The organism is Actinobacillus genomosp. 2, assembly GCF_029773605.1.
Classification (GTDB): domain Bacteria; phylum Pseudomonadota; class Gammaproteobacteria; order Enterobacterales; family Pasteurellaceae; genus Actinobacillus.
Map to the genome: position 1 here is coordinate 57,672 of NZ_CP103807.1, position 115,343 is coordinate 173,014.

At 39.6% G+C, this 115,343-nt stretch carries 104 protein-coding genes, 7 tRNA genes and 1 pseudogene (1 of these 112 only partly in view); 76 read left to right on the forward strand and 36 right to left on the reverse strand.

What is annotated here, in order from left to right; translation table 11 throughout:
- The 3 genes from dnaQ to NYR60_RS00275 all read left to right on the forward strand — a co-directional run.
- Positions 1-564, forward strand: partial view of a DNA polymerase III subunit epsilon gene (gene dnaQ / locus NYR60_RS00265; RefSeq protein ID WP_279467024.1) — the 3' portion only. Its footprint begins 210 nt before the window's first position; only the last 564 of its 774 coding nucleotides appear in the window; the start codon falls outside the window, past its left edge; its stop codon occupies positions 562-564.
- 102 nt (positions 565-666) lie between these two features.
- Positions 667-743 (forward strand) — tRNA-Asp (locus NYR60_RS00270).
- A 41-nt stretch (positions 744-784) separates the two neighbouring features.
- Positions 785-861: transfer RNA gene (locus tag NYR60_RS00275), tRNA-Asp, on the forward strand.
- A gap of 62 nt (positions 862-923) precedes the next feature.
- Here the strand turns inward: NYR60_RS00275 and NYR60_RS00280 are convergent.
- Positions 924-1,316, reverse strand: a complete 393-nt coding sequence (locus tag NYR60_RS00280) for a SufE family protein (RefSeq protein ID WP_279467025.1) — start codon at positions 1,314-1,316, stop codon at positions 924-926.
- A 124-nt stretch (positions 1,317-1,440) separates the two neighbouring features.
- Here NYR60_RS00280 and clpP point away from each other — a divergent pair, with 124 nt between their 5' ends.
- The 4 genes from clpP (at position 1,441) to NYR60_RS00300 (ending at position 4,534) form a co-directional block, all read left to right on the forward strand.
- A complete protein-coding gene (gene clpP, locus NYR60_RS00285; RefSeq protein WP_279445867.1) occupies positions 1,441-2,031 on the forward strand; it encodes an ATP-dependent Clp endopeptidase proteolytic subunit ClpP in 591 nt (196 codons plus the stop codon).
- Positions 2,031-3,290, forward strand: coding sequence for an ATP-dependent protease ATP-binding subunit ClpX (clpX, locus tag NYR60_RS00290; protein WP_279467027.1), 1,260 nt, complete (start codon positions 2,031-2,033; stop codon positions 3,288-3,290). Before clpP ends, clpX begins: the two co-directional genes overlap by 1 nt.
- Positions 3,291-3,384: 94 nt before the next feature.
- Positions 3,385-4,365: a tetraacyldisaccharide 4'-kinase gene (gene lpxK / locus NYR60_RS00295; RefSeq protein WP_279467029.1), complete on the forward strand. Its 981-nt coding sequence runs from the start codon at positions 3,385-3,387 to the stop codon at positions 4,363-4,365.
- 1 nt (position 4,366) lies between these two features.
- Positions 4,367-4,534: a Trm112 family protein gene (locus tag NYR60_RS00300; RefSeq protein ID WP_005605066.1), complete on the forward strand. Its 168-nt coding sequence runs from the start codon at positions 4,367-4,369 to the stop codon at positions 4,532-4,534.
- A gap of 135 nt (positions 4,535-4,669) precedes the next feature.
- Here NYR60_RS00300 and NYR60_RS00305 read toward each other — a convergent pair.
- Together NYR60_RS00305 and gltX are read right to left on the reverse strand one after the other, a co-directional pair.
- A tRNA-Ala gene (locus NYR60_RS00305) sits at positions 4,670-4,745 on the reverse strand.
- A 49-nt stretch (positions 4,746-4,794) separates the two neighbouring features.
- Positions 4,795-6,234: a glutamate--tRNA ligase gene (gene gltX, locus NYR60_RS00310; RefSeq protein ID WP_279467044.1), complete on the reverse strand. Its 1,440-nt coding sequence runs from the start codon at positions 6,232-6,234 to the stop codon at positions 4,795-4,797.
- Between the two features lie 203 nt (positions 6,235-6,437).
- Between gltX and NYR60_RS00315 the strand changes: the two genes are divergently transcribed.
- The 9 genes from NYR60_RS00315 to NYR60_RS00355 all read left to right on the forward strand — a co-directional run bounded on the left by NYR60_RS00315 (position 6,438) and on the right by NYR60_RS00355 (position 12,269).
- Positions 6,438-6,513: transfer RNA gene (locus NYR60_RS00315), tRNA-Val, on the forward strand.
- A gap of 47 nt (positions 6,514-6,560) precedes the next feature.
- Positions 6,561-6,636 (forward strand) — tRNA-Val (locus tag NYR60_RS00320).
- 49 nt (positions 6,637-6,685) lie between these two features.
- A tRNA-Val gene (locus tag NYR60_RS00325) sits at positions 6,686-6,761 on the forward strand.
- Positions 6,762-6,812: 51 nt separating this feature from the next.
- Positions 6,813-6,888: transfer RNA gene (locus tag NYR60_RS00330), tRNA-Val, on the forward strand.
- Positions 6,889-7,133: 245 nt separating this feature from the next.
- Complete coding sequence (locus NYR60_RS00335) at positions 7,134-8,315, forward strand: bifunctional tRNA (adenosine(37)-C2)-methyltransferase TrmG/ribosomal RNA large subunit methyltransferase RlmN (protein ID WP_279467046.1); 1,182 nt, start codon at positions 7,134-7,136, stop codon at positions 8,313-8,315.
- A gap of 53 nt (positions 8,316-8,368) precedes the next feature.
- Positions 8,369-8,917: a type IV pilus biogenesis/stability protein PilW gene (gene pilW, locus NYR60_RS00340; RefSeq protein ID WP_279467048.1), complete on the forward strand. Its 549-nt coding sequence runs from the start codon at positions 8,369-8,371 to the stop codon at positions 8,915-8,917.
- Positions 8,918-8,992: 75 nt separating this feature from the next.
- Entirely contained in the window at positions 8,993-11,332 is a 2,340-nt protein-coding gene (locus NYR60_RS00345; RefSeq protein ID WP_279467050.1) for a Tex family protein, read from the forward strand.
- A gap of 269 nt (positions 11,333-11,601) precedes the next feature.
- A complete protein-coding gene (locus tag NYR60_RS00350) occupies positions 11,602-11,889 on the forward strand; it encodes a type II toxin-antitoxin system Phd/YefM family antitoxin (RefSeq protein ID WP_279467051.1) in 288 nt (95 codons plus the stop codon).
- Positions 11,889-12,269, forward strand: coding sequence for a type II toxin-antitoxin system VapC family toxin (locus NYR60_RS00355; RefSeq protein ID WP_279467052.1), 381 nt, complete (start codon positions 11,889-11,891; stop codon positions 12,267-12,269). Before NYR60_RS00350 ends, NYR60_RS00355 begins: the two co-directional genes overlap by 1 nt.
- 108 nt (positions 12,270-12,377) lie before the next feature.
- Here the strand turns inward: NYR60_RS00355 and NYR60_RS00360 are convergent, their stop codons facing one another.
- The 4 genes from NYR60_RS00360 to sppA form a co-directional block, all read right to left on the reverse strand.
- Positions 12,378-13,658: an NAD(P)/FAD-dependent oxidoreductase gene (locus NYR60_RS00360; protein WP_279467986.1), complete on the reverse strand. Its 1,281-nt coding sequence runs from the start codon at positions 13,656-13,658 to the stop codon at positions 12,378-12,380.
- Positions 13,659-13,768: 110 nt separating this feature from the next.
- Complete coding sequence (locus NYR60_RS00365) at positions 13,769-14,287, reverse strand: SprT family zinc-dependent metalloprotease (protein WP_279467053.1); 519 nt, start codon at positions 14,285-14,287, stop codon at positions 13,769-13,771.
- Complete coding sequence (locus NYR60_RS00370; RefSeq protein WP_279467054.1) at positions 14,288-15,058, reverse strand: ribonuclease T2 family protein; 771 nt, start codon at positions 15,056-15,058, stop codon at positions 14,288-14,290.
- Between the two features lie 120 nt (positions 15,059-15,178).
- Positions 15,179-17,035, reverse strand: coding sequence for a signal peptide peptidase SppA (gene sppA / locus NYR60_RS00375; RefSeq protein ID WP_279467057.1), 1,857 nt, complete (start codon positions 17,033-17,035; stop codon positions 15,179-15,181).
- Positions 17,036-17,148: 113 nt separating this feature from the next.
- Between sppA and NYR60_RS00380 the strand changes: the two genes are divergently transcribed.
- On the forward strand, positions 17,149-17,712 hold the full coding sequence (locus NYR60_RS00380; RefSeq protein ID WP_279467058.1) for an NAD(P)H nitroreductase: 564 nt from the start codon (positions 17,149-17,151) through the stop codon (positions 17,710-17,712).
- 26 nt (positions 17,713-17,738) lie between these two features.
- A complete protein-coding gene (locus NYR60_RS00385; RefSeq protein WP_279467059.1) occupies positions 17,739-18,560 on the forward strand; it encodes an SDR family NAD(P)-dependent oxidoreductase in 822 nt (273 codons plus the stop codon).
- Between the two features lie 148 nt (positions 18,561-18,708).
- Here the strand turns inward: NYR60_RS00385 and NYR60_RS00390 are convergent, their stop codons facing one another.
- From NYR60_RS00390 to NYR60_RS00400, 3 genes are all read right to left on the reverse strand, one after another.
- On the reverse strand, positions 18,709-20,859 hold the full coding sequence (locus tag NYR60_RS00390) for a heavy metal translocating P-type ATPase (RefSeq protein ID WP_279467060.1): 2,151 nt from the start codon (positions 20,857-20,859) through the stop codon (positions 18,709-18,711).
- Positions 20,860-20,944: 85 nt separating this feature from the next.
- Positions 20,945-21,145: a heavy-metal-associated domain-containing protein gene (locus NYR60_RS00395; RefSeq protein WP_279467063.1), complete on the reverse strand. Its 201-nt coding sequence runs from the start codon at positions 21,143-21,145 to the stop codon at positions 20,945-20,947.
- A gap of 17 nt (positions 21,146-21,162) precedes the next feature.
- A complete protein-coding gene (locus NYR60_RS00400; RefSeq protein WP_279467064.1) occupies positions 21,163-21,615 on the reverse strand; it encodes a DUF411 domain-containing protein in 453 nt (150 codons plus the stop codon).
- A gap of 86 nt (positions 21,616-21,701) precedes the next feature.
- On the opposite strand from NYR60_RS00400, the gene cueR reads away from it, so the two are divergent.
- The 22 genes from cueR (at position 21,702) to gorA (ending at position 46,607) form a co-directional block, all read left to right on the forward strand.
- On the forward strand, positions 21,702-22,088 hold the full coding sequence (gene cueR / locus NYR60_RS00405) for a Cu(I)-responsive transcriptional regulator (RefSeq protein ID WP_279467065.1): 387 nt from the start codon (positions 21,702-21,704) through the stop codon (positions 22,086-22,088).
- Positions 22,089-22,202: 114 nt separating this feature from the next.
- Positions 22,203-23,246: a phosphate ABC transporter substrate-binding protein PstS gene (gene pstS / locus NYR60_RS00410; RefSeq protein ID WP_431831743.1), complete on the forward strand. Its 1,044-nt coding sequence runs from the start codon at positions 22,203-22,205 to the stop codon at positions 23,244-23,246.
- 163 nt (positions 23,247-23,409) lie between these two features.
- Positions 23,410-24,363: a phosphate ABC transporter permease subunit PstC gene (pstC, locus tag NYR60_RS00415; protein WP_279467067.1), complete on the forward strand. Its 954-nt coding sequence runs from the start codon at positions 23,410-23,412 to the stop codon at positions 24,361-24,363.
- Positions 24,363-25,214 carry a phosphate ABC transporter permease PstA gene (gene pstA, locus NYR60_RS00420; RefSeq protein ID WP_279467069.1) on the forward strand — a complete coding sequence of 284 codons (852 nt, stop codon included), beginning with the start codon at positions 24,363-24,365 and terminating at the stop codon, positions 25,212-25,214. Before pstC ends, pstA begins: the two co-directional genes overlap by 1 nt.
- 9 nt (positions 25,215-25,223) lie before the next feature.
- The gene (pstB, locus tag NYR60_RS00425) at positions 25,224-26,003 is read left to right on the forward strand and encodes a phosphate ABC transporter ATP-binding protein PstB (protein WP_279467071.1); all 780 of its coding nucleotides are present in this window, start codon (positions 25,224-25,226) and stop codon (positions 26,001-26,003) included.
- Positions 26,004-26,107: 104 nt separating this feature from the next.
- Entirely contained in the window at positions 26,108-26,800 is a 693-nt protein-coding gene (gene phoB, locus NYR60_RS00430; protein WP_279467073.1) for a phosphate regulon transcriptional regulator PhoB, read from the forward strand.
- A complete protein-coding gene (phoR, locus tag NYR60_RS00435) occupies positions 26,797-28,086 on the forward strand; it encodes a phosphate regulon sensor histidine kinase PhoR (protein ID WP_279467075.1) in 1,290 nt (429 codons plus the stop codon). The genes phoB and phoR overlap by 4 nt, the downstream gene beginning before the upstream one ends.
- A 76-nt stretch (positions 28,087-28,162) precedes the next feature.
- Entirely contained in the window at positions 28,163-30,076 is a 1,914-nt protein-coding gene (parE, locus tag NYR60_RS00440; protein ID WP_279467076.1) for a DNA topoisomerase IV subunit B, read from the forward strand.
- A gap of 196 nt (positions 30,077-30,272) precedes the next feature.
- Positions 30,273-31,664 (forward strand): DASS family sodium-coupled anion symporter, encoded by a 1,392-nt coding sequence (locus NYR60_RS00445; protein WP_279467077.1) that lies wholly within the window; start codon positions 30,273-30,275, stop codon positions 31,662-31,664.
- A gap of 233 nt (positions 31,665-31,897) precedes the next feature.
- Positions 31,898-33,295: an SLC13 family permease gene (locus NYR60_RS00450; protein ID WP_279467079.1), complete on the forward strand. Its 1,398-nt coding sequence runs from the start codon at positions 31,898-31,900 to the stop codon at positions 33,293-33,295.
- A 291-nt stretch (positions 33,296-33,586) separates the two neighbouring features.
- Positions 33,587-34,975: an SLC13 family permease gene (locus NYR60_RS00455; protein ID WP_279467081.1), complete on the forward strand. Its 1,389-nt coding sequence runs from the start codon at positions 33,587-33,589 to the stop codon at positions 34,973-34,975.
- A 158-nt stretch (positions 34,976-35,133) separates the two neighbouring features.
- Positions 35,134-36,309, forward strand: a complete 1,176-nt coding sequence (locus NYR60_RS00460; protein WP_279467083.1) for a phosphoglycerate kinase — start codon at positions 35,134-35,136, stop codon at positions 36,307-36,309.
- A 152-nt stretch (positions 36,310-36,461) separates the two neighbouring features.
- Complete coding sequence (gene fbaA / locus NYR60_RS00465) at positions 36,462-37,538, forward strand: class II fructose-bisphosphate aldolase (protein WP_279467085.1); 1,077 nt, start codon at positions 36,462-36,464, stop codon at positions 37,536-37,538.
- A 123-nt stretch (positions 37,539-37,661) separates the two neighbouring features.
- Complete coding sequence (locus NYR60_RS00470) at positions 37,662-38,456, forward strand: peptide ABC transporter ATP-binding protein (RefSeq protein WP_279467087.1); 795 nt, start codon at positions 37,662-37,664, stop codon at positions 38,454-38,456.
- Positions 38,457-38,499: 43 nt separating this feature from the next.
- Positions 38,500-39,204: an AzlC family ABC transporter permease gene (locus tag NYR60_RS00475; protein WP_279467088.1), complete on the forward strand. Its 705-nt coding sequence runs from the start codon at positions 38,500-38,502 to the stop codon at positions 39,202-39,204.
- Positions 39,204-39,497, forward strand: coding sequence for an AzlD family protein (locus NYR60_RS00480; protein ID WP_279467090.1), 294 nt, complete (start codon positions 39,204-39,206; stop codon positions 39,495-39,497). Before NYR60_RS00475 ends, NYR60_RS00480 begins: the two co-directional genes overlap by 1 nt.
- Before the next feature lie 194 nt (positions 39,498-39,691).
- The gene (locus NYR60_RS00485; RefSeq protein WP_279467092.1) at positions 39,692-40,360 is read left to right on the forward strand and encodes a response regulator; all 669 of its coding nucleotides are present in this window, start codon (positions 39,692-39,694) and stop codon (positions 40,358-40,360) included.
- An 8-nt stretch (positions 40,361-40,368) separates the two neighbouring features.
- Positions 40,369-41,658 carry an ATP-binding protein gene (locus tag NYR60_RS00490; protein ID WP_279467094.1) on the forward strand — a complete coding sequence of 430 codons (1,290 nt, stop codon included), beginning with the start codon at positions 40,369-40,371 and terminating at the stop codon, positions 41,656-41,658.
- Between the two features lie 430 nt (positions 41,659-42,088).
- Positions 42,089-43,735: a phosphoethanolamine transferase gene (locus NYR60_RS00495; RefSeq protein ID WP_279467096.1), complete on the forward strand. Its 1,647-nt coding sequence runs from the start codon at positions 42,089-42,091 to the stop codon at positions 43,733-43,735.
- 159 nt (positions 43,736-43,894) lie between these two features.
- Positions 43,895-44,533 (forward strand): nitroreductase family protein, encoded by a 639-nt coding sequence (locus NYR60_RS00500; protein WP_279467097.1) that lies wholly within the window; start codon positions 43,895-43,897, stop codon positions 44,531-44,533.
- A gap of 101 nt (positions 44,534-44,634) precedes the next feature.
- Positions 44,635-45,153, forward strand: coding sequence for a TIGR00645 family protein (locus NYR60_RS00505; RefSeq protein ID WP_279467098.1), 519 nt, complete (start codon positions 44,635-44,637; stop codon positions 45,151-45,153).
- A gap of 83 nt (positions 45,154-45,236) precedes the next feature.
- A complete protein-coding gene (gorA, locus tag NYR60_RS00510) occupies positions 45,237-46,607 on the forward strand; it encodes a glutathione-disulfide reductase (RefSeq protein ID WP_279467099.1) in 1,371 nt (456 codons plus the stop codon).
- Positions 46,608-46,669: 62 nt separating this feature from the next.
- Here gorA and NYR60_RS00515 read toward each other — a convergent pair whose 3' ends face one another.
- From NYR60_RS00515 to malE, 6 genes are all read right to left on the reverse strand, one after another.
- Positions 46,670-47,464 carry a TatD family hydrolase gene (locus NYR60_RS00515; protein WP_279467101.1) on the reverse strand — a complete coding sequence of 265 codons (795 nt, stop codon included), beginning with the start codon at positions 47,462-47,464 and terminating at the stop codon, positions 46,670-46,672.
- Positions 47,465-47,530: 66 nt separating this feature from the next.
- Positions 47,531-49,117, reverse strand: a complete 1,587-nt coding sequence (locus NYR60_RS00520) for a carbon starvation CstA family protein (protein WP_279467102.1) — start codon at positions 49,115-49,117, stop codon at positions 47,531-47,533.
- Positions 49,118-49,344: 227 nt separating this feature from the next.
- On the reverse strand, positions 49,345-51,360 hold the full coding sequence (gene malQ, locus NYR60_RS00525) for a 4-alpha-glucanotransferase (protein WP_279467103.1): 2,016 nt from the start codon (positions 51,358-51,360) through the stop codon (positions 49,345-49,347).
- Between the two features lie 91 nt (positions 51,361-51,451).
- Positions 51,452-52,342: a maltose ABC transporter permease MalG gene (gene malG, locus NYR60_RS00530; RefSeq protein WP_279467105.1), complete on the reverse strand. Its 891-nt coding sequence runs from the start codon at positions 52,340-52,342 to the stop codon at positions 51,452-51,454.
- A gap of 49 nt (positions 52,343-52,391) precedes the next feature.
- On the reverse strand, positions 52,392-53,942 hold the full coding sequence (malF, locus tag NYR60_RS00535; protein ID WP_279467107.1) for a maltose ABC transporter permease MalF: 1,551 nt from the start codon (positions 53,940-53,942) through the stop codon (positions 52,392-52,394).
- Between the two features lie 112 nt (positions 53,943-54,054).
- Complete coding sequence (malE, locus tag NYR60_RS00540; RefSeq protein WP_279467108.1) at positions 54,055-55,239, reverse strand: maltose/maltodextrin ABC transporter substrate-binding protein MalE; 1,185 nt, start codon at positions 55,237-55,239, stop codon at positions 54,055-54,057.
- A 340-nt stretch (positions 55,240-55,579) separates the two neighbouring features.
- Between malE and malK the strand changes: the two genes are divergently transcribed.
- From malK to malT, 4 genes are all read left to right on the forward strand, one after another.
- Positions 55,580-56,719 (forward strand): maltose/maltodextrin ABC transporter ATP-binding protein MalK, encoded by a 1,140-nt coding sequence (gene malK / locus NYR60_RS00545; RefSeq protein WP_279467109.1) that lies wholly within the window; start codon positions 55,580-55,582, stop codon positions 56,717-56,719.
- A gap of 68 nt (positions 56,720-56,787) precedes the next feature.
- Positions 56,788-58,059, forward strand: a complete 1,272-nt coding sequence (locus NYR60_RS00550) for a maltoporin (protein ID WP_279467110.1) — start codon at positions 56,788-56,790, stop codon at positions 58,057-58,059.
- A gap of 70 nt (positions 58,060-58,129) precedes the next feature.
- Complete coding sequence (gene malM / locus NYR60_RS00555) at positions 58,130-59,017, forward strand: maltose operon protein MalM (RefSeq protein WP_279467113.1); 888 nt, start codon at positions 58,130-58,132, stop codon at positions 59,015-59,017.
- Between the two features lie 124 nt (positions 59,018-59,141).
- Positions 59,142-61,859: an HTH-type transcriptional regulator MalT gene (gene malT / locus NYR60_RS00560; RefSeq protein ID WP_279467115.1), complete on the forward strand. Its 2,718-nt coding sequence runs from the start codon at positions 59,142-59,144 to the stop codon at positions 61,857-61,859.
- A 247-nt stretch (positions 61,860-62,106) separates the two neighbouring features.
- Here the strand turns inward: malT and NYR60_RS00565 are convergent, their stop codons facing one another.
- The 5 genes from NYR60_RS00565 to serB all read right to left on the reverse strand — a co-directional run bounded on the left by NYR60_RS00565 (position 62,107) and on the right by serB (position 73,110).
- Positions 62,107-68,481, reverse strand: coding sequence for a collagen-flanked surface repeat-containing protein (locus NYR60_RS00565; RefSeq protein ID WP_279467116.1), 6,375 nt, complete (start codon positions 68,479-68,481; stop codon positions 62,107-62,109).
- A 481-nt stretch (positions 68,482-68,962) separates the two neighbouring features.
- Entirely contained in the window at positions 68,963-71,362 is a 2,400-nt protein-coding gene (glgP, locus tag NYR60_RS00570; RefSeq protein ID WP_279467118.1) for a glycogen/starch/alpha-glucan family phosphorylase, read from the reverse strand.
- 106 nt (positions 71,363-71,468) lie between these two features.
- Positions 71,469-71,639 (reverse strand): DUF5363 domain-containing protein, encoded by a 171-nt coding sequence (locus NYR60_RS00575; protein ID WP_279467120.1) that lies wholly within the window; start codon positions 71,637-71,639, stop codon positions 71,469-71,471.
- A gap of 62 nt (positions 71,640-71,701) precedes the next feature.
- Complete coding sequence (locus NYR60_RS00580) at positions 71,702-72,193, reverse strand: YajQ family cyclic di-GMP-binding protein (protein ID WP_279467122.1); 492 nt, start codon at positions 72,191-72,193, stop codon at positions 71,702-71,704.
- Positions 72,194-72,249: 56 nt separating this feature from the next.
- A complete protein-coding gene (gene serB / locus NYR60_RS00585) occupies positions 72,250-73,110 on the reverse strand; it encodes a phosphoserine phosphatase SerB (RefSeq protein ID WP_279467123.1) in 861 nt (286 codons plus the stop codon).
- A gap of 91 nt (positions 73,111-73,201) precedes the next feature.
- Between serB and NYR60_RS00590 the strand changes: the two genes are divergently transcribed.
- A complete protein-coding gene (locus tag NYR60_RS00590; protein WP_279467124.1) occupies positions 73,202-73,873 on the forward strand; it encodes a YtjB family periplasmic protein in 672 nt (223 codons plus the stop codon).
- A gap of 91 nt (positions 73,874-73,964) precedes the next feature.
- Positions 73,965-74,183, forward strand: coding sequence for a translation initiation factor IF-1 (infA, locus tag NYR60_RS00595; RefSeq protein ID WP_005598198.1), 219 nt, complete (start codon positions 73,965-73,967; stop codon positions 74,181-74,183).
- Positions 74,184-74,301: 118 nt separating this feature from the next.
- Here infA and NYR60_RS00600 read toward each other — a convergent pair whose 3' ends face one another.
- The 4 genes from NYR60_RS00600 to NYR60_RS00615 form a co-directional block, all read right to left on the reverse strand.
- A complete protein-coding gene (locus NYR60_RS00600; RefSeq protein ID WP_279467126.1) occupies positions 74,302-75,489 on the reverse strand; it encodes an NAD(P)/FAD-dependent oxidoreductase in 1,188 nt (395 codons plus the stop codon).
- The gene (locus tag NYR60_RS00605) at positions 75,489-75,839 is read right to left on the reverse strand and encodes a DsrE/DsrF/TusD sulfur relay family protein (protein ID WP_279467129.1); all 351 of its coding nucleotides are present in this window, start codon (positions 75,837-75,839) and stop codon (positions 75,489-75,491) included. The genes NYR60_RS00600 and NYR60_RS00605 overlap by 1 nt, the downstream gene beginning before the upstream one ends.
- A gap of 98 nt (positions 75,840-75,937) precedes the next feature.
- A complete protein-coding gene (locus tag NYR60_RS00610; protein ID WP_279467131.1) occupies positions 75,938-77,233 on the reverse strand; it encodes an NCS2 family permease in 1,296 nt (431 codons plus the stop codon).
- 94 nt (positions 77,234-77,327) lie between these two features.
- A complete protein-coding gene (locus tag NYR60_RS00615) occupies positions 77,328-78,329 on the reverse strand; it encodes an oxidoreductase (RefSeq protein WP_279467133.1) in 1,002 nt (333 codons plus the stop codon).
- A gap of 87 nt (positions 78,330-78,416) precedes the next feature.
- Between NYR60_RS00615 and ybaK the strand changes: the two genes are divergently transcribed.
- From ybaK to tehA, 11 genes are all read left to right on the forward strand, one after another.
- Complete coding sequence (ybaK, locus tag NYR60_RS00620) at positions 78,417-78,890, forward strand: Cys-tRNA(Pro)/Cys-tRNA(Cys) deacylase YbaK (RefSeq protein WP_279467134.1); 474 nt, start codon at positions 78,417-78,419, stop codon at positions 78,888-78,890.
- A gap of 206 nt (positions 78,891-79,096) precedes the next feature.
- Positions 79,097-79,390, forward strand: a complete 294-nt coding sequence (ybfE, locus tag NYR60_RS00625) for a LexA regulated protein (RefSeq protein ID WP_279467135.1) — start codon at positions 79,097-79,099, stop codon at positions 79,388-79,390.
- A 10-nt stretch (positions 79,391-79,400) separates the two neighbouring features.
- Positions 79,401-79,925, forward strand: a complete 525-nt coding sequence (gene fldA / locus NYR60_RS00630) for a flavodoxin FldA (RefSeq protein ID WP_279467136.1) — start codon at positions 79,401-79,403, stop codon at positions 79,923-79,925.
- A 31-nt stretch (positions 79,926-79,956) separates the two neighbouring features.
- On the forward strand, positions 79,957-80,406 hold the full coding sequence (fur, locus tag NYR60_RS00635) for a ferric iron uptake transcriptional regulator (RefSeq protein ID WP_279467137.1): 450 nt from the start codon (positions 79,957-79,959) through the stop codon (positions 80,404-80,406).
- A gap of 148 nt (positions 80,407-80,554) precedes the next feature.
- Positions 80,555-83,221: a PqiB family protein gene (locus NYR60_RS00640; RefSeq protein ID WP_279467138.1), complete on the forward strand. Its 2,667-nt coding sequence runs from the start codon at positions 80,555-80,557 to the stop codon at positions 83,219-83,221.
- 56 nt (positions 83,222-83,277) lie between these two features.
- Positions 83,278-83,787 carry an S-ribosylhomocysteine lyase gene (gene luxS / locus NYR60_RS00645; RefSeq protein WP_279467139.1) on the forward strand — a complete coding sequence of 170 codons (510 nt, stop codon included), beginning with the start codon at positions 83,278-83,280 and terminating at the stop codon, positions 83,785-83,787.
- A 102-nt stretch (positions 83,788-83,889) separates the two neighbouring features.
- Complete coding sequence (locus NYR60_RS00650) at positions 83,890-85,734, forward strand: ABC transporter ATP-binding protein (RefSeq protein WP_279467141.1); 1,845 nt, start codon at positions 83,890-83,892, stop codon at positions 85,732-85,734.
- A 70-nt stretch (positions 85,735-85,804) separates the two neighbouring features.
- Complete coding sequence (locus NYR60_RS00655) at positions 85,805-86,368, forward strand: flavin reductase family protein (RefSeq protein WP_279467143.1); 564 nt, start codon at positions 85,805-85,807, stop codon at positions 86,366-86,368.
- Positions 86,369-86,413: 45 nt separating this feature from the next.
- Positions 86,414-87,088 carry a UPF0149 family protein gene (locus NYR60_RS00660; protein WP_279467145.1) on the forward strand — a complete coding sequence of 225 codons (675 nt, stop codon included), beginning with the start codon at positions 86,414-86,416 and terminating at the stop codon, positions 87,086-87,088.
- 155 nt (positions 87,089-87,243) lie between these two features.
- Positions 87,244-87,894, forward strand: a complete 651-nt coding sequence (gene hxpB / locus NYR60_RS00665) for a hexitol phosphatase HxpB (protein WP_279467146.1) — start codon at positions 87,244-87,246, stop codon at positions 87,892-87,894.
- 97 nt (positions 87,895-87,991) lie between these two features.
- Positions 87,992-88,954: a dicarboxylate transporter/tellurite-resistance protein TehA gene (gene tehA, locus NYR60_RS00670; protein ID WP_279467148.1), complete on the forward strand. Its 963-nt coding sequence runs from the start codon at positions 87,992-87,994 to the stop codon at positions 88,952-88,954.
- A 93-nt stretch (positions 88,955-89,047) separates the two neighbouring features.
- On the opposite strand, the gene NYR60_RS00675 is transcribed toward tehA, so the two are convergent.
- Together NYR60_RS00675 and NYR60_RS00680 are read right to left on the reverse strand one after the other, a co-directional pair.
- A complete protein-coding gene (locus NYR60_RS00675; RefSeq protein ID WP_279467149.1) occupies positions 89,048-89,890 on the reverse strand; it encodes a DUF72 domain-containing protein in 843 nt (280 codons plus the stop codon).
- The gene (locus NYR60_RS00680; protein WP_279467150.1) at positions 89,884-90,594 is read right to left on the reverse strand and encodes a GNAT family N-acetyltransferase; all 711 of its coding nucleotides are present in this window, start codon (positions 90,592-90,594) and stop codon (positions 89,884-89,886) included. The genes NYR60_RS00675 and NYR60_RS00680 overlap by 7 nt, the downstream gene beginning before the upstream one ends.
- 298 nt (positions 90,595-90,892) lie before the next feature.
- Between NYR60_RS00680 and NYR60_RS00685 the strand changes: the two genes are divergently transcribed.
- The 4 genes from NYR60_RS00685 to NYR60_RS00700 all read left to right on the forward strand — a co-directional run bounded on the left by NYR60_RS00685 (position 90,893) and on the right by NYR60_RS00700 (position 95,028).
- Positions 90,893-92,920, forward strand: a complete 2,028-nt coding sequence (locus tag NYR60_RS00685) for a BCCT family transporter (protein ID WP_279467151.1) — start codon at positions 90,893-90,895, stop codon at positions 92,918-92,920.
- Positions 92,921-93,072: 152 nt separating this feature from the next.
- Positions 93,073-94,191 carry an S-(hydroxymethyl)glutathione dehydrogenase/class III alcohol dehydrogenase gene (locus NYR60_RS00690; RefSeq protein WP_279467152.1) on the forward strand — a complete coding sequence of 373 codons (1,119 nt, stop codon included), beginning with the start codon at positions 93,073-93,075 and terminating at the stop codon, positions 94,189-94,191.
- A 150-nt stretch (positions 94,192-94,341) separates the two neighbouring features.
- Positions 94,342-94,599 (forward strand): type II toxin-antitoxin system Phd/YefM family antitoxin, encoded by a 258-nt coding sequence (locus tag NYR60_RS00695; RefSeq protein WP_005598164.1) that lies wholly within the window; start codon positions 94,342-94,344, stop codon positions 94,597-94,599.
- 9 nt (positions 94,600-94,608) lie between these two features.
- Complete coding sequence (locus NYR60_RS00700) at positions 94,609-95,028, forward strand: type II toxin-antitoxin system VapC family toxin (protein ID WP_279467153.1); 420 nt, start codon at positions 94,609-94,611, stop codon at positions 95,026-95,028.
- 79 nt (positions 95,029-95,107) lie between these two features.
- Here NYR60_RS00700 and NYR60_RS00705 read toward each other — a convergent pair whose 3' ends face one another.
- Positions 95,108-96,847, reverse strand: coding sequence for a DUF262 domain-containing protein (locus tag NYR60_RS00705; RefSeq protein WP_279467154.1), 1,740 nt, complete (start codon positions 96,845-96,847; stop codon positions 95,108-95,110).
- A gap of 198 nt (positions 96,848-97,045) precedes the next feature.
- On the opposite strand from NYR60_RS00705, the gene yghU reads away from it, so the two are divergent.
- Both yghU and fghA read left to right on the forward strand, forming a co-directional pair.
- Entirely contained in the window at positions 97,046-97,840 is a 795-nt protein-coding gene (gene yghU / locus NYR60_RS00710) for a glutathione-dependent disulfide-bond oxidoreductase (RefSeq protein WP_279467155.1), read from the forward strand.
- A gap of 14 nt (positions 97,841-97,854) precedes the next feature.
- Entirely contained in the window at positions 97,855-98,700 is an 846-nt protein-coding gene (gene fghA, locus NYR60_RS00715) for an S-formylglutathione hydrolase (protein ID WP_279467157.1), read from the forward strand.
- A 76-nt stretch (positions 98,701-98,776) separates the two neighbouring features.
- On the opposite strand, the gene NYR60_RS00720 is transcribed toward fghA, so the two are convergent.
- Together NYR60_RS00720 and NYR60_RS00725 are read right to left on the reverse strand one after the other, a co-directional pair.
- Positions 98,777-99,394, reverse strand: a complete 618-nt coding sequence (locus tag NYR60_RS00720; RefSeq protein WP_279467158.1) for a MarC family protein — start codon at positions 99,392-99,394, stop codon at positions 98,777-98,779.
- Positions 99,395-99,546: 152 nt separating this feature from the next.
- On the reverse strand, positions 99,547-100,209 hold the full coding sequence (locus NYR60_RS00725) for an NAD(P)H-dependent oxidoreductase (protein ID WP_279467160.1): 663 nt from the start codon (positions 100,207-100,209) through the stop codon (positions 99,547-99,549).
- Between the two features lie 230 nt (positions 100,210-100,439).
- Between NYR60_RS00725 and NYR60_RS00730 the strand changes: the two genes are divergently transcribed.
- A complete protein-coding gene (locus NYR60_RS00730; RefSeq protein ID WP_431831757.1) occupies positions 100,440-101,333 on the forward strand; it encodes an NAD(P)-dependent oxidoreductase in 894 nt (297 codons plus the stop codon).
- 77 nt (positions 101,334-101,410) lie between these two features.
- On the opposite strand, the gene NYR60_RS00735 is transcribed toward NYR60_RS00730, so the two are convergent.
- Positions 101,411-102,295, reverse strand: coding sequence for a LysR family transcriptional regulator (locus tag NYR60_RS00735; RefSeq protein WP_279467163.1), 885 nt, complete (start codon positions 102,293-102,295; stop codon positions 101,411-101,413).
- Between the two features lie 124 nt (positions 102,296-102,419).
- Between NYR60_RS00735 and pptA the strand changes: the two genes are divergently transcribed.
- Together pptA and NYR60_RS00745 are read left to right on the forward strand one after the other, a co-directional pair.
- Positions 102,420-102,647 carry a tautomerase PptA gene (gene pptA / locus NYR60_RS00740; RefSeq protein ID WP_279456766.1) on the forward strand — a complete coding sequence of 76 codons (228 nt, stop codon included), beginning with the start codon at positions 102,420-102,422 and terminating at the stop codon, positions 102,645-102,647.
- Positions 102,648-102,682: 35 nt separating this feature from the next.
- Positions 102,683-103,555 carry an alpha/beta fold hydrolase gene (locus tag NYR60_RS00745; protein WP_279467164.1) on the forward strand — a complete coding sequence of 291 codons (873 nt, stop codon included), beginning with the start codon at positions 102,683-102,685 and terminating at the stop codon, positions 103,553-103,555.
- A gap of 55 nt (positions 103,556-103,610) precedes the next feature.
- On the opposite strand, the gene NYR60_RS00750 is transcribed toward NYR60_RS00745, so the two are convergent.
- Both NYR60_RS00750 and NYR60_RS00755 read right to left on the reverse strand, forming a co-directional pair.
- A complete protein-coding gene (locus NYR60_RS00750; protein WP_279467165.1) occupies positions 103,611-104,648 on the reverse strand; it encodes an LLM class flavin-dependent oxidoreductase in 1,038 nt (345 codons plus the stop codon).
- Between the two features lie 79 nt (positions 104,649-104,727).
- Complete coding sequence (locus tag NYR60_RS00755) at positions 104,728-105,789, reverse strand: NADH:flavin oxidoreductase/NADH oxidase (protein ID WP_279467166.1); 1,062 nt, start codon at positions 105,787-105,789, stop codon at positions 104,728-104,730.
- Positions 105,790-105,879: 90 nt separating this feature from the next.
- On the opposite strand from NYR60_RS00755, the gene NYR60_RS00760 reads away from it, so the two are divergent.
- A complete protein-coding gene (locus NYR60_RS00760; protein WP_279467167.1) occupies positions 105,880-106,779 on the forward strand; it encodes a LysR family transcriptional regulator in 900 nt (299 codons plus the stop codon).
- Positions 106,780-106,846: 67 nt separating this feature from the next.
- On the opposite strand, the gene NYR60_RS00765 is transcribed toward NYR60_RS00760, so the two are convergent.
- The gene (locus tag NYR60_RS00765) at positions 106,847-107,701 is read right to left on the reverse strand and encodes an AraC family transcriptional regulator (protein ID WP_279467988.1); all 855 of its coding nucleotides are present in this window, start codon (positions 107,699-107,701) and stop codon (positions 106,847-106,849) included.
- Positions 107,702-107,884: 183 nt separating this feature from the next.
- Between NYR60_RS00765 and NYR60_RS00770 the strand changes: the two genes are divergently transcribed.
- The 3 genes from NYR60_RS00770 to NYR60_RS00780 all read left to right on the forward strand — a co-directional run bounded on the left by NYR60_RS00770 (position 107,885) and on the right by NYR60_RS00780 (position 109,852).
- The gene (locus NYR60_RS00770; protein WP_279467168.1) at positions 107,885-108,133 is read left to right on the forward strand and encodes a carboxymuconolactone decarboxylase family protein; all 249 of its coding nucleotides are present in this window, start codon (positions 107,885-107,887) and stop codon (positions 108,131-108,133) included.
- Positions 108,124-108,336 (forward strand): carboxymuconolactone decarboxylase family protein, encoded by a 213-nt coding sequence (locus tag NYR60_RS00775; RefSeq protein ID WP_279467169.1) that lies wholly within the window; start codon positions 108,124-108,126, stop codon positions 108,334-108,336. The genes NYR60_RS00770 and NYR60_RS00775 overlap by 10 nt, the downstream gene beginning before the upstream one ends.
- A gap of 100 nt (positions 108,337-108,436) precedes the next feature.
- Positions 108,437-109,852, forward strand: coding sequence for a glucose/sorbosone family PQQ-dependent dehydrogenase (locus tag NYR60_RS00780; protein WP_279467171.1), 1,416 nt, complete (start codon positions 108,437-108,439; stop codon positions 109,850-109,852).
- 96 nt (positions 109,853-109,948) lie between these two features.
- Here the strand turns inward: NYR60_RS00780 and NYR60_RS00785 are convergent, their stop codons facing one another.
- Positions 109,949-110,557, reverse strand: a complete 609-nt coding sequence (locus tag NYR60_RS00785; protein ID WP_279436857.1) for a cation diffusion facilitator family transporter — start codon at positions 110,555-110,557, stop codon at positions 109,949-109,951.
- A gap of 76 nt (positions 110,558-110,633) precedes the next feature.
- On the opposite strand from NYR60_RS00785, the gene NYR60_RS00790 reads away from it, so the two are divergent.
- Positions 110,634-111,029: a MerR family DNA-binding protein gene (locus NYR60_RS00790; protein WP_279445980.1), complete on the forward strand. Its 396-nt coding sequence runs from the start codon at positions 110,634-110,636 to the stop codon at positions 111,027-111,029.
- Positions 111,030-111,071: 42 nt separating this feature from the next.
- Here the strand turns inward: NYR60_RS00790 and NYR60_RS00795 are convergent, their stop codons facing one another.
- Complete coding sequence (locus NYR60_RS00795) at positions 111,072-111,956, reverse strand: LysR family transcriptional regulator (protein WP_279467172.1); 885 nt, start codon at positions 111,954-111,956, stop codon at positions 111,072-111,074.
- A gap of 135 nt (positions 111,957-112,091) precedes the next feature.
- On the opposite strand from NYR60_RS00795, the gene NYR60_RS00800 reads away from it, so the two are divergent.
- The 5 genes and pseudogenes from NYR60_RS00800 to NYR60_RS00820 all read left to right on the forward strand — a co-directional run bounded on the left by NYR60_RS00800 (position 112,092) and on the right by NYR60_RS00820 (position 115,188).
- Positions 112,092-112,745 carry an NAD(P)-dependent oxidoreductase gene (locus NYR60_RS00800; protein ID WP_279467173.1) on the forward strand — a complete coding sequence of 218 codons (654 nt, stop codon included), beginning with the start codon at positions 112,092-112,094 and terminating at the stop codon, positions 112,743-112,745.
- Between the two features lie 43 nt (positions 112,746-112,788).
- The gene (locus tag NYR60_RS00805; protein ID WP_237593720.1) at positions 112,789-113,175 is read left to right on the forward strand and encodes a hypothetical protein; all 387 of its coding nucleotides are present in this window, start codon (positions 112,789-112,791) and stop codon (positions 113,173-113,175) included.
- Between the two features lie 129 nt (positions 113,176-113,304).
- A complete protein-coding gene (locus tag NYR60_RS00810) occupies positions 113,305-114,432 on the forward strand; it encodes an NADH-dependent flavin oxidoreductase (RefSeq protein ID WP_279467174.1) in 1,128 nt (375 codons plus the stop codon).
- A 23-nt stretch (positions 114,433-114,455) separates the two neighbouring features.
- Positions 114,456-114,886, forward strand: a pseudogene (locus NYR60_RS00815) (organic hydroperoxide resistance protein).
- 11 nt (positions 114,887-114,897) lie between these two features.
- On the forward strand, positions 114,898-115,188 hold the full coding sequence (locus NYR60_RS00820; RefSeq protein WP_279467175.1) for a DUF1330 domain-containing protein: 291 nt from the start codon (positions 114,898-114,900) through the stop codon (positions 115,186-115,188).
- The last annotated feature ends 155 nt before the right edge of the window (positions 115,189-115,343 follow it).

A 115,343-nucleotide genomic window follows, 5' to 3' on the forward strand; every position in this document is an offset into this window, starting at 1 on the left:
AATGAGTTTTTGCAAGATAAGCCTGTGTTTGCCGACGTTGCGGACGAATTTATTGAATTTATTAAAGGTGCAGAGCTAATCATTCATAATGCCCCCTTCGATGTGGCGTTTATGGATCAAGAGTTTTCTTATTTAGAAAACCCTCCGCCAAAGACGGCTGAAATGTGCAGTGTGACCGATAGTCTTGCGGTTGCTCGAAAAATGTATCCTGGCAAGCGTAATAACTTAGATGCATTGTGCGATCGTTTAGGCATTGATAACAGTAAACGTGTGCTTCACGGGGCGTTACTGGATGCGGAGATTCTGGCAGATGTATTCCTGATGATGACCGGCGGACAGCTGGCATTATTAGGTGAAGAAGATACAGCCGTTAATCACGAAAATGTTGCAGATCTTGGTTTAAGTACACTCACGACATTTGAAACAAGCGGTTTAGTTGTGTTGCAATTGACTGAAGAAGAACAGTCCGCACACGAAGAATATCTTAAACTGATTGATAAAAAATCTAAGGGAAATTGTATTTGGATGCGCCCGAAGGAAGCAGAATCAGAACAAATTCATTAATTGCTTGATTTATTTGATTTTAAAATAAGCAAATAAATTTGTTTCGTAAAAAATAATTTGACGCTTGTGGCATAAATCCGTATTATTGGTTTTACCAGTTGCGGAGTGGTAGTTCAGCTGGTTAGAATACCTGCCTGTCACGCAGGGGGTCGCGGGTTCGAGTCCCGTCCATTCCGCCAATTAATTTTTAATTATTGAATTTAATTCGATAATACCATGTGGAGCGGTAGTTCAGCTGGTTAGAATACCTGCCTGTCACGCAGGGGGTCGCGGGTTCGAGTCCCGTCCGTTCCGCCAATTTTTCAAAAAAAAGCCTCTGAGAAATCAGAGGCTTTTTTCATTCCACTTAATTAAGCGTTTTACCCACTTTGGCATAAACGTAAAATTTCTGCCTGAATTTGTTGTAAGCCATTAAGACGAGTACTAGTCAAATTTTGAGAAATTTTTAATGTTTCAAAAAGTGCAGTAATTGAGAAAGTTTGTAATTCATTGAGTGATTTCTCATTTAATGCAATCACAATAATCGCCAAAATTCCCTGCATTAAACGAGCATCGCTATAGGCACGCACTTTGCGAGGTGTCGTTTGAAATTCAAACCATAAGCGGCTTTCACAGCCGTGAATCTCAGGTAATTGTGCTAACTCTTCTTCGGTTGGTTTAGCTAACTGGCGGCTTAATTGAATTAACAAGCGGTATCTTTCTTCCCAAGATTTGCAAAACTCAAATTTTTGGTAAATGTCTTCTAACGTCATATTTTTCTTGATTAAAGCTAAATTTTGCAAAAGATTTTAACAATCTGACCGCTTATTGTTAATGATTTTCTTAAAATTTGATAGAATTATACGTATTTTTCAGATTTCGGATAAGGAACCCAAAATGGCAGTAATCCCAATGGTGGTTGAACAAACCTCAAAAGGCGAAAGATCATACGATATTTATTCACGTTTACTTAAAGAACGTATTATTTTTTTAAACGGTGAAGTTGAAGACCATATGGCAAACTTGATCGTAGCACAGCTTCTTTTCTTAGAATCGGAAGATCCTGAAAAAGATATTTATTTATATATCAACTCACCGGGTGGTGTAGTAACGGCAGGTTTAGCAATTTACGATACAATGAACTTTATTAAACCGGATGTTGCAACACTTTGTACCGGACAGGCTTGCTCAATGGGAGCTTTCTTATTATCCGGTGGTGCAAAAGGCAAGCGTTTTGCTTTACCGCATGCACGTGTGATGATCCATCAACCGCTAGGTGGCTATCGTGGACAGGCAACCGATATTCAAATTCATGCACAAGAAATTTTAAAATTAAAAGAAACTTTAACGCAACGTATGGCTGAACATAGCGGTCAACCGTTTGAGAAAGTGGCAGCGGATACTGAGCGTGATAATTTTATGTCAGCTTTTGAAGCAGCTGAATACGGTTTAATTGATAAAGTTTTAACACACAGAGATACAAAATAATGGCAAATTTTGAGAAAGAACCACATTGTAGTTTTTGTGGCAAAAGACGTACCGAAGTTGATCAGCTTGTTGAAGGTGCGGAAGGTTATATCTGTAATCACTGTATTGAAGAGTCTTACGCATTGTTAAACGGTGAGGAAGAACCGTTAATTGATGAAAAACAAGACGAAGAGAAATTCTTTGAAAATGTACCGACTCCACACGAAATTCATGCACATTTAGATGAGTATGTTATCGGTCAAGAACACGCGAAAAAAGTATTGTCCGTAGCGGTTTATAACCACTATAAACGTTTACGCAATGCACTTTCGGACCATAAAGAAACGAATGGCGTAGAGTTAGGTAAAAGTAATATTTTATTAATCGGCCCGACCGGTAGCGGTAAAACTTTATTGGCGGAAACGTTGGCTCGTCGTCTAAATGTACCGTTTGCAGTCGCAGATGCGACTACGTTAACTCAAGCCGGTTATGTCGGTGAAGACGTAGAAAACGTAATTCAAAAATTACTGATGAAATGTGATTTTGATGCGGAACAAGCTGAGCGTGGTATCGTCTTTATTGATGAGATTGACAAAATCACACGTAAATCGGAAAGCCCGTCAATTACCCGTGATGTATCCGGCGAAGGTGTACAACAGGCGTTATTAAAATTAATTGAAGGTACGGTGGCGAATATCAATCCGCAAGGTAGTCGTAAACATCCAAAAGGTGAAACGATTCCGGTTGATACCTCGAAAATCTTATTTATTTGCGGCGGTGCATTTGCCGGTTTAGACAAGATTGTGGAAGCTCGTACGAATAAACAAGGCGGAATCGGTTTCGGTGCGGAGCTGAAAAAAGACAAAGATCGTGAAGATTTAACTGAATTATTTAAACAAGTTGAACCAGAAGATCTCGTTAAATTTGGATTAATTCCGGAGCTTATCGGTCGATTACCGGTTGTGACTCCGTTACAAGAGCTGGATGAAGAAGCGTTAATTCAAATTTTAACCGAACCGAAAAATGCGATTATCAAGCAATATCAAGCATTATTCCAAATGGAAGGTGTTGAGCTGAAATTTACCAAAGATGCGTTAATTGCGATTGCTCAGAAATCCATTGTACGTAAAACCGGTGCGCGTGGCTTGCGTTCGATTGTTGAGAATCTACTGTTGGATACGATGTATAACTTACCAACACTTAAAGCAGAGAAAAATGTGCAGAAAGTGACGGTTGGAAAAGGTTGTGTTGAAAACGGCGATAAGCCGAAAGTGGAGTAAGCATAGCTAAAATGGACAATGTTTTCATTGTCCATTTGTTTTATCTGTATAGGCATAGCCGTTACGCAAACGATAGTATCTTTAAAGAAATTATATGAATATTTGGCAATCTACCTCAATTATTACTTGGCTGCTTGCACCGTTTTCATTGCTGTTTTGGCTGATTAGCCAAATCCGCTTGTTTTTGTTTCGCAAAAAAATCTTAAAATCGTATCGCTCTCCGGTGCCGGTGTTAGTGGTTGGCAATATTTCGGTAGGGGGTAACGGAAAAACGCCTGTGGTTGTTTGGTTAGTAGAACAGCTACAACAACGTGGTGTTAAAGTCGGTGTGATTTCTCGTGGCTATGGCGGTAAGAGCAAAGACTTTCCTCAATTAGTCACTAAACAGAGTTCAGCGAAAATGGTAGGTGATGAACCGGTGTTGATTGTGCAACGAACCGGTGTGCCGTTGGCAATTTCACCAAATCGTCAGCAAAGTATCGAATTGCTATTGAGTCAATTTGAGCTGGATTTAATTGTTACCGATGACGGCTTGCAACATTACGCCTTACAGCGAGATATCGAATGGGTTGTGGTGGATGGTATACGTCGCTTTGGTAATGGTTTTGTTTTGCCTGCCGGTGGCTTACGTGAGTTACCAAGCCGCTTGCAATCGGTACAAGCGATTATCTGTAATGGTGGAAAGGCTCAACCGAATGAACATCTAATGACGCTCGAACCCGAATTTGCCGTTCACCTCGAAACGGGAGAACAGAAGCCGATAACCGATTTTATCGGGCAAGAGTGTGTGGCGATAGCCGGTATCGGACATCCACCTCGTTTTTTTAATATGCTGGAAAATTTAGGTATTAAATCACTTAAAACACAAGGCTTTGCCGATCATCAAGCATTTGAAGCTGACCAACTTAAATCACTTGCAGCCGAACAAATTCCGTTACTGATGACAGAAAAAGATGCGGTAAAATGCCAAACTTTTGCGCAGCAAAATTGGTGGTATGTACCTGTTTCTGCAAAATTTTCACCGGAATCGACTGCTTGTTTACTCGAACCGATTTTAAAACGATTAGGAAAATAATATGAACGAAAAACTGATTAATAATCTTGCTTGTCCGGTAACGAATACTAAACTTGAGTGGGATAAAGCTAATAATCGCTTGATTAGCCGAGAGGCAAAATTAGCTTATCCAATTCAAAACGGCATACCGGTGTTATTACCAGAAGCAGGCGAAAAGCTCGAAGACTAAATATTTCGTCGATTTATAGGATAAGCGGTCGGATTTTTCGGATTTTTGCAAAAAATTGCTGAAATTTAAGCGCTTGCTTTGAGAACAGAAAATAAAAAACGCTAAGTCAAATGCCTTAGCGTTTTTTGAATTTAATGGTGGAGATAATCGGGATCGAACCGACGACCTCTTGAATGCCATTCAAGCGCTCTCCCAACTGAGCTATATCCCCAAAAAGTGGCAACATAATAAATGTCGCCACTTTAGCTGTCAATAGGAAATTATGCTTGTGCTTGAATAAATTCAATCGCTTTTTGAATACGAGCTAAAGTACGCTCACGTCCGACTAATTTGGCAGTGATATCCATTGACGGTGATTGTCCTGAGCCAGTTACAGCTAAACGGAACGGCATCCCCACTTTACCCATACCGATTTCTAAATCAGCAGCAGTTGCATTCATCGCATCATGAATCGCTTCTACGTTCCAATCGGTTAAAGCGGTTAATTTTTCCAATAATTTTGCAAGTGGCGCAACTGCTTCTGGTTTGAAGTTTTTCGCCGTAGCTTTTTCATCATAACCGTCAAATTCTTGATAGAAATAACGGCTTGCAGTAGCCAGCTCTTTTAAGGTTTTCGCACGTTCGCTTAATACCGGAATAATCTCTTCTAACGCCGGACCGTTTGACGTATCGATGGCTTGATCATTCATATGCCACGCTAAATATTTTGCCACGTGTTCAGCCGGTAAGCTACGCATATAGTGTTGGTTTAACCATTGTAATTTATCGGTATTGAACGCACTTGCCGATTTACTTACTGAGTGGATGTCGAATAATTCGATCATTTCTTCACGGCTAAAGATTTCTTGGTCGCCGTGACCCCAGCCTAAACGCACTAAATAGTTAATTAATGCTTCCGGTAAATAACCGTCATCACGATATTGCATAACACTTACCGCACCGTGGCGTTTTGATAATTTCTGACCGTCATCACCGTTAATCATTGAAACGTGAGCATAGGTTGGAATTGGTGCCCCTAATGCTTTTAAAATATTGATTTGGCGAGGCGTGTTGTTGATATGGTCTTCGCCACGTACAACGTGCGTAATACCCATATCCCAGTCATCTACCACTACGCAGAAGTTATAAGTCGGTGAACCGTCTGTGCGGCGAATAATTAAGTCATCTAATTCGCTATTGCTGATTTCGATACGACCACGTACTGCATCATCAAACACCACTGAACCTTCTTGCGGGTTTTTAAAACGCACTACGTGTGGTTCATCCGCTGAATGTTCGTGATTACCTAAGCAATGACGGTCATAACGAGGTTTTTCTTTATTTGCTTCTTGTTCGTGACGTAAGTTTTCTAAACGTTCTTTTGAGCAGTAGCAACGGTACGCTAAACCTTGCTCGATCATTTGATCGATAACTTGGTTATAACGGTCAAAACGTTTGGTTTGATAGTATGGGCCGTGTTCCCAAGCAAGATTTAACCATTCCATACCTTCAAGAATGGCTGCGGTTGCTTCCGGTGTTGAACGCTCTAAGTCGGTATCTTCGATACGTAATACAAATTCACCGTTAAAGTGTTTTGCATATAACCAAGAATATAAAGCGGTACGTGCACCACCAACGTGTAAATAGCCGGTTGGGCTAGGTGCGAAACGGGTACGCACTTTTACATTTGGATCTAAAGGGAAAAGAGTTTCGATATTCATTATTGTTAGCCTATTAAGTAATTTGCCGAGAACGGCTTTTTTAAACAAAAGATTAATCTATTCTACTACGGTTAACCTAGCGGTTGAAGGTTAAAAAACGTAAAAATGAAGGTTTTGGACGAAAAATTCAACAAACAAGCCAAAATGTTCAAAAAAGCGTTTGACGATAAATGAAAAATCTCTATAATGCCACTCCACAACACGGGCGATTAGCTCAGTTGGGAGAGCACCTCCCTTACAAGGAGGGGGTCACTGGTTCGAGACCGGTATCGCCCACCACTTTCCAATAAGTGTTTCGTGTTGATTACAATCTAATAATTGAAAACGGGCGATTAGCTCAGTTGGGAGAGCACCTCCCTTACAAGGAGGGGGTCACTGGTTCGAGACCGGTATCGCCCACCACTTTTCAAAAAGTGTTCCGTTTTCAATTCCCTTTGATGAAATCTCAAGTGGGCGATTAGCTCAGTTGGGAGAGCACCTCCCTTACAAGGAGGGGGTCACTGGTTCGAGACCGGTATCGCCCACCACTTTAGATTCTCATCATAAACTTCAAGCTATAGCAAATGCTATATCATGAAGGGCGATTAGCTCAGTTGGGAGAGCACCTCCCTTACAAGGAGGGGGTCACTGGTTCGAGACCGGTATCGCCCACCATTATTTCTTATCTTATTCTTTAATTCATCATTAAATAATATTTAAAATTTTCTCTTTTATCTTTGCATTTCATCACTTTTTTGCGATCTAGATCGCAAACATCAAATTAAAAACTTTCTATTTCGTTTAAAAATTACTAGCCTTAATATTGATTGACGAGTAAAATTTGCGGTCTTTTTTATTTTATCAACCTGCAAAACTAATCCTTTTGCCGTAAAGCGTGTAACAACGAGGCTTTTACTCTTATGTCAGAACAAATCCAAACTTGTGCAAGCGAAATTCAAGCAACGAATGTCGCGGTACAGCACCCTAAATCAGAAAAAATTAACTTAATGAATTTAACTCGCAAGGAAATGCGTGAGTTATTTGCCGAAATGGGCGAAAAACCGTTTCGTGCCGATCAATTAATGAAATGGATTTACCATTTTGGTGAAGATAATTTCGATAATATGAGCAATATTAATAAAGTATTGCGTGAAAAATTAAAACAAATTGCAGAAATCAAAGCACCGGAAGTGTCTGTTGAACAGCGTTCAAGTGACGGCACAATCAAATGGGCAATGCAGGTAGGCGATCAGCAAATTGAAACGGTATATATCCCAGAAGATGATCGTGCAACGTTATGTGTTTCTTCACAAGTCGGCTGTGCGTTAGCCTGTAAATTCTGTTCAACCGCTCAGCAAGGCTTTAACCGTAACTTAACCGTTTCGGAAATTATCGGTCAGGTATGGCGAGCTTCGAAAATCATTGGTAACTTCGGTGTAACCGGTGTGCGTCCGATTACCAACGTGGTGATGATGGGAATGGGTGAACCGCTACTTAACTTAAATAACGTGATTCCGGCAATGGAAATTATGTTAGACGATTTTGCTTACGGTTTATCTAAACGTCGTGTAACGCTTTCAACGGCGGGTGTAGTGCCGGCATTGGATATTATGCGTGAAAAAATTGACGTGGCATTGGCGATTTCATTGCATGCGCCGAATGATGAATTGCGTGATGAAATTATGCCGATTAATAAAAAGTATAATATCAAAATGTTGATGGATTCTGTGCATAAATACCTTGAAGTATCGAATGCGAACCACGGTAAAGTGACGATTGAATACGTGTTATTAGATCACGTTAATGACGGCACGGAACACGCACATCAGTTAGCCGAAGTATTAAAAAATACGCCGTGTAAGATCAACCTTATTCCATGGAACCCGTTCCCGGAAGCACCTTATGGTAAGAGTTCAAATAGCCGTGTGGATCGTTTCCAAAAAACCTTAATGGAATACGGTTTTACGGTTATTGTACGTAAAACTCGTGGTGACGATATTGATGCCGCTTGCGGTCAGCTTGCCGGTGATGTTATCGACCGAACCAAACGCACTATGGAAAAACGTAAGTTTGGTAAAGGCATTGCGGTGCAAAACCATTAACTAATTTCTCCCTAAGCAACTAAGCTAGGGGAGTATATCTTGAGGAGAACAATATGAACTTTGCAAAATTTTTGCGAAATTTGACCGCTTGTATGCTGTTATTTGTGCTGTTCGGTTGTTCTTCTCAGCTTCCTACCTACCAAACTACCTTTAATCGTTCGGAAGCGGTTAAAGCCCGTATCAATTTAGCCTTAGCGTATCTCGATCAACATGATTTATCCAAAGCGAAAGAGAATATTGATAAAGCATTAAGCCACGATCAAAACGATTACTTACCTCATTCTGTTTTAGCTTATTACTATCAGCAAATCGGTGATCAAGTTCATGCGGAACAGGCTTATCAGCAAGCATTGAGATTAAGTGATAATCGCCCGGACGTATTAAATAATTACGGTACTTTTCTGTGTAAACAAGCTAAGTTTGATCAGGCATATCAGCAGTTTGAGCAAGCGGTGCAAAGCGAGCAGCCTTACTATCATCAAGCCGATAGTCTCGAAAATATCGTGTTGTGTGCCAAACAAGAGCCGAATCTAGCTAAAGTAAACGAAGCGTTAAGCCAATTAGAAAAGCTGGATAAAGCAAGAGCTGCAGCACTGCGTTAGCTCGAACTTTTATTTTTGGGCATTGTCTTTTTTTACTGTTAAAATAAAGCAAATTTTATTTGTTAGGAAAACGCAATGTCAGAGCTCAATACACAAATTAGCCAGATTATTGCCACAGAACTTTCTGTTGGCTCACATCAAATTCTCGCCGCAATCAAATTACTTGATGAGGGTAATACCATTCCATTTATCGCACGTTATCGTAAAGAAGTTACCGGCGGTTTAGACGACACTCAATTACGTCATTTTGAAACACGTTTAATTTATTTGCGTGAGTTGGACGATCGCCGTCAAACGATCCTTAAGTCAATAGAAGATCAAGGTAAATTGACTGATGAATTACGTGCCAAAATTGAAACGACCGAAAGTAAAACCGAATTAGAAGATCTTTATCTGCCTTATAAACCGAAACGTCGTACCCGTGGACAAATTGCAATTGAGGCGGGGCTTGAGCCGTTGGCAGAGCGTTTATGGAATGAGCCAAGCCAATCACCGGAAGTGTTAGCGGAATCTTTTATTGATGCGGAAAAAGGTGTGGTGGATGTTAAATCTGCGTTAGACGGTGCACGTTATATTCTGATGGAGCGTTTTGCAGAAGATGCCGAATTACTTGCAAAATTACGCCAATATTTGACCGCTTACGCAACGCTGGAATCAAAAGTGATTGAAGGTAAGGAAGAAGAGGGCGAAAAATTCCGCGATTATTTTGCTCATAGCGAACCGTTTAAAACTGTGCCTTCACACCGTGCATTAGCGATGTTTAGAGGCAGAAATGAGGGAGTATTGTCGCTTTCGTTAAATGCGGATCCGGAAGCGGAAGAAGGCGCTCGAACAAGCCATTGCGAAGAAATTATTCGCCAGCATTTAGGTGTGATATTCAATCAACAGCCGGCAGACAAGTGGCGTGAACAAGTGATCGCTTGGACGTGGAAAATTAAAGCAGCCCTTCATTTGGAAACCGAATTAATGAGTGCATTGCGTGAAAAAGCGGAAGAAGAAGCGATTGACGTGTTTGCTCGTAATCTGTCTGCGTTATTAATGGCGGCGCCGGCAGGCACAAAAAATACCATGGGCTTAGACCCGGGCTTACGCACCGGTGTGAAAGTGGCAGTGGTGGACAATACCGGTAAATTATTGGCGACCGATACCATTTATCCGCATACAACAGGCAAAGCAACAGCGGAAGTTTCGCTGTATAAATTAATCAAGCAACATAATGTTGAACTGATTGCAATTGGTAACGGTACGGCTTCTCGTGAAACGGAGCGTTTTGCGAAGGACGTATTAAAACAGATTAAAGAAAATAAACCGGATATGTTGATTCCGCAAACGGTAGTGGTCAGTGAGGCAGGTGCTTCGGTTTATTCCGCTTCCGAATTAGCGGCAAATGAATTTCCAGAACTCGATGTTTCGTTACGTGGTGCAGTGTCGATTGCTCGCCGTTTACAAGATCCGCTCGCGGAATTGGTAAAAATTGAACCGAAAGCGATTGGTGTGGGGCAGTATCAGCACGATGTAAACCAGTCACAACTGGCTCGCAAATTGGATGCGGTAGTTGAAGACTGTGTAAATGCGGTTGGAGTGGATCTTAATACCGCTTCCGTACCGTTATTGGCTCGTGTTGCCGGTATGAGCAAAACATTAGCACAAAATATCGTGGCATTTCGCGATGAAAACGGGCGTTTTAATGCCCGTTCCGACCTGAAAAAAGTGCCTCGTTTAGGCCCGAAAGCCTTTGAACAGTGTGCTGGTTTTATGCGAATTGTCGGCGGTAAAAATGCGTTAGATGCTTCGAGTGTGCATCCAGAGGCTTATCCGGTGGTAGAAAAAATTCTCCAAGCAACCGATTCAACTCTTGCTGAATTAATGGGCAATTCGACTCGTATTCACCAACTGAATGCAAAAGATTTTGTGGACGAACAATTCGGTTTACCGACGGTAAACGATATTTTCAAAGAGTTGGAAAAACCAGGGCGCGATCCACGTGGTGAATTTAAAACCGCCACCTTTATGGACGGTGTAGAAGATATTAAAGATCTAAAAGTCGGGATGATCTTAGAAGGGACGGTGACCAACGTGGCAAACTTCGGTGCTTTTGTGGATATTGGCGTACACCAAGACGGCTTGGTTCATATTTCAATGTTATCGAACAGCTTTGTGGAAGATCCGCATAAAGTAGTGAAAGTCGGCGATTTGGTGAAAGTGAAGGTCTTAGAAGTGGACGTACAGCGTAAACGTATTGCACTAACTATGCGTTTAGAAGACAAGCCGATTGATAAGCCAACAAGCGGTCGAAATTCGCAAGAAAATCGCGAAAATAGCGAAAAATCTGACCGCTTCTCCAAGAATAAGCCTCAACGCAATCAGTTCGCCAACAATGCGTTTGCTGATGCGTTGAAAGGTTGGAAGAAGTAATTTTCCCTCTCTCTGCTTGTTTTCGCTAAACGCTTCAACAAGCTGTCTCTCTCCCACAAGGAGAGAGTAAAATATAGCTTAAATAAAGCCACGGAACACACCGATTACACCGGATAAAATTTCCGAGTAATCTGTGTATTCTGTGGTTAATTTTTTGCAAACCTTTGCAGAAAAATGACTGCTTGTAATGAGATGTTATTGGTTTTGTACTTTTATTGAACAGTAAAAAGGTAGTAATATAGTGACAATTTTGATATTAAGGAGGAGATATGGCAGTAATTAGTTCCAAAGAATTTAACCAACGTGCCAGTGCGGTATTAAAAATTGCTGAAACCGAGCCGGTGTATATTACTAAATGGGGCAAGGTGGTTAGTGTGTTGGCAAGTTATGCCCATTATCAAGCTCAAACGAAATCACAAAGTTTAGCGGAGGCTTTTAGCAGTACAGCTCCAACAGAAATATTAAGTGAAGAAGCGGAGCAGCAATTTGAGCAAACTTTGCAACAAGTACGCCAACAAATCAAAATAAGAGTACCGGATTTATCGGAGTGGGAATAATGTATTTATTAGATACCAATATTGTTTCCGAACTACTTAAGATGGAAAGCGGAAAAGCCGATGCTTATTTAAGTGTCATCACGCTCTTTGAAATTAAGTTAGGGATTTTGCAACTTAAACGCAAAGATATTCAACAAGCTAAACTTTTACAAAGTTGGTTTGAACAAAAACTCCTGCCCCATTTTGAAAATAGAATTTTACCGCTTGATACGAAAGTTATGATGACCTGTGCAGAGTTTCATATTCCGGATAAAAAGCCGTTAAATGACTCTTATATAGCTGCTACGGCTAAAGCACATAGGTTTAAAATTGTGACGAGAAACGTGAAAGATTTTAAAGGATGTGGGGTAGAGGTACTAAATCCATTTATTGATGAATAAATTAAACCACGGAACACACTGATTACATTGAATAAAATTTCCGAGTAGTCTGTGTCTTTCGTGGTTAATTTTTGCAAAATTTTGCGGAAATGTGACCGATTTTTTTGCTTAGTGTAACTTCATTGACGGTCTGAGGAAGCGGTTAATTTGACCGACTAATAAAATCAGACCAGTTTTTACCCAGCCGTGTAAAGCAACTTGGTGCATACGGTATAACGAGAGGTAGGCAAGGCGTGCGATTTTACCTTCGATAAACATATCGCCGCTCATTAAGTTACCCATCAAGTTACCGACTGTACCGAAGTGAGAGAACGAAAGTAGAGAGCCTTTATCATTGAATTTAAACGGTTTTTGTTCTTTACCTTCAAGTACCGCCACAATGTTTTTACCGCATTGTGTTGCCATTTGGTGTGCGGCTTGAGCTCGTGGTGGAATCGCTTTGCCATCTTGGATAAGCGATGCACAGTCACCGATAACATATACCGAGTCATCTACCGTTGTTTGTAAGGTATCTTTGATTTCAATTTGGTTTAGACGGTTTGTTTCAAAGCCGAATTCTTTTACAAAATCAGGCGCTTTAACACCGGCAGCCCAAACCATTAAGTTAGCTTCAATTTTGTCCCCGTCTTTGGTGATTAAGCCATCTTCTACTGCTTCGGTAATCATGGTATTTAAGCGAACGTCCACACCAGCTTTACGCAATTCAGCGAGGGCTGAAGCCGATACTTTTTCGGTTAATGCAGGAATTAAGCGAGAGCCAGCTTCAACTAAGGTGACTTTTAGACTCGCTCGATTCAATTTACCAAAGCCGTATGAGTTTAAGTGTTTTACCGCATTATAAAGTTCTGCAGAAAGCTCAATACCGGTTGCACCACCACCGACGATCGCAATTTTTACATCTTGATCTTCACTGTGAGAGAACTGTAGGAATAATTCCATCATACGTTTTTGGAATTGCTTCGCCTGTTCCGAACCGTCTAAGAAAATACAGTTTTCCGCCACACCTTTTGTATTGAAATCATTCGATTTACTACCGATAGCAATTACTAATTTATCGTAAGTAATATGACGTTCTTCGACTAGCAGTTGATTTTGTTCGTTATAAATCGGTGCAAGTGTCACTTCTTTTTTATCACGACTGACAGCGGTGAGTGATCCTTGCTGAAATTCAAAAGCGTGGTGTTTAGCATGCGCACGGTAACTAAGCGCATCGGTTCCTTCGTCTAAAGAACCGGTTGCTACTTCGTGTAGTAGTGGCTTCCAAAGATGAGTTGTATTGCGATCGATAAGAATAACTTTTGCTTTATTCTTACTGCCTAATTTATTGCCGAGGTAGGTAGCAAGCTCTAAACCGCCAGCTCCTCCACCGACAACAACGATGGTTTCCATTGTCATAAAATGCTCCAAATGATAATAAATTAATAATATTTAAAAATTGAGCTAATTTTAGGCACTTATAGAATAAAGTCCAGTCCCTTTTAACGTTATTTTAACGCTTGTTACAAATTGTCGTTAAATATAAGGACTTGTTTACACTGCTTACAGAGGTAACGGCGACCATTTCGTACGATGGCATTATGACGACGTAAAGAAAGTAGATGCGTTTGACAACCGCATTGGTAGGAAAATTGTTTGCCGACCACATTTTGTGTATCAAAACAATGGTAGGTTTCCGCCGGTACACCGAAAACGTGTTCCATCACCATTTTCCATTCTTTACCGTGCGGTTGAACTCGCCCGAATTGTTGATAAACCAAAGCGTGAGCAAGTTCATGCGGAACAACCTGCTGAATAAAAGATTGCCCGTTTTCCACCAATAAAACAGGATTGAAGCGAATTTCGTTACGTTGCAGATAAGCAACGCCGGCTTTTACACCACGCACGGCATAGCTGACCGTCGGTGGTGTAAAAGTTTTATTGAAGTGAGTATTAGCTTGCTCCAAATTGCGTTTTAGCTGACGCTGAACCTGCATTTTGAGCTGACGCATAAGAGCTGTATTTGTGATTGCTTCCGTCATTTATTTCGGACAGTCCATTGGTTGCCATTGTTTGTCGTAGCAAACGTAGAGTTCGGTTTTACTCGCACCTAAATAAACACCGCGTAGCTGCGGATTATGTTTACGCATCCATTGGAATAAATCATTGCGGCGTAAATTTTTTGCCGGTAGTTTCAGGCTGTGAAACAACTCTTTTTGTTTGGCAAAATAGCTTTCCGCACTATCGAAAGCACAGCTACCGTGTTTTTCCCATTCGCCTTGTAATAATGCAGCACCCGGTGATTCCGGTAGATATTGCTCAATAATTTTTGTGGAAACTTCCGGTAAATCACCTTGGCAATAGCGAGGATGATCATCAACCGAATGTGCTTTAGCATTTTGTGGCCATAAACCGTGAATCACCCAACCGAAGTTCTGACTGCCGGCACACTGATAAGCTAAACGTTGCGGTACATCACCTTGGTTTTTATTGCGTTGTGATTCACAAAAAGCCGGTGACCAAGAAAGCGCTAACATATAGTAATCAACTGGTGCTTGCTTATTTTGCCCGATTTTATCTTCATCCATTTTGGAATCATAATTCATCGCAAGTGCCGCTTGAGTTGCTGAAGCAGATTGTGCCTGCGGTGCTTTTGCAATCGGTGTATCGGTTTCCGTTGCGTAGTCGTTTTGTTGCTGCTGTGGCTGTGGTTGTTTAACTGGTTCTGACTTATTACTTTGATTGCCGAAAAAATAAGAGATTGTCGCAATAATCAGTAATACGGCTAATTTTATAAGATGCTTTTGGTTCATATTGGAGAGATTTGAATCATAAGAAAGGGCGTTACTATAAACAAAAAAGAGAAGTGAGGGAAGAAAAAATAAGCGGTTAGATTTGCGAAAAAATTTGCAAATTTAACCGCTTGTAACAAGCTATTTTATTGTGCCACAGCTAAGGCAATATAAATAGGTGTGTTTAGGATCATTGAATTTTTGTAGCAATTCTAATGATTGTTGAGCTTGAGAGGCAATCGGTAAGCCTAATAATGAACCGAATTGTAATTTCAAGTTCGAGCCATTTAAGAATGAACCTAGCAAGCTATCGTCGCTGTCAATAAACCATTGTGCTCTAAAGTGCTCGATTGCGGCTTCGCCTTTCTCTTTACGTTGTTGATTGACTAATTCGGTGATAACCTCATAAGCGGTGTCAAAATCGCCTAATTGATCAACTAAACCGTGTTTTAACGCATCTTCACCCGACCAAACTTGCCCTTGTGCAATTTTATCCACCGCTGGTTTAGACATATTACGTCCACGGCTGACCAGTTCTAGGAATCGGTCATAGCCGTTTTCAATGCTGATTTGAATCACCTCCGCTTGTTCTTTCGGCAACGTTTTTAACGGGCTAGAAGAAGCAAATGGTGAAAGTGAAATACCGTCTTCGGTGACACCTAAATTTTTAGCGGTTTTTTCAAAGCTGGTGGCTAAGCCGAAAATTCCGATTGAACCGGTAATCGTCGTTGGGCTGGCGATAATTTTATCGCTGGTCGCCGCAATCCAATAACCACCTGAAGCTGCCATACCACCCATTGATGTCACAACCGGTTTACCGGCAAGTTGAATCGCTTCTAATTCTTGGCGAATAATTTCCGAAGCCGTTGCGCTGCCGCCAGGGCTATTGACACGTAAAATCACACCATCAACACTTTTATCTTCACGAGCCTTACGTAGCAGTTTAACAATCGTATCGCTACCTGCTGAACTTTGATCACTTTCACCGGAAATGATTTGCCCTTCGACATTGATAATTGCAATTTTATGTGTGGCGGAAACATCAAAGCGATCATTAAGTTCCTGAGCATAATCGAAGTAATCGATTTGGTTATAGTTACCCTCTTTATCTTTACCGAATAGTTTGACTAATTCCTGTTGAATTTCAGCATTAGTTGCAATTTCGGTCACGAGTTTTTGGCTTAACGCATATTGGGCATCATCGCCTTTTAGTTGACGATATTTAGCGATATAGGTTTGACTGTCCGGTAATACCTGTTCAATCGGAATATTTCGATTGTGAGCAATGTCTTTGCGGATATTATTCCATACCGAATTTAGCCACAGTTGTGCATTTTGTTTTGCTTCCTCTGACATATCATCACGGATAAAGGGTTCTACTGCTGATTTGTATGTACCAACACGGAAAATATGTGGCATGGCTTCGATTTTATCGAGTAAGGTTTTGAAATAGATATTGCTATAACTGAGCGAGTGAATATCGATAAAACCGGCTTTATTCAGATAGATTTTATCGGCAAAACTAGCTAAATAATATTGTGATTGGCTATATTGTTCGCCAATCGCAATCACCGGTTTTCCGGATTGTTTAAAGGTTTTAATTTGAGAACCGATAAATTTTAGTGAAGCACTATCGCCACCTTGGAAATAGCCTAAATCTAGCACTAATCCGGTAATTCGTTCATCTTTCATTGCCTTATTAATGGCACGGGCAACATCAAAAGTAGAAATTTTAATTGGCTCGCCATTACCTAACTCAGATTGAACCAAACGATGTAAATCACCGTATTCATCGTGGTTATCGGCTAAATATCCGTCTAAATTAAGGGTTAACGCCCCTTTTTCAATAAATTGCACCGATTTTTGTGTTTTAGATTCTTGTTGTATCAAAGCTGTAATCGCAAAGCATACCAGTACAAAAATGATAAAAAATAGGCTTAATACCAATTCTCGAATACAACGAAAAATCTGATAAAGCCCTTTGAAGATTTTTAACATATTAGTCCTAATTAAAGTAAAAATTTTATGGCGTAAAACTACCATAAAATGGGCTTAGACTTAATAAAATATGTTATTCTTAACACAATTTTTTAGATAAATTGCAATAAATTATGGATATTTTAGATTTCTTACAACGTCGTCGTTCAAATAAAAAATTTGGTGAAATAGCCCCGAATGCAGAACAATTGGAAAATATTATCAAAGCGGCATTACGTGCACCGGATCACGGCAAAATGAAGCCTTATCATTTTGTGGTGATCGAAAAAAGCGGAATGTCAAAATTGCATCAATGTTTAGTTGCTGCCGCTGCTGAGTTTAATATGGACGAAAAAAATACGGCAAAAGCCGATAAACTGGCTAATCAAGCACCAATGATAATTGGCGTAGTAGCAAAAATTGATCACGAATCACCGAAAGTACCGGCGTGGGAGCAAATTGTGACTGCCGGTTGTGCGACTTATGCGATGCAATTAGCTGCGAATGCCCAAGGTTTTGAAACGGTTTGGATCAGTAAAAAATGGGTAGAAGGATCGCTATTACGTGAAACATTCGGCTGTCGTGCCGGTGATAAAGTGATTGGCTTATTGTTAGTCGGCTCCCCGAAAGAAGATGACGGTATTTCGTTGGCTAGAGAAGCAGAAGCGACCGCCGGTTTTGTGAGTGTGATTCGTTAATAGTGGCGAAACATATCGAGGAAAGTATGAAAACGATTCTAATCACCGGTTGTTCTTCCGGTATCGGTTATGCCACCGCTAAATTGTTGAAAGAAAACGGCTGGCGGGTGATTGCCAGTTGCAGAAAACAGGTGGATATTGACCGCTTGCGAGCGGAAGGCTTTGAATGTATTCAGCTTGATGTGCAAGATTCGGCACAAATAGCGGAAGCGTTTGAATATATTAAAGCGAACGGTGGCTTAGATGCAGTATTTTGCAATGCAGGACAAGGGCAACCGGGCTGTGTGGAAGATTTACCGCGTGAAGCATTACGTGAGTTATTTGAAATCAATGTATTTGGCGTGTGGGAAGTGATGAATCATGCACTTAAAATTTTCCGAGCGCAGAATCACGGACGTATTTTATTGACCAGTAGTATTTTAGGCTTTGCCGCAATGCACTTTCGAGGGGCTTATAATGCCTCTAAATTTGCGGTGGAAGGTATGGCGGATACGTTACGTCACGAATTACACGGCTCGAATATTTATGTTAGTTTGATTGAGCCGGGCCCGATTTTAAGCGATTTTCGTTCAAATTCTTTGGATAAACTCACCAAATATATTGATGTGGAAAATACCGCTAAAACCGCATTTAACCAAAAACAATATCAGCGTTTGGCAACTAAAAAGAATGATAATCCGTTTGCTAAACCGGCATCAGCCGTGGCGGAAGCCTGTCTAAAAGCCTTAAGTGATAGTAAACCGAAAGCTCGCTATCAAGTCACATTTCCAACTAAATTGTTTTGGTGGCTAAGACGTATTTTACCGACTACATGGTTTGATTTTGTGTGCCGTAAGTCCGGTGGCTAGTAACATAATAAAACCATGGAATACACGGATTACACTGAAAAGCCTAGTACGGCAGAGTCGTACTAGGTTAAGCATAATTCAGCCCTGCTAGGGCTGGAAGTTAGAGCAAATATAGATCCACATATGGCTTTGTGCATGGGGGAACTAGCTACTTCAACAATCTCTGACTATTCAGTACTACGGTGATAGAAGACATTGTCATCGCAACGGCGGCGATCATTGGGTTGAGTAGCCAGCCGGTAAACGGGTAAAGCACGCCGGCAGCAAGCGGAATAGCAATCACGTTATACATGAAGGCACCGAGCAAACTTTGCTTCATATTACGTAATACCTGTTTGGCAAACGGCAGAATTTGTAGAACCGGTGCTAAGCCGTGTTGCATTAGCGAAAGATCGGCGGTTTCGACCGCAATATCCGAACCGTTGTGCATTGCGATCCCCACATTAGCCTGAGCAAGAGCCGGTGCATCGTTAATCCCGTCGCCAATCATCGCCACTTTTTTACCTTGAGCTTGTAATTCACGAATTTTATCCGCTTTTTGTTCCGGTAAAACTTCTGCGATCACGCCGTCTAAACCGAGTTGTTGTGCGAAATATTCCGCAGTCGCTTGGCGGTCACCGGTCAGCATTAAGCATTGATAACCTTCCGCTTTAAATTTTTCGATCATTGCTTTGGACTCATTACGCAACTGATCTTCCACCGATAAAATACCGGCTAATTGATCATTTACCGCTACAAAAATTTTGGTAGCTCGAGAAGCGGTTAAATTTCCGGAAAAATTAACAAATTTCGCATTACCGACCTTGATTTGATCTTCGCCTAAGTTGGCAATAATCCCTGCACCTTTGACCACTTGCACATTAGTCACTTCACAAGCGGTCTGATTCTCAGCAAATTTTACAATTGCTTTAGCAATCGGGTGAGTGGCGTGGACTTCTAAACTTTTTGCCAGCTGTAGTACACGATTCGGCTCAAAACCATTAAAGGTTTGGATATCCGAAACCATCATTTCGCCGGTGGTGAGTGTGCCGGTTTTATCGAATACTAGCGTATCGATTTCGGAGCCGGCTTGCAGAGCTTCGATATTACGTACTAACACACCAAATTCGGCGGCACGAGCTACGCCAGCAATGGTTGAAAGCGGAATGGCTAAGCCGAGCGCACATGGGCAAGCGATAATTAACACAGTGGTAAAAATCGAGAGAGCAAATGAAAAGTCTTTGCCTAAAAATAGCCAAATCAGACCGCTTATCAACGCAATCGAAACCACCACCGGTACAAAAACACTTGCCACTTTATCGACAAATTGTGCGAGTGGTGGCTTACTTGATTGTGCATGACGCACGGCGTTAATGACACGAGCAAGGGCGGTTTGTCTGCCGACTTGTTCGGCAATATAGATACCTGATCCGTCTTGAATCAAGGTTCCGGCACGTACTTTATCACCGACTTTTTTCTCAATCGGTAACGCTTCACCGGTCAGCATTGATTCATCCACCCAAATTGAGCCACTTTCCAATCTGCCGTCCACCGCAAGCCGATCGCCGGTGAGTGCTTGTACACGCATTTCCGGTTTGATGCCTTTGACCGGAATGGTTTGCGTTGCATTATTTTGATCAAAAATAACCGCTTGTTGAGGGGCGAGATCGAGTAATTTTTCTAAGGCAAGTGAGGAACGTTGTTTAGCTTTTAATTCAAGGAATTTACCGAGATTGATAAAGCCGATAATCATTACGCTAGCTTCATAGTAAACGTGCGCTTGCGGTTGGGGGAAAAGTGTTAGCCAAAATGAGTATAGCCAAGCGACACCGGTACTGAGAGCGACTAAAGTGTCCATGGTGGAGGCTTTATTTTTCAGGCTGACCCATGCACCGACAAAGAAATCTTTACCGGCAAAATACATCGTAAACAAGCTGACGGTTGCGGCGATAAACCAATAAACTAAATTGGTTGAGTTTGGGAGCATTCCGATAAACAGCCCCAAAGCAACTAAACCGAAACCGACAATTAAGGCGACAATAAATTGCCATTTTTTATGACTTAAAGTACGTTGCGTTTGCGCTTGTTGTTTGGCTCGGCGTTCTTGCTCGTTTTCTAAAATTTCCGCACCGAAACCGATTTTTTCGACCGCTCGTACCATTGCATTTGGATCCGCTTCACCTTGTACAAATGCGGTTTGATCGGCAAGATTGACCGAAGCAAAAATGACACCTTCCACTTTCATCAAGATTTTTTCAACCCGACGCACGCAAGCGGCACAGTGCATACCGTCAATTAAAAGTTGTTGTTCTTTAGCCATATCTTTTCTTTCCGGTAAGTTTAACCACGGAATACACGGATTTCACGGAAATGTTCAGTATTTTCTGTGTATTCCGTGGTAATAGTTAAATAACTTCCGCTTCAAAACCAATATCATCAACAGCGGCAATAAGAGCTTCTGCATTAGCAGATCCTTCCACAATCGCTTGTTGCGGTTCTAAAGTCACGGTCGCTTTAGTCACGCCTTCTACTGCATTCAGTGCTTTTTCCACGCTTTTTACACAGTTACCGCAATGTAAACCGTCAAGTTTGAGTGTAATTGACATTTTGTTTCTCCTAATGATTAGTTGTATGAATTGAAAATGGTGGTTGTGCCGTCTTTTTTGAGTAATAACACATCATATTTATCTTTCTGACCCATATGTTTCGGCTGATCCATTCCTGGTGAGCCAAGTGGCATTTCCGGTACGATTAAGCCTACCGCATCAACCGGTTTTTCTTTGAGTAAACGCTCAATATCTTGTGCCGGCACGTGACCTTCAATCAGATAACCGTCTACCATTGCACTATGACAGGCTTGTAATTTCGGTTGTAATTGCAATTTGCTATGTACATGGCGATTACCTGTATCATTTGCGGTGACGTTAAAACCATGCTGTTTTAAATGATCAATCCAAAAGTTACAACAACCGCAAGTCGGACTTTTCCATACTTCAATATTATTAACTGCATAAGCAAAAGAAGGAGTTGCAAGCATTGCACAAAGTGAAACGGCTTTTAACAGACGAAATTTCATAGTTACCTCATAAAAAAAGAATGACGAATACTGAATTTCTTTATATGCTAATCCTTAACCCTAGGTTAAGGTCAAGAGGTAACAGAATGAATATTAGTCAAGCAGCAAAACACACCGAATTATCAGCAAAACAAATTCGTGATTATGAAAAAGCCGGTTTATTGCCACAGGCAGTCCGTTCAAGTAGCGGTTATCGAGTTTATTCGATTTCGGATTTGGAACGTTTACACTTTATCAGTAATGCACGTAAGGTTGGATTTTCTTTAGTGCAGATCAGCGAATTATTAAAACTAAATGATGATCCGCATCGTACCAGCCGTGAAGTGAAGAAACTTACCGAGCAACATATTGAAGAACTTCAGCAGAAAATTGCCGATTTGCAACAAATGCTGACGTTATTAAAAAGTTGGAGTAAGTCTTGTTGCGGTAACGATAGCCCGGAATGTTCAATATTAAGCGGTCTAAAACGCTAAATTTTTTGCAAATAATTTTGCTGTCATCAAATCGTCATATTGTTTTTTTAGAATACGCTTAAACCAAATAATCTGTTCCAAACAGCTAGTTTAAACATCCATGAGGAGAACAATATGTTATTGGTAAAAGCAGCAAGAAAATGTGTAGTGATCGGGCTTTCATTAGGCGTGATGGCATCAAGTTATGCGGAAACGATTACGGGTGCTGGTGCTTCGTTTCCCTATCCGATTTATGCGAAATGGGCTTCACTTTATGAAAAAGAAACAGGCAATAAAGTGAATTATCAATCTATCGGTTCCGGTGGCGGTCAGCAGCAAATTATTGCTAACACGATTGATTTCGGTGCGTCAGATGACCCGATGAAAGCGGAATTATTGGATCAACACAAATTGTTACAATTCCTGGCAATTATCGGCGGTACGGTTCCGGTGGTGAACTTACCGGAATTTAAAGCCGGCGAGTTAAAATTATCCGGTACGGTATTAGCGGATATTTTCCTCGGTAAAATTACCAAATGGAATGACCCGGCGATTAAAGCGTTAAATGAATCGTTAAATTTACCGGAGAAAAATATTATTGTGGTACGCCGTTCGGACGGTTCAGGTACGACATTTGGTTGGACGAACTATTTATCGAAAGTATCACCGGAATGGAAAGAAAAAGTCGGAGAGGGGAAATCAGTTAAATGGCCGACCGGTTACGGTGGTAAAGGCAATGAGGGTGTAGCCGCTTATGTGAAACAGCTGAAGTATTCTATCGGTTATGTTGAATATGCCTATGCGAAACAGAATAATTTAGCCTGGGCTTCTTTACAGAACCAAGCGGGTAAATTTGTGCAACCTTCACGCGACAGCTTTATGGCGGCGGCTGCAAATGCACAATGGGATAAAGCGAAAGGTATGGGCATTATGCTGACTAATGAAAGCGGTGAAAATTCATGGCCGGTGACGGCAGCAAGTTTTATCTTGATTCATCAGCAAGCGGATAACCCGACCGCAACCAGAGCAGTATTTGATTTCTTCGATTGGGCATTTGAAAAAGGTAAAAATGCGGCATCGGAATTAGATTATGTGCCTCTACCGGACGAAGTAGTGGCTAAAATCAAACAAAAATGGCAAAACGAAGTAAAAGATAAAGACGGTAAAGCCGTTCGTTAATCATTAAACAAACCAATAAGCGGTTGAATTTAAAGTGTTTTTTTCAAACATTGGATTCGACCGCTTTATTTTTTATTTAGGTTATTTATGACAAGGTTGTCATAAAACTGTCATATTCTTTTTTTAAAATAAGCACCAAGATAAAGACATTGGAGTTTATTTTATGCCAAATCTTAATAAACCGACCTGCTTAAATCATCCTTTAATTGAAGGTTTATTTAGGTATACAACGCAATTTTTTGCGTGGCTTGTATTTGCGATGTTGGCTGCGATTTTAATCTCATTGATTATTGGCAGCTGGGAGTCGTTAACTCGTTTTGGACTCAGCTTCTTATGGACTAATGATTGGGATCCGAACAATGATAGTTATGGTGCAATTGTTCCGGTTATCGGCACTTTAATTTCTGCATTTATCGCTTTACTTATCGCCGTGCCGATTTCTTTCGTGATTGCTGTATTTTTAACCGAGCTTGCACCGGAATGGCTAAAGCGTCCGATTAGCGTTGCGGTTGAAATGCTAGCCGCTATTCCTTCCATTATCTACGGTATGTGGGGCTTATTTGTCTTCGTACCGCTTTTCCAAGAACATATTCAACCCACTTTAATTGAATTACTCGGCGATCTGCCACTTATCGGCATGCTGTTTTCAGGCGCTCCGTTTGGTATCGGTCTGTTTACCGCTGGGCTTGTATTGGCAATTATGATTATTCCTTATATTGCTTCAATGATGCGTGAAGTATTCGGGGTTGTGCCGCCGATGTTAAAAGAAAGTGCTTACGGTTTAGGATCGACCACGTGGGAAGTGGTTTGGAAAATCATTTTACCTTACACCAAAGCCGGTGTAGTCGGCAGTATGATGTTAGGATTGGGTCGTGCATTAGGCGAAACCATGGCGGTCACTTTTGTTATCGGTAACGCATTTAATTTACCGGATTCACTCTTTTCGCCGTCTGCTTCGATTGCATCCGCGATAGCGAATGAATTTAACGAAGCGACAGGCTTACAAAAATCGGCATTAATGGAATTAGGTTTAATCTTATTCTTAATTACTACGGTGGTACTCAGTATTTCTCGTTTAATGATTTTAAGGATGACCAAAAAAGAGGGGAATAAATAATGTATCGTAATAAAAATGGACGTTTTTACCGCCGTAAATGTGTCAACAAAGTAATGCTCACCGTTTCTTTCTTTGCGGTTGGATTCGGACTGTTCTGGTTAGGCTGGATTTTATTCACGCTAATTCAAAAAGGGATTCCGGAGCTTTCATTAACGCTATTTACCTTACCGACACCAGCACCGAATGAAGTAGGAGGTTTGAGTAATGCGATTATCGGTTCATTGTTGATGTTGTTGTTCGGCACACTAATCGGCACGCCAATCGGCATTTTAGCCGGCACTTACTTAGCCGAATACGGACGTTACAGTAAATTGGCGAAAGTCACACGCTTTTTGAATGACATTTTACTTTCTGCACCGTCAATTATTATCGGTTTATTTATCTATGCGATTTATGTATCGCACGTCAAACACTATTCAGGCTGGGCTGGTTCTTTTGCTTTAGCATTGTTAGTGATTCCAGTGGTGGTACGTACCACCGACAGTATGTTAAATCTGATTCCAAATAACTTGCGTGAAGCAGCGGTGGCATTAGGTTGTCCGCAATGGCGAATGATTACTATGGTTTGTTATAAAGCGGCTCGTTCAGGGATTATTACCGGCGTGTTACTCGCAGTGGCACGTATTTCGGGAGAAACCGCTCCGCTTCTGTTTACCGCACTATCAAACCAATTCAGTTCGTGGGATATGAACGGGCCAATGGCAAACTTACCGGTCGTGATTTATCAATATGCGGCAAGTCCGTTCCAAGATTGGAATAATTTAGCGTGGGCGGGAGCAACATTAATTACCGGGTTTGTGCTGTGTCTTAATATTCTTACCCGTATCTTTTTTAACCAAAAACAACGATAAGGAAATGCAATGAATAACGACTTAATTTCACTGCAAGATACTAAAATTGCGATTAATCATTTAGATTTTTTCTATGGCGATTTCCACGCTTTAAAAAACATTAATTTACGCATTGCGAAAAATAAAGTGACTGCTTTTATCGGACCTTCCGGCTGTGGTAAATCAACCTTGTTACGAACTTTAAACCGAATGTTTGAACAATACCCGAACCAAAAAGCACAAGGGGAAATTTTGTTTGAAGGCGAAAATTTACTGACTACTGAAACTGATATCGCATTAATTCGAGCCAGAATCGGTATGGTATTCCAAAAACCGACACCATTCCCGATGTCGATTTATGACAATGTCGCATTTGGTATCCGCTTATTTGAAAAATTACCTAAATCGGAATTAAATGATCGTGTAGAATGGGCATTAACTAAAGCGGCGTTATGGAACGAGGTGAAAAATAAATTGCATCAAAGCGGTGACAGTTTATCCGGCGGTCAGCAACAACGTTTATGTATTGCTCGTGGTATTGCGGTTAAGCCGGAAGTCTTGTTGTTAGATGAACCCTGTTCGGCACTTGACCCGATTTCAACAATGAAAATTGAAGAATTGATTTGTGAATTAAAACACGATTACACGGTGGCGATTGTGACCCACAATATGCAGCAGGCGGCACGCTGTTCGGATTATACTGCTTATATGTATTTAGGTGAGTTGGTCGAGTTCGGTGAAACCAAACAAATCTTTGATAAACCGCGATTCCAACGTACCGAAGATTATATCCGAGGTCGAATGGGCTAAATTTAGCTTGAATCGATTTAAACAAGCGGTTAAATTCTGCTGAAATTTTGCAAATTTTTTGTCAAATTTGACCGCTTATTGGCAGTAAAGGGTAGGAGCAGCAGATGAATGAGAAAATTCTGATTGTGGAAGATGAAAGAGTGATTCGAGAGATGATCGCCTTGTTTTTACTACAACAAAATTATCAGGTAATTGAAGCCGAAGACTATCAGAGTGCGGTAAAAAAATTAGATGAAAAACCAAAGCTAATTTTGCTTGATTGGATGTTGCCTGGGCGTTCCGGTATCCAGTTTATTCAATATCTCAAAAAGTCGGAAGAAACAGCTCAAATTCCTATCTTAATGCTCACTGCACGCAGCTCGGAAGATGATTGCATTACTTGCCTTAATACTGGTGCAGACGATTATGTCACCAAACCGTTTTCTCCTAAAGTGTTGATCGCTCGCATCGAAGCCTTACTTAGACGTACTTATCAAAATAATGATGTGATTAGTCTTGATGATCTGATTTTAGACCAAAATGCTAAACGGGTTACCATCCAGAAAAAAGAGATTAGTTTAAGCAGTACCGAATATAAATTATTACACTTCTTTATGACCCATCCGGAAAAAGTCTATAGCCGAGAACAATTATTGGATTTTGTGTGGGGTAATGATATTTATGTGGAAGACAGAACGGTCGATTCTTATATTCGCCGTTTAAGAAAAAGTTTAGAGCCTTATGGCTTTGAACGTTATGTGCAAACGGTTAGAGGCTCCGGCTATCGCTTTTCCAACCACTTTCAGGATCATCAATGAGAATCCATTTTTTCTGTAAAAATTTTATAGTCGAAACCCTATTAGCATTAGGCATCGCCTATTTTTTTAGTTTATTTGCTTGGGATTTCGTAACTTGGGCAATGACGTTATTGGTTATGTTATTGGGCTGGCATAATTATAATGAACACCGCTTATTAAATTTAATTGATCCGAACCGTAAACAAAGCCGTAAGGTGTTAACTACGTGGGAGCATGTGTCACAAACGGTCGCTTTTTATCAAAGACGTAACAGACGGGAAAAAGTGAAAACCTTACGTCTGCTTTCCAAATTAAATAAAAATATTCAATATTTACCGGACGGTATCATCATTTGTAATCATCTTGGCGATATTATTTGGTGTAATAATGCTTCTCAGGAAATTTTGAGTTTTTACTGGAATAAGAAAGTCGAAAAAAGCGTATTTAATGTGATTTTTTATGAGGAGTTCAAGAAGTATTTTCATAAAAATAAGAAAAAAAGACCGCTTGTTCTGATGACGACTGATGAGCGTTATATCGAATTTCATATTAATGATTACGATAGCGAAAGCTATTTAATTATTGCCCGTGATGTAACACAAGTGATTCGTTTATTACATTCTAGGCAGACGTTTTTGAATAATATGAATCACGAATTGCGTACACCGCTGACCGTATTGAGAGGCTATTTGGAATTACTGGAAGCCCAAGCTGAAACCGAATTACAGCAAAAAAGTATTCAGGCAATGCAATCCCAAGCTAAACGTATGGGAAATTTGTTGGATCAGCTGAATTTATTGGCAAAAATTGAAACCTCTTCCAGTAAAGAACATTACGTGGTTGAAATGTCATCAATGATTTTAGCCTTACAGAAAAATACGGATTTCTTGAATCAAAGTAAGCAACAAATCATCTTCAATATTACTCCGAATATTACTGTGTTGGGTGATGAAAACCAGCTACAAAGTGCGGTTTCCAACTTAATTTATAATGCGGTTAAACACGCTGGTGATGGTGCGACGATTGAAGTAAATTGGCATTGGTGTAATGAAGGGGCGGAATTTAGTGTTACAGATAATGGTGTTGGTATCGAGGAATCACACTTACCACATTTAACCGAGCGTTTTTACCGAGTAGACGAATCACGTAGCAACCAAACTGGCGGAAGTGGATTAGGCTTGGCGATCGTGAAGTATGCTTTAGAGCAACACGGCTCCCAATTACAGGTAAAAAGTGAATTTGGTAAAGGCAGCCGATTCAGTTTTATTATCAAAAAATCTTTGCTTGGCGAAACAAAAAATCATTAAAACAGTATTTTTTACTCAACAAATGAGGCATTTGTCAGTAAAATGCCTGTTTTTATGTCCATAAAGAGAGCCTGTCATGTCTGATAAACGCTACGGTGCTGATGAAATTACCGTTTTAAAAGATCTTGAACCCGTCCAACTTCGTCCCGGAATGTACACCGACACTACACGTCCGAACCATTTAGGGCAAGAAGTTATCGATAATAGTGTCGATGAAGCGTTATCCGGCTATGCCTCTCAAATTGACGTGATTCTCCATGCGGATAATTCATTGGAAGTGATTGATAACGGCCGAGGAATGCCGGTTGATATTCACTCTACCGAAAAAATTTCCGGTGTGGAATTAATTCTAACCAAACTACACGCAGGCGGTAAGTTTTCCAATAAAAACTATACGTTTTCAGGTGGCTTACACGGGGTAGGTATCTCGGTAGTAAACGCCCTCTCGCAACGTGTGGAAATCAAAATTAAGCGTAACGGTGAAATTTATACGATTGCCTTTGAAAACGGGGTAAAAGTAGAAGAATTAACTGTAATTGGCAGTTGTCCGAAAAAACAAACCGGTACTACCGTTCGTTTCTATCCTAATCCAAAATACTTTGATTCGCCGAGATTTTCGGTCAGTCGTTTACGCCATTTATTACGTGCCAAAGCGGTACTTTGCCCGAAATTAACCATCAACTTTGTTGACCATATCAATAATAATCACGAAACGTGGTATTACGAAGACGGTTTATCCGATTATTTAAGTGAAGCGTTAAAAGAGTTAGAATGTTTGCCGAATCCGCCGTTTATTGGCGATGTCTCCGCTGAAACCGAAGCGGTAAGTTGGGCGTTAACGTGGTTGCCGGAAGGGGGCGAGTTATTAGCTGAAAGTTATGTTAACTTAATTCCGACCGCACAAGGCGGTACGCACGTAAACGGTTTACGTAACGGCTTATTAAAAGCAATGGTGGAATTCTGCGAAATTCATAATTTACTGCCGAAGAGTGTTAAATTAACCGCTGATGACGTGTGGAATCGTTGTGCTTATGTACTTTCGTTAAAAATTCAAGAACCGCAATTTGCAGGGCAAACTAAAGAACGTCTTTCTTCTCGTCAGGCTTCCAGTTATGTGGATAGCACGATTAAAGATGCGTTTAGTTTATGGCTCAATCAAAACGTACAAACCGGTAAATTGATTGCTGAAATGGCAATTTCCTCGGCACAAAGTCGTTTGCGTGCGGCAAAAAAAGTGGTGCGTAAAAAGTTAGTGAGCGGTCCTGCGTTGCCGGGTAAATTAGCCGATTGTACTTCTCAAGATTTAAGTCGTACTGAGTTATTTTTAGTAGAAGGCGATTCTGCAGGCGGTTCAGCAAAACAAGCACGTGATAAAGATTATCAAGCGATTTTGCCGTTACGAGGCAAAATTCTGAATACCTGGGAAGTGTCTTCTGATCAAGTGCTGGCTTCTCAAGAAGTTCACGATATTGCGGTAGCACTTGGGATCGATCCGGACAATGATAATTTAGATGAATTGCGTTACGGTAAGGTGTGTATTCTTGCCGATGCGGATTCGGACGGTTTACATATTGCGACTTTATTATGTGCATTATTCTTGCGTCATTTCCCGAATTTAGTCAAAAATGGTCACGTTTATGTGGCAATGCCACCGCTTTATCGGATTGATATCGGTAAAGACGAAGTACATTACGCCCTTGATGAAGCGGAAAAAGAAGCGATTTTAGCTCGCCTAGCTAAGAAAAAAGGTAAACCAAACGTACAGCGTTTTAAAGGTTTAGGTGAGATGAACCCGAGCCAATTACGTGAAACCACAATGGATCCGAGTACGCGTCGTTTAGTGCAACTGACATTGGATGAGTTGGATACAACCGAAGAAAACGAGCAGAATACCTTTGAAATTATGGATATGTTGCTAGCGAAGAAACGTGCGGAAGATCGTAAGCAATGGCTACAAAATCGTGGTGATGAAGCGGAACTTAGTGTGTAATTAGTCTAAAAAAGTAAGCGGTTGAATTTTATATATTGGTTACAAACGATATATAAAATTCGACCGCTTATTCTTATATAAGAAAATGTTAAAAATATTTTGAAGAACTTCACATTTTTATAACATTTTTATTTTCTTCTACCTAATTTGATATATAGTGCAACCTATTTTATAACTCAATAAAGGTGGGTATTCTATGGGAAGCACTTCCGCCCTGGTGGCAAAAACCAATATGCGTAATAGTGTGATATTTATTGTGGATGTCATACTTTTTTTCATTTTATTAAATGTATTGCCTTTTGCTCCCGAAGCAAATAAAGGTTTGGCATTATTAGTGTTTGTTGCGGTACTTTGGTTAACCGAAGCATTACACGTGACTGTCACAGCCTTACTCGTTCCGATTTTGTCGATTGCATTGGGTCTGGTTAAATCAAAAGAGGCGTTGGTTGCCTTTGCCGATCCGACAATCTTCCTTTTCTTTGGTGGTTTTGCCTTGGCAACCGCACTACACATTCAGCAATTAGACCGCTTAATTGCAAATAAGATTATGACAATGGCAAGAGGTAAACTTTCTGTTGCGGTCATTTATTTATTTTCTGTTACGGCATTTCTGTCAATGTGGATGAGTAATACGGCAACGGCGGCAATGATGTTACCGCTTGCGATGGGGATTTTAAGTAAACTGGATCGCACTCAACATCATAATACTTACGTATTTGTGTTACTTGGTATTGCCTATAGTGCGAGTATCGGTGGTATGGGAACGTTGGTCGGCAGTCCGCCTAATGCAATTGTTGCTTCACAATTACATCTTTCATTTGCAGATTGGATGAAATACGGTTTACCGATTATGTTTATTTTAATGCCCTTAATGGTCGGTGTGCTGTATGTGGTATTTAAGCCTAAATTTAATGTTACTTTTGAGCAGAACTTTGAAAAAATCGAACTTAATCGTGATCGTATTTTAACTTTGGTTATTTTTGCCTTTATCGCTTTAAGTTGGGTGTTTAGTTCTCAGCTTAATCCAATGATTTCGAGCTTATTGGGATTAACCGGTAAAATAGGTAGCTTTGATAGTATTATGGCAATGGTTGCAGCCGCCTTGATTTGTATTACTCGTGTAGCAACCTGGCAACAGGTTCAAGAGAATACCGAATGGGGTGTGCTATTCCTATTCGGTGGCGGCTTAACGTTAAGTGCGGTATTAGGGCAAACCGGTGCGAGCAAAATTATGGCAGACGGTATTGTTGCGTTAATTGACGGTAGCCATTTCTATATTATCGGATTAATCGTTGCGGCATTTATTATTTTCTTAACCGAATTTACTTCAAATACGGCAAGTGCAGCACTTTTAGTACCGATCTTTATTTCGATTGCAGAAGCATTAAATATGCCGTCACTCGGTTTGGCGTTAATTATTGGTTTAGGCGCTAGTTGTGCCTTTATGTTGCCGGTAGCAACCCCACCAAATGCGATTGTATTCGGTACGGGACAAATTACGCAAAATGAAATGGTTAAAGCCGGTTTTTGGTTAAATATTATTTGTGTCCTAGTGATTGCAACTATCGGTTACGTATTCTGGCTATAAGAATCTTGTAACAATATAGTTAAAATCAACCGCTTACGCCCTGTTCTCAAATTTTAGAATAGGGCATTTTTTATTATAAATGGTTGTACCTGTTTAAATTGTTGATTAAAAATTATGATGTAGCTCATATTTTTTTACTTTAGTTATTTTTTTGCAATGATTTTTTGATATAGTCTTTTCGTTTTAAATAAATTGTAACATTTTAATCAAATCTGAAGCGTGGGGGACACTGAATGCCAGAAACCAAGCAATTTAAAGAAGATGTTGCTAAAAATCGCAGGAATACCATCATTTATATTTTGGATGTGATTCTATTTTTAGCATTACTAAATTTCCTACCTTTTGAACCTGCTCCGACTAAAGCTCTTGCTTTGCTTGCGTTTGTAGCGGTTCTATGGCTTACCGAAGCAATGCATGTCACCATTACCGCACTATTTATTCCGGTACTTTCCGTATTTTTAGGTTTGGTTGAATCCAAACAGGCATTAGTTGCATTTGCAGATCCGACAATTTTCCTGTTCTTTGGCGGTTTTGCTTTAGCAACCGCATTGCATATTCAAAAAATTGATAAATTAATTGCCAATAAAATTATGGCACTGGCTAAAGGTAATTTATTTGTTGCGGTGCTTTATTTATTCCTTGTAACCGCCGTGCTTTCAATGTGGATGAGTAATACCGCTACCGCAGCAATGATGTTACCGCTTGCTTTAGGCTTATTAAGTAATATGGATAAAGAACGTGATCACAACACTTTCGCCTTTGTGATTTTAGGTATTGCTTATAGTGCCGGTCTTGGCGGTATGGGAACTTTGGTAGGAAGTCCGCCGAATGCGATTGCCGCTTCACAACTAGGCATCGGTTTTGCTGAATGGTTGATTTACGGTTTACCGATGGTCGCTATTTTATTGCCAATGGCATTGGTCGTGTTGTATTTTAACTTCCGTCCTAAATTCTCAGGAAGTTTTGAATATCACGCAGAAGAAATTCCAATGAATCGTAAACGTATTATTACTTTAAGTATTTTTGTGGTAATCGCTCTCTGCTGGGTTTTTGGCGAACAAGTGAATAGCTTTATTTCGCCATTATTAGGTTTATCTAAGAATATCGGTAGCTTTGATAGTATGGTGGCAATGATTGCTGCGCTTGCTCTATGTACCTCACGAGTAACGACTTGGAGCCAATTACAAGAAGGAACAGAATGGGGGGTATTGTTCCTATTCGGTGGTGGTTTAACCTTAAGTTATGTATTAAGCCATACCGGTGCGAGTAAAATTATGGCGGAAGGTATTGTTTCGCTTATTGAAGGCAAACACTATTATATTATTTGCTTAATCATTGCGGCATTTATCGTATGTTTAACCGAATTTACCTCAAATACAGCGAGTGCGGCGTTATTAGTGCCGATTTTTATCTCGATTGCAGAGTCATTAAATCTTGACCCTCGTGCGTTTGCTTTAATTATCGGTTTTGGTGCTTCCTGTGCCTTTATGATGCCGGTCGGTACACCTCCGAATGCGATTGCATTTAGTACAGGTGTTGTCACACAACGTGATATGTTGCGTTCTTATAAACTCAGTATCGTCTGTATCCTAGTTATTTCGTTTATTGGCTATTTCTTTTGGTTAGAATAGATTAATAGACTGTAAAAAAGCGTAGTGTATTAGTGATCTGCATCCCAAAAGTTGGACTAAACATCCAACGGATTAAGGTGCAGATTTTTTATATGTGATTTGATTGTTTATTCGTGTTTTTTAACTTTTTATTCTATTTTTTAGGGATTGGTTACGATATTTTTGCATAATTAATGATTGAAGCAGTTTCATAAAAGAATTTGTTAATTTTCCTCTTTACTTTTGTTAAAAATCAGTTATTGTCGAATTTAGCGTCTAAAAATGAATATGCAAACAATTAGAGGTATCATTATGTCGAAAACTACGAAGAATCCTATACGAGGCGTTACTATCTTAACGCTTGATTTGATCTTGTTTTTTACGTTATTAAAGTTATTGCCGTTTGCTCCGCAAGAAAATAAAGGATTGGCTTTATTGATCTTTGTGGGTATTTTGTGGCTAACGGAAGCCTTTAATATCACCGTCACGTCTTTAATGGTACCTATCTTCGCCATTTTCTTAAATGTTCTATCTACTAAAGCTGCTTTTGCTCCTTTCTCCGAACCGATTATCTTTATGTTCTTTGGCGGTTTTGTTATCGCGGCGGTATTAAATATTCACCAAATTGATCTTTGGATTGCTAATCATGTTATTCGTTTGGCAAAAGGAAATTTAAAACGCACAATTATCTACTTATTTGCAGTAACTGCAGGGCTTTCACTCTTTATCAATAATACGGCGGTTGCCGCATTAATGTTGCCACTTTCTTTAGGCATTTTGCACCAATTAGATTTTAAACAACATCGTAAAATTTATGTATTTGTCTTACTTGGTATTGCATTTAGTTCGAGTATCGGTGGAATGGGTACTGTTGTAGGATCTGCACCTAATGCGATTTTAGCTTCTTATATTAAAGTTTCATTTTCCGAGTGGCTTGCTTACGGTATGCCAGTCGCTATTTTGTTACTGATTTCCATGGTTATCGCACTACTTATTGTTCTTCGCCCTAATTTTAATGTTCATTTTGAAGCAAAAGTAGAAAATATTCCGTTAACACCTAAACGTTTAACAACCTTAATTGTATTCTGTGTCACAGCAATTTTATTAACATTCAGCAGTGTAATTGAACCGATGGTACGTCAATTTTTAGCGTTAAAAGAATCGATTAAAAGTTTCGATGCGGTCATAGCAATGATTGCGGTTATCGTGCTTTGTATTACCAATACAGCAACATGGTCGCAAATTCAGGAACGTGCAGAGTGGGGCGTTTTAATGTTATTCGGTGGTGGTTTAACCCTTGGGATTGTGTTGAAAGATACCGGAGCAAGTAAAATTTTGGCTGACGGTATTGTGAATTATATTGGTAATAAACACTGGTTAATTATGACATTATCAATGGCGGCATTTATTGTATTTCTAACCGAATTTACCTCTAATACTGCGAGTGCGGCATTAATGATGCCGATTTTTATCTCAGTAGCAAATTCTCTCGGTCTACCGCCGATTTCATTAGCTGCCATTATTGCTTGTGGTGCGTCTGCTGCCTTTATGTTGCCGATAGCAACACCACCAAATGCGATTGTATTTGCTACTGGTTATATTAAACAAAGTGAAATGGTAAAAGTTGGACTAATCCTTAACTTACTCTGTGTAGTAATTTTAGGTTGTATGTCATATTTCTTCTGGACTACATGGTGGTAGATACTCCATTTGGAGTAATTGGAGGGTGTAAGCGGTTAAAAACTGTTTGTTTTTTTACAAAATCATTCAAGAATTTGATCTACATTCGCCCAAAATAGGTAGAAAATGATATAATTATAACGTTTTATTTTTGAAACTTAAAAAAAGAGGAACTTACTATGTCAGTTATTAAAATGGCAGACCTTGATCTTGCGGGCAAACGTTTATTTATCCGTGCTGATTTAAACGTACCAGTAAAAGATGGCAAAGTGACATCTGACGCACGTATCCGTGCAACCATTCCTACCTTAAAATTAGCCTTACAAAAAGGCGCAAAAGTAATGGTAACTTCTCACTTAGGTCGTCCAACTGAGGGTGTTTTCGAAGAAGCAAATTCTTTACAGCCTGTAGTTGATTACTTAAACGCATCAGATTTAGGTGTTCCGGTACGTTTAGTTCGCGACTATTTAGACGGTGTTGAAGTCGCTGAAAATGAAATCGTGGTACTTGAAAACGTACGTATTAATAAAGGTGAGAAGAAAAATGATCCTGAATTAGCGAAAAAATATGCAGCACTTTGTGATGTATTCGTTATGGATGCGTTTGGTACGGCTCACCGTGCTGAAGGTTCTACTTACGGTGTGGCACAATTTGCACCGGTTGCATGTGCAGGCCCGTTATTAGCGGCAGAATTAGATGCTTTAGGCAAAGCATTAAAAGAGCCACAACGCCCGATGCTAGCAATCGTAGGTGGTTCAAAAGTTTCGACTAAATTAACTGTTTTAGATAGCCTTTCAAAAATCGCTGACCAATTAATCGTGGGTGGTGGTATCGCTAATACTTTCATCGCGGCTGAAGGCCATGCTGTAGGTAAATCTTTATATGAAGCGGATTTAATTCCTGAAGCAAAACGTTTAGCGGCAGCAACTAATATTCCTGTTCCTGTTGATGTGCGTGTTGGTACAGAATTTTCTGAAACTGCTCCGGCAACTGAAAAAGCAGTGTCTGAGGTTCAGGCGGATGAATCAATTTTTGATATCGGTGATAAATCAGCAGAAGAATTGGCAAATATCATTAAATCTGCAAAAACTATTCTTTGGAATGGCCCAGTTGGTGTATTTGAATTTCCTAACTTCCGTAAAGGTACAGAAGTGATTTCAAATGCAATCGCAGAAGCAACAGCAAATGGGGCATTCTCAATCGCAGGCGGCGGTGATACGTTAGCAGCAATCGATTTATTCGGTATTGCAGATAAAATCTCTTATATTTCAACAGGTGGCGGTGCGTTCTTAGAATTTGTAGAAGGCAAAGTATTACCGGCAGTTGAAATTTTAGAGAAACGTGCAAACGGCTAATTCTTTAACTCTCCCTCTTTGAAAAAGAGGGGGGCTGGGGGGAGATTTTACAAGCGGTGATTTTTCTCCGATTTTTTACAAATCTCCCCTAACCCCTCTTCACTAAAGAGGGGAATAATTTTGAATTTATTAACACTATAGGAAACTCAAAAATGGCATTATTAGACATCGTAAAACCGGGTGTGGTAACAGGCGACGACGTTCAAAAAGTATTCGCTTACGCTAAAGCAAATAACTTTGCAATTCCGGCAGTAAACTGTGTGGGTTCTGACTCTGTCAATGCAGTATTAGAAACTGCAGCACGTGTGAAAGCACCTGTTATCGTTCAGTTCTCTAATGGTGGCGCACAATTCTATGCCGGTAAAGGTATTAAACCTACTTCAGGTACTCGTGCGGATGTTTTAGGTGCAATCGCAGGTGCAAAACACGTTCATGCATTAGCAGAAGAATACGGTGTTCCGGTAATTCTTCACACTGACCACGCTGCGAAAAAATTACTTCCATGGATTGACGGTTTATTAGATGCAGGTGAAAAACACTTTGCAGAAACAGGTAAACCTTTATTCTCTTCTCACATGATCGATCTTTCAGAAGAACCTATGGCTGAGAATATGGCAATTTGCCGTGAATATTTAGCTCGTATGGACAAAATGGGTATGACGCTTGAAATCGAAATCGGTATTACCGGTGGTGAAGAAGATGGTGTTGATAACTCAGATGTTGAAGAGTCTAAATTATATACTCAACCGTCAGATGTTTTATATGTTTACGATCAATTACACCCAGTAAGCCATCGTTTCACTGTTGCAGCAGCATTCGGTAACGTACACGGTGTTTACAAACCAGGTAACGTAAAATTAAAACCTTCAATCTTAGGTGCATCACAAGAGTTCGTTTCTAAAGAGCGTAATCTTCCTGCGAAATCAATCGATTTCGTATTCCATGGTGGTTCAGGTTCATCACGTGAAGAAATCCGTGAAGCAATCAGCTATGGTGCGATTAAAATGAATATCGATACAGATACGCAATGGGCATCTTGGGATGGTATTCTTCAATTCTACAAAGCGAACGAAGCATACTTACAAGGGCAATTAGGTAACCCTGAAGGTCCTGATTCTCCAAACAAAAAATATTACGATCCACGTGTTTGGTTACGTAAAATGGAAGAATCTATGTCTAAACGCTTAGAGCAATCTTTCGAAGACTTAAACTGCGTAAACGTTTTATAATTTCAGATTGTAAAAAGTTGACCAAAAAAGACCGCTTATTGGCGGTCTTTTTCATTGCTAATTAAGAGTGGATAATTGATAATAATTTTTCAGTTATCCATTTTAAGATCCATTCCTAATCAAATGCCTTTACTTGAAATTAAACACCTGAATAAGCATTTTACTGATCGAATCGGTTTATTTCGTAAACACAACTTTTATGCAGTTAAAGATGTTTCCTTTTCTTTAGAAAGGGGGGAAACCATTGCGATTATTGGCGAAAATGGGGCGGGTAAGTCCACATTATCCAAGATGATCGCAGGGATCACAAAACCAACTTCCGGCGAAATGATTTTCAAAGGGCAGGCACTTTACTTTGGCGATTATCGTTTTCGAGCGAAGCATATTCGAATGATGTTCCAAGATCCGAATGATGCTTTTGATCCTAATTATAATATCGGTCAAATCTTAGATTCTCCATTACGTTTAGCCACTAATTTAAATGAAAATGAGCGTAATGAACGTATTTTCAGTACATTACGTTTAGTCGGTATGTACCCAGAACATGCTCTTATTCACATCAATGATACGTCTAGTAGTCAAAAGCAGCGGCTTGCATTGGCGAGAGCTTTAATTCTTTCTCCAGAAATTATTATTGCAGATGATACGTTAAGTACCTTAGATTTTTCGGTGAGAACGCAGTTGACTAATTTGATGCTGAATTTACAGGAACGATTAGGGATCTCATTTATTTATGTCGGGCAACATCTTGGCATCATTAAACATATCGCAGATAAATTAATGGTAATGCACGAGGGAGAAATCGTGGAATATGGGCAGACTAAACGCATTTTGTTAGAACCGCAAAGCCCGATTACCGCACGCTTAATTGAGAGTCATTTCGGTAAAAAATTAACGCCTGAAGCGTGGGGTGAATAACGATTCAATATCTAAAATTTATATTTATAAAATAATATTAAATATGCAATACAATGAATTTATACGAGGCGTAAAAGAAGCCTCTCCGATGATGCTAGGCTTTATTCCCTTGGGGCTGGTATTAGGCGCACAAGCCTCTCAAAAGGATATGCCGTTTTATGAAATTGGTTTACTCACTGGACTGAATTTTGCTGGTGGTTCAGAATTTGCCGCTGTGAATCTTTGGACGCATCCACTTGCAATCAGTGTAATTGTTGCTGTATCAATGCTGATTAATAGTCGCCATATTATTATGGGGGCTGCCCTTTCTTTATATATGAAAAATATCGGTCGATTAAAATCATTAGGTTTATTATTTTTTATGACGGATGAAGTATGGGCAATGAATTTGGCTGATGCACAAAAACGTCCTGAAAAGGCAATCAGTATTCCTTATTATATGGGAACAGCAATAAGCCTTTATCTAATGTGGATTAGCTCCAGTATGATCGGTGCTTATATTGGGCCTTTTGTCGGCGATTTAGAGAAATATGGCTTTGATATGTCTTTTACCGCAATATTTTTAGTGATGTTAAAAGGAATGTGGAAGTCATTTAAGCTTGCTCGTCCTTGGTTTGTGAGCTTATTGGTTGCAGGTTTTGTTTATCATACGGCTGATGGTGCTTGGTATGTGCTTGCGGGAGCATTATCTGGTATTTTATCTGCTTATTTTTGGCGTAAGGGAGAGAGTGAAGGGGGAACGTTATAATGGAATGGAGTGTTTTTCTCACGATTATTTTGATGGCGTTTTCCACTTATCTTACTCGTATTCTTGGCTTTCTCGTACTACGCAACCGAAAATTAAGCCGGACAACTGAAAAAGTTATGGAAGCTATACCGGGTTGTGTTTTAATTTCGGTAATTGCACCGGTAATTATGTCTGGTGATCTTGCCAATACAATAGCGGTAATCATAACTTGTTTAGTTATGATGAAATTTTCGTTATTTCCGACTGTGGTTATTTCAATTGTGGCAACGGGATTATTGAGAGCAGTTTTATAAGGGATAAGCGGTTAAGTTTGAAAATTCTAAACACTTGCTAATTTTTTGCTAATTTTTCTTATTTAGAATGCTCTGTATCGGAACTGCTAAGCCGATATGTTTTTTTCACAATGATTCTTAAAAGCTCAAGTCAATTTTGGTTTGAGCTTTTTTTTCATTATATAATCACTTTCAATACTAAATAGGGGAATATTATGCGAGTTTTATTAGTTGAAGATGATTCAATGATTGCAAATGTGGTCGAAGATAGCTTAAAAGATATCGGCTATGCTGTAGATTGGGTCAATAATGGTAATGTAGCTGAAACAGCTTTGCGAGATCAAACGTATGATATGGTATTGCTAGATTTAGGATTACCCGGACAAGATGGGCTACTCGTGTTACAACATGTCCGTAATCTAAAAAATAGTACACCTATTTTAATTATGACTGCCCGTGATGATATTAGTAGCCGTCTAGCTGGGTTAGATGGTGGTGCGGACGATTATTTGGTCAAACCTTTTGATTTATCGGAGTTGCATGCCCGAATGAGAGCGATTATCCGTCGTCATAGTGGACAGGCAACACCAAAACCAAGTAATGGAGTGCTAACGTTAGATCCACAAACTTACCAAGTGGATATTATAGGGCAAAATGAACCTGTCGCACTGACCAATAAGGAGTTTGCAATTTTGCAGGCCTTGGTATTACGTCAAGGCATTATTCTTTCTCGATCGGATTTGGAAGACAAGCTTTATGGATGGGGAGAAGAAGTAGAAAGTAATGCTGTGGATTTTCTTATTCACGCTATTCGTAAAAAAATTGGTAAAAGCCATATTAAAAATGTGCGTGGTGTGGGCTGGTTAGTACCAAAAGAAAGTTAGGGGAAGTAATGAAAAATTCCATTAAAGCTCAATTGATGTGGGGTATTTCGGCATTGTTGTTTATTACGGCATTATTGAATGCAGGCTATAACTTTTCTGATATTTGGAGAGAAACTAATGAATTACAGGATAGAATTTTAAGACAGGTAGCAGATTATATAGATCCAAATAAAGTTTATCCTAAACAACATTCTGATCATAATGATATTCAACTACTGGTACAAACTTCGAAAAGCCCTGATGCAATCTTTGATGTAACAGGTAAACATGAAGACTTTTATGATGCTGAATATAACGGTGATATGTACCGTTTTTATTTGAAACGAAAGCCGGATGGTTATGTGTTAGTCGCCCAAAATAGCAATTATCGTACCGATTTAGCGATGGATGTAGCGTTAGATAATCTTGTACCATTTGCGATTTTATTACCTCTTACCGTGCTGGCAATTGGATTTTTAGTACATTTTAAAATGCGAACGGTGCAACATATCGCCCAAGAAATTGAGCAACGTCAAGATCTTGATTTAACACCGATTGATACCTTACAAGTTCCAACTGAAATTCAAGGCTTTACCAATGCGATTAATCAACTGTTAGTCAGAACTCTCCATTCGATTGAACAGCAACAGAGATTTATTGCAGATGCAGCCCACGAAATGCGCAGTCCGATGACGGCTCTTTCATTGCAAGCTGAACGACTTTCAGGACAAGGGCTACCAACACAACAAGCGGTGCAAATTGAACAAATTCAACAAAGTATTAAGCGTAACCGTCACTTAATTGAACAGCTACTTTTACTTGCCAAAGCACAGACAAGCTATGTAAATTTACAAAAAATGGAAATCAATTCTCAATATTTATTTCGTCAAATTATTGAAAGTTTGCTACCTATTAGCCAGCAAAAAGATCAGGATATTGGTGTGGTAGGTTTACAAACGGTGGTTTTTTATGCTCCAGAAATTGATATGTTTACTCTTATTAAAACTTTGGTTGATAACGCATTACGATATACGCCAACAGAAAGCCAAATTGATCTAAGCTGTGAAGAACATGATGAATTTGTGATTTTTAGTGTAGAGGATAATGGTAATGGTATTCCATCGGAAATGCGGGAGCGAGTACTTGAACCATTCTTCCGTATTCTCGGTACGGAACAACAAGGTACAGGGCTTGGTCTAGCCATCGCTGTAAACATAGCCAAACGTTATGGTGGATATCTCGAATTACATGACAGCCAGAAATTCTCAACCGGACTTTTGGTCAAAGTATTCCTGCGTAAATCTTATTTGCAAGCTTAGCTCTTAACTGCGTTTAGAATGTAATAATTGGATATGCTTGAACACAGTCCATATCTACTAATATCATTGATACAATGAGCACATAATTACAAAACGTTAGTAAAATTCGTCCGCTTGCTAATTTTCTGCTAATTTTTCTTGTTTAAGATGTTTTACATCGGAACTGCTAAGCCGATATGTTTTTTTCATAATGATCTTAAAAGCTCAAACTGTTTTAGTTTGGGCTTTTTCATTTTTCAATAGTTTGAATATGTCACTATATTCTTTATCTTTTTAACGATTCTTCCTAATTTTCGCCTAATTTTCCCCCTGTATTATATTAATAATTGGACAAAATAGTTATCAGTGTGCTTATAGCTATTTATCTTTAATCCTATGAAATTAAATATCAAACCGCCAATTTTCTCTTTTTTATATAAAGGATCACTCAATGAAATTTAAACGTCCTCAATGGCATTTATCGCAAGTTAGTCTTATCGCTCTTGTTTCACTTTATGTTACTGTTGCCTTGAATATCGGTTTTTTCCGAAAAGTTGTCAGTCTCTACCAATTTACAGGAACAAGTGATGATTACTTCATTTACACCATGCCGTTAGTGCTTTTTGCTGCCTTAAATATTGTACTAAACCTACTTTCTCTACCCTTTATACATAAAGTGATTGTACCGTTGCTTATTCTATTAAGTGCAGCGGTAAGCTATAACTCATTGTTTTTCAATGTCTATTTTGACCGCAACATGCTCACTAATGTATTACAAACCAACCCAGCTGAAAGCCTGCGAATGATAACGCCAAGCTATCTTGCATGGATTTTCTTCCTTGGTATTGTGCCGGCACTCGCTTATCTTAACGTGAGAATCGCTTACCAAGCTTGGTGGAAAGAAATTTCACTCAGAATTGCAGTGATTTTTACTGCATCGTTAATGATTTTTGCAGTCGCCAGTCAGTTTTATCAAGATTACGCTTCATTTTTCCGTAATAACAAATACTTGCCTCATTTGATTGTTCCGTCTAATTTTGTTGCTGCTAGTGTGAGTAAAATCAAGCATAGTCGAATAGAAAATCGTCCGTTCGAGAAATTAGCAGAAAATGTTAAAATAGAAAAACCTGATCGTTATCGTCATGTGACAGTCATTGTACTCGGTGAAACAACTCGTGCGATGAATTGGGGACTCAATAACTACGTACGCCAGACTACTCCGAAAATGGCAGTCCGTCTTGCAAGCGGTGAGAATTTGATTAATTTTAGTAATGTCAGCAGTTGTGGAACTGCCACTGCTATTTCTGTACCTTGCTTGTTTTCATCAATGACTCGAGAGCAGTACGATGAAGTTACTGCTAAAAATCAAGATAATTTACTTGATATTTTGAGTCGTGCAGGTGTTAATGTGGTGTGGATTGAAAATAATAGCGATAGTAAAGGTGTGGCTAATCGAGTTAAAGAAATTAATACTTTTAATGGTAATACTTCCTCACTTTGTACCAATAGTGAGTGTTTAGATGAAGTGATGTTACCTGAATTGGATAAAGCCTTAGCTGAAAATGCAGACAAAGATACGGTGATAGTGTTGCATACGATCGGTAGCCATGGCCCAACTTATTATGAACGCTACACCGAAAACGAACGCCTTTTTACGCCGACTTGTGATACTAATGAAATCAGTAAATGTAGTAATGAAGAATTGGTAAACACTTATGACAACGGTATTGTTTATTTAGATAAGTTTCTTGATCAAGTCATTCAACGCTTAGACAGACGAGATGATTGGGAAAGTACAGTATATTATTTTTCCGATCATGGCGAATCATTAGGTGAAAACGATATTTACTTACATAGCACGCCATACTCTCTTGCACCAAAAGAACAAACCAAAATTCCGATGATGATTTGGTTCTCAAAATCTTGGGAAAAAAATGAGCCATTTGATTTAGACTGCATTAAACGTAATGCAGATAAGCCTTATTCACACGATAACGTATTCCATACGGTATTTAGTTTGTTAGATATTGATATGAGTAAACACAGTTTGCCAATATATGATATTTCTCTTGATATTGTCGGTCGTTGTCACCGTTAAACAAGATTGAGTGGATTTTGTGGTTTTTTTATCAAATTTAACCGCTTATTGGCTTTTTTGATCTAGTTCATAAAAAGTTTGAAATACCTCATTTAGACTATTTCGCTTTATCTGTGCTAAACGTACACTGAAACAAATAATTTATAAAAGGAATGAAGAATGGAACTTAAAAACGTTATTGAGCAGCGTAAAACGATTAAAGTGTTTAATCCTAATATAAAAATTGACCGCCAAGAATTACAAGAAATGCTGAGTTTGGCACAGCTTGCTCCTTCTAAGGCAAATTTACAGCCGTGGCGTTTTGTCGTAGTAGATGATATGGAGCAAAAAAGCAAATTGCTTAGCTCAGTTGCCTTTAATGCACCGCCGTGTGAAACCGCTTCTGCAGTCATTCTAGTTTTGGCGGATTTACAATATCAATTATTGCTTGATGATATTTTAGATCGTTCTATTGAAACCGGTTGCTTACATCAACAATTTAAACAACGTTCACTCGATTTTCTTCTTAGTGTACATAATGCTTCAACTGAACAGGACATTCGTGATCAAGTGATTACGGATACCAGTTTGGTGGCAATGCAATTAATGCTGATTGCAAAAGATAAAGGCTATGATACTCATGCAATAGGGGTATTTGATCGCCCAGCCGTATTGTCGGCTTTAGACGTAGATGCCACTCGTTACTTTCCGGTCATGTTATTAGCGATTGGTAAAGCGGCAACCGCTTCGTTACCGAGTAGTCGTTTACCGCTGGAATATACGGTTTCTTGGAATAATGGACAAGGATTTAAGAAGTAATTGTAAGATTTTTTAAACAAGCGGTCTGATTTCTTAAAACTTTTGCAAAAAGTTGTTAAAATTAGACCGCTTTTTTATTGTTATTTTATCTTTGAGGACGTATGCAACCCATTAATAATTCAATTTTAAATAAGATTATTTTTGCTAGCCGTTGGCTACAAGTGCCGATTTATTTAGGTTTAATCATTGTGCAAGGTATCTACGCTTATAAGTTTATGAAATCGCTCTACAACTTAATCGTAAACCTAGGCGTAATGGATGAGAATACTATTATGTTAACGGTATTGAATCTCATTGATGTTGTGATGATTGCTAATTTATTAATTATGGTTATCGTCGGAGGCTATGAAACGTTTGTTTCGAGATTAAGAGTGGATGACCATCCGGATCAACCAGAATGGCTTAATCACGTAAATGCTTCGGTATTAAAAGTGAAACTAGGTATGTCAATTATCAGTATTTCATCGATCCATTTATTACAGACCTTTATTAATGCCGGTAATTTAGATGAAAAAACCATGCAATGGCAGGTAATTATTCATGTGACTTTCTTGATCTCAGCGGTTGCAATGGCTTATACCGATAAAATCTCGCACTCGGTTACAGCAAAACATCATTAATGTATCACAAGAATTTAATGCATTTTTACAAAAAGCGGTTAGAATTGAACCGCTTTTATTCTTTATTTATGTAGGAAAAGATTATGACTAAACACTATGATTATCTAGCAATTGGTGGCGGTAGTGGTGGGATTGCTTCTATTAATCGTGCGGCAAGTTATGGCAAAAAATGTGCGATTGTAGAAGCAAAACATTTAGGCGGAACTTGCGTTAATGTCGGCTGTGTGCCGAAAAAAGTAATGTTCTACGGTGCGCATATTGCCGAAGCAATTAATAACTATGCACCGGATTACGGTTTTGATGTCACGCTCAATAACTTTAATTTTGCCAAATTAATTGAAAGCCGTGAGGCGTATATTTCACGTATCCATACTTCATACAATAACGTATTAGCCAAAAATAATGTTGATGTATTAAACGGTTTTGCGAAATTTGTCGATAGTAAAACTATTGAAGTGACTTATGCTGACGGCAGTTCTGAGCAAGTTACGGCCGATCATATTTTGATTGCAACCGGTGGTCGCCCATCTATTCCAGCTGTAAAAGGTGCGGAATACGGTATTGATTCGGATGGTTTCTTTGCATTACGTGAAGTCCCTAAACGTGTTGCTGTGGTCGGTGCAGGTTATATTGCAGTTGAAATTGCCGGAGTGTTAAACAGTTTAGGTGCTGAAACGCATTTATTTGTACGTCAACATGCGCCGTTACGTAATCAAGATCCATTAATTGTTGAAACCTTAGTGGAAGTATTAGCACAGGATGGTATTACTTTACATACCCAAGCGATTCCGCAAGAAGTCAGTAAAAATGAAGATGGTTCATTCGTGTTAAAATTAGCAGACGGACGTGAAGCAACGGTTGATTGCTTAATTTGGGCAATCGGCCGTGAGCCGGCGTGCGATAAAATTAATTTGGAAGCGGTCGGTGTAAAAACCAATGCGAAAGGTCAGATTATCGTGGATAAATTCCAAAATACTAATGTGCCAAATATTTATGCGGTCGGCGATATTATCGAAGGGGGTATTGAATTAACGCCGGTAGCGGTTGCCGCAGGTCGCCGTTTATCTGAACGTTTATTTAATAATAAACCGAATGAGCATTTGGATTACAATTTAGTGCCGACTGTTATTTTTAGCCATCCGCCGATTGGTACAGTTGGTTTAACTGAACCGCAAGCGGTTGAACAATATGGTGCGGAAAATGTGAAAGTATATAAATCTTCATTTACCGCAATGTATACCGCAGTCACTCAACATCGCCAACCTTGCCGAATGAAATTAGTGTGTGTCGGTAAAGAAGAGAAAGTAGTCGGTTTACACGGTATTGGCTTCGGTGTGGATGAAATGATTCAAGGCTTTGCGGTAGCAATTAAAATGGGAGCGACTAAAGCTGATTTTGATAATACTGTAGCAATTCACCCAACAGGTTCGGAAGAATTTGTAACAATGCGATAGTTTGAATCAAAATAAGAAATAAAAAAACGGATACTTGGGTATCCGTTTTTTTATTTCTAGGATTATTTTTGCCAAAATAGCTTCTCACTCGTATTCCAAATTGTTTCAGCAATTTCTTGCGGAGATTCATTACGTAGCTCACATAACGCTTGGAAACTTACAGCGAGTCGTTCCGGACGATTTGGTTCGCCCTGAAAACCAAAGACCGGCATATCAGGCGAGTCAGTTTCTAATAATAAACTTTCTAAAGGTAATTTACGGATTGCTTCTCTGGTTTTATTCGCTCGTGCATAAGTAATCGTGCCGCCTACACCGATTTTATAGCCTAAATCAACAAAGCGTTTCGCTTGATCATAGCTACCGGCAAAGCCGTGGATCACACCGGTATTGGTCAATTTCGCTTTTTTTAGAAAGACGGAAAGCTGATCATGACTACGGCGAGAATGTAGATTTAGCGGTAAATTAAACCGCTTAGCAAACGCAAGTTGAGCCTCTAAAAACTCACATTGTTTTTGCCAAAGATCAGGAGTACATAGCGATTCCACCGCTCTTTCTAAACCGATTTCGGCAATAGCGGTACATTGAGGATCTTGTTGGGCTAATAAGGATTCTAAATTATCTAAATCCGCTATTTTATGTTGTTGAATATAAAGCGGATGAAGTCCTAAACCATAAACTAAATTATCCGGCATTTGTTTAGCACAAGCGGTCACTTTTGCAAAATTTTCTGAAAATATAGATACAATCAAAATACGAGTAACCTTTGAATATTCAGCGTTTTTAACGAGTTGAGGAACGGGAAGATTAAGGCTTTCAGCAACATAATCTAAATGAGTATGAGTATCAAAGAATTGCATATAAGAGAATCGTCAAAAAATAAAAAAGCGAGGAAATTTTCCTCGCTTTTAACATTTTAATCAAGATTAGTTGGTTGCATAAGCATCTTCGTCACGGTCACCTAACGGTTTAAGCATAGTGAAGAATAATACGATACAAACAACCGTCGTTGCTAAACCTAAGTATACTGACAGTTGGTAATCTAAGCCGAAACCAATTTTGTTGTAGAATAAATAGGTTGCACATACTGCAGTAATAAACCACGCAGGAATTGAGCATACCCAGTGGAATTTTTTATAACGATATAAGTATGCCGCCGCAGTCCAAAGCATTACCATTGCTGTCATTTGGTTTGCCCAAGTGAAGTAACGCCATAAGATACTAAAGTCAACTTTAGATACTACGAAGCCTAAAGCGAATAACGGTACTGCAATTAATAAACGTTTAGCTAATGAACGTTGGTCAATTTTAAAGATTTCCGCAAGTTGTAAACGAGCTGCACGGAATGCCGTATCGCCTGAGGTAATCGGTAATACCACCACACCTAACACTGCAAAGATACCACCGACAAAGCCTAAGAAGTGTAATGAACTGTCATAAACCACTTTAGATGGTGAACCTGCTGAAATTGCATCTTGTAACGCTTGTGGGTTTTCATAGAATGCAAGACCCACCATACACCATACTAATGCGATAACACCTTCGGTAATCATTGCACCGTAGAAAATGAAACGACCTTCGCTTTCATTTTCTGCACAACGTGCCATTAACGGAGTTTGTGTTGCATGGAAGCCAGATAATGCACCACAAGAAATGGTTAAGAATAATAAAGGCCAAATCGGAACATCACCTTTGACTTGGAAGTTTTGAGTAAATTTGTCCCAAGTTAAACCTTGACCATCCGCATTAATCGTACGGAAGAATTCGATTGGATCAGTTGCACTAAAGTGAGCAGTGATTAAACCGTATACCATACCTACTGACATAAATAGTAATAATGCGCCGAAGAATGGATAGATTCGACCAATGATTTTATCAATAGGAAGTAATGTTGCTAAAATATAGTATACGAAAATGATGAGTGTCCATACGGAAATCACAGTCGCTTTATCCATACCCCAAACGGTAAGTCCACCAGCTTCAACTGCTTGGTGAATTGCTTCAGCATCATTTAATTGTAATGTACCGCCACTTGCACCGAAAACGTCCATTGTAATGGTTGCCATTAATTGTGCCGGACTTGCTACGAATACCACGCCAACAAGTAAAAGAAGAATAAGTGCCATCACGTTGATAAATACTTTAACCGGGCGACCTAAAAATTTACCTGCTAAAGCTGGCATTGTTGCACCACCGTTACGAATACTTAACATACCACAGAAGTAATCGTGTACGGCACCAGCAAAGATACAACCAATTACGATCCAAAGCATTGCTACCGGCCCGTATAACGCACCGAGAATAGGACCAAAAATCGGACCTGTACCGGCAATATTTAATAACTGGATCAGCCAAATTTTTGTTTTTGACATCGGCATATAGTCAACACCGTCATTCATAGAATAAGCCGGTGTCGCTTTTTTCGGGTTAATCACGAAAATCTTTTCGATGATCTTACCGTAGACGAAGTAGCCAAGTACGAGGACTGCTACACAAAAGAAAAACCACAACATAGAAGGTAACCTTATAAATTTAAGTTTGGAATCATAAAAGCCGAAAGGCGTTATATTTTAGTAAGATACGTGAATAAAGTAAATTAAGTTCGTTACTGTAAATGAGTATTTATGTAAGAAATGTGAATAGCTTCAAATTTTTTGAACAAACTTCCTACTTTTATTGCACAAATCATCATTTATAAAAACAGCCACGAATTTTTGTGGCCGTTATGACTGATGAAAAGTTATTTGCTACGTTTATGTTCAAACGTATCAAGTAATGTCTGAATTTTCTCATTAGAGAAGATTTCTGTAAGAGAATGACTTAATTTTCTACGCCAGTTTGGATATTCTCCACTTGTTCCGGGAATATTGACCGGTTCTAACATATTTAGCCAATCCTCCGGTTGCGTACCAAATAATGCACTATTCGTATCAGCGACATAGCTTTGTAATTGATGTGGAAAATCAATTGTCACACCTGCACTATCCGGTTCTAAATATTGAACGGCTTCTACCGCTTTGCGAATATTTTCTTTATTAAAATGACGAGACTGTTTTAATATATTTAATATTTTTTCACTTGGATAGACACCGAATTTTTCTCCTAACTCAAAATCATATCCTTTCCAATAACCTTGTATCGTTGGTAAATCATGTGTACTTAATGTTGTCATTGCTTGATATGGGTAATTCGCTAATGGTTTACTACCGTGTTGATCCCATTCAAAATAGAAAATGTTGTAAGCGAGAATACCTTTATCTTCTAATTTTTGTAGCATACCTTTCGGTACGGTTCCGAGAGCTTCAGCAATAATTAAGCATTGGTTACGTTGGCTTTCTAAAGCAAGAATCGCTAATAAATCATCTAATGGATAACGTACATAAGCCCCATTTTTGGCTGAATCGCCTTTAGCTACCCACCACATACGTGCAAAACCAAGAATATGATCGATCCGTAATGCACCACAATCTTGCATATTGGCACGTAATAAATCAATAAATGGTTGATATCCTCTCGCTTGTAATACTTCCGGATGCATTGGCGAAAGTCCCCAATTTTGTCCGTTAGGTCCCATAATATCCGGAGGCGCTCCAACAGAGGCATCTAGCACGAATAATTCTTTATCTGCCCAAGTTTCCGCACCATTATCGGCTACACCCACTGCTAAATCACGGTAGAAACCGATTGGCATATTCAATGATTTAGCCAGCTGGTTACATTCTTTAAGTTGTTGTTGTGCAACAAATTGTAACCACATATAAAAATGAACTAATTCCTTATGTTCCGCTTGGAAAGCACATACCGCATCGGAGTGGTAATCTTGATATTCGCTTGCCCAGTAATTCCAACCCCATTGTTCACTATATTGATCAGATAACCATTGATGAAGTGCATCGAACGTACCTTGAATTTTGAGTGATTCGCCGTTTTGCAGGATAAATTGTTCAAAATCGGTTTGATCTTGAGTGAGGAAATATTTAAACGCCAAGCGTAAGCCATGTAATTTTAAACGTATAACTTGTGCGTAATCGACATAATCTTTTCCTCTGGCTTCACCTAATAACCATTTGGTTTCATCAGAATGGAACCACGCTTGTGCTTCTGCAGATTGTTGGAATGATTCGACCGCATTTACGTCAATATAGATAATATTCTGCCATAAACGAGAAGAGGGGCTATAAGGGCTTGCTCCTTCAGGATTAGATGGGAAAAGTGCGTGAATTGGATTTAAACCAATAAAATCACCACCTTTTGCAGCAATATTCGTTAAAAATGTTTTTAAATCGCTAAAATCGCCTACCCCCCAGTTATGCTCGGAACGTAAAGTATAGAGTTGTAAAATCGCACCCCATAATTTTTGTTTCAGTTCTAATTCTTTTGGTTGATAAGCAGTTTGAGGCGTAATAATAATACGACAGCTTAACGAGAGTTTTCCTTCAAGTTGTAACTGATGATAGCCCAACGGCAGATCGGCAGGAAGATTAATCGTATTGCGTTTAACTTTACCACAAATTTGTTCGCCGTTTTCTAATTGAAGTTGCCAGCGAGCTTGTAAATATTTATTACTGTTTGCAATATTTAGTCGAATATAGACCACTTGTCCGGCAGTTGCCACTTTTACAGGTGGTAAAATTTGGTGACTTTTAGGCGAACCTAAGCGCTTCGCAATTTTGCGATAAACCTCTTTTGTTGCATAACAACGGCGACCGTATTCATCAAAAAAATAAGGATTAAGGTATGGGTGGAGCGATTTCATTGTGATCTTCCTTTTATAACTTTAGAGGGGTAGCTCATAAGCGATTATTTTTTACTTATTTTTGTAAAGCAGAGGGTAAACCCTCTGGCTTTTATCCTTTTACGCCACCGGCAGTTAATCCACCGACTAGCCAACGTTGTGCTAATAAGAAGACAAGCGTGATTGGAATAGCAGATAAGATAGCGGCAGCGGCAAAGTCACCCCAAAGGTAGTTTTGTGGGTGTAAATACTGTTGCATACCTACAGCAAGTGTGTAGTTATCAACATCTCGTAGTAAGAGTGAAGCAACAGGTACTTCAATAATGCTTGAGATAAATGAGAGAATAAATACGACCGCTAGAATCGGTACGGAAAGTGGAAGCAAAATTAAGCGGAATGTTTGCCATGGACTTGCACCATCAAGTGCTGCCGCTTCTTCGAGAGATTTATCAATGGTTTCAAAATAACCTTTAATGGTCCAAACGTGCATAGCGATACCACCTAAGTAAGCAAATATGACACCACCGTGTGTATTTAATCCAAGGAACGGTACATAATCGCTTAAACGATCAAATAAAGCATATAACGCTACTAATGAAAGAACAGCCGGAAACATTTGGAAAATTAACATTGATTTCAGAAGTAAACTTTTACCGGCAAAACGTAAGCGTGCAAAAGCATATGCTGCGGTTGTAGAAAGTGCTAATGTAATTACCGCCGTAATACTCGCGACCTTAACTGAATTCCATAACCAAAGTAAGACGGGGAATGGTGGTGGAGTAATAGTACCGTCTGTATGAGTAACGCTAAGACCGAGAGCAAGTTTCCAATGTTCAAGCGAGATTTCACTTGGAATCAATTCACCAATTGCCAAGTTACCTGGACGCAATGAAATACCAATAATCATCAGCATTGGAAATAAAATTAACGCACAAAAAATAATGAGAAAAAGATGCGTTGAAAATAAACGCAATTTCATTGATTTCGGTTGAACAATAGCCATAATTTATATCCTCGTTTTCCCCCCCAACATACGGAGGGGGTGTCTTCGGTTAATCTTGTGATAATTTTGTCATTCTGATTTGGAATAATGCTAATCCACTCACCAACAAGAAGATGATAACTGCGATTGCAGCAGCTAAACCAAAGTCTTGTGTACCGCTACCTTCAAAGGCAATACGATAAGTGTAACTGACTAGTAAATCGGTATGACCTGCCGGTGTTGTTGTGCCGACCATATTTGGACCGCCGTTAGTTAATAACTGAATTAATACAAAGTTATTAAAGTTAAAAGCAAAACTTGCAATCATTAACGGCATAAGTGGTTTTACTAATAATGGCATAGTGATTTTTGTAAAATTCTGCCATACGGTTGAACCGTCAATAGCTGAAGCCTCATATAAATCGTGTGGAATGGCTTTAAGTAAACCCATACATACAATCATCATATACGGATAACCTAACCAAGTATTCACAATAAGTAACATTGCTTTAGCTAAGAAAGGATCGTTAAACCATTCAGGGCGGATACCAAATAATTGATTGAGTATTAAGTTGATTTCACCAAAACTTTGATTGAATAATCCTTTAAATACCAAGATTGAAATAAAGCCCGGTACAGCATAAGGTAATATTAATAATAATCGATAGACAGACTTACCTTTTAATGCGTCCCATTGTACGAGAGCTGCAAAGATCATTCCGAGTAAAGTAGTAAAAATAACCGTTAATAGTGCAAATACAACTGTCCAAATAAAGATTTTAATGAATGGCTCTTGTACACCGTCATCAGTTAATATTTTGACAAAATTATGCCAACCTGTCGTGACGGTATAACCCGGTTCTAATCTACTCTCTATAAAATTATTTTGTTCATCTATTTTTTGGAAGAAACCGATCTCATCATTTGCTTTATAGCGTTCCTTCGTTTCATTATTTGTTAAAATTTCATTGTTTTCATCATAAGTATAACGAGATTTTTGCTCTGCAAATTGGCGTAGAGAACTCATTGTGAGTCTTTGCTCAGTAGGAAGAACAAGATTCACGGATTGCAATTTTTGGCGATTTTGTGTAATCGCTTTTAATGGAGCAATATTATCTGATGGAAATTGTTCCACCTCATTTAATTTGATCTCGGTTTCTAAATCATTTAATGCAAGCGGTTCGGAAAGATAATTTTTTTGCGATTCTTTACTTGTTAATGCGATTCGGTATTGGTTATTATCAGATTCAAGCAGTTTGAAATCTAAACGTTCACCGGCTGCATAGGTTTGACTTTGTAATTGTCGGAGAACTTGTTCAAAATTCAATTGATTTGAACCGCTATAATTTGTGAAAGCAATAACAACGGTGCAAATGAGCGGAAATAGAACGAATATTCCCATTGCCGCTACACCGGGATAAACATATCGCCAGTGATAAGTTGATTGGTTAGAGAAAATATAGATACCGGCAGTAACAACCACTAACACAAGCAATGCAAATAAAATTTCGCCTTGGAGATAGATAGTGAAAACAAGATAAAAAGAAAGTAGGTAAAGTAACCCAATAAATAGGCGTTTTGCCCAAGATTGAGAAGGGGTAACGGTGTTGAATGATTGCATAGAATTTCCCCTAAGAATGGAGCAAAAATAGGATGAGATTAAGCTCATCGTCTTTGTGAAAAACGATAAAGATAACGGTGGGTCCTAAGACCCACCTGTGAGATGAGAATATTTATTCTTTCTCAATTTTTGCTTGAGCTTCATCAAGTGCGGCTTTTACTGATTGACGACCAGTAGTTGCATTTCCGATAGCTGCTTTTTCTGAATACCAAAAACGACTCATTTGAGGAATATTAGGCATAATTTCACCATTTTCCGCATTTGCCATTGTTGCAGCAATACGTGGATCTTTTGCTAATTTTTCTTGGAAAGATTTAAGTGCTACAGCACCTAAAGGAACATCTTTATTTACTGTATCTAAACCGGCATCAGTTAATAAATGGTTTTCAAGGAATTCTTTCGCTAAGTCTTTATTTGGACTGGAAGCATTAATACCTGCACTTAATACACCCACGAATGGTTTAGATGCTTTGCCATTTAAAGTCGGAAGCACGGCTACACCGTAATTGATTTTGCTTTTCTCAATATTTGACCAAGACCAAGGACCGTTAATTGTTAATGCCGTATTACCTTTATTAAATGCGGCTTCTGCAACAGCATAGTCCATATCTGCACTAATAACTTTATTTTTTACAAGATCAACCACATATTGTAAGCCTTTTTGTGCACCTTCATTATTGACCCCAATATCTTTTACATCATAACCATTTGATGTAACTTTGAAGGCATAAGCGCCTTGGGATGAAATAACCGGCCATGTGAAATACGGTTCTTGTAAATTCCACATAATTGCACTTTTACCTTTTGCTTTTAATTCTTTATCTAATTTTTCAACGTCTTCCCATGTTTTTGGCGGAGTAGGTACTAAATCTTTGTTGTAGATAAGAGAGATAGCTTCCACGGCAATAGGATAAGCAATTTGTTTGCCGTTATATTTCGTTGCTTCCCAACCGATATCCGAGAGTTTTGCTTTAAATTCTGCACTTGGTTGAATTTCAGCGAGTAAGCCGGTTTGTGCATAACCACCAAAGCGGTCATGAGCATAAATGATAATATCAGGACCATCACCGGTTGATGCAACTTGTGGGAATAATTCTTCAAGTTTACTTGGGTGTTCTACAATCACTTTTACGCCCGTTTCAGCTTCAAATTTTTTACCCACTTCAGCTAAACCGTTATAACCTTTATCGGCGTTAATCCAAATATTTAATTGTCCTTCGACAACTTTTGCGTTAACGCCTTGAGCAATACATAATCCTGCTAATACAGCTAATGCGGCTTTAGTTAATTTTTTCATAGGATTTCCCTCAGTTGGTTTTACATAATCAACGGACTAATTTAAAGGTTAGCCATTTTCGTGGCACATAATGAGAAAATTTATCCTCTATTTCATCATCCCCCCTCCTCCTCCCTACGACTGAATTTATTGATGTAGTTCACATATTTTTTAAAGTTTAAAACTTTTGTGAAGCGGATCACAAAATCTAGGGTGTTTTTTGTGATCAAACTCACAAAAAAGGTAGAAAAATAGAATAAAAACATTGAGTTGCAGAAAGAAAAAAATTACTGAAAGTATGATGTGGAAAAAAGAGAAATGCGTAAACTACATAGCAAATTTAAAGCGAGAGGACAAAAACATGACCGATGTTCGATTAGTAAACGTATGCAAATCGTATGGCAATGTGCATATTTCTAAAGATGTTAATTTAGAAATTAAAGACGGCGAATTTGTTGTTTTTGTTGGTCCGTCAGGCTGCGGTAAATCAACCGTGTTACGTATGATTGCAGGATTGGAAGAAATTACTTCCGGCGATTTGTTTATTGGCGAGAAGCGAATGAATGACGTGCCGCCGGCAAATCGAAATATCGGTATGGTATTCCAATCTTACGCATTATATCCGCATCTTTCCGTAGCGGAAAATATGTCGTTCGGCTTAAAACTTGCCGGTGCTAAAAAAGAAGAAATCGACCAACGTGTTAACCAAGTTGCAGAAATTCTACAACTCGCTCATTTACTAAATCGCAAGCCGAAAGAATTATCCGGTGGACAACGTCAGCGTGTTGCGATTGGACGAACTTTAGTTTCACAGCCGGAAGTATTTTTATTAGACGAACCGCTTTCAAACTTAGATGCTGCATTACGTGTGCAAATGCGTGTTGAGATCTCGAAATTACATAAAAAACTGGGCAGAACGATGATTTATGTCACGCACGACCAAATCGAAGCGATGACGCTTGCGGATAAGATTGTGGTGTTACAAGCACTTTCTGCAGGTAGTAATCTGGCAACCAACGTTGCTCAGGTAGGAAAACCGTTAGAACTTTATCACTATCCGGCAAACCGCTTTGTGGCAGGGTTTATCGGTTCGCCTAAAATGAATTTCTTGCCGGTACGTGTGATAGATGTACGTGAGGGCGGTGTAAAAATTGAATTACCGGATTCAACCCATTTAAATTTCTGGGTTCCGGTGGAAAGTGCTGGCGTACAGGTCGGCGATAATCTTTCGCTCGGTATCCGTCCCGAACATTTATTACCGAGTGAACAAAGTGAAGTCAGTATTTCCGGCACGGTAAAAGTGGTGGAACAATTAGGTAATGAAACCCAAGTACATATTGAAATGCCACCGATCAAACAAAGCCTTGTTTATCGTCAAAACGACATTGTATTAGTGAAAGAAGGCGACTCAATGTCAATTGGTATTAACCCGAATCGTTGCCATCTTTTCCGTGAAGATGGTACGGCATGTAAACGTTTATTTGTCGAACAGGGCGTATAAATGTGATTAAGGGCTTCCCTTAAACGTTAATAATGAAAAAAACTATCTGAAAAGAGAAGGAGCTTCCTATGAACCTCAATAAAACGATGTTAGCAACTTTAGTTTCAAGTGCTTTACTCTCAACTAGTGCCTTAGCGGTTGATTTCCACGGTTACGCACGTTCCGGTATCGGCTGGACTTCTGGTGGCGGTGAACAATCTGCATTTACTGTGAATGGTGGCGGTTCAAAATACCGTTTAGGTAATGAAGCAGAAACCTATACTGAATTGAAATTAGGTCAAGAGCTTTATAAAAATGGCGAAAAATCTATTTATTTAGATACTAATGTTGCTTATTCTGTTAATCAACAAGTTGACTGGGAAGCAACAGATCCGGCACTTCGTGAAGTAAATGTACAATTCAAAAACTTTGCAGACAGTTTACCGGGTGCTACATTGTGGGCAGGTAAACGTTTCTACCAACGTCACGATGTACATATGAATGACTTCTACTACTGGGATATTTCAGGTCCGGGCGCTGGGGTTGAAAATATTGACCTTGGTTTCGGTAAGCTCTCTTTAGCGGTAACTCGTAATACTGAAAAAGATGGTGCGTATAGTTGGAAATATGATCCAATGACTAAAAAATGGCAAAGTAGCCAAGATAAAAATAAAGATGTTTACAACGATGTATTCGATATCCGTTTAGCCGGTCTTGAAACGAATAAAGACGGTTCATTAGAAATTGGTTTTGACTTTGGTAATGCACATACTAAAGACGGTGCAATCTATGAAAAAGATGCGACCAAACATGGTTATATGGCAACTATTGAACATACTCAAGGCAACTTCTTCGGTGGTTTCAATAAATTTACCGCACAATATGCTAAAGATGCAATGACATCGTGGAGTACAGGTCACTCACAAGGCGGTTCTGCAAATAATAAAGGCGATATGCTTCGTTTAATCAATCAAGGTGTTGTGCAAGCAAGCGATAAAGTAGAAGTAATGTATGCGTTAATCTACGAAAAAACAGACTTAGATAATAAACGAGGTAAAACTTGGTACTCTGCAGGTGTTCGTCCAATGTATAAATGGAACGATACAATGAGTACCTTATTAGAAGTGGGTTATGACCGTATTAAAGATCAAGCAACCGGTAAGAAAAATGATCTAATGAAATATACCATTGCACAACAATGGCAAGCGGGTAACAGTATTTGGGCTCGCCCTGCAATCCGTGTATTCGGTACTTATGCACATTGGAACGACAAATTTAACACGGCAAATCGTACAAACGCTGGCTATAAAGCAAAAGACGGCGAATTTATCGGTGGTGTTCAATTTGAAGCATGGTGGTAATTTAGCCATTTGGGGCGTATATATTACGCCCCTTTATATGATGTAACAGGTAATTTTTAGAGAGGCATTTATGAAAACCAAAATCGCAGTATTTTTATCAAGTGTATTATTTGCATCAGTTGCTATTGCTGGTACACCCTCAAAAACGGAACTTAGTCGTTTTGGTTGGCAAGATGTCACTTTCTCCCAAAAAATGATTAGCGAATTGTCGGAAAAGCAGATCCGTTCGTTTAGTCAAACCTTATCCGGTACTAACAGTGCTGTAATCGGTTATAAAATTCCGGCAAATCAAGGGACTTTAAAGATCAAAGTAAGCAGTTTAGTGGTTAACAATGATCATATTTTTATTCCTAATATTTTAGTATTGGATGCAAATTTTAATGAATCACTCACTTATCCGGCATCACAATTTAAAGTCGTGGAAGAACGAGGCTTTGAAGGCGGACAAATTCAAGCAGAATTAAGTTTAACGCCGACAACTGGACAAGATTTCATTTACTTACTGATCTATACCACAGAAAAAGATCTTGTCGGACAGACTAAATTTACTCATCCGGCAAAATTATATGAAAAAGCCAAAGGTAACCAACCGCCTGCGATTGCGGACTTAACGGTAAAACATAGCAATTCGGGACTAATTCAGATTAATGTAGATGGCGTGCAAAATACGCAGTTTGTTGGTTTAGGCAATGTAGTTAACGGCGGTGCATTATTTGAATCAAAACCGACTGCGGCTCAAACGGTCGGTAGTGAAGTACAAGCGGTTAAAAATACACAAAAAACTGCAAAACCGAAAACGGTAGAAAAAACGACAGAACAATATTTTAATGAGGCAGTTACGCAAGCATTAAAAAACAATGATATTAATAAGGCAATGAATCTAGTGAATGAAGCGGAACAGTTAGGTCTTTCAATGCCCAGACAAATTTTCTTAAAACAGGTTTCTTCCAAAAAATAGATGTTTTTTTCATTTTTATTTTTGCCATTGAGGGTGTCCTTGCTCTCAGTGGCTTTTTTATACTCGCTATCCTCAAAGCCGGAAAATTGTTAGAATCTACTTATAATTATGTAGTGGAGGTAAGATGCAGCCAACGTTTTCAAGATTAATCCCGACTAAATTGATTTCAAGTAAAGCAAATCAAATGATAAAAGTAAGCGAAACTGTAGAACGAACGTTATTATTAAATGAATTAAATCAAGCGGAGTTTTATCCTATGACGTTGGTCATTGCACCGGCAGGTTACGGTAAAACCACGTTGGTTTGCCAATGGAAAGAAAAACAATTAGTTAAAAATCAACGTATCGGTTGGTACTCACTTGATGAAAGCGATAATAAAACCGAACAGTTTTCCGCTTATTTTACCGCAGCACTTTCGCATGCGGCCGATTTATCTTTTGTCGGTGTGACTTACCAAAATAATTTAATAGATTATTTCTCACAATTATTGATTCAACTTTCTCAAGTACATAGCCATTTCTATTTAGTGATCGATGATTATCATCATATCGAAAATACGGAAATCCACGATGCACTTCGTTTTTGGCTAAAGCACCAACCGTCAACAATGAGCTTGATTGTATTGTCACGCTTAACACCTCCATTAAGTATTACCAATTTACGTATTCACGAACAATTATTAGAAATTGATGTGCATCAGCTCGCTTTTACCCCAACCGAAACGCGTCAATTTTTCGCACTGAAATTTAACGAACCACTCACAGATGATGAAGTCTTTTCACTTTGTGATCGGGTTGAGGGTTGGGCAACCGCCTTGCAGTTAGTCAGTTTTGCAGTGAAGCAAAACCCGGAATTACTACGCTCGCCGGAAAAATTATTTGTAAAACTGAATCAACAACATATCGCTGATTATTTGAACGAAGAAGTGTTTCATTATGTTGATCCGGAAATGAAATTATTTATGCAGCGTTGTGCGATTTTACGTTCAATGAATGAAAAACTGATATTAGCTTTGACACAAGATGAGAACGGCATTAAAAAGCTGGACGAACTAGAGAAAATGGGGCTGTTTATTCAACGGATCCTATATGATGACGGTGAGATTTGGTGGAAATTCCATCCGATTTTAGCCTCTTATCTAGCTCAGAGCTGTCGTTTGGAATTGCCGAGCGAATGGCAAGAATTACATAAAACTGCGGCAATGATGTGGCTAAAATTGGGCTATGGTTCCGAAGCACTTTATCACGCACAGATGTTGGAAGACTCTCATACACTGTATACCATTTTACAAGAATACGGCTGGTCGTTATTTCATCATGGGCAGCTCAAGTTATTAGAAGATTGTTTGGCGTTATTGCCGGCGGAGCAACTTTGGCAAGACTCAAACCTCGTGTTGCTAAAAGCGTGGCTCGCACAGAGCCAACATCGTCATCAGGAAGTGTCCGGTATTTTGCAAAAATTTCAGCCGAATCAACCGCTTGTTGTCGATTTACAAGCCCGTTTCGATGCGTTAAAAGCACAGGTGGCGATTAATGAGGGCAATGATGAGCAAGCCTATAATTTAGCTAAACAGGCATTAGTGCATTTATCAACCGATTTCGGTTATGCACAAATTGTTGCGAATTCGATTATCGGAGAGGCACAACATTGTCGAGGCTATTTGAAAGAGGGATTGGCTCAAATGCAAAAAGTGGAAAAAATGGCATTAGAGCAACGAGCCTATCATCAGTGGTTATGGTCGAAGCTGCAACAAGCGGAGATTTTATCGGCACAAGGTTTTTGGCAGTCAGCTTATGATTTGCTAAAAGATACTACGTTACAAGCACAACATTTGCACCAGATTCCGATGCACGAGTTCTTATTGCGTTTAAAAGGGCAAATTTTATGGGAATGGCACCATTTAGACCAAGCGGAAGCAATGGCAAATGCGGGTATCGAAGTTTTAGAAAAAGAGGGTGAACAGGCACATTGTTTAGCGTTGTTGGCAAAAGTGTCATTGACCAAAGGCGATTTAACCAACGCAGGGCGTTTAATAGAGCAGTGTCGTGATTTAATTATCTCTCACGCAGTACATTGGGATTGGCGTTCGACTTTTGATGAAGTACAAATACTGTATTGGCAAATCAGTGATGATAAATCACATTTGGAAAGTTGGTTGACGCAAGTTAGTTTTCCGGAACAAGATAATAACCACTTTTTACAACGACAATGGCGAAATATCGCACGTTGTTATTTGTTGCAGGATAATTTTGAACAAGCTTTGCATATACTTAATCGCTTGCTACAGACTTCGGCGACCTTTAATTTAATCAGTGATACGCAGAGGGCATTGATTTTGCGTAATCGAGTATTTTATCGCCAAGGTAGAATGGATTTAGCACAACAAGATTTGATTAGAGCATTAAATTTAACTCAGCAAACTAATTTTATCAGTGCTTTTGTGATTGAGGGGGATTTAATGGCACAGCAAATTCGCCAGTTACTGCAAATCAATGTGTTGGATGAACTTTCGACTCATAAAGCACAATTTATTTTGCGAAGTATTAACCAGCATAATCGCCATAAATTTGCCTATTTTGATGAAGAATTTGTCGCTAACTTACTGAAGAATCCACAAGTACCGGAACTACTCAAAATTAGTCCGCTTACTGCGAGAGAATGGCAAGTTCTCGGTTTAATTTACTCAGGCTACAGTAATGAGCAGATTTCACAAGAATTGGTGGTGGCAATCACGACGATTAAAACACATATTCGGAATTTGTATCAAAAAATTGGTGTGGCAAATCGTAGTGAAGCGATTGAATATACACGTAGTTTATTGCGAATGATGGGGTATAGTTAATCACAAACTTTATGTTTTGAGTCAGACAGATAATGCTCTTATATAGTGAGAGATATCCCTATTATTGAAGTATTTAGCCAAAAAAAGCATAGTAGACAAAAAGGTTGGTAATGATTATTTTCAGTGATCTTTACCAACCTTTTGGACTAATATGCCTAAAAAAATCCGCACCTGACTCAATCAAATATTTGATTGTTCAGATACGGATTTTAATTCATAAAGTGATTAAATCACTCGATTTATCGGATTACCATTGATAGCCAATGCTACCCACAGCACCAGTATCGCCTCTCGTATTTGTATTAAGAGAGAATTTCACACCGACTTTACCATTATCAGATAAACGTGAGTAACCTACTGCTACTGCACTTTCACCTCTGTAATTAGAAGCACCTGCAGCAACCATTGATTTACCCGGTAAAGTTGCGTGGTATAAACCGCCCGAAGCCATTGCACCAGCAATACCTGCACGTAGTTTCTTATCAACATTGTTTACATGGTTATGAACATTGCCAAGACCTTGTTTTAATTGATTTACGTTTACTGCGTCAGTACCTTTCACGCCCGGAGCAACATTATTGATCGTACGATTACCTGCGTTAATACCCGATTTAGTTACACTTGGTCCGTTCTTAATTGAGATACCATTGTTATTAATGCTTGTATCACCAATTTTCACGCTACCGTCGTTTCCTAAATCAACGTCCTTCGCTAATTTAACAGACATTGAGCCGTCTTCATTTGCGATTACACCGATATTGTTATTGGTTAACTTGTTGCTATCTGCACCACCTTTAATAGTAAGTGTATCGCCAAGTCTACGTTTAACAGTTACTTTCGGGTTATCTCCTTTGAATGATAAGCCGTCTTCAGTGGTTGCAACTTCATAGTTTTTGTTGCCGTCGTTATAAGTTATGCGAGTCGGGTTATTACCGTTAGGTGTTTTAGTATTACCTTTCTTAACCGTAATATTCGCTGTCGATCCGTCTTTACCGGTAATACCGATAGAACCGTCTTGACCATCTAGTGTAATACGATCGTTACCATCTTTATCTTTGATGTTAACCTTACCGTCTTTCCCTTTACCTGCGATATTTACAGTATTATTCAGATCAGTTTTAACATTGTTACCGTCTTTAGTCACAACTAAGTTGCCGTCGTTATTACCAAAGTCAACCGTATTATCAGTTTCATTTACAACAGAACTATTGGTTTGATCCTGATTTACAGTTAATTGCCAGCTACCTGAACCTCCTTTGCCTCCGTTAATACCGTCCTTACCATCTTTGCCGTCTTTACCGTTATATACGATACTTTCAGATTTATCGCCGTTAGGGTTAGTAATTACAATTGTGTGTGATCCATCATTATTATCAATAACTTCAGCAGTTGCAGCTTTACCATCTTTACCGTCTTTCACGGTCGTCCTAGTTTTTGAGCCATCCGGGTTAGTGACGGTTACAGTATGAGTACCGTCTTTATTGTCGACAACCTCAGCTGTTACAGATTTTCCATCTTTGCCGTCTTTACCGTCTTTTCCTTTTTCACCATCTTTAATAACCGTACTGATCTTAGTTCCATCTGGATTTGTGATCGTTACAGTATGCGTACCGTTTCCATTGTCTTTCACATCAGCGGTTGCAGACTTGCCGTCTTTGCCATCTTTTACAACAGTTTCAGACTTGGTGCCGTCTGGATTATTGATGGTTACAGTGTGAGTACCGTCGCCATTATCTTTCACATCAGCAGTTGCAGATTTACCATTTTCACCTTTATCGCCTTTGTCACCTTTCGCACCATCTTTCACAGTAGTTGTGGTAGATGTACCATCAGGGTTATTGATAGTTACAGTGTGCGTACCGTCACCGTTATCTTTCACATTAGCGGTTGCAGATTTACCATCTTCACCTTTATCGCCTTTGTCACCTTTCGCACCATCTTTCACAGTAGTCGTAGTAGAGGTGCCGTCTGGGTTATTGATAGTTACAGTGTGTGTACCGTCACCGTTATCTTTCACATCAGCCGTTGCAGACTTACCATCTTTACCGTCTTTCACGGTAGTCGTAGTAGAGGTGCCGTCTGGATTATTGATAGTTACAGTGTGCGTACCGTCACCGTTATCTTTCACATTAGCGGTTGCAGATTTACCATCTTCACCTTTATCGCCTTTGTCACCTTTCGCACCATCTTTCACAGTAGTTGTGGTAGATGTACCATCAGGGTTATTGATAGTTACAGTGTGTGTACCGTCACCGTTATCTTTCACATTAGCGGTTGCAGATTTACCATCTTCACCTTTATCGCCTTTGTCACCTTTCGCACCATCTTTCACAGTAGTCGTAGTAGAGGTGCCGTCTGGATTATTGATAGTTACAGTGTGCGTACCGTCACCGTTATCTTTCACATCAGCCGTTGCAGACTTACCCTCTTTACCGTCTTTCACGATAGTCGTAGTAGAGGTGCCGTCTGGATTATTGATAGTTACAGTGTGTGTACCGTCACCGTTATCTTTCACATTAGCGGTTGCAGATTTACCATCTTCACCTTTATCGCCTTTATCGCCTTTGTCACCTTTCGCACCATCTTTCACAGTAGTTGTGGTAGATGTACCATCAGGGTTATTGATAGTTACAGTGTGCGTACCGTCACCATTATCTTTCACATCAGCGGTTGCAGATTTACCATCTTCACCTTTATCGCCTTTGTCACCTTTCGCACCATCTTTCACAGTAGTCGTAGTAGAGGTGCCGTCTGGATTATTGATAGTTACAGTGTGTGTACCGTCACCGTTATCTTTCACATCAGCCGTTGCAGACTTACCATCTTTACCGTCTTTCACGGTAGTCGTAGTAGAGGTGCCGTCTGGATTATTGATAGTTACAGTGTGCGTACCGTCACCGTTATCTTTCACATTAGCGGTTGCAGATTTACCATCTTCACCTTTATCGCCTTTGTCACCTTTCGCACCATCTTTCACAGTAGTCGTAGTAGAGGTGCCGTCTGGGTTATTGATAGTTACAGTGTGTGTACCGTCACCGTTATCTTTCACATCAGCCGTTGCAGACTTACCATCTTTACCGTCTTTCACGGTAGTCGTAGTAGAGGTGCCGTCTGGATTATTGATAGTTACAGTGTGCGTACCGTCACCGTTATCTTTCACATTAGCGGTTGCAGATTTACCATCTTCACCTTTATCGCCTTTGTCACCTTTCGCACCATCTTTCACAGTAGTTGTGGTAGATGTACCATCAGGGTTATTGATAGTTACAGTGTGTGTACCGTCACCGTTATCTTTCACATTAGCGGTTGCAGATTTACCATCTTCACCTTTATCGCCTTTGTCACCTTTCGCACCATCTTTCACAGTAGTCGTAGTAGAGGTGCCGTCTGGATTATTGATAGTTACAGTGTGCGTACCGTCACCGTTATCTTTCACATTAGCGGTTGCAGATTTACCATCTTCACCTTTATCGCCTTTGTCACCTTTCGCACCATCTTTCACAGTAGTCGTAGTAGAGGTGCCGTCTGGGTTATTGATAGTTACAGTGTGTGTACCGTCACCGTTATCTTTCACATCAGCCGTTGCAGACTTACCATCTTTACCGTCTTTCACGGTAGTCGTAGTAGAGGTGCCGTCTGGATTATTGATAGTTACAGTGTGCGTACCGTCACCGTTATCTTTCACATTAGCGGTTGCAGATTTACCATCTTCACCTTTATCGCCTTTGTCACCTTTCGCACCATCTTTCACAGTAGTTGTGGTAGATGTACCATCAGGGTTATTGATAGTTACAGTGTGCGTACCGTCACCGTTATCTTTCACATTAGCGGTTGCAGATTTACCATCTTCACCTTTATCGCCTTTGTCACCTTTCGCACCATCTTTCACAGTAGTTGTGGTAGATGTACCATCAGGGTTATTGATAGTTACAGTGTGTGTACCGTCACCGTTATCTTTCACATTAGCGGTTGCAGATTTACCATCTTCACCTTTATCGCCTTTGTCACCTTTCGCACCATCTTTCACAGTAGTCGTAGTAGAGGTGCCGTCTGGATTATTGATAGTTACAGTGTGTGTACCGTCACCGTTATCTTTCACATTAGCGGTTGCAGATTTACCATCTTCACCTTTATCGCCTTTGGCACCTGTTGCACCAGTTTCGCCTTTATCGCCTTTAGCACCTGTTGCGCCGGTTTCACCTTTGTCGCCTTTTTCACCTTTAGCACCAGTTGCGCCAGTTTCACCTTTGTCGCCTTTTTCACCTTTAGCACCAGCTACGCCCGGATCACCTTTTTCACCTTTAGCACCAGTTGCGCCGGTTTCACCTTTGTCGCCTTTTTCACCTTTAGCACCAGTTGCGCCGGTTTCACCTTTGTCGCCTTTTTCACCTTTAGCACCAGCTACGCCCGGATCACCTTTTTCACCTTTAGCACCAGCTACGCCCGGATCACCTTTTTCACCTTTAGCACCAGCTACACCTGGATCACCTTTCTCACCATCTTTAATTTCGATTGAGCTATTGTCTGAGAATGTAACTTTCGTTCCATCCGGTGTTTTTTCAGTTTTAGTGATAGTAATTGATGTGCCGTTTTGACCCGGATCACCTTTCTCACCTTGTTCGCCTTTTGGACCTTCTTTAACTGTAGAAGAAATAGTAATTGAACCATCGGCTTGATCTACTTTGATATTATCGCCTGCGATAATTTTTACTGTATCGCCTGCTTTAACTAAGTGATTAGTTGCACCATTATTTTGTCCTGTACCACTTTTACCCGTTGTAACATACCAACCTAAGCTATTTACTGTATTAACGATATCATTTGCCGTAACAAATTTATTACCATCAGTACCTGAAATAGGATTAAATTTACCACCGGTAACGGTTGGAGTAGTAGTTAATACGTTATAAGAAATTTCACCGTTAGGGGTTACTTTAACCTCGGTATTTGTACCATTAATAAAGTTGACTTTACCGTCTTTATTTGTTGCAGGTTTACCATTTACATTGACATAATTGTATAACTGATCACCGGTAATTGCATCGCTAGAACCATTAGTTACATTCCCGTTAAGTAAGTTGGTTAATTCTTCTTTAGTAGTTGCTGTACCACGAGGTTTAATGACAACGTCACCAGTATATTCAGTTGCTCCTGGTTTTAATGAACCATCAGGATTAACCTGATCCTTTTTATATAATTTTCCATTAATTTGGACTAAAGGCTCTTTAGCATCTTTCGTTGCATATTCAAATGGCGAAGTGCTTAATGAATGTACAGTATAGGTTGTTTTATTTGTTTTAGGATCTTGTTGTGAGGTAACAATAGTATTGCTACCTGCATGAACTGCCGTTCTACCCGCATCAACATAGTTTTTGGTTGTTGCTTGGTTACCTGCTGTTGGAGGGTTGTTAATTGTTACACTATTAAATGTAGGTGTTTCGGAGAAAAGGATCTCTACTTTACCGTTTGTTGCTTGTGTTCTTACATTTTGACTTGAACCACCTGTTGCAAGTGTGCCTGAAATATTTAAGGTTGATCCTAATTTTTGTGTTGTTGAACCTGAATTACCGGTAAAAGTTAATGGTTGGTTTACGGCTGTATCAAGTGTTGATAATGCCGCACCTATATTATTGGTGGTTTGTTTCGCAGCAGCTGACGGATTTGAAGTTAATGTATAAGAAGGGGCTGAAACCGTACCGTCTGTATTCACTTTTGAACCGCCACCTAGACTGGTTGCAACAGATGTTGCCACATTATTGATGACTTGTTGAGCTGCGTGAAGTTGTGAACCGTTGATCGCATCGGTTGAAGTTGCCGATACTTTACCTGCAGCAACATTAATTAATTGGCGTGGAGCAGTCGAATTACCAACACTCATTACACCAGTAGGATTACTACCTTGGTAATCCTTATAAGTAATATTACCGGTTTTTGAGCTAGACTCTTTAGTTGCCGCTCTATCATTAGAGCCGTTACCTAATACAACGCTGTTAACTTGATTTGCAGTTGCACCTGTACCGATAGCAGTTGAGTTTTCTACATTAGCTTTTGCTTGATCACCAATTGCATTAGAACTCCTACCTTTTGCTTCCGCATAAGTACCTATCGCATTTGCACGATATTCAGTTGCTTTGGCATTATTACCAATCACATTTGCACTAACAGCGTTACTTTCCGCAATAGCCCCATTACCTAATACTACGTTATAACCTTTAGTAGAAGTTGTTTTTGCATCACCGATTACAATATCAGTTTGGGTTGCACTTTTGGCATTTACACCTAAAGCAACGCTACTTGCTATTGTTTCTAAATGTACAGTTTGACCATTAGAGATAAGGCTAGTTTTTAGGTTTGCCCATTGTCTTACACCTCCAATATCTAACCCTACTTGAGAGTCACCAGATACAGCAGTTGCTGCTTTTGCACCAGGAGTTAATGAAATAAGTGCAGTCGCAATTGCAAGAGCAGATAGTGTTAGCCCTTTATTGATAGATAAGCTCAAAGTCGGCTCAACACGGACATCTGTTGTACTCGATGCCTTACCCTTTGATTTTGATAACTCTGAGGTTACTACAAATTGTTGTAAGCCGTGATTCCAAATCACTTTAAAAATTTTATTCATTGTGTTTCTCTCTCTCTTTAAAATGTAAAGAGTTGTCAGATTCTTCTGTCATTTACTGACTGAGAATAGCTGATTCGATAAATAGTGATTACCTTATTAATAGTCAAATACTATTAAAAGATGGATTAATTAATAAAACTTGTTCGCCAATAAGATTATTGAACAATTATCAATCTATTATTGCAATAGAATTATCCTATTAAAGATAAACCCTAAAAAATAATTTAAAGTATTTTTTAGGAATTTTGCATTATATTTTTAAGTTTATGTAAGTCTACCCCCCCCCCGGCAATTTTACAGTTTATATACATTTATTTACTTATTCTATTGATATAAATCAAAATTTATAATCTAAAAGGATTGCTTATAAACTACACTCTAAATTTATTATTTTTTCATTTAAGCTAAAAATAAATTCGATTGCATAAAAAACGGGTGTTGTTAAAACACCCGTTAATGATTGTTGAGAGATTAAAATTGATTATTTTTTCCAAATACGAGCTTGGTAATCTCGAATTGAACGGTCTGAGCTAAAGCTGCCGAGGCGAGCGGTGTTCAGAATCGTTGATTTTAACCAAGCGGTCTGATTTTGATAACGTTTTGCCACTTCTTGTTGTGCTGCACGGTAGCTAGCAAAATCGGCTAATACGCAGAAATAGTCTTTGTTTAGCAAATCATAAACAAGAGGTTCAAAGATTTCTTTATCGCCACCGGCAAATGAGCCGTCTGCTAATGCATCAATCGCTTTGCGTAATACTTCATCTTGTTCGTAATATTCACGAGAAACATAGCCTTTTTCACGTAATTCACGTACAGATTCCACCGTATGACCAAAAATCACGACATTTTCCTCACCGGCAAATTCGGCAATTTCCACATTCGCACCGTCAAGCGTGCCTAAGGTAATTGCGCCGTTTAGGGCTAATTTCATATTACCGGTACCGGAAGCCTCTTTACCGGCAAGTGAAATTTGTTCGGAAACATCTGCCGCCGGAATGATTTTTTCCGCCAGACTTACGCTGTAGTTCGGTAAAAATGCCACTTGTAATTTGCCTTGCATATCTGGATCGTGGTTGATGACGTGTGCCACGTTATTAATCGCTTGAATAATTTGTTTCGCCATAAAATAACCCGGTGCAGCTTTACCGGCAAAAATAAAGACACGCGGTACAAAGTCCATATTCGGATTAGCTTTCAATTCTTGGTAAGTCGCAATAATATTCAATAGATTGAGGTGCTGACGTTTATATTCGTGGAAACGTTTGATTTGTACGTCAAAAATCGCATTTTGATTGACTTGAATACCCAACGTTTCTTCAATCACTTTTGCCAATGCTTGTTTATTTTGTTGCTTAATCTCAGCGTAAGCGGTCTGAAATGCTGCATTTTCTGCAAGTGGTTCGATTTGGCGTAACAATTCTAAATTCTGTGTCCAGTCGCCTTCAATATGTTGATCGAGTAATGTACTTAATAACGGGTTAGCTTGGCGAATCCAACGGCGAGGCGTAATACCGTTCGTCACATTATGGAATCTGCCGTTAAAGAGTTTTGCATACGCTGGGAATAAATCACTTACTACTAAATCAGAGTGAATTTGTGCCACGCCGTTCACTGCAAATGACCCCACCACGCAAAGGTTCGCCATACGTACACGGTTATTGGCGATAATTGCTGTTTCGTCCCATACATTAGCTAATTCATCTTCACTAAAACAGGCTTTGACTTGTTGGTAAAGCTCAAGATTAATGCGTTCAATGATGATCAAATGACGAGGTAATAGTTTAGCAACAAGGTTTTGATCCCATTGTTCTAGCGCTTCCGGTAACAGGGTGTGGTTGGTATAAGCGAATACGTTTGAACAGATTGCCCACGCTTTTTCCCAGCTGTAACCGTATTGGTCGAGTAATAAACGCATTAACTCAGGAATCGCAATTGCGGGGTGGGTGTCATTTAATTGAATCACTTCAAATTCAGCTAATTGCTCAAGTGTTCTGCCTTTTGCTAGATGGTTTTTGAGAATATCTGCGACTGAACAAGCACAATGGAAATATTGCTGCATTAGGCGTAATTCTTTACCGTTTTGATGGTTATCGTTCGGATAAAGCACTTTGGTAATTTTTGAAGCATCAATGACGCTAGATTCCGAATCTAAATAATCACCGTCATTGAATTTTGCTAAATCAAAAGCGGTTTCGCTATAACCTTGCCATAAGCGTAATGGTTGTTGTACGCCTTTATAACCGACCACCGGTAAGTCAAACGCTTCGCCGTAAACCGTCCATGCCGGTTGCCATTCATATTTGTCGCCGGCAATATGATGAACTTCGCCGGCAAAACCGACCGCTTGGCGGAAATCCGCACGGTGTGACTGTAATGGGAAGAAATCACGTCCCCACGCATCGCCTTCTTCATATTGTCTGCCAGCCCAGTCAAAACTTTGTTTGAATAAGCCGTATTGATAATGTAAGCCATAGCCAACAGCCGGTTGAGCAATGCTTGCCATAGAATCTAAATAGCAAGCGGCAAGACGACCTAAGCCACCGTTACCGAATGCTGGATCAGTTTCTTGTTCTAAAATATCGACTAACGTTTTACCGTATTTCGCCACTTCATCTACTACATATTGATATACACCGAGGTTCTGTAAGTTATTACCGAGTAAGCGTCCGACTAAAAATTCCATTGAAAGGTAATTCACTTTACGAGTATCGGTAAGCGGTGCATTTTTTGGAAAAAATTGTAAAGCGGCTTGGTGTGCGACTTGTGCCACTAGCTGATACCATTGCTGTTCGGATAATTGTTGTGGGCTAAGAGAACGTTCTTCACAATAATGTTGTAAGGACGTTTCAAAAAGTGCTGAAAATTGAGCTGTTATAGACATTTGATTCTCCAAAATAAAACTGAAAGACTTTCGTTATTATTCAAAAGAGTGAATATGAAAAAATCCTCCCCGACTAAAATTAGTCAAGGAGGATTAAGCAGTAGGATTAAGATGATTTTTTCTCGGTTGTTTCTTTCTTATCCGATTCTTTTTCCGGATCGAATTTCACAACGGGGACGCAACCTCGACAAGCACCTTGATTGACACCAAGTTCCTCACAAAATTTATCGTATTTTGCGAGGGCTTTTTTAAACCATCCTTTTGGTTCGTCTGACATATTACACCTCTTATCATTTACAAAAAATGGATTAAATTCAACCGCTTATTGATGGGTGAAACTTAGTCACGGAAGTTATTAAATTGGAACGGTTGACCAAGTTCCGCCCCTTTTACTAACTGAATCGCCGCTTGTAAATCATCACGAGATTTCCCGGTGACACGTACTTGTTCGCCCTGAATTTGGGTCTGAACCTTAATTTTTGAATCTTTGATCAATTTGGTGATCTTTTTCGCCATTTCGGTTTCAATACCCTGTTTAAGTTTAATCTCTTTCGAGTAAAGTTTACCGTGGTGTTCCGCCTCACTTGGAATATCAAGCGAGTTGTGTTCGATACCACGTTTTACACAAGAACCGATTAAAATCTCAATTAATTGTTCTAATTGGAAATCAGATTCAGTCGTCAATTTTACGCTTTCGTTTTTTTCGTTAAGCTCAATAACGGCTTCCACGCCACGGAAATCATAGCGTGTGCTTAACACACGGTTAGCATTTTCTACCGCATTACGTACTTCGTGCATGGTAATTTCAGAAACAATATCAAAAGATGGCATTTTTTATTCCTCATTCTTAAAACGATGCTAACACACTCGGTATTAATATCGTTGGATTATAGATAAAGATTTTTAGCATTAAGTAACACACACAATGCGCTTAAGTCACCGAAGTTTATCACAAATTTCGCCTGTTCTTGAACTTTTGGTTTGGCGTGTAGGGCAACACCTAATGATGCGGTTTTGATCATTGGTAAATCATTCGCCCCGTCCCCAATCGCTACCCATTGAGTTTGTGGAATATGAAATTGTTCACCCAACTTGGTTAAAGTTTCCGCTTTATATTGTGCATCTACCACTTTTCCTAATACGACACCGGTTAACTCGCCGTCAATAATTTCTAGTTGATTAGAAACTGCATAATCCAACTGATATTTCTCTTTTAAATAATCAGCAAAATAGTCAAAACCGCCGGAAGCAATCGCTAATTTCCAGCCGTGTGCTTTTAATTCGCTGACCATTTGCTCAAAGCCATCCATAAGCGGTAGCTTTTCTCGTACAGTTTGCAAAATGCTTTCCGGTGCATGTTCCAGCGTACCAACCCGTTTACGTAAACTTTGCTCAAAATCCAGTTCGCCTCGCATCGCACTAGCCGTAATTGCTGAAACGATTTCACCGGAACCGGCTAACTTAGCAATTTCATCAATACACTCGATTTTGATTACAGTAGAGTCCATATCCATCACCAATAGACCGGCTTCTTTAAGATTCGGTACAATGGATAAATCCGCCACATCTGCGGCTATTTGGCTTGCCGCTACACGTAAATCGCAAGCGGTCAAATTTGTTTCAAAAAAGGCAAGGTTATAGCCTAAATAAACCGCTTGTTTTATGTATGTTGCATCGTTTTGTAGCGCAAATTGTTGAATTTGTTGCTCATTTAGTTGCTTAGCAAAGATAAAAATAGTGTTTGGCATACTGTTCTCTTTTTAATAGACATTTTGGAATTGAGCATAGATAATGCGTGCTTGAATTATCTATTATCAACTATTTATTAGCAATTAATCTATGTATTTAACCCGTGAAAAACTTATAAAAATTGGTTTGCTTGTTTCCACTTGTATAGTGTGCTTACTTGTGATTAGCGTGATTTTAAGCGGTATCAATCAATTTAAATTAGGTTCTCAATTAGCAAGCGTTAATCAGGTATCTAATTTGTCGCATTTATTAGTGCGTCAACAAGCGAATTTATTTTCTCTAATGTTAGTGAAAAATGCCAAAAATGATGAGTTGGTTGATGCGTTAGATACTTTTGCTAAAGAAGAATTTGTGATTGATGCGAATTTATATTCTCCGAGCGGCACTTTAATTGCTCAAAGCCATAACGCACAAGATTTAAAAACCTTATTAAGCACTCGCACACGAACCGATACGCCGCAATCGACCCAACAAATTGTTGAACCGATTTTTGCTCAACAGGATTTAGTCGGTTTTTTGCGAGTGACCTTTGATGCAAAATACGGACAGACGACCAAAAATAAAGTGGAACAACTTTTTCATCAGTTATATGGCGAGCTGATTATTTTGGTTTTAGTGGGGGCGTTATTGGCGAGTAGCTTACACTATTTTTTACGCCGTAAAGCGGTTATCGTTCATTCACCAATTAAATTTCCGAGTTTGTCGAGTAAGACGCAAACCCAGCGTTTTCATTCGCGTCGTCGTACGTTTAGACGTAAGTAATCGCTTGGAAATGATTGTAATTTAGACGGATGAGAGTATAATAAGCCCCGTTTTTTTATTTATATCCAAACCCTAATTTAAAGAGGAATCAATGGCTAAAGAAGATTGCATTGAGATGCAAGGTACGATTTTAGAAACCTTACCAAATACAATGTTTCGTGTGGAATTAGAAAACGGTCACGTTGTTACCGCACATATTTCAGGTAAAATGCGTAAAAACTATATCCGTATTTTAACCGGTGATAAAGTAACGGTAGAAATGACGCCATACGATTTAAGCAAAGCACGTATTATTTTCCGTGCGCGTTAATTTAAAAGCTTAAAACAAAAAACGGAAGTTGAGAAATCAGCTTCCGTTTTTTGTTTTTATCCATTTGTTCCAAATATCTGTGTTCTCAGCGTATTCCGTAGTTAATTAATCATAAAGACTATTTTTCTATAATACTTTCCGCACAAGCAAAAGCGGACGACCACGCCCATTGGAAATTATAGCCACCGAGCCAGCCGGTCACATCCAACACTTCACCGATAAAATAAAGCCCTTCGGTATGTTTTGCTTGCATTGTTTTTGACGAAATAAAATCGGTATCTACGCCACCCATTGTGACCTCGGCGGTACGATAACCTTCTGTGCCATTAGGTAAAAATTGCCAATGGTGAATCAGTTGATCTAACTGAGTTAATTCCGCTTTGCTTAACTGAGCAATCACATTATCTTTGAAATCACCTTGCTCCAACCAAAGTTCGACTAATTTTTTCGGTAAATAGCGAATTAATGTGGTTTTTAGCTGTAATTTCGGCGAAGATTGACGCAATTCATTCAAAATTGTTGAAATGTCATCAGCAGGTAACAAATCAATTTCGACTGTTTCGCCCAAGTCCCAATAATTAGAAATTTGCAAAATTGCCGGGCCGGATAAACCTCGATGAGTAAACAACATTTGATTACTAAAACTTTGCTGCCCACAAGTGGCGCGAATCGGTAACGCAATGCCGGAAAGTGTCGCAAAATGTTTGTCCGAGTCTTTCCAAGTAAAAGGCACAAGGCTTGCTCGTGGCGGAATCACCGGAATATTGAATTGTTCGGCAATTTTATAACCGAAAGGACTTGCGCCTAACGCCGGCATAGATAAGCCGCCGGTAGCAATAACTAAATGCTCGGTTTCAAAGGTTTCACTAGCGGTCTGAATTTGGAAATTTTTTGCAAATTTTTCGACAGAAATGACCGCTTGTCGTAAAAAGATTTCCACTTTACCTTTGTCACATTCCGCTTGCAGTAAATCGACAATTTGCTGCGAGCTTTCGTCACAGAATAATTGTCCTAACTCTTTTTCGTGGTAGCTAATACCGTATTGTGCCACTAAAGCGATAAAGTCCCAGTTGGTATAACGAGCCAGCGCCGATTTTACAAAGTGTTTATTTTGGCTGAGGTAATGATTTGCTGTAACCTCTAAATTAGTAAAGTTACAAAAACCACCGCCAGACATTAAAATTTTACGCCCGATTTTTTTGCCAGAGTCTAAAACAGCGACTCGTTTGCCGGCTTGCCCGAGTTGTGCGGCGCAAAATAAACCGGATGCACCAGCACCGATAATAACGACATCAAAATGTTGCATTAGAAATTTAAGACCTTATCTGCTTCGATTGTCCAGTCTGCCAGCTCAATTAACGTACCGATTTCCACTCCGTCGGCAAGCGGTAACTCTGTCATACCTCGTGCATTAATACAGGTTTTACAAAGTTTAATTATTGCGCCTTGTGCGGTGAGAATTTCTAACATTTGTTGGAGGTTATAGCCTTCCGATGGATTTTGTTTTCTTAAACCTGCGGTAACTGAGTCAGACATTAAGAACAATTTAAGTTGTGCTTTATGCTGTTCTTGAATTTGCAATGCTAAACGTAAACCACTAAAGAAAGATTCGTTGCCGTATGGGGCAGAATTAAAGATAAAGAGGAGTTTTTGCATAGTATTTTCCTTAAAAATATGGAATACACAAAACAAGCGGTTTAATTTTGCATATTTTTAGCCACGTTGCCGTTTGTGTATTCCGTGGTTAAGCGTTATTAACCCACCCAAACGAATTTTGCGATAAATAGTAATGATACCACCGCAACAGATGGATTGATTTCTTTCCAACGACCGGTACAAGCTTTCATCACGCAATATGAAATAAAGCCGAATGCAATACCTTCAGTAATAGAATAAGTAAATGGCATCATTGCTGTCGTGATAAATGCCGGAGTTGCTTCAGTTAAATCATCCCATTTCACTTCAATTAAACTTGAAGCCATTAAAATCCCTACGAAGACTAATGCCCCGGCGGTTGCATAAGCCGGAACGACACCAGCAAGCGGTGAGAAGAAAATGGTTAATAAGAATAAGATACCTACAGTAACAGCGGTTAAACCGGTACGACCACCAACCGACACGCCTGAACCGCTCTCGATATAAGTACTAATTGCTGACGTTCCCATAAATGAACCGACCATAGCAGCGGTACTGTCCACAAATAACGCTTGTTTCATACGAGGAAAACGACCTTGTTGATCGGCGAAACCGGCTTTGGTTGTTACCGCAATTAATGTGCCTGATGAGTCGAATAAGTTGACTAACATAAAGGAGAAAATAATACCAAGTAAACCGATATCTAACGCACCGGCAATATCCACCTGACCAATAACTGCATCTAAACTTGGTGGCATAGACATAACGCCATTAAAACTTACCGCCGGATCAAAAATTAAAGCTAATGCTGTGATTACCGCAATAGAAATTAATACACCGGAATGGAAGCCTTTAGCCGCTAAAACAACAATGATAAAGAAACCTAATACGCCCATTAACACTTTCGGATCGTGCAGATCGCCCAATGCCACTAATGTTGCCGGATTTGCGACCACTAAGCCCATATTTTTAAAGCCGATTAGGGCGATAAATAACCCGATACCAGCACCGATACCAACACGTAAACCGAGCGGAATGGCGGACATAAACCAATAACGAATTTGTAAAACGGTTAATAAGAATAAACCGACAGAGCCTAAGAAAATTGCACCCATACCCACTTGCCATGAGTAACCTAATTTTTGTACTACCACAAAGGCGAAAAACGCATTTAAGCCCATTGCCGGTGCGAGTGCGATAGGAAGATTACTGAATAAGCCCATCGCAATCGTACCGAATGCAGCGATTAAACAGGTGGTAACGAAAACCACTTGGGTATCCATACCGGCAACGCCGAGAATAGATGGGTTAACGAAAACGATATAAACCATGGTGAAGAAGGTAGTAATCCCCGCCACGATTTCTGTTTTGGCATTAGAGCCTTTTGCGGATAATTGGAACAAACGTTCTAACATAAAAACCTCAAATAAAAAGAAAGAAACCATGGAACAGAAAGCGATACAAGGCGTTAACACAACCTTTTATCGTTTTGTTCCATGGCGGATAAAATTAGTATTCCAACACTAAGTTGAGTAGTTGAACCGCTAAAAATGCTAAGCTAAATTTCTGTTCGTCAGCGACAGACCAGAATTGCACTTCATTTTCCGATTTTGCTAATAATTGGCTAATTTGAAGTTGGTTTTCTTCTTCATTTTCACCGTTTTTAACCGGAGTCATCACGTTTTCTTCGTGGAAATTTAGCCAGTTTTGTTGTTGCCATTCTGCACTAATGCTCTCAACGTCTAATTGATATTCTGAATATAACGTTACCATTTGAGAAATACCGTAGAAGACCGGTGTTTGCACCGAATGGAACGTGGTAGAAGCGGTTAAATTCGGTAAAACTTTTGCAAGTTGTAATTCAAAGACGCGAGAGAACGGTAAGTTTTTCTCTTCGCCTTGCACGTTTGCTGGAACGGTATCAAATGCGATACGTTCCGCATTTTCATCAAACGGAATACCGTTTAACAACCGAGCGGTTTGACCGGCAAGTTCTTTCACTTTTTCATCGCCGAAATATGCTGCCGGTAATAAAGATGTGACAAAAATATGGCTTAACGGCTGAGCTAAAAATGGCTTGAGGGTTAAGGCTAATTGTGAAATTTGTGGGTTAGCGAGTGCAACAATATTGCGTTCACGTAAGTTTTCAATCGCTTCGTCATTGATACTTGGCACGATCACCGGCACATTCGCAATTAATGCCGTGATGCCGTAAAGATCGAGTACGATACAACCGGCTTGTACCGCTTGTGCTAAAATTTCAGCTTGTGCCATTTTACCGGCAAAGAAAACGTGACTGAAATCCGCCCAATTTACTTCATCAAGTGCAATTTGCTCGATTGCTTTACTGCCCATATAAAGTGATTGTTCTTCACCAAAAGGTTCGATTTCGATAGCGGAAATATTGTCTAAACGCAAATCACTATCAACTAATGCTTCAAGTAATTTCGATGACAAGGTAAAATCAGCGGCAATCGCTAAACGGATATCTGATGTAATTGAATTAGACATAGATGAGTTGCTCCTTTTTATACGCTTAATTTAGCGTAACGCACACACAAAAGGACTAATTGTACATATTTTTAAGAGGAAAAACTAATGACCCTGGCAATAAATTTATTAAAAAAACAAAAAATTGCACATACGCTTCATCCTTATGAACATGATCCGAATAACACTAATTTTGGGCAAGAAGCGGTGGAAAAATTAGGTATTGATGCAAACCAAACATTTAAGACGTTATTGGTCGCAGAAAACGGCGATCAGAAAAAATTAGCGGTGATGGTTGTGCCGGTTTCGCATACGTTGAATTTAAAGCGAGCGGCAAGTGCGCTAGGCGTGAAAAAAGTGGAAATGGCAGATAAAGATATTGCCCAGAAAACGACCGGCTATTTGCTAGGCGGAATTAGCCCGCTAGGTCAGAAAAAGCGTTTGACCACCGTGATTGACAGCTCCGCACAACAATTTGCAACGATGTTTGTATCAGGCGGTAAACGAGGCTTAGATGTAGAACTTGCACCGCAAGATTTGGCAAATTTGTTAAATTCAACTTTTGCCGATATTAAAGAGTAACAAGCGGTTGATTTTGGACGGAATTTTGTAAAGCAAATACAAATCTATGCTTTCTGAAAAGTTCCGCAAATCCAATGTAAATTTAGGGTGTGCAATTTCCAAGACTAAATTAGTATGGTATAGTTCACACCTCATTAGTTAGTAGCTTCTCATTCTCAATTAGAAAACGTTATTGGAATGATAGCTAAGTATCTCGTGTGGAACAAATGGCAAAACAGGATGCAGATTGTATAACGTTAGATCTGTTCGCAACCGTGCCAAAAGTTGGGCGACCACGTACTAATCCGTTAAGTCGGGAACAACAAGTCAGAATCAATAAACGCAATCAGCTCAAACGAGATCGCTCGTCCGGGCTTAAACGTGTGGAATTAAAACTACATTCGGACTTAGTGCAGACTTTGGAAGAGGAGGCGTTCCAACGAGGAGTGACACGCGGACAGTTAATCGAAATGATTTTAAATGATTATATCGGCAACAATTTTGCCGACTTAGAGAAATAGGTAAATTCAAATGGCAGTGGTAGGTTTATTCTACGGTAGCGATACTGGTAACACAGAAAATATTTCAAAAATGATCCAAAAGGAAATTGGTGCGAATTTAGTGGATATTCGTGATATTGCGAAAAGCACTAAAGAAGATATTGAATCATACGATTTCTTATTATTAGGTATTCCGACTTGGTATTACGGCGAATCTCAAGCAGACTGGGATGATTTTATGCCAACGTTAAAAGAGATTGATTTTAGCGGCAAAGTCGTTGCTATCTTTGGCTGTGGTGACCAAGAAGATTATTCGGAATATTTCTGCGATGCAATGGGAACGATCCGTGACATCGTAGAACCGAACGGCGGTGTGATTGTCGGTCACTGGTCAACTGAAGGTTATAATTTTGAAGTTTCTCAAGCGTTAGTCGATGAAAATACGTTTGTCGGTTTATGTATTGATGAAGATCGCCAACCGGAATTAACCGCAGAACGTGTAAGCCGTTGGTGTAAACAACTTACTGAAGAGATGTGCTTAGATCAATTAGCATAGAATGAATACAAGAGATAAAGGATAGCAAGTTATGTCTGAAGAAAATGTAAAACTTCTAAAAAGTGTCGGTTTAAAAGTGACCGAGCCTCGTTTAACGATCCTTGCTTTAATGCAACAACATCGTGAACAAATGCAGCACTTTTCTGCTGAGGATATTTACAAAATCTTATTAGAACAAGGTTCTGATATCGGTTTAGCGACAGTCTATCGTGTATTAAATCAATTTGAAGAAGCTGGTATTTTGCTTCGCCATAACTTTGATGCAAATAAAGCAACGTTTGAATTAAATGTAGATAGCGAACACGACCATATTATTTGTATGGATTGTGGTAAAGTCTTTGAGTTTAAAGATCCGGATATTGAACGTCGTCAGCGTGAAATTAGCGAACAACACGGAATGAAATTATCTACACACAGCTTATACCTTTATGCAAAATGTAGTGATATTTCACATTGCGATTCTTCAAAAGATAAAAAATAGTTGATTCTTTTGATAAACAATATAAGTGGCATATACCGAAGATTTTTTAAATCTTCGGTTTTGTGCTATCTAAAGGATATGAAATTAAGCGGCTTTTTTGCAAAATTTCAAGGAAAAATTACCGCTATCTGAAAGAGAGCTTAGTTTAATGACAGATAAAATTTCACAACCTGTAGAGGCAAAAGTCCGACAGCCTCGTAAAATTTCACCTTTTTGGCTATTGCCAATCGTTGCTTTTATTATTGGCGGATTGTTGTTTTTCCAGATTCTTAAAGAACAGGGAGAACATATTACTATTCGTTTTAATGAAGGGGATGGTATTACTGCCGGTAAAACAGTGATCCGTTATCAAGGTTTACAAATCGGTCAGGTAAAAAAAGTATATTTCGTTGATGATTTAAAAAAAGTAGAAGTACAAGCTGAGATTAATCCCGAGGCAAAATCAGTCTTGCGTGAACAAACAAAATTTTGGTTGGTTAAACCAAGTGCTTCCATTGCCGGTGTTTCAGGGCTGGATGCGTTGGTTTCTGGTAACTATATTACGTTATTGCCGGGAGAAGGGAACAGTAGCAATGAATTTATCGCAGAGGAAGAACCGCCGGCAGTCACGGTGGCGGATGGTGATTTATTGGTGCGTTTAGTTTCAGATGATTTAGGATCTATTACAGTGGGGGCAAGTGTCTATTTCCGTAAAGTACCGGTAGGTAGTATTGCGGATTACCGTTTTACTGCCGATCAAAAGAAAGTGGAAATTGATGTTGTTATTGATAAAAAATATGCCAATTTAGTCAAGCAAGATAGTCATTTTTGGAATATTAGTGGTATTAATGCCAATATTGGTTTATCCGGCGTATCGGTTAATGTGGATAGCATTGCTTCGGTCGTGCAAGGTGCAGTCGCGTTCGATTCTCCGGACAATTCTCAGCTTGCGGATCAAGGGCAAAAATTCACATTATATGAAAGTTTAAAATCGGCACAACGAGGCAAAGAAATTAATGTCGTTGTTCCGATTATGCCGAACTTAAAAGTAAATGAAACCCTGGTTTTTTATCAAAATATACAAATTGGAGTGCTTTCCAGCTTAGCCTTATCTATGCCTTCTGATGAAAAAGAAGCTAAATTAGAGGATAAACCGTTAGAGAAAGGAATGGTTCGTGGTACGTTGCTGATTGATCCGAATCATGTTCATTTATTTAAAAGCGAGACGAAGATTTTACTGAAAGAACCTAAATTTGCATTAAATAAGGAACAGATCAGCAAAGTTGGTGAGTTATTACGTGGTATTTATTTTGATATTGATGCCGGTAAAGGCGAGCCAAAACTGGATTTTGAAGTACAAAAAGAAGCGGATTATTTGCTTTCTCGTCCGAATTTATTAGCACTAACTTTTACCGCTCCTCAATCATATAGTGTTGATCAAGGACAGGGAATTTACTATAACGACGTACAAATCGGTGAATTGCTGAAACGTACTTTAACTTTGGAAGGCGTGACTTTCCAAGGGATTATTTATCCGCCATATCGCCATTTGGTTGCCGGTAATAGTAAATTTGTGGCGATTTCAAATTTAGACGTATCGGTAGGTTTAGATGGAATGCGAGTACAAGCCGGATCTCCTAGCGATTGGTTAAAAGGTGGCATTCGTTTGCTAGAAACTAAGCCACAAGGCGATGTGAAAAAACAATATCCGCTTTATAAGGATATTGAAAGTGCTGAGACAGGTATTATTGATGATCATAAAAAGACCACTTTAACCTTATCAGCGAATGATTTGTCCGGTATTGATAAAGGTTCTGTGGTGCTTTATCGAAATTTCCAAATCGGTGAAGTGCTGAAAGTGCATCCGCAAAAAAGTAAGTTTGATGTCAATTTATTTATTGAACCGGCATATCGTCATTTACTGAGTGATAAAAGCCGTTTTTGGATTGAGCCGGCTGTTTCTGCCGAGCTTTCTATGCAAGGCTTGAATGTACAAGCCGCACCACTTATGCGTACTTTGAAAGGGGCAATCAGTTTTGATAATGGCGGTACTAAAGGTGACAAAACCTTATATGCCAGCCAAGCCAAAGCGACTTCAGGTAATACTCGTATTACCTTAATTGCGAAAGATGCTTCCAAACTGTCGAAAGGGATGGACATCAAATATATGGGCTTAACCATTGGTCAGATTGAATCGCTTGAACTGCAAAATGCAAATAAACAGATAAAAGCGACCGCTTACATTGATAGCCAGTATTATGCTTTAGTGGCGAAGGAAGGCAGTCGATTTAGTGCGATCTCACCGGAAATTACCACCAGTGGTGTGAAAAATATTGATGCAGCGTTACAAAATTATATTAATGTGGATGTAGGTAATGGCAATCGCAAAACGCAATTTAATTTAAGCGATACTGATACCAACAAAACTATTTATGCAAATGGCTTCCCAGTGATTGTCGAAACCAGTGATGCTCGTGGCATTGAGGTAGAGGCACCCGTGCTTTACCGAGGGATGCAAGTGGGGATCGTGAAACGCCTAAACTTAAGTGAATTAGGTGACAGAGTGATGATTCACTTGAGTATTGAAAGTAAGTATCAACATTTAGTGCGTAACAATACTGAATTTTGGGCAGCTTCCGGTTATACCATGGATGTCAGTCTACAAGGGGTGAGTATGAACTCCGGAACGATGTCGCAGTTATTAAAAGGCGGTATTGAGTTCTCTACTCCATCAGGTAGGGTAGTACAGCCGCAAGCGAAGCCGAATCGCCATTTCTTATTACAACGTAAGATTCCGCAAGAAGCCCCTGAATGGGATCAAGGAATCGCAGAATAATTTCAGAATATGGGGTAATGACCATTACCCCGTTAAATTTTAAATTGGAGTAAAAAATGCCTTTATTAGATAGTTTTAAAGTTGATCACACTCGTATGAATGCACCGGCGGTGCGTGTTGCAAAAACGATGACAACGCCGAAGGGTGATACGATTACCGTGTTCGATTTACGTTTTTGTCGTCCGAATATTGATATTTTACCGGTACGTGGCATTCACACGATGGAACACTTATTTGCCGGCTTTATGCGTGATCATTTAAATAGCGAAAATGTGGAAATTATTGATATTTCGCCGATGGGTTGCCGTACCGGTTTCTATATGTCGTTAATTGGTACGCCAAGCGAAGCGGAAGTTGTTTCGGCATGGACCAAATCAATGGAAGATGCGTTACATAAAGTGCCGGATGTGTCAAAAATCCCAGAATTAAATGAATATCAATGTGGTTCTTACAAAGAACACTCGCTTGAAGAAGCACACCAAATCGCCCGTGAGGTGTTAGCTAAAGGTATTGGCGTGAACCGCAACGAAGATTTAGCACTTGATGATAAATTATTAAATCCATAGTCCTTTAAAAAGACGTAATCCTTATTACGTCTTTTTCTTCTTAAAAAATATGCTCATTTTACGGACGCTTATGGCGTCTTTTAGTTTTTTCAGGAAAGCAATATGTTAAACAAAATTTTCAGTTGGTTTGAGGCTAGAGTAGAAACTTACCCCGAAGCACCACCGAAAACACCTAAATCGGGAATAATTCCGTTTATTTTTGAAGCGACTAAAGGTATGCGAGGCTATTTAGTTATGCTGACCGTGTTAGTCGCTGCGGTTGGTGTCATCGAAGCGGTACTCTTTCAGTTTATGGGTGAATTAGTTGACTGGGTAGCTCAATACTCTCCGTCACAACTTTGGGCAGAAAAAAGCGGTAAGATTATCGCCATGTTTTTCATTGCCTTATTAGGGATTTTATTCGTATTTCTTGCCAGCAGTATTCGCTTTCAGTCGTTACAAGGTGTATTCCCCATGCGTTTACGTTGGAATTTCCACCGTTTGATGCTCGGTCAGAGCATGGGCTTTTATCAAGACGAATTTGCCGGACGAGTTTCAGCAAAAGTGATGCAAACCGCTTTAGCTGTTCGTGATGTGATTATGACCTGTGCCGATATGTTGGTTTACGTTGTGGTTTACCTAACCACTTCTAGTGTGATTTTATTGCAGTTTGACGGCTGGTTATTTGTGCCGTTTATACTATGGGTGATTGCCTTAGCGGTGACGATCCGCATTTTCGTTCCAAAACTAGCGGAAGCAGCACAAGAACAGTCAGATGCGCGTAGTTTAATGACTGGCCGTATCACTGATGCTTATTCAAATATCGCTACGGTAAAATTATTCTCTCATGGCAACCGTGAGTCGGCTTATGCGAAAGAATCAATGCAAGAATTTATGGTCACCGTACATAAACAAATGCGTCTGGTTACAGTCATCGAAACCCTTACCAATGCGATGAGTATTGGCTTAATTGTTGCAACCGCCGGTATCGGTTTATGGCTATGGGGTACTGAATTGGTTACTGCCGGTGCGATTGCGACTTCAACTGCATTAGCGTTACGTATCAAAGGCTTATCGCAATGGATTATGTGGGAATTTGCTCGTTTATTTGAAAATTTAGGCACGGTGCAAGACGGTATGCAAACCTTATCAAAACCGCATACGGTAGTGGACAAAGCGGATGCAAAACCACTTGAAGTTAGCAAAGGCGAAATTAAATTTGAGCATGTTAATTTTGCCTATGATCCGAAAAAACCGTTACTTAAAGATTTTGAATTGAGTATTAAAGCCGCTGAAAAAGTCGGTTTAGTTGGACGTAGTGGTGCAGGTAAGTCTACGCTCACGAATTTATTGCTACGTTTTTACGATATTCAAGACGGATCGATTACGATTGATGGGCAAAATGTACGTGATATTACCCAAGAGAGCCTTCGCTCACAAATCGGTTTAGTCACGCAAGACACTTCGTTATTACACCGCTCAGTGCGTGAAAACTTACTTTACGGTCGCCCAAATGCAACCGAAGAAGAAATGCTGAAAGTGGTAGAAAAGGCGGCGGCAGCGGAATTTATTCCGAATCTACAAGATGCGAAAGGCAGAACCGGTTTTGATGCACATGTAGGTGAACGAGGCGTAAAACTGTCCGGTGGTCAGCGTCAACGTATTGCGATTGCTCGGGTAATGTTAAAAGATGCACCAATTCTATTATTGGACGAAGCAACCAGTGCATTGGATTCGGAAGTGGAAGCTGCAATCCAAGAAAACCTAACTGAGTTAATGGACGGCAAAACGGTAGTAGCAATTGCTCACCGTCTTTCAACTATTATGGCGATGGATAGACTAATTGTGTTGGATAAAGGTGAAATTGTTGAGCAAGGTAGCCACGAGGAATTACTGGCACAAAACGGGGTTTACGCCAAACTTTGGGCACATCAAAGCGGTGGCTTTTTAGCTGAAGATATTCATTAATAGCAAGCGGTTGGATTTGTAGAAAATTTTGTAAATCTGACCGCTTCAATCTTATTCAATAGGAGAAAAAATGGCGATTGTTTCTGTTCCGGTTGAAAAATCATACCGTTTACTCAATATCGGGCCAACTACTTTGGTTTCAGCAAAAGCGTATAATATTGAAAATGTCATGGCAGTAGCTTGGTCTTGTGCTTTGGATTATGGTCCGCTTTCTAAAGTTACGACTGTGTTAGATAAGCAGGCGTTTACACGTGGATTAGTGGAGAAAAGCGGCTTATTTGCGATTCAAATTCCGGTGGCAAGCCAAGCGGAATTAGTGCTAAAACTTGGTTCAACTTCACGCCATACAGATCCGCATAAGTTAGATAACGTGGAGATTTTTTATCAAGACGGTTTTGATATTCCGTTAGTAAAAGGGTGTGCCGGTTGGATTTTATGTGAATTGATCCGTAATCAAGAGAATCAGCAAGAGCACGATCTCTTTATCGGTAAAGTATTAGCTGCCTATGCCGATGATCGTGTGTTTAAAGATAATCATTGGATTTTTGATCAAGCGGAAAATGGCTTACGCATGTTACATTATGTTGCCGGCGGACAGTTCTATCTGATTGGTGAAAGTTTAGAAGCGAAGTAAGAGTGAATTTGACGAGTAATTTAAATTTTATCAGTAGGAGAGATAATGAGTGATAAATTAGCTATGCCTTTAACTAGCGAAGAATTTGAGCAACTGGATGAGTTGTTATTTGCATATGCTAATAAAGGCAATGAAGATGCAATTTTATTAAATGTGTCAGAATTAGATGGATTTTTAACCGCAATTTTATCCTCAATAAATGTGCCTGCAATGAGTGATTGGCTACCGATTTTGTTTAATAATGATGTGCCGGATTTGGAAGATAAGCGTTCTAAACAATTTATTGAGTTAGTTTCTCGTCACTATAATTCATTAGCACAAACATTGCTGAATGATCAAAAGGAATATCATCCGATCTTTTGGGAAGAGCGGATTGGTCGCCGTAAATTGGTCGTGGTCTCGCCGTGGTGTGGTGGTTATGTTGTCGGTACAATGGTGGCAAATTGGCAGAATCTTCCAGTAGATATTCAATCGCATTTTGATTCGATTGAACAGCACGCCAAATCAAGCTATATGGAACAAATGCCTCCATTGGAAGAACAACGTAAAATTGAAAAAGCGATTCGTCATGCGGCATTAGCGATTTTTGAACAGGTTAATCAATCTGCTCCGCTATTAGAGAAGCCTCAACCTTATGTGAATCAAGATAAGGTAGGCGTAAATGAGCCTTGTCCATGTGGAAGCGGTAAAAAATATAAAAAATGTTGTATGAATAAATAATTACGCAGCCGTATCTTGTTATGTAAGATACGGCTTTTTTTATAAAAATCTAATCGCTTTTTGATCATAGCTAAGAGATACAGAATAATTGCTATAACCTGAGAGTTTAGATCCCATACAATATTGATTCGCTATCGTTACAGTGAGGAGAAGAGATGAAAAAAGCATTTATTTTTGATATGGACGGAGTATTGATTGACTCCGAGCCTTTATGGCAACAAACGGAACTGGATCTTTTACACGGCTACGGTATTCCGATTACCGAACAGGAATTGGCTCGTACGCGCGGTATGCCGTCCGTACCGGTATTACGTTATGCAAGTGAGTTATATCAAAAACCGTTAGATATTGAAAAAGTGGCTCGAGAGCTGTTAGATGCGGCAATTAGTAATATTTTAAAGGCGAAACCTCTCATCAGCGGTGTCACGGAAACCTTAGAATTACTTGCACAGAATGATCTTAAAATTGCCATTGCTTCTGCCTCGCCTCGTTATATGTTGGAAAATATTGTGCAAAGTTGTGGTATTGCAGATTATTTTAGCTATATCGCCTCCGGTGCGGAACTGCCATATAGTAAACCGCATCCGGCGGTTTATCTACAAGCAGCAGAAGGTTTAGGCATTAAGCCTTTTGAATGTGTTGGTATTGAAGATTCTAAACCTGGTATGATCTCAGTGAAAGCGGCTTCAATGAGCTGTATTGTGATTCCTAATACATTAGATTTCTCTGAAAATTACTGGGCATTGGCTGATTTTAAATTAGCAAAAATGAATGAAATCAATCAGCAATTTTTGGCACAGCTTTAATTTATTTTATGGTCGTAAGCGGTCGTAAATCTTGCAAAATTTACGACCGCTTGTGTATTTATCAGATTAAAAATAGAGAAATTAAACAGGAATTATAATGACTAAAACGGTTTTTCCTATTCCGGTAAATTACTTAGGAATGGTTCTTGGTCTTGCTGGGATAGGTTTAGCATGGCGTTATGCGGCAACTATTTTAGCGATTTCGCACCTTATTGGAGAATCAATTTTAGCAATCGCAGCCTTAATTTGGGCAAGTTTGATTAGCGTTTATTGCTATAAATGGTTGAAATATCCCGAGTTAGCAAGAATGGAATTGGATCATCCGATTATGGGCTGTTTTGTCAGTTTAACGATGATTACATCATTACTTATCGCAATTGCAATTCAACCATATAGTCCATTAAGTAGCGATATTTTATTAGCTGCCGGAATTATTGGTCAGATAGGTTTTGCGATGTTACGTATCGGTAAATTATGGCAAGGTAATCATCCGACTGAAGCCACAACGCCAGTGCTTTATTTACCGCTGGTGGCAGCTAATTTTGTCAGTGCAAATGCGTTAGGAATGGCAGGACAAAGTGAGTTGGGTATGATTTTTCTCGGTGCAGGCGTATTTTCTTGGCTTTGCTTAGAACCAACGGTACAACAACGTTTACGTAATTTAGAATCGGTTCCACCGGCAGTTCGACCGGTGTTGGGTATTCAATTTGCACCGGCTTTTGTCTGCTGCTCAGCATACTTTAGTTTGAACGGTGGCAAAATAGACAGCTTTGTTTATTTGCTTATTGGATATGGGCTTTTGCAGTTCTTACTATTAGCCAAATTACTACCGTGGATTATGCAAAACGGTTTATCTATGGGGCTTTGGTCTTTCTCGTTCGGTGCCGCCTCAATGGCAGGTGCTGGGCTCCATTTCTACCACGAACTGTCTGATAAACTGATAGCAATGCTTGGCATTGCAATGTTTATTATTGGTTCAGTAATTATTTTGGCGTTAGCTTTAATGACCCTACGCCTTATTGCAACAAACCGATTTTTACTCAGATATAATCAGAGATAGGCATGTTACAAGGGGTTAGATTAGCCTTTCTATAGTTTGCTTATCTGTCTGTGTAAGCGGTTGAATTGGCAAATTTGACCGCTATTCTTTTCATTAAAATAATGCTCCTTGCTCCCCTACTACTTTATCGATTTCAGTCTTTACCTCAAAATTTAGTTCGCTTAAATAGCTTTTTAAGGTAGCAATATTATAGAACGAATGGCTATTGGTTGTATTCTGAAAGTAAAGATAGAGCTGTTTGAATGAATTTCGCTGCTGAGAAAGTAGGTTTGCCAGTTGTTGTAATTCCTGATCGGAATAGCGGTAATCATGTCGTTGTTGAGCGGTTTCTGCTTTCCACCAATTCGGGTTACGTCCATGTAAACGCAAATAGGCAATTTTTTGATTACTATAAAAATGGAACGGCGGTAGACCGATATTTATCGGGTAATCAACATTACACCAAATTAAATTTGGTTGTTTGGCAAAGGCTTGTTTTACTGTTGTGATATGCCAACTACTGTGTCGAAATTCAATGGCAAGCGGAAAACCGTTAAACCATTTGGTCAGTTGTGCCAAATATAAGCGATTGGCGGTGGTACGTTCAAAGGTATGCGGAAATTGCACGAATAGATTTGCCAAGCAATTTTGTTCGATTAACGGCTGTAATGCATTAAGAAATAAATTTGCTTGTGATTCGGTGGCAATACGTTGATGGCTAAAATCTTGATGCAATTTTACTGAGAATTTTAACCGCTTTTCCGCTTTCTCAACCATACCTTGCAATGCTTTTTCGCCGATAGGCGCATGAAAAGTACTATTAATCTCAACTGTGTCATAATAGCGACTATAGATATTTAGAAAGTCAGTTTTTGGTGTGCCGTGTGGATAAAGTGTGCCGAGAAGATCGGTATCACTATATCCGCCCGTACCGAGATAAATTTTCGGCATTAACATTTCCCTAAAGCTAAAATTTGTTGTCCGTTTTCATCGAAATTATTCGGTTCTAACCATTTTTCCAATCTTTGTTTATTTGCTTGCCATTCACAATCAAGTAACGAAAACCAAGCGGTATCACGACTGCGTTGTTTATAGACGACTAATTGGCGGAATGTACCTTCGTGATGAAAGCCCAAACGTTCGGCACAGCGATAAGACGGTTGATTGAGCGAATCACATTTCCATTCATAACGGCGATATTGAAGCGTTTCAAACACATATTGCATGACTAAAAATTGTGCTTCCGTTGCAATTCGGCTACGTTGTAGCTGCTCTGAATATATCACCCAACCCATTTCAATTACTCGATTTTGTCTATCAATACGCATTAAAGCGAAAGTGCCGAGTAATTTGTCTGTTTGTTTATCGAAAATGGCTAAATAATAAGGATCCTGCGATTGAACTATATCAGAGAGGTATGAGTATAACGTTTGTTTATTTGAGAAGGGTTCAATCGGAAGATAAGTCCAGTATTGTAGAGGGCTTTCGCTACCATAAAGTTGCCAGAGGTCTTCAAGATATTGAGGATTTTTCAGTATTTCCGTATCCAATTTTTTGACAACAGCATATTGTCCGCTTAATTGTTTAATTTGTGGAGATTGCCCCTCAGTAAAGTGATCCATCGCTTCGCCAATCGGTTGTTTAAATGTGTTATATCTCATTGGTTACCTCTCTTAAAAGTTAAGTAGGATGATTCTAAAACTAAATCATTCGCTTTACAAAAAGTTTTAGGAATTTAACCGCTATTTAAAGGGAGCAAAAGTCAATAAATTTAATCTAAAATGCTAAAAATTTGCATAAAACTAATATTTTATGCTAAGGTTTATTGGTTTTAATCAATGTGAACAATCCTTGTTCGTCAATTAAAGGTATCTGTGCCTTTTCTTTCGGTTTCGTTCGGACCTTCTTTTAATCTATTATTGGACATTATTTTATTTTTATATCTACAAAGGAGTATTTATGAACTTCACGGCATTTTTACGTGATAAATCATCATTTAATCCGTTTGTAACGAGTATCACTTTATGTATTGTTATTTTACTTGTTGCGTGTACTTTACTTTTGCCTAGTCAGACACAATCTGCACTAGATTTCTTGAAAGCATCTATTTTTCAACATTTCAGCTGGTTTTATATTTTAGTTGGTTCGCTCTTTCTGTTTTTTTTGATTTTTGTATCCATCAGTAGCTACGGTAATATCAAATTAGGTGCAAATGAAGAAGAACCGGAATTTCACTTTATGTCTTGGATGGCAATGCTGTTTGCTGCCGGTATGGGGGTCGGCTTAATGTTCTTTGGTGTTGCCGAACCACTTTCTCATTATGTGTCAGAAATTAGTTCCGGCACGACTGAACAGCAAACACAACAAGCCTTATTACATACGGTGTTTCACTGGGGAATGCACGCTTGGGCAATTTATGGTGTCATTGCTTTGGCTCTCGCTTATTTCGGTTTTCGTTATAAGTTACCGTTAGCGTTACGTTCTTGTTTTTATCCGCTCTTAAAAGATCGCATTAACGGACGTTTAGGTGATGTGATCGATATTATGGCATTGGTTGCTACGCTCTTTGGTATCATTACTACACTTGGCTTTGGTGCGGCACAGCTCGGATCAGGATTAGTCGCATTAGGTTGGTTAAGTGAAAGCGGTTTTGGTTTACAAATCGGCGTAATTATCACCGTTATGGCTCTTGCTATTCTGTCAGCAATTTCAGGTGTAGGAAAAGGCGTAAAAATTTTAAGTGAAACCAATTTGGGGTTAGCCGGATTTTTATTGCTATTCGTGTTAATTAGCGGTCCGACATTGTATTTATTATCAGCTTTTAGTGAGAATATCGGTACTTATTTTAGCCAGTTAGTTCAACTGAGCTTTAAGACTTATGCTTATGAGAGTAAGCAAACAGGATGGTTTAATGCTTGGACGATCCTTTATTGGGCTTGGTGGTGTTCATGGGCGCCATTTGTCGGATTGTTTATTGCTCGAATTTCTCGTGGTAGAACAATTCGTGAATTTGTATTCGGAGTATTAGCTATTCCGAGTTTATTCGGGATTTTATGGTTTACCGTGTTTGGTAATAGTGCGATTTGGTTGGATAACAATGCGGCACAAGGGATCTTATCTCGTTTAATTTCTACACCGGAAATCTTGTTGTTTAAATTCCTTGAGTATTTACCGTTCTCAAGTTTAACCAGTTTTATTGCATTAGTTAGTATTGCTTTGTTTTTTATTACCTCCGCAGACTCGGGAATTTATGTGCTGAATAATATCGCTTCTCGTGATAAGAGTTTAGCTTCCCCTCGTTGGCAAGCCATTATGTGGGGCATATTAATGGCGGTGGTTGCTATTACTTTACTAGGCTCCGGCGGCTTAGCAACCTTACAAACAATGACATTAATTACCGCATTACCTTTTGCTATATTAATGGTAATCGTATGTGTAAGTTTAATGAAAGCCTTAGCGGTAGATAAAAAATATTTCGAGGCGAAATTTAATCCGACCACAGTTTTATGGTCAGGCGAAAATTGGAAAACTCGTCTAAATCAGATGTTAAATCAAACCGAAGATAAAGACATTTTAAAATTCTTAAAACATACTGCATTACCGGCAATGCGAGAATTACGTCGAGAGTTAATTTCGGAGTATGAGCTGAATGTGGACGTGATTACTAAATTCGATGAAGATGAGCCGGCAGTTGAGTTTGTGATTCATACTGAGTCGTTACAAGATTTTATGTATGGTATTCGTTCGGTCAGCCATCAAGTTTCCGAGCAGTTAATCAATGATGAACATTTACCGCATATCCAAAATGAAACGACTTACGAACCATTAAGTTATTTCTTTGATGGTCGTAACGGCTATGATGTGCAATATATGACGCATAATGAAATCATTGCTGATATTCTAAAACACTACGAACGTTATCTCAGTTTGTTACGAGATGTCGGACAAGAATTGATGTCGCATGAACCGACAGAATTAGCTGAGTAGAGCAAGTCCGTAAGCGGTTAAATTTTCTATTTTTTAGCAAATTTAGAAATCACTTATCGTTATAATGCTTATAAGAAAAGATGATTATATTTTATATCTTAAAATAGGCTAAAATAGAAAAATAGGCTTTTTAAGATAATAGGAAAGTAATAATGGAATTTATCAAAACTCGTGCGGCGGTCGCTTGGGCGCCGAATGAACCGTTAAAAATTGAAGAATTGGATTTAATGCCACCACAAAAAGGCGAAGTGTTAGTCCGTTTAGTGGCAACCGGTGTGTGTCATACCGATGCTTATACCCTTTCCGGTCAAGATAGCGAAGGGGTGTTCCCGTGTGTACTTGGCCACGAAGGCGCAGGTATTGTAGAAGCAGTCGGCGAAGGTGTTACCGATTTTAAAGTGGGGGATCACGTTATTCCACTTTACACCGCAGAATGTCGTAAATGTAAATTCTGTTTATCAGGCAAAACCAACCTTTGTTCCGCAGTGCGTGAAACCCAAGGTAAAGGCTTAATGCCGGACGGTACGGTGCGTTTCTTTAAAGACGGTCAGCCGATTTTCCACTATATGGGGACTTCAACTTTCTCCGAATATACCGTGGTTTCCGAATACTCATTAGCAAAAATTCAAGAAAACGCACCGCTTGATGAAGTGTGTTTACTTGGTTGCGGTGTCACCACCGGTATCGGTGCGGTAACGCGTACTGCAAAAGTGAAAAAAGGCGATACGGTCGCGATTTTCGGCTTAGGCGGTATCGGCTTAGCGGCAATTATCGGGGCAAGAATGGCGGGCGCAGGTCGTATTATTGCGATCGACATTAATCCGGCTAAATTTGAGAAAGCTAAAGAGCTTGGTGCAACGGATTGTATCAACCCGAAAGATTACGATAAGCCAATCCAAAATGTGATTATCGAGATGACTGACGGCGGTGTGGATTTCTCATTTGAATGTGTGGGTAATGTGGATTTAATGCGTTCGGCATTAGAATGTTGCCACAAAGGTTGGGGTGAAAGTATCATCATCGGTGTCGCACCGGCAGGTGCGGAAATCCGTACTCGTCCGTTCCAATTAGTCACAGGGCGTGTATGGCGTGGTTCGGCATTCGGTGGAGTGAAAGGACGTACCGAATTACCGGGCATTATTGACCAAGTTATGAAAGGCGAATTTAAATTGCGTGATTTCATTACTCACACTATGCCATTGGAAGATATCAACAAAGCCTTCGATTTAATGCACGAAGGTAAATCAATCCGCACGGTGATTCATTTTTAATTTCATTAAATAAGGGGCGTAAGCCCCTTTTGTTTCTCCTATCGAATTTCTTCTTTTAAAATCTTCCTACCATTTTTTAACAGGCTTGTGAATGTTCATAAAATAGACTATTATTTTTTGTAGCAACTTAACTACAAAAGGAGAAATAATATGAAAATTATAACCAGTCGTGAATTTAATCAAAACCTTGGCAAAGCTCAAAAGGCGGCACTTACCGCCCCTGTAATTATTACCAACCGAGGCGAACCGGCGTTTGTGTTGATGAACTATACTGAATATGAACGCCAAACGGCTCCTGTATTCAGAAGTGCATTAGAAGCCTTAACACCAAGCGATCCAAATGTGGCGGATATAGAACTTGAATTGCAACCTCGCAGTCGTGGACAACGCCGTCCAGTAGAGTTCTAGGAGGAACTAATGTATTTACTGGATACAAATTTAATTAGTGAAACCCGTAAGATCGAAAAAGGAAAGGCTAATCAAGGTGTGGTTGCGTGGCTTGCGACGATTCCAGCATTTCAAATTTATACTAATGCAGTTGTCTTAATGGAACTTGAGCGAGGCATCTTAGCGATGGAACGTAAAGATCCCATACAAGGAACAACACTAAGAAATTGGTTTGAAAATGATATTAAAACCACCTTTAGAGGCAAAGTCTTGACCATTGATGAAGACACCGCTCGCATTTGTGCCAAATTGCATATTCCCGATCATGCTCCTGAAAATGATGCGTGGATTGCAGCGACTGCGATTCAACACAATCTGATTTTAGTCACTCGCAATGTGGCGGATTTTGCAAAAAACGGTGTGCGAGTGTTTAATCCATTTAGCAACTAACCTCAACGAGCGGTCAGATTTCACTGATAATTTACAAAATTAGCAACAAATCTAACCGCTTATAAAAGTTATTTAAGGTCTAATCTTCTCCTTTAATAACTAATGAAAGTTGGCTTATAAATTGATTTTCTAACTCTTTACCTCGTTCCTTAATATATTCGGGTGTCCATTTAATTTTATCTCTCAAATAATTATTTATTTCTACCTTACCGCTTTTTAGACCTATATCCTTACCACGATCATCTTTAACATTTACTTTTTTCTCAAATGAACTATTTGATAGTGAGCTATTGTATGCAGTTAAAGTTAGATTTCCTAAAGAATGCAGCCATTCTTTGCAATCATCTGCCCACTCTCCCTCTTTTGGCGTTCTTGGGTAAATATGCTCAACAGACCATATAAGTTTTTGACCTTTCGTTACTTCCCAAAAATCTACTTTATCTTCATTTGTTCGTAGTTGTCTCTCTAAATAAACAAGAATATAACGAATTAATACGGTGTTATCTTCATACAAATTTTTACTTTTTAGAGCTTCACGAATGCGAGCCGATGAAGGGATATGCTTTTGTAATTCATCAATCAATTTTTCTTGGTCATAATTATTATGTTGTTTTTTTGTTGCTTCAATAAAAATTTGATCAAGGCTATTACTTGCTGGCACATTCGTTAAATGGCGAGCGATAAACCATTGCTCAAGATAATTCAATAAAGTAGTAAAGTCCGCCATTGGATATTGCTCAAACAGGAATAACAATAATGTATATGCAGGAGCGATCCCCAATTTTCTCAAATCAATCAATTTATCTTGATATTGAATAAACTGATTATCGCTTGTAATTTCTTCTGGAAAAGATAACACTTGATATGTAATTGCTTTTTTAGTTAATTCTTTGAGAACATCTTCAGGCTTTTGTTTAATAGCGTTCGTATAAATTTGAATCAACTCATTTTTAGTAATTTTATCTTTACCTTTGGTCGCATCAAAAATTAAATTAGTAGGTCTAAATGCTTGATAAAAATGGCGTAAATAGCGTACCTGAATATCATAATCATTTAAATTCTTCACAATGTTTTGCCATTGCTGATTTGTTTTCTCTGCATCCTGACTTTTCAGATTACTAATCATACTATTTTTGATTAAGTCCATTGGAGTAAGAGGTATGCCTCGGTTATTAATGCTTTCAAATAATGTGAATGCTGAAGCCTCATCTTTAGTATCGATACGCACTACACAAGCAGATGTAACTTTATCAAGCAAAGAAAATAACTTATCTATACTCTCTTCTACGTGTTCCTCAACTCGCTTTTTAAAGTGAGAAAATGCTTTGGCAATACGACGATTTCCATAATTAGTTGGCGGATTGTTCTTATCTTCATTTACAACTTTATTAACTAAATGAAAATAATCTTTTTGGTTATTATTCTGAATTGAAGGAGTTAAACGTATTTTTTCGTTATACGAGAAAAATTCCTGTGTAGAAAGAAATTTTCGTAGATAACTCTTATTAGCAGTAAACTTCTGGTTGTGATAAAGCTCTTCTAGCTTATAGTAAATTGCTAAGAGTAATAAATTAAGCGTTGTTAGGCGCTGTTGTCCATCAATAACTATAGCCTCATTTTTCTCTCCTAAAATACAAATTAGTGAACCAATAAAGTATCCTTCATCATTATCCATAAGATCATCAAATAGATTATCCCATTGGTTTTTATTCCAAGCATATTCACGTTGGTAAGGTGGAATTGTATAAAAAAATTCTGTACCTGAATCATTTTTACTTAATAAAGCAGACACCGTAGTTTTAGCCGCAGATTCAATCATTATGTATCCCTTTTTATATATGTAGATGAAATAAATTAATTATACATCACAATTCTGATGAGTTGTTTATATACCAAAGAGTCTCTTCAGTAGACATCAATCCGTTTTATATTAAACATCAGAAAAAGTGATTAGCCTTTATAACTTAACAAGCGGTAAAATTCAAAAAATTTTTTGCAAATTCAATGGAGAAAAGCAATGACAACCGAATATCAACCGCCAAAAGTATGGCAATGGGAAGCACCAAATGGTGGACAATTTGCCAATATCAATCGCCCGACTTCAGGTGCGTTATTTGAACAACATTTACCGAAAGGCAAACACGATTTACAACTTTATTCAATGGGTACTCCGAACGGTGTCAAAGTTACCGTTATGTTTGAGGAATTGTTAGAACTTGGCATCGAAAAAGCCGCTTATGATCTGTTTCTGATCGATATTAGACAAGGCGATCAATTCGGTTCGGATTTTGTGGCGATTAACCCAAATTCAAAAATTCCGGCATTACTCGATTACAGCCGTGAAAAACCGCAGCCGGTATTTGAAAGCGGTGCGATTTTGCTTTATTTAGCTGAAAAATTTAATGCGTTCTTACCGAGTGATTTCAGCGAACGAACCGAATGTTTGTCTTGGCTATTTTGGCAAATGGCAAGTGCGCCTTACGTAGGCGGCGGTTTCGGACATTTCTACAAATATGCACCGACCAAACAAGAATATCCGATTAACCGTTTTACTCTTGAAACGAAACGCCAGTTAGACTTGTTAAATAAACAGCTTGCCGACAAAAACTATATTTGTGGTGAACATTACAGCATTGCCGATATTGCAATTTGGGGCTGGTATGGACAAATCGTGTTAAATCGTGTGTATGACGCTGCTGAATTTTTAGCGGTACACGAATATCCGCACCTGATGCGTTGGGCGGAACAGATTGCTAACCGTCCGGCTGTGATTCGTGCCTTAGCCAAAGCATATCGTCCGATTAAATTGTAAAAAAAGGGAGAAAAATGACCGCACTTACTCAAATTGCCCGCTATAAAATGTTTGGCGGCTATCATGAACGTTATACACATTATTCGAACAGCACTCACTGTGAAATGACTTTTGCCATCTACTTGCCGCCGCAAGTGGAACAAGGGCAAAAAGTGCCAGTGCTTTATTGGCTTTCAGGACTGACTTGTACCGATGAAAACTTTGCGACCAAAGCTGGCGCACAACAATTTGCTGCTCAGCACGGTATTGCGATTGTGATGCCGGATACCTCACCACGTGGTGAAACCGTTGCAAATGATGAAGGTTACGACTTAGGTCAAGGTGCCGGTTTTTACCTCAATGCCACCCAACAACCATGGGCTGCACATTTCAGAATGTACGATTACATTGTGCAAGAGCTGTCGGCGCTTATTGAGGCAAATTTCCCGGTTAGTGATAAACGTTCGATTTCTGGACACAGTATGGGCGGACACGGTGCAATCCAAATCGGTTTAAAAAATCCAGATCGTTACTGCGCAATCTCGGCTTTCTCACCGATCGTTACCCCAAGCCAAGTGCCGTGGGGACAAAAAGCCTTCACCGCTTATTTAGGCGAAGATCAGGCTACGTGGGCGGAATATGATAGCTTTGCGTTATTAGATAAGGTATCGCCTGCTCGCCCTATTTTGATTGAGCAAGGGCTTGCCGATAGCTTCTATCCAACCCAATTACAGCCGGAAATATTTGCCGAAAAAGCACAAAAGCTAGGTTTTGATGTCACGCTCAATTTGCATGAAGGCTATGATCACAGCTATTTCTTTATCGCGAGTTTTATCGAAAAACATATCGCATTTCATGCAAAAGCGTTAGCAGAAGTATAATATAAAAAGACAAGCGGTCGTAAAATGCAATTTTTTGCAAATTATGACCGCTTTTTATTTGGTTATGTTAATCGGATTAGTTCGCTAAACCGAAGAATTGCTGAATCCCTACCAATAAGTTATTTACCGCCACAGCAGCAAGAATTAATCCCATCACACGGCTAATGACAGAAGCCCCGACGCTACCGATAACATTTTGAATTTTACTTGCCGCCAGCAGTAAGAAATATGTGATGAGTAATACCGCTAACATAATAAGCGTAGTAATGAATTGATCCGTTAAACTAAAGCGATGGTTATCGGTTAATAAAACGATTGCCATCATTGCACCAGGAGAGGCGATGGAAGGAACAGCAAGCGGATAAACCGCCAATTCACTTAAGCTGGTTTGCATCTTGATTTCATTTTCCGGTTTACCTTCACCGAAAATCATGGTTAAAGCAAAGATTAATAAGACTAAACCGCCGGCAATTTGGAATGCGGAGAGTGGAATTTGCATCATTTCAAATAAGGATTGCACGGCAACTAAAAAGAATAGCAAGATAATAGTTGCAATCCCGACCGCTTTTAAAGCGACTTTATTCCGTTCTGCTGCGGAGAGATGATTTGTTTTAGCTAAATAGACGGGAATCGAACCGATTGGATCAATCACCGCCCATAATACGACAAACTGTACAATTAATGAATCAAACACAGTAAAACTCCAAATAAATCACCTAGTTATTGGGTAAATTAACAGAATTTTTGATTTCGTCAAGGTAGGAAAAGTAGAGGAGGGAGTTGGAAAAGAAATAAGTAAAAACGGTATGAAATTAGAAAAACTCATACCGTGTAATTTATAGAGGATTATTTCATCCAGCTTACGATTTCTTCAATCAGTTTACGTGATTTCGGTGTGATATCACCAGCACGATAGCCGAAAGTTGCCATTACAGAAACGCCGTATTCATTTGGATCGAATGCACCGGCTTCAGCAAGAATTTGGTTAACCGCATCATAGTTGAAACCTTCGATTGGGCAACTGTCGATACCAATCATTGCCGCACCGCTCATCATATTGCCTAAAGCGATATAGGTTTGTTTTGAACACCAGTCGAATAATGCACGCTCATTGCCAGCAATTTTAATGTCTTGCTCGTGGAATTGTTTGTATAACGCTAACGTTTTTTCCATTTCTTCGGCGGTTAAACCACGTTGTTCAAGTGCTTTTTTGAAGTATTCGCTATCGTGACTTGCATTTTTCTTAGCAAGTAACACCACTAAATGGCTTGCAGAGTCTAATTGTGATACCATACCCCATGCAACCGGTTTTAATTTGTTACGTAATTCTTCGTTTTGAATCACCACAAATTTCCACGGCTCAGAACCAACAGAACTTGGCGAAAGACGAGCTAACTCTAAAATATAAGCGAAATCTTCATCGCTGATTTTTTTAGAAGCGTCATAGTTACGTGTTGCACGACGATATTTAAATGCTGCTAAAACGTTTTCTTTTTCAATATTAAACATTGTTTTTCCTTTTTTATTTATAAACCTAGTGAGTTCAGCTAAAAGTGCAAGAACCCAATGCGATTTCATAAGTGCTTTCCGAGTAAAATATAACTTTTGAAGTTTAATCTATGCCAAGATATAAAATCCAATCATATTTTATTATAAGGAATATAAGTGTAGATTATGTTAGAAAGGGGCGTTTTTAGCCGTTTACAACCTTAAAAAATAAGCTACAATCAATAAAATTTATCCCACATCAGAAGGAAAATAATATGACGGCAACATTTACACAAATTGGTTGGATTGGCTTAGGTCAAATGGGCGTACCGATGGTTAATCGTTTACTGGCGAACAATATCAATGTCAGCGTTTATAACCGAAATGCGGCGAAAAGTGCGGAATTTGCAGAAAAAGGTGCAAAAGTTGCCGGTTCGGTAGAACAATTAGTTGCAGAAAACCAAGCGATTATTTTGATGGTTTCGGACTATGCGGCGGCAGTAGATATTTTAAATCCGGACGTTTGTGCAACGCTGCAGGGTAAAGTTATCGTGAATATGAGTACGGTTTCCCCGACCGAAAACTTAAAACTAAAAGTATTGGTGGAAGAACACGGCGGTTTATTTGCCGAAGCACCGGTTTCAGGTTCGGTTGTGCCGGCGACAAACGGTACTTTATTAATCCTATTCGGTGGACAAGAAGCAGTATTAAAACCGTTACAACCGGTATTTGACGTACTTGGTCAGCGTACTTTCCATTTTGGTGATGTGGGTAAAGGCTCCGGGGCAAAATTAGTGCTTAATTCATTATTAGGCGTATTCGGCGAAGCCTATGCAGAAGCAATGTTAATGGGCGAACAATTCGGGATTAACTTAAATGATCTTGCCGAAGCGATTGGCGGATCGGCAATGAACTCACCGATGTTCCAAACTAAAAAAACGTTATTACTCGCAAAAGAATTTCCGGCGGCATTTATGCTAAAACACGCCAGTAAAGATCTCAATCTCGCTTGCGGAGAATTAGAAAAAGCCGGCTTAACGCTACCGGCGGTTGAAACGGTTGCGGCACAATATCGTGAAGCGGTAAAAGCGGATTTAGGAAGCCAAGACGTTTCAGGTATTTACTTACAATTAGCGAAAAAATAATTAAATTTGTATAAATAAGCGGTCGTAAATAGTTAAAAATTTACGATCGCTTATCATTTTATTGCCTTTCACTTTTGCTATGAATTTATTTCAGTAAAGCTCTGTTTTAATAACTGTAAGATTGCTTGTATTTTTGCCGATTGAGTACGATGTGCTGTGACAGCATAGAGATTGTAGTAAGGTAATTCAATGTTAGGTAACACAATGACAAGTTCTTTGCTTGCAAGTGATTGTTCGATTTCACCGGAAAGTTGAATTGTGAGTCCAAACCCTGAAATAGCAAGGCTTTTAGAAGCTGTAATACTTGAACATATAAGCGAATTTTTCGGCGAAATTCCTTCTAAACCTAGTGATGATAAAGTATTACGAAATACGGTTTCGTTATATTTTATCCAATCTAAGGATAGTAGATCCGACACATTATTAATTTGCTTTTCAGCTAAATAAGTTGGGCTGGCACAAATACACAATTGCCATTTAGTCAAATAACGAGCGACTAGATTGCTATTAGGATCGGGTTCTGCTGCTCGAATAGCAATATCAATGCGTTCGTTCATTAAATCGGCAATATGATCATCCGGAATCAGTTCAAGCTGAATTTTAGGATGTTGTAATTTTACTTCTGTAAGAAATCGCTTAACGGCTTGGCTATCAATAAAACCTGTTGGTAAACCGATAATAACAGAACCGGTAAGTTCGGTTTGTAAATCAGCTAATGCTTCCTGTGTTTCTGCCAACGTTTGACTGATTTTCTTTGCACCCTGCCATAAAAGTTTGCCTGCTGCTGTTGGACCGATCTTACGAGTCGTTCGATTAAGTAATTTAATGTGGTGATGCTGTTCTAATAATTGAATATGTTGGCTGACAGCGGAACTGGTGATGCCTAATTCTTTAGCTGCGGCAGACATACTGCCTTTTTCTAAGACAAGGTTAAAAATTAACATGGCTTTGAGCGTATCCATCTATCTTTTCCTATTTATTGTTAAGTTTTTCTTGAAAGTTTATTAAGGAATATATGGATTATCAAGCTGTATTAATAGCGTTACACTCTTTCTATCTTCATTAAACATTTTGGGAGTATAGCTTATGCCACATATCAACATTAAATGTTATCCGAAACATCTAAACGAAGTAGAGTTTACGAATTTCATTGATGAGTTAAATGCTGTAATACAGAAACATTTAAAAGCAACGGATGAGGTTATTTCTATTCAATATACCGAGATTGATCCGGAAAATTGGGGAGAGGTTTATCATAACGAAATTGAACCTAATTTAGCGACACTTGCGAAAAAACCGGGTTATAAACTCTAGTGCTAAAATTTAAATTCAAAAATACGGAGTGAAAAATGAAACGAGGAAAAATTTTTCTTTTATTATCAGGGCTTTGGGTTTCTATGTGTTCAGCTAATACCGGTGAAATTCCTCGTTATTTTGGACAAACAGAATCAAGTTATATAAGCCAAACTGCTTATGGCAATTATCCGCAGGCAGGTAAGAGGGTTCAATCCGGTTCGGCTAAAATCTATTATGAAACTTACGGAAAAGGAGAGCCGATCGTTATTTTACATGGCGGTTTAGTTGGTTCGATAACGGAAATGGGAGAGTTTATTGATCATTTAAAAAATGATTATCAGGTGATTGCCATTGCGACTCGAGGTCATGGAAAATCGGAAGTTGGAACCGAACCGCTTGATTATGCACAAAAAGCTAAAGACGTAAAAGTGGTACTGACACAAGAAAAGATTACACAACCGGTCAATATTCTTGGTTTTAGTGACGGTGCTTACACAGGTTATGTCTTTGCCGCAGAATATCCGTTACAGATAAAAAAATTAGTGGCTATTGGTGCGGGAGAATGGAAAAAAGCATGGCGTTCTTTTGATTTTCCGTTGGAGAGTTTAGTTAATTTAGATAAAGCATATTGGGAACAACAACAGCATCTTCGTCCCAATCACGATTTAGCAAATTGGTATAAAAATCAGACCGCTTACTATAATCAAGTTGAAATGGGTAAACCGCTTTTTGAACGGGTTAAAAATAAAACATTAGTTTTAGCCGGTGAAGATGATAAAAATGCTCCGTTAGATACGGTGATTCAAGCCTATAAATATTTGCTCAATGCAGATTTGGCAATTATTCCTAATGCACCGCATCAAGTTTTTATGACCAATTTCCCAGCTGTATGGGCGGTAGTCGAGCCATTTCTACAGCAAAAATAAGCATAAATAATTAGAGGTAAATCACATATAGATTTACCTCTAAAATTTAAATTGGTTAAAGACTATCCACAATTTCTTTCAACAAGCGGTAAGATTTCACTTGTTTTTGTTCATCGTAGATATAAGTTACCGCCATAATTTCATCAATTTCCACTCGTTTAGCTAATTGGGTTAATTGAGCCTTGACCGTTGCCGGCGAGCCGACTAGCGTGCAAGCGGTCATTTGTTCTACCACCGCTTTTTCTTGGTGGTAAATCTGCATTTCACGTAAATCAATCGGTCCGAAGTGCAGCTCGTTTTCCGTACGGTTAAAGTTTTGCCATACTTCCGCATCATTTGCCATTGGCGGTTGTAAATTCTGTTGTGCGTTTGTCACGACATTGATAAAGAATTGGGTTTGGGTAGTCACCAGACTTTGTGCTTCCGCATCGCTATCCGCCACAATTGCATTTACGCCCATAATCACATAAGGTTTTGCCAAATAGGCGGACGGCTTGAAATAACGGCGATAAATTTCGACCGCTTCCATCATCATACGTGGGGCAAAGTGAGCGGCAAACGCATAAGGTAAGCCGAGTTCTGCCGCTAAATAAGCGCTTTCGGTGCTGGAACCTAAAATATAGAACGGAATATCTAAACCGGCGGCAGGGTAAGCGGAAACCGGATTAGTATTTTGGAAATAACCACGCAGTTCGGCAATTTCATCCGGAAATTCGAGGTGTTTTGCCCCTCGGCGTAATGCGTTAGCGGTACGCATATCGGTGCCGGACGCTCTGCCTAAGCCAAGTTGGACACGATTTGGATAAAGAGTCGCAAGCGTGCCGTATTGTTCCGCCACAATATAAGGGCTGTGGTTCGGTAACATTACACCGCCTGAACCAACCGCAATTTTTTTAGTATTGGCTAATGCGTGTTGAATCAGCAGGGTGGTCGCCGAGCTGGCTAAGTTTTTCATATTATGGTGTTCGGCAATCCAATAGCGAGCCAAATCCAGTTCTTCCGCCAATTGTGCCAGTTTCACCATAGACTGCATTGCTTGTGCGTAGTCTTGTCCTTCACGCACTGGGACGAGATTTAAAATAGAAAGTTGCATAATGTGATAAATCCGAGTGTGATAAATAAGAAAACGGTGTAAAAAATGCTTCTTTTTACACCGCTTGTATAGACGTTAATTAGAAATAACCACGTTGATATTGTGCCGGCACAAATTCAATACCGCTGTTATTTGACGCATTTTGTGCGTATTGTACATTCAATAACCATTGTGGGTCACGTAATAATGCACGACCAACGCCCACTAGATCCGCATCGCCGATTGCTAACACGTGATCTACCACATTCGCATCATCTAACATACCGACCGCAATGGTTGGTAAACCAGTTGCTTGTTTTACCGCACGAGCCAAATACACTTGATAGCCTGCATTAAATGGCGGATGTTTACCTTCCGCTAACACACCGTCACCGCCGGCACTTACGTGCATACAATCCGCACCGGCTGCCGCAAAGCGTTTTGCCATTTCCACACCGTAATCCGCATCAAAGCCGTCCGCACCAAATTCTTGTGCTGAAATACGTACAATTAACGGCATATCCGCCGGCATTACCGCTTTAGCCGCTTTAATTACCTGCTCACCAAATAAGAAACGATCTTGACCGTATTCATCAGTACGTTGATTTGATTTCGGTGATGAGAATTGGTGAATTAAATAGCCGTGCGCGCCATGAATCTCAATCGCATCAAAGCCAGCTTCTACCGCACGTTTTACCGCATCTTGGTAAGATTGAATCACATCTTGAATTTCCGCTTTGCTTAATTCACGAGGTGTTTTTAAATTCTGACCTGCATAATCTAATTCACCGTAATGAATTGCCGAAGGGGCAACCACATCATCGCAGTCTTGTGCTTTACGACCGGCATGACCGATTTGCACCGCAATTTTACTGCCGTATTTATGTACGGACTCGACAATCGGTTTAAACGCATCACGTTGTTCATCATTCCATAACCCTAAACACTTCGGCGTAATACGGCCATTTGGTGCAACGTTAGTCATCTCTACAATGATTAAACCGACACCACCAATCGCACGTGCGGTGTAATGCACAAAATGCCAGTCGTTCGGCACACCGTCTGTTGCCGAATATTGGCACATAGGTGGCATCACGATACGGTTTTTGAGTTCAAGATTTTTGAGCTTGAAAGGTGTTTGTAAATATCTAAATTTTGCCATTGATCTAATCCTTCATGTCTAAAAAACGAATGGATTTTAATCGGCTGAAGATATAAAATCTAATCACAATTTTTTATACTAAATATAAATATGCGTGATATTAGAACCGTTGATTTAAACTTATTGAAAGCGTTTGATGCACTCTTGCAAGAACGTAACGTAACCAAAGCGGCACAACGTTTATCCGTGACTCAGCCAGCAATGAGTGCAATGCTAAATCGCTTGCGTGATAGTTTTGGTGACCCGTTATTTGTGCGTGTACAACACGGGATTGAACCGACTGCCAGAGCCTTGGCATTAATGCCTTCGGTTAAAACCATTTTGGCGGAAGTGAATCGAATGTTGCGACCAGTGGAATTTGATCCGCAAACGGCCGAAATGACGATTAAGATTGCCTCCACTGATTATGGTTTGGAAGCAATCGGTACGCCTTTTTTAGCCCATTTAAAGCAACTTGCACCGAAAATTCGTGTCGCTTTTTTACCGGCACAAGATGTGGATTTGTTAGCCCAATTTGAACAGGCAAGAATTGATATTGCCTTGGTGTCTACCCAACATATTTCGGCGGATTTGCACAGCAAACCGTTACTGACAGAACATTATGTTTGTGTGATGCGAGCAGAGCACCCAATGGCAAATCAACCGCTCAATTTAGACAACTTTTGTGAATTGGATTTTGCAATGATGTCCTATGACGGCGGACAATTTTACGGTGTGTGCGATGAGGCATTGGCTAAACTCGGTAAAACTCGCCGTGTGTCAGTATCGGTTAATCACTTTTCTTTGCTACCGAATATCTTACGTAGCACAGACGTGGTGGCATTGGTGCCATCACGTTTAACTCATAATCTCACCGGATTGGTCTGCAAAGCGCTTCCGCTCGAAGTACAGGGCTTTGCAATCCAAATGGCATGGCACGAACGCACTCACCAAGACCCGGCTTACCAATGGATCAGAAATTTGTTGGTGGAGAGCCTGACGAAACCATAATTGACAAACATATTTACAAAAAATGAGGGAAATTAGACCGCTTGTTGTCACTCATATAGCAAATATACTAGCTAGCATCTCCTTTCGGGCTTACCCCAAAATGTCTTTTATATTCTCGGCTAAACTGGCTTGGGCTTTCGTAACCGACTTGGAAAGCAATATTGGCGATATTGCTCTGTTTGGCTTGGATCAAACGCTGTGCAGCTAGTAAGCGATGCGATTTTTGATATTGTAGCGGTGACATATTGGTCATTTTTTTAAAATGCGAATGAAAACCTGATACTGACATTCCTGCCTGTTTCGCTAACTCATCTACCCGTAACGGTTCAGATAAATGTTGCTCGATCCAAAGTGCGGTTTGAGCGATTCGATTTGTGTGACTGCCTACTTGTACCAATTCCCGTAATTTCTGCCCTTGATCGCTTTTTAGCAGAACATAGTAAATTTGCTGTTGAATAAGTGGTGCAAGAAAATCTATATCTTCCGGAGTTTTGAGCAAATCAATTAGGCGCTCAAACTGAGCCAATAGATTTTCTTCCATTTGACATTGTAAGAAAGCGGTCGATTTTGGCTGATTTTTTGCAATTGTCTTTGGAATATGTGGCACGATACTTGCCACCATTTTTAGATCGATTTTCATCGTCATCATCAAGTAGGGCTTTTCGGGGCTTGCTTCCACCACTTCTACCGACAATGGCACGTTTACCGGACAGAACATAAAATGTTGATTGCTGAATAGCGTACATTGATCACCGATACAAATTTTTCGCTCGCCTTGCAACACAATACAAATACGAGGTTCGAGAATTGTGTTACCCATAGGCGTTGGATGATCAGCGTGTTGAATCACAAGCCCTTCAATGGGAGTTTGCCAAAGTTGGTTTTTCGGCACAAGCGGTAATAATTTATCAATAATTTGCATTTTTGGAGAATTAGGCAAAATTTTTACCGAAATGATATACCGACAATCGTGAAATTTCCACAAAAATAACTTCTCGTTTAGTAAATAGGTTATAATCGTATTTTGTGTGTAGGTGGGCAAAAATGCTTACCTACTCAAATTTTCATAACAAAGGAAACAACTATGAAACGTTTAAGCTAACCAATGGTTGGAGCAAAAATTTTTAACGAAATGCTTAAAGTGGAAAATGCTCTTGGCGATTTGTCGATTGACATTTTTATGAAAGAAATCATCAAAATCCGCTCATCACAACTGAATGGTTGTGCATTTTGTCTTGATATGCACGTGAAAACCGCTCGCAAAGCTGGGGAACGAGAAATGCGTTTGCACCACGTTGCGATTTGGCGTGAAAGCCACTTATTCTCGGAAAAAGAACGTATGCGTTGGAATTAACCGAAGCCCTTACGCAAATCAAGCCCGAAGGCATTAGCGATGAGCTTTACAACCGAGCCAAAGCGGTATTTAGTGATCAAGAATTATGCGATGTAGTATTCTCGATCGCCCAAATCAATGCGTGGAACCGTCTTGGCGTAGCATTCCACACCGAAATCGGCTCAATGGACAAAGCAATGGGGCTAGATAGCGTAGAACTCTAATTTTTACCCACTCTGCAAGCGGTCAAATTTGTAAATCATTTTGCGAATTTGACCGCTTGTGCTTAGAATGGCGAAATTTTATTCACCTTTTGGAGCAATGATGAAAAAAACATTACTGGCGATGATGATCGCAACTGTCGCAGTTGGCACAACGGCTTACGCTGAAACGAAAGCCGTGGCAAATCCTGTGGTGGCGAACCTTGAACAAGAGATTAAAAGTTCAGTATTGGTGGACGGCTTAGACGGCGTTTGGGATATGGTTTGGGGGGCTGACGACAAAATTTGGATCACCGAGCGTCAAGGCAAGAACATTGCGACCATTGATCCCAAAACGGGCGAGAAAAAAGTGCTTTACACCTTTGACAAAGCCTTCGCTCAGCCCGTTCATCAGGGCGTATTGGGAATGGCGTTCCACCCTAATTTCTTGAAAGGCAAAGGCGAGGACTATGTTTACGCCTACTACACTTATGCCAAAAATCCAACGGACGGCAAATCAACCGCTGGGCGTATCGTGCGTTTAAGCTATGATGCCAAAGCGGGAACGCTCAGTCACGAAACGGTGGTGCTAGATAATTTAACAGGCGGTGATGACCACAATGGCGGGCGTTTGATGTTCGACCAAGCGGGCAAATTATTGGCAACCTTTGGCGATAACGGTTTCAACCAATACGGTAATAGCTGTAAGGAAAACCTCGCTCAGAAATTACCAACCGCTGAGGAAATCAAGCAAGGCAACTTCAGCCATTATCGTGGAAAAATTCTTCGTTTGAATTTAGACGGTTCAATCCCTGACGATAACCCAACGATCAATGGTGTGAAAAGCCACGTTTGGGCGTATGGTTTCCGTAATCCGCAAGGCTTAGTTTGGGTAGGCGATCAACTGTTCAACGTGGATCAAGGTCCGGGCGTGGATGATGAAGTCAATCTCATCGAAAAAGGGGGTAACTACGGCTGGCCGCACATTGCTGGCTACCAAGACAATCAGGCTTATAGCTATGTGAATTACTCTCAAGTGAACAACTGTACCCAAGCCCCGATGTACGATGAAGTGACCGTACCAGAGGGCGTGAAAGCACAATTCCAAAAAGAAACGGATGTGAAATTGGACAACTTCAAAGAGCCATTAAAAACGTTCTATACCGTGCCGAACAGCTACAATTTCAATGATCCAAAATGCAATGGCGACTATATTTGCTGGCCAACGGTGGCAACCACCAGTATCGCTTACTACCCGAAAGACGGCAAAATCAAGCATTTGCAAAATTCCTTGCTTATCACAGGGGTAAAAACAGGCATTCTTTACCAATTACCGTTAAGTGGCGATGCAAAACAGGTTCAGGGCGAAGTGCTAACCCACTTCCGTACCAGCAACCGCTACCGAATGGTACTGGTGTCGCCTGATAGCTCGAAAATCTATGTTGCTACCGACAGTGCAGGCTACATTATGGGCAAACAGCTACAACCCGTGAATGAAGTCGAAAACAAAGGGGCAATTCTCGTTTTTGAAGCGAAATAACAATGCTAGAAAAGGTGGGCAATAGTGCCTACCCTACAAAACACAAGCGATCGACATTCGCAAAAAATTTGCAGATTTTGACCGCCTGTGGCAAAGCTATTGATGTTTTAACTCTTTAAGTGCTTGGCGAATAATCGCATAACTCGCTGAAAGTGAGAGATAAACCATCACAATAGCAACGATAAGATCAGGTAGATTTGAGTGAGTAAGATAAACAAAAAATGAGGCTAAGATAATGATTAAATTACCAATCGCATCATTTCGTGAGCATAGCCATACGCTCATCATATTGCTGTCGCCTTGACGAAAGCGATAGAGTAACCAAGCGGCAAGCATATTTGCCATAAATGCCGCTAATCCCATTCCGCCCATATCGTTATAACTTGGAAGTGAGCCTTCAGCAAATTGGTAAAAGGTTGTAATGAAAACCCACACGCCAACCAATCCCATTGTTATACCTTTAAGAAGACTGGCTTTTGCTCTTATGGAAAGAGACTTACCTAAAACCAAAAGGCTAATCAGATAATTGGCACTATCACCTAAAAAATCCAAACTATCCGCTAATAGTGACACCGAATTTGCTCGCAAGCCGACCAAAATTTCAACTATAAACATTACTGCATTGATCGAAAATACGACCCATAAAATTTTCCGATAAGTGTTGGAAAGCATTGTTTGCTCAACAGCACAATGATTGCAAGCCATAAAAAAATCCTATCTAATTGAAAATAGAGCTATACTGTAAAGCCTGTTCTTAGCACAGGGTCAAGAGGGAATTAAGATGAATGATTTTTTTACGGTAAAAGAAGTGAGCAAACAAACGGGGCTTTCACTTGAAACGATTCGCCATTACGAAAAAGTCGCATTAATTTGCCCGCCAAGAGCAGAAAACGGCTATCGCCAATTTAATCAAACCATTATGGAACAGTTAATTTTCATCAGAAATTGCCGAGCATTAGGGTTTTCGCTTGAAGAAATCAAACAAATGCAGGCTTTACAACAGCAACCGCAACAAGATTGCCATAATGTCGATGAGCTTCTCGCCAGCCACATTTTGCAAATTGATGAAAAACTCTCTCAATTACAGCAAATCAAGCAAAAGCTACAAGGCTTGCAAGGATGCAATAACCATAAAATTTCACAATGCAAGGTCATAAACGGCTTAAAAAATAGGTAACTTGCGTGGGCTAAAATGCCCACGTATTCATTTTTTGATGTCCTACCAATCTTTCTGTTCAAATTCTTCCACTAAAAAATCAATGATTTGTCGCACCGCAAGCGGTAATTTTTCTCGGCTTGGATACAAAGCGTAAAGGCTGTATTTGGGGAGTGTCCATTCAGGCAAGACGTTGAGAATTTTACCGCTTACCAGTAGGTCGCCTAACATATATTTCGGTAACATCGCAATGCCATTATCGGCAAGCACACTATTGAGCAAGGCGGTAGAATCGTTGGTGGTAAATTTACTCGACAAATCAATTTCGGCGGTGCGTTCCCCTTGCGTTAAGTGCCATATTTTCATACTGCTATGGCAAAGCTGATGATGTTGCGACAAGTCGTTTGGCGTAGTTGGCGTGCCGTATTCCGCAAGGTAGGCAGGGCTTGCCACTAGCAATGAATGGCAATCCGCCAGCTTTCGGGCAATTAAATTGGGGTCGGGATTATGGGTAATACGAATGGCAAGATCGATACGCTCACTAATTAAATCGACCAAATTATCTGTTAGTTGTAACTGCACATTGAGTTTAGGGTGCTGTTTGATAAAACGGTTAATGCTATTTGCTAAATGCAAACTGCCGAAGGAAACCGAACTCGCCACCCGAATCACACCTCGTAATTCGCCTTTTTGAGCGGAAATTTCTCGTTCCATTTCCACCGCACTTTCGGTAATTTTTCGGCAAAAAACGACCGCTTGCTCTCCAATCTCGGTAAGTACCACTTTGCGTGTGGTGCGTTGGAATAAATGAGCGTTGAGCCAGTCTTCCATTAGGGCAATATAACGGCTGATCATTGATTTAGAGATGTTTAATCGTTCAGCCGTTTGGGTAAAACTGCCCGTTTCAGCCACCGATAGAAAAACATTGATTGCAGTAAGTTTATCCATTTTTTCTTCCATTGTTGCTCATTAAGAAACAATGTTATTCAAAAAATGCCATTTATTCAATTTTTTGTTTCGTTATACTGTGCAACATCAAAACGGCAACGTCATTATTTTTTAATTTAACAGAAGGAAAACGTTATGAAAATCGCAGTAATTGGCGCAACAGGTTTAGCGGGCAATGCAACAGTGCAAGAATTGGCTTCTCGTGGACACGAGGTGGTGGGCTTTGCTCGCAATGTTGAAAAGGTGTTTAAGGCAGAGAACGTTCAAGCCGTGCAAGCGGACGTAAATGCAGAAGATTTTGCAGAAAAATTAGCAGGGTTCGATGCGGTGGTGAGTGCGTTTAATGGCGGTTGGACAAACCCAAATCTGGTCGAAGATACCGAGCGTGGTTCAGCATCTATTTTGAACGCAGCCAAAGTGGCTAATGTGCCGTATTTATTGGTGATTGGCGGTGCAGGTAGCCTTTATGTCGCCCCTGATTTACAGCTGGTGGATACACCAAATTTCCCACCTGAAGTGTTCCCAGCGGCAAATGTGGTGCGTAATTTACTTACCGAATTAAAAGGTCGCCGTGATATTAACTGGGCATTTTTATCGCCTGCGGCAATGTTTGCGGTAAACCCGCTTTCGTTTGAAAAAACAGGCAAATATCGCCTAGGCAAAGATGATGTATTGCTCAACGGTGACGGCTCGCCAGCAGATATTTCAGTACTAGATTTAGCCGTGGCAATCGCTGATGACGTGGAACAAAAAGCCCACTTATTTAGCAGATTTACGGTAGCGAACTAAGAAACAGGGCGGAGACGCCCTTTTTTTGTTATAGGAGTAAATAATGGCACTGTTGATTTTTAGCCTAATATGTGGAGGCATTTTTTGGAAAATGCTTAACCATTCGCCTCGCTTACTCCATTTAGGTGAACTACAAAAGATGGAAAACATCCAATTAGACAACACCGTTTTTTATGTTGAAGAAACTCGCTTTGCGACAAACAATTTAGCGGTTAATCAGTATCAACATTTGGCGATGCATTTTTACGATAGGGGGAAATTGTTGAGATATCGCCACGATTGGTACGATCTCTGCCTAACGGTATTTCAATTTGAAGATTGCTCCATGTGGCTTTGGCGGCGAGGTAATCATATCCGCTTAGTCAAAAGCCAAGAACCAATGGAACTTGCTGAATTTGAAAAAAAGATTGCCCCTATCGCTTATAGTTAAATGTCTTCACTAATGCCATAACATTTAGAGAATTAGGCAATTGTTTTAGAGAAATAAGCTACCTCCCATCGTCAAATCCCCCCTAAAATAACCGCACTTCTAACGGATAATGCTTAACAGGAGAACATAATGAATTCACTTTTTCAAACTTATGCATTAAACAATGGCGTAGAAATTAAAAACCGCTTGGTGGTTGCACCAATGACTCACTTCGGTTCAAACGAAGACGGTACATTAGGTGCACAAGAGCGTACTTTTATTAGTAACCGTGCGGTGGATATGGGTATGTTCATCACAGCGGCTACGTTAGTGGCAAAAAATGGTAAAACCTTTGTGGGGCAGCCTGAAGCCCTTGATGATAGCCATTTAGAGAGCCTGCGTGAAACGGCAAAAGTGTTGCAAGCACAAGGCACAAAGGCGATTTTACAAATTCATCACGGTGGCGTGAATGCACAAGCTAATTTAACAGACGGACAAGCCTTAGTGAGTGCGTCAGACCACGCTGAAAGCGGTGCAAAAGCAGCAACGGCTGACGAAGTGGTGGCGTTAATTCAGGCCTATACCAATGCAGCAGAATTAGCGATCCGTGCAGGCTTTGACGGTGTGGAAATTCACGGTGCGAATGGCTATTTGATTCAACAATTCTTCTCGGGCGAATTTAACCGCCGTACGGACGAATGGGGTGGTAGCCTTGAAAAACGTTTACGTTTCCCATTGGCGATTGTGGATTCCGTGATTGCATTAAAAGAGAAATATGCAAAACCTGAATTTATTGTAGGCTACCGCTTCTCACCGGAAGAACTGGGTGAAAACGGCTTAACTATGGCGGATACTTTCGCTTTAATTGATGCGTTAGTTGAAAAACCATTGCAATACTTGCACGTTTCATTGCATGAATTTGACAAAAAAGCACGTCGTGGAGCAGATACTAACCTCACTCGTATGCAACTTATTCACGAACGCATTAACGGTAAATTGCCATTAATTGGCGTGGGTGGCTTACTTTCAGGCGAACAAATCCGAGCGGCATTCCAAACAGGTTGGGCGGAATTTATCGGCTTAGGTAAAGCGGTAATGGTAAACCCAAACATTGCAACTTTATTGAAAGAAAATCGTGATAGCGAAATCGCAACCGAGCTTGATCCAACTCGTGCCGACCAATACGGAATGCCAGACATTCTTTGGGGCTTATGTCAAAAAGGCGGTGCGTGGTTGCCACCTGTGAAAGGTCAAGATTGGAAACCATTAGATATTTAATCTTTATTTAGAAGGAATACACAATGAAAATTTTTTACAAAACATCAGCAACAGCAACAGGCGGTCGTGACGGTCGCACACAAGTAGATGACGGTTCACTCGCATTAGATTTAGTCAGCTTCCAAAACGAAAGCGGTAAAGTGGGGGCGAACCCAGAACAGCTTTTCGCAATGGGCTATGCAGCGTGCTTTGACAATGCGATTATCCACGTTGCCCCAACACTAGGCATTAAACCAACTAAACATTCAACGACAGTGGGGTGGGTATCGGTCAAAAACCAGACGGTGCATTCAGCTTTGAAATTGACATCACTATCACCGTGGAAGGAATTAGCTTAGAAGAAGCAAAAACGTTGATCGAAAAAGCCCACGCAACTTGCCCATATTCAAACGCAACGCGTGGTAATGTGGACGTGCGTTTACACGTGAATGTGATGCAAATCTTTGATCTATAAGGAAATTAACAATGACAGCCTATGTGGTTTTTATTCGTGACGAAATGAAAGATCAAACCGCTTACGATGAGTATTTACAACTAGGCGTGTCGACACTGGCTTCGTATGGTGGCGAGATTTTGGTGGCAAACGGTGAATGTCAAGCCCTTGAGGGTGCGGAAATTGACGGTTCCGTAGTGTTACGCTTTCCTGATATGGCAGCCGCCCGAGCTTGGTACACCAGCCCTGAATACGAAAAAATCAAATCAATGCGTTTGAATGCAACACTAGGGCGTGCGGTACTATTAAATGGTATTGCTTAATTCGCTGACAAGCGGTTAGATTTTGCAAAGTTTTACCGCTATTGGAAGAAAGTAATACCGCCTGAGATTGATATTTCAGTCGGTATTTTGTCTATATGGCGAGTAAACAAGCGGTCGAATTTTCGTGAAATTTTGCCAATTTATGAATATCGCTC

Bases quoted from the DNA above. Each gene is read 5' to 3' on its own strand.
- NYR60_RS00460 (WP_279467083.1), top strand. From the start codon at position 35,134: ATGTCAGTTATTAAAATGGCAGACCTTGATCTTGCGGGCAAACGTTTA.
- sppA (WP_279467057.1), bottom strand. From the start codon at position 17,035: ATGTTAAAAATCTTCAAAGGGCTTTATCAGATTTTTCGTTGTATTCGA.
- malF (WP_279467107.1), bottom strand. From the start codon at position 53,942: ATGCAATCATTCAACACCGTTACCCCTTCTCAATCTTGGGCAAAACGC.
- NYR60_RS00770 (WP_279467168.1), top strand. From the start codon at position 107,885: ATGGTTGGAGCAAAAATTTTTAACGAAATGCTTAAAGTGGAAAATGCT.
- NYR60_RS00790 (WP_279445980.1), top strand. From the start codon at position 110,634: ATGAATGATTTTTTTACGGTAAAAGAAGTGAGCAAACAAACGGGGCTT.
- malG (WP_279467105.1), bottom strand. From the start codon at position 52,342: ATGGCTATTGTTCAACCGAAATCAATGAAATTGCGTTTATTTTCAACG.
- NYR60_RS00810 (WP_279467174.1), top strand. From the start codon at position 113,305: ATGAATTCACTTTTTCAAACTTATGCATTAAACAATGGCGTAGAAATT.
- cueR (WP_279467065.1), top strand. From the start codon at position 21,702: ATGAATATTAGTCAAGCAGCAAAACACACCGAATTATCAGCAAAACAA.
- ybaK (WP_279467134.1), top strand. From the start codon at position 78,417: ATGACCCTGGCAATAAATTTATTAAAAAAACAAAAAATTGCACATACG.
- NYR60_RS00600 (WP_279467126.1), bottom strand. From the start codon at position 75,489: ATGCAACATTTTGATGTCGTTATTATCGGTGCTGGTGCATCCGGTTTA.
- clpP (WP_279445867.1), top strand. From the start codon at position 1,441: ATGGCAGTAATCCCAATGGTGGTTGAACAAACCTCAAAAGGCGAAAGA.
- NYR60_RS00520 (WP_279467102.1), bottom strand. From the start codon at position 49,117: ATGTTGTGGTTTTTCTTTTGTGTAGCAGTCCTCGTACTTGGCTACTTC.
- NYR60_RS00695 (WP_005598164.1), top strand. From the start codon at position 94,342: ATGAAAATTATAACCAGTCGTGAATTTAATCAAAACCTTGGCAAAGCT.
- NYR60_RS00615 (WP_279467133.1), bottom strand. From the start codon at position 78,329: ATGTCTAATTCAATTACATCAGATATCCGTTTAGCGATTGCCGCTGAT.
- NYR60_RS00580 (WP_279467122.1), bottom strand. From the start codon at position 72,193: ATGCCATCTTTTGATATTGTTTCTGAAATTACCATGCACGAAGTACGT.
- NYR60_RS00680 (WP_279467150.1), bottom strand. From the start codon at position 90,594: ATGAGATATAACACATTTAAACAACCGATTGGCGAAGCGATGGATCAC.
- gorA (WP_279467099.1), top strand. From the start codon at position 45,237: ATGACTAAACACTATGATTATCTAGCAATTGGTGGCGGTAGTGGTGGG.
- NYR60_RS00455 (WP_279467081.1), top strand. From the start codon at position 33,587: ATGTCGAAAACTACGAAGAATCCTATACGAGGCGTTACTATCTTAACG.
- hxpB (WP_279467146.1), top strand. From the start codon at position 87,244: ATGAAAAAAGCATTTATTTTTGATATGGACGGAGTATTGATTGACTCC.
- NYR60_RS00800 (WP_279467173.1), top strand. From the start codon at position 112,092: ATGAAAATCGCAGTAATTGGCGCAACAGGTTTAGCGGGCAATGCAACA.
- NYR60_RS00735 (WP_279467163.1), bottom strand. From the start codon at position 102,295: ATGGATACGCTCAAAGCCATGTTAATTTTTAACCTTGTCTTAGAAAAA.
- NYR60_RS00575 (WP_279467120.1), bottom strand. From the start codon at position 71,639: ATGTCAGACGAACCAAAAGGATGGTTTAAAAAAGCCCTCGCAAAATAC.
- NYR60_RS00820 (WP_279467175.1), top strand. From the start codon at position 114,898: ATGACAGCCTATGTGGTTTTTATTCGTGACGAAATGAAAGATCAAACC.
- NYR60_RS00480 (WP_279467090.1), top strand. From the start codon at position 39,204: ATGGAATGGAGTGTTTTTCTCACGATTATTTTGATGGCGTTTTCCACT.
- gltX (WP_279467044.1), bottom strand. From the start codon at position 6,234: ATGAATATCGAAACTCTTTTCCCTTTAGATCCAAATGTAAAAGTGCGT.
- NYR60_RS00470 (WP_279467087.1), top strand. From the start codon at position 37,662: ATGCCTTTACTTGAAATTAAACACCTGAATAAGCATTTTACTGATCGA.
- NYR60_RS00655 (WP_279467143.1), top strand. From the start codon at position 85,805: ATGGCGATTGTTTCTGTTCCGGTTGAAAAATCATACCGTTTACTCAAT.
- malK (WP_279467109.1), top strand. From the start codon at position 55,580: ATGACCGATGTTCGATTAGTAAACGTATGCAAATCGTATGGCAATGTG.
- phoB (WP_279467073.1), top strand. From the start codon at position 26,108: ATGAATGAGAAAATTCTGATTGTGGAAGATGAAAGAGTGATTCGAGAG.
- NYR60_RS00745 (WP_279467164.1), top strand. From the start codon at position 102,683: ATGAAACGAGGAAAAATTTTTCTTTTATTATCAGGGCTTTGGGTTTCT.
- NYR60_RS00675 (WP_279467149.1), bottom strand. From the start codon at position 89,890: ATGTTAATGCCGAAAATTTATCTCGGTACGGGCGGATATAGTGATACC.
- NYR60_RS00755 (WP_279467166.1), bottom strand. From the start codon at position 105,789: ATGGCAAAATTTAGATATTTACAAACACCTTTCAAGCTCAAAAATCTT.
- pstA (WP_279467069.1), top strand. From the start codon at position 24,363: ATGTATCGTAATAAAAATGGACGTTTTTACCGCCGTAAATGTGTCAAC.
- NYR60_RS00515 (WP_279467101.1), bottom strand. From the start codon at position 47,464: ATGCAATTCTTTGATACTCATACTCATTTAGATTATGTTGCTGAAAGC.
- malM (WP_279467113.1), top strand. From the start codon at position 58,130: ATGAAAACCAAAATCGCAGTATTTTTATCAAGTGTATTATTTGCATCA.
- fur (WP_279467137.1), top strand. From the start codon at position 79,957: ATGTCTGAAGAAAATGTAAAACTTCTAAAAAGTGTCGGTTTAAAAGTG.
- NYR60_RS00370 (WP_279467054.1), bottom strand. From the start codon at position 15,058: ATGAACCAAAAGCATCTTATAAAATTAGCCGTATTACTGATTATTGCG.
- clpX (WP_279467027.1), top strand. From the start codon at position 2,031: ATGGCAAATTTTGAGAAAGAACCACATTGTAGTTTTTGTGGCAAAAGA.
- yghU (WP_279467155.1), top strand. From the start codon at position 97,046: ATGACAACCGAATATCAACCGCCAAAAGTATGGCAATGGGAAGCACCA.
- glgP (WP_279467118.1), bottom strand. From the start codon at position 71,362: ATGTCTATAACAGCTCAATTTTCAGCACTTTTTGAAACGTCCTTACAA.
- NYR60_RS00495 (WP_279467096.1), top strand. From the start codon at position 42,089: ATGAAATTTAAACGTCCTCAATGGCATTTATCGCAAGTTAGTCTTATC.
- tehA (WP_279467148.1), top strand. From the start codon at position 87,992: ATGACTAAAACGGTTTTTCCTATTCCGGTAAATTACTTAGGAATGGTT.
- NYR60_RS00335 (WP_279467046.1), top strand. From the start codon at position 7,134: ATGTCAGAACAAATCCAAACTTGTGCAAGCGAAATTCAAGCAACGAAT.
- NYR60_RS00650 (WP_279467141.1), top strand. From the start codon at position 83,890: ATGTTAAACAAAATTTTCAGTTGGTTTGAGGCTAGAGTAGAAACTTAC.
- pstC (WP_279467067.1), top strand. From the start codon at position 23,410: ATGCCAAATCTTAATAAACCGACCTGCTTAAATCATCCTTTAATTGAA.
- NYR60_RS00640 (WP_279467138.1), top strand. From the start codon at position 80,555: ATGACAGATAAAATTTCACAACCTGTAGAGGCAAAAGTCCGACAGCCT.
- NYR60_RS00690 (WP_279467152.1), top strand. From the start codon at position 93,073: ATGGAATTTATCAAAACTCGTGCGGCGGTCGCTTGGGCGCCGAATGAA.
- NYR60_RS00750 (WP_279467165.1), bottom strand. From the start codon at position 104,648: ATGCAACTTTCTATTTTAAATCTCGTCCCAGTGCGTGAAGGACAAGAC.
- NYR60_RS00765 (WP_279467988.1), bottom strand. From the start codon at position 107,701: ATGCAAATTATTGATAAATTATTACCGCTTGTGCCGAAAAACCAACTT.
- NYR60_RS00345 (WP_279467050.1), top strand. From the start codon at position 8,993: ATGTCAGAGCTCAATACACAAATTAGCCAGATTATTGCCACAGAACTT.
- pptA (WP_279456766.1), top strand. From the start codon at position 102,420: ATGCCACATATCAACATTAAATGTTATCCGAAACATCTAAACGAAGTA.
- NYR60_RS00805 (WP_237593720.1), top strand. From the start codon at position 112,789: ATGGCACTGTTGATTTTTAGCCTAATATGTGGAGGCATTTTTTGGAAA.
- NYR60_RS00390 (WP_279467060.1), bottom strand. From the start codon at position 20,859: ATGGCTAAAGAACAACAACTTTTAATTGACGGTATGCACTGTGCCGCT.
- fghA (WP_279467157.1), top strand. From the start codon at position 97,855: ATGACCGCACTTACTCAAATTGCCCGCTATAAAATGTTTGGCGGCTAT.
- lpxK (WP_279467029.1), top strand. From the start codon at position 3,385: ATGAATATTTGGCAATCTACCTCAATTATTACTTGGCTGCTTGCACCG.
- NYR60_RS00300 (WP_005605066.1), top strand. From the start codon at position 4,367: ATGAACGAAAAACTGATTAATAATCTTGCTTGTCCGGTAACGAATACT.
- serB (WP_279467123.1), bottom strand. From the start codon at position 73,110: ATGCCAAACACTATTTTTATCTTTGCTAAGCAACTAAATGAGCAACAA.
- NYR60_RS00610 (WP_279467131.1), bottom strand. From the start codon at position 77,233: ATGTTAGAACGTTTGTTCCAATTATCCGCAAAAGGCTCTAATGCCAAA.
- NYR60_RS00485 (WP_279467092.1), top strand. From the start codon at position 39,692: ATGCGAGTTTTATTAGTTGAAGATGATTCAATGATTGCAAATGTGGTC.
- luxS (WP_279467139.1), top strand. From the start codon at position 83,278: ATGCCTTTATTAGATAGTTTTAAAGTTGATCACACTCGTATGAATGCA.
- pstS (WP_431831743.1), top strand. From the start codon at position 22,203: ATGTTATTGGTAAAAGCAGCAAGAAAATGTGTAGTGATCGGGCTTTCA.
- NYR60_RS00380 (WP_279467058.1), top strand. From the start codon at position 17,149: ATGGATATTTTAGATTTCTTACAACGTCGTCGTTCAAATAAAAAATTT.
- NYR60_RS00660 (WP_279467145.1), top strand. From the start codon at position 86,414: ATGAGTGATAAATTAGCTATGCCTTTAACTAGCGAAGAATTTGAGCAA.
- pilW (WP_279467048.1), top strand. From the start codon at position 8,369: ATGAACTTTGCAAAATTTTTGCGAAATTTGACCGCTTGTATGCTGTTA.
- NYR60_RS00590 (WP_279467124.1), top strand. From the start codon at position 73,202: ATGTATTTAACCCGTGAAAAACTTATAAAAATTGGTTTGCTTGTTTCC.
- NYR60_RS00700 (WP_279467153.1), top strand. From the start codon at position 94,609: ATGTATTTACTGGATACAAATTTAATTAGTGAAACCCGTAAGATCGAA.
- fbaA (WP_279467085.1), top strand. From the start codon at position 36,462: ATGGCATTATTAGACATCGTAAAACCGGGTGTGGTAACAGGCGACGAC.
- NYR60_RS00450 (WP_279467079.1), top strand. From the start codon at position 31,898: ATGCCAGAAACCAAGCAATTTAAAGAAGATGTTGCTAAAAATCGCAGG.
- NYR60_RS00385 (WP_279467059.1), top strand. From the start codon at position 17,739: ATGAAAACGATTCTAATCACCGGTTGTTCTTCCGGTATCGGTTATGCC.
- NYR60_RS00395 (WP_279467063.1), bottom strand. From the start codon at position 21,145: ATGTCAATTACACTCAAACTTGACGGTTTACATTGCGGTAACTGTGTA.
- ybfE (WP_279467135.1), top strand. From the start codon at position 79,097: ATGGCAAAACAGGATGCAGATTGTATAACGTTAGATCTGTTCGCAACC.
- NYR60_RS00445 (WP_279467077.1), top strand. From the start codon at position 30,273: ATGGGAAGCACTTCCGCCCTGGTGGCAAAAACCAATATGCGTAATAGT.
- NYR60_RS00500 (WP_279467097.1), top strand. From the start codon at position 43,895: ATGGAACTTAAAAACGTTATTGAGCAGCGTAAAACGATTAAAGTGTTT.
- NYR60_RS00475 (WP_279467088.1), top strand. From the start codon at position 38,500: ATGCAATACAATGAATTTATACGAGGCGTAAAAGAAGCCTCTCCGATG.
- NYR60_RS00360 (WP_279467986.1), bottom strand. From the start codon at position 13,658: ATGGAAACCATCGTTGTTGTCGGTGGAGGAGCTGGCGGTTTAGAGCTT.
- malE (WP_279467108.1), bottom strand. From the start codon at position 55,239: ATGAAAAAATTAACTAAAGCCGCATTAGCTGTATTAGCAGGATTATGT.
- NYR60_RS00350 (WP_279467051.1), top strand. From the start codon at position 11,602: ATGGCAGTAATTAGTTCCAAAGAATTTAACCAACGTGCCAGTGCGGTA.
- NYR60_RS00355 (WP_279467052.1), top strand. From the start codon at position 11,889: ATGTATTTATTAGATACCAATATTGTTTCCGAACTACTTAAGATGGAA.
- pstB (WP_279467071.1), top strand. From the start codon at position 25,224: ATGAATAACGACTTAATTTCACTGCAAGATACTAAAATTGCGATTAAT.
- NYR60_RS00705 (WP_279467154.1), bottom strand. From the start codon at position 96,847: ATGATTGAATCTGCGGCTAAAACTACGGTGTCTGCTTTATTAAGTAAA.
- fldA (WP_279467136.1), top strand. From the start codon at position 79,401: ATGGCAGTGGTAGGTTTATTCTACGGTAGCGATACTGGTAACACAGAA.
- NYR60_RS00795 (WP_279467172.1), bottom strand. From the start codon at position 111,956: ATGGATAAACTTACTGCAATCAATGTTTTTCTATCGGTGGCTGAAACG.
- phoR (WP_279467075.1), top strand. From the start codon at position 26,797: ATGAGAATCCATTTTTTCTGTAAAAATTTTATAGTCGAAACCCTATTA.
- malQ (WP_279467103.1), bottom strand. From the start codon at position 51,360: ATGAAATCGCTCCACCCATACCTTAATCCTTATTTTTTTGATGAATAC.
- NYR60_RS00725 (WP_279467160.1), bottom strand. From the start codon at position 100,209: ATGTTTAATATTGAAAAAGAAAACGTTTTAGCAGCATTTAAATATCGT.
- NYR60_RS00605 (WP_279467129.1), bottom strand. From the start codon at position 75,839: ATGCAAAAACTCCTCTTTATCTTTAATTCTGCCCCATACGGCAACGAA.
- NYR60_RS00780 (WP_279467171.1), top strand. From the start codon at position 108,437: ATGAAAAAAACATTACTGGCGATGATGATCGCAACTGTCGCAGTTGGC.
- NYR60_RS00760 (WP_279467167.1), top strand. From the start codon at position 105,880: ATGCGTGATATTAGAACCGTTGATTTAAACTTATTGAAAGCGTTTGAT.
- NYR60_RS00785 (WP_279436857.1), bottom strand. From the start codon at position 110,557: ATGGCTTGCAATCATTGTGCTGTTGAGCAAACAATGCTTTCCAACACT.
- NYR60_RS00280 (WP_279467025.1), bottom strand. From the start codon at position 1,316: ATGACGTTAGAAGACATTTACCAAAAATTTGAGTTTTGCAAATCTTGG.
- NYR60_RS00490 (WP_279467094.1), top strand. From the start codon at position 40,369: ATGAAAAATTCCATTAAAGCTCAATTGATGTGGGGTATTTCGGCATTG.
- infA (WP_005598198.1), top strand. From the start codon at position 73,965: ATGGCTAAAGAAGATTGCATTGAGATGCAAGGTACGATTTTAGAAACC.
- NYR60_RS00550 (WP_279467110.1), top strand. From the start codon at position 56,788: ATGAACCTCAATAAAACGATGTTAGCAACTTTAGTTTCAAGTGCTTTA.
- NYR60_RS00685 (WP_279467151.1), top strand. From the start codon at position 90,893: ATGAACTTCACGGCATTTTTACGTGATAAATCATCATTTAATCCGTTT.
- NYR60_RS00400 (WP_279467064.1), bottom strand. From the start codon at position 21,615: ATGAAATTTCGTCTGTTAAAAGCCGTTTCACTTTGTGCAATGCTTGCA.
- parE (WP_279467076.1), top strand. From the start codon at position 28,163: ATGTCTGATAAACGCTACGGTGCTGATGAAATTACCGTTTTAAAAGAT.
- NYR60_RS00565 (WP_279467116.1), bottom strand. From the start codon at position 68,481: ATGAATAAAATTTTTAAAGTGATTTGGAATCACGGCTTACAACAATTT.
- NYR60_RS00365 (WP_279467053.1), bottom strand. From the start codon at position 14,287: ATGACGGAAGCAATCACAAATACAGCTCTTATGCGTCAGCTCAAAATG.
- NYR60_RS00505 (WP_279467098.1), top strand. From the start codon at position 44,635: ATGCAACCCATTAATAATTCAATTTTAAATAAGATTATTTTTGCTAGC.
- malT (WP_279467115.1), top strand. From the start codon at position 59,142: ATGCAGCCAACGTTTTCAAGATTAATCCCGACTAAATTGATTTCAAGT.